Consider the following 113,084-nt stretch of genomic DNA (forward strand, 5'->3'; position numbering starts at 1 on the left):
CGTGCCGTTGTTCCGTGTCAGTGGAGGCGCATTATAGGGAGTTCTTCTGAAGTGACAAGAGGTAATTTAAAAAAAGTTTCTGACCGTGTTTTTTTTCACCAAAAGCGATGAGATCAAGCTACAAATTGTTCTAATTGATGTATCTGCAACCACAATCACCCCTGAGATGGCATAATTAGCCGCATCAATATTTAAGGAATAAAAGCGATGCCATTAAGCGCACAACAGCTGGCAGCTCAAAAAAACCTGTCCTATGTGCTGGCAGAAAAGCTGGCTCAGCTGATCTTAGCGGGTAAATATGCCCCAGGTAGCATCCTGCCCAGCGAGATGGAGCTGGGGGATCAGTTTGGTGTAAGCCGTACCGCCGTTCGCGAAGCGGTAAAAACATTAACGGCGAAAGGGATGGTGCTTCCACGCCCGCGCATTGGCACCCGCGTTATGCCTCAGGGGAACTGGAACTTTCTCGATCAGGAGTTACTCACCTGGTGGATGACCGAAGATAACTTTAATCAGGTCGTCGATCACTTTCTGGTCATGCGCAGCAGTCTTGAGCCTCAGGCCTGTCTGCTTGCCGCCACGCTCGGCACAGCAGAGCAAAAAGCGCAGCTCAATACTTTTATGGAAGAGATGGTGGATCTGAAAAAGCACTTTAACCGCGAGCGCTGGATAGAGGTCGATATGGCCTGGCATGAACATATCTATAATATGAGCGGAAATCCTTTCCTGACCTCCTTTGCTTCTTTATTCCATTCTGTGTACCACACTTACTTTGCCTCTATCACACAGGATGAGGTGGTGAAGCTGGATCTGCATCAGGCGATAGTCGATGCCATTCAGGAAAGCGACGGGCAGCGAGCCCTGAGTGCGTGCCAGGCGTTGCTGGCGGCGCCAACCCACCAGCAGGTAAATAAATGACAGAGAAAAAAGCACGCAGTATGGCCGGATTGCCGTGGATTGCAGCCATGGCGTTCTTTATGCAGGCACTGGATGCCACTATCCTCAATACCGCCCTTCCCGCAATAGCCCAAAGCCTTAACCGCTCCCCACTGGCGATGCAATCCGCCATCATCAGTTATACCCTGACGGTGGCGATGCTCATTCCGGTCAGCGGCTGGCTGGCCGATCGTTTCGGTACGCGCAAAGTGTTTATGCTGGCGGTGACGCTGTTCACCCTCGGTTCTCTGGCTTGCGCCCTCTCTACCTCTCTGACGGAACTGGTTATCTTCCGCGTTCTACAGGGGATAGGCGGCGCGATGATGATGCCCGTCGCGCGTCTGGCGTTATTGCGCGCCTATCCGCGCAGCGAACTGCTCCCGGTGCTCAACTTTGTGACTATGCCGGGGCTGGTCGGCCCGATACTTGGCCCGGTTCTCGGCGGCGTACTGGTGACCTGGGCAAGCTGGCACTGGATCTTCCTGATTAATATTCCGATTGGTGTGGCAGGGCTAATCTATGCCCGCAAATATATGCCGAACTTCACCACACCACGACGCAGCTTCGATATGGGCGGCTTCTTCCTGTTTGGCCTGAGCCTGGTCCTGTTCTCCAGCGGGATGGAGCTGTTTGGCGAGAAAATCGTAGCGACGTGGCTGGCGCTGGCCATCATTCTTAGCGGTATTCTGCTGTTCCTTCTATATATCCGTCATGCGCGTCGCCATCCGACACCGCTTATCTCTTTATCTCTGTTTAACACCCGAACGTTTTCCGTCGGGATCGCGGGCAATATTGCCTCGCGTCTGGGCACGGGCTGCGTACCGTTCCTGATGCCGCTGATGCTCCAGGTCGGTTTCGGCTATCCGGCCCTGATTGCTGGCTGCATGATGGCCCCCACAGCGATGGGCTCAATTCTGGCAAAATCGACGGTCACGCAGGTGCTGCGCTGGTTTGGCTATCGTAAGACGCTGGTTGGCGTGACGATCTTTATTGGATTGATGATTGCGCAGTTCTCCCTGCAATCTGCGGCGTTACCCATCTGGATGCTGATCCTGCCGCTGTTTGTGCTGGGTATGGCCATGTCGACGCAGTTTACATCGATGAACACCATCACCCTTGGGGACCTCACCGACGAGAATGCCAGCAGCGGCAACAGCGTACTGGCGGTCACTCAACAGCTGTCGATCAGCCTCGGGGTTGCCGTGAGCGCGGCGGTACTGCGGTTTTATGAAGGGTTTGACGGTACAAATACCGTTGAGCAGTTCCACTATACCTTTATCACCATGGGCGCGCTTACCGTGGTATCGGCGGTGGTCTTTATGTTGTTAAAACCAAAAGACGGCCGGAACCTGATTAAAGAGCGTCATAAAGATAAGGCTAAACCGAACCGCGTTCCATCAGAACAGGAGTAAGCTGCAAACGTTGCTGTTGCAGCGTGGGCTGAGCCATGCGGTGGATCAACACATCGATAGCCAGCTCACCCAGTTCATCCTTCGGCTGATGAATGGTGGTCAGCGGCGGCGTCATGTAGCGCGCCAGTTCGATATCATCATAACCGACGATCGCCATGTCGTCCGGAACACGTAATCCCGCCTGATACAGCGCCTGATAAGCTCCGAATGCCATCGCATCGTTACCGATAAACACCGCCTGCGGGCGCGGCTCTTGCGCCAGCAGTTTCTGCATTGCTTCAAATCCACCATTAAATTCGAAATCGCCGGTGATGCGATAGCCATCAGGAATGGCAAGCCCCGCCCGTTCCATGGCCGAAAGATAGCCTTCCAGACGCAAGCGCGCCGGGGTTTTATCCAGCGGGCCGGTAATACAGGCGATGCGGGTATGGCCTTTATCTATCAGATGCTGGGTCGCCATATCGCCACCCAGCAGCGAGTTATCCTGGATCAGATCGCTGGTGCCGTCGAACGGCGCCCAGTCCATCATGACCGTAGGAATAGAAGGGTAGCGCTGAATGATCTCTTTCGAGGGTTGATGCGTTTCGGTACAGAGCAGCAGCAGCCCGTCGACGCGTTTTTGCATCAGCGTCTCCAGGTTTCGGTTCATGCGCTGCTCATCGCCTTCGGTATTGCACAGCACCAGGCTGTAGCCGCGCTCGAAGCAGCTGCGCTCCACGCCGCGCACCAGTTCAGAATAAAAAGGGTTGGTACTGGCGGTGATCAGCATGCCGATGGTGCGCGTCTGGTTAAGCTTCAGGCTGCGGGCCAGCGCAGACGGCGCATAGTTGAGTTCTTTAATTGCAGCGTCAACTTTCTCCCGAATCGCCTCGCTGACGAAGCGATCCTTATTGATAACGTGGGAGACAGTCGAGGTAGAAACGCCCGCCATACGGGCGACATCTTTCATTGTGGCCAAGCGTTACCCCTGCTGACTTAAGAATTCATCAATCTCTTTACGCCATGGAACAGAAGGCTGAGCGCCTTTACGCGTCACCGCAATCGCGGCGGCGGCATGCGCGAAGCGAATCGCGTCATCCATTGCTTTTCCTTCCAGCAGCGCCGTTACCAGCGCACCGTTGAAGGTGTCACCTGCGGCGATGGTATCAATGGCTTTGACCTTAAAGCCCGGTACGCGACGGCCTTCGCCATTGACGCTAGCCCACACCCCACGGCTGCCGAGGGTGATGATCACGGTGCCGATGCCTTTATCATGCAGCGCAAGCGCGGCACGCGCGGCATCGTCATCATTTTCGACACGGATACCCGTCAGCTTTTCCGCTTCGGTTTCGTTCGGGGTGATGATATCCACCAGCGCCAGCAGCTCGTCTGATAATACACGGGCAGGCGCCGGGTTAAGTACGACAGACGTATGATTTTCATGCGCAATTTTCGCAGCGGCCAGCACGCTTTCAACCGGTGACTCTAGCTGCATCAGCAGAGCTTCCGCTCCGGCGATGATCCCACGCTGCGCTTCGACGCGTTCAGTCGTTAACGCGGCATTAGCCCCCGCATGAATACCGATGACATTCTCACCTTCCGCATTGACGAAAATCAGCGCCACGCCGGTAGATTCCCCTGCAACCACGCTGACGGGTGCGATGTCGATGTTGTCGCTTGCCAGCTGTTTGCGTACGCGCTCGCCGGTATCGTCATCACCCGTACAGGCGATAAACGCGATATTTGCCCCGCTGCGTCCGGCGGCAACTGCCTGGTTTGCGCCCTTACCGCCGAACGCGACCTGATACTGATTGCCGGTGACGGTTTCGCCCGGAGTGGGGAACGTTTCAAGGTTAAGAATGTGATCGGCATTGATACTGCCAAGGACGACGAGGTTGCCTGCGGTTTTCATGTATTGAGGTGTCCATCTGAGAGCGCCACCGGTATTACCCGGTGGCGTATGCCACACTTTTCTTTTATTTGGTGTCCCTCAGGCAGCCAGCGACTGCCTGAATCGCCTTTACTGCTTAATGACCAGTTTCAGGTCAACAGGATATTTGGCCTGAACTTTTTCGCCCTTCAGCACTTTATCGGCAGTTTGCACGCCAGTCGCGCCAATCTGCTCAGGCAGCTGAGCGATGGTCGCAGCCAGTTTGCCATCATTTACTGCTTTTTCACCATCCGGCGTGCCGTCAAATCCGACAACCATCACATCTGATTTACCCGCAGTCTGGAGCGCACGCAGCGCACCGAGCGCCATTTCGTCGTTCTGTGCGAATACCGCCTGCACATCAGGATGCGCGGTCAGCAGGTTCTGCATGACGTTCAGACCCTTTGTACGGTCGAAGTCTGCCGGCTGGCTCGCCAGCACGTTAAATTTGTGCGCCGCTACAGCCTGCTGGAAACCTTCACCACGTTCACGGGCCGCGGAAGTCCCGGCGATACCCTGCAACTCGATCACTTTCGCGCCTTCACCTGCTTTCTTCGCGATGTAGTCACCGGCGATTTTACCGCCCAGTACGTTATCAGACGCAATATGGCTAACAACGTCGCCTTTGGTCGCCTGACGGTCCAGGGTGATTACCGGGATCTTCGCCTGGTTTGCCATCTTCACGGCGTTACCGACCGCGTCGGAATCGGTTGGGTTGATCAGCAGGATTTTGGTACCACGAACGGTTAAGTCCTGAACGTTAGCCAGCTCTTTCGCCGGGTTGTTCTGAGAATCCAGCACCACCAGGTTGTAACCCAGTTTGTCTGCTTCTTTCTGCGCGCCATCCTTCAGGGAGACGAAGAACGGGTTGTTCAGGGTAGAGACAACCAGCGCGATGGTGTCCTTCGCCATGGCGTTAGCACTTACGGTTGCGCTCAGCGCGACAGCAGAAACCAGGGTAGCCAGTTTTTTCATGTTCATATCTAAGATGTCCTGTAGTGTCGTCAGTTACTGTTTTTTGTTGTCTACCAGTACCGCCAGCAAAATCACCACTGCCTTAACGATCATCTGGTAATAGGAGGAAACACCTAACAAATTCAAGCCATTATTCAGGAAACCGAGGATCAGTGCGCCGATCAATGTCCCAACAATGCGACCTTTACCGCCCGCAAGGCTCGTACCACCCAGAACCACTGCCGCGATGGCATCCAGCTCATAGCCCGTACCCGCCGTTGGCTGCGCGGAAGAGAGGCGCGCCACTTCGATGATGCCCGCCAGAGATGCCAGCAGACCGCACAGGGAGTAAACGATAATTTTAACTTTGTTGACGCTAATACCGGACAGACGCGTTGCCGATTCGTTACCGCCCAGCGCATAAATATAACGACCCAGACGGGTATGATGCAGCATGTACCACGCCGCCAGGAAGACGATAGCCATGATCCAGACTGGCGTCGGGATACCCAGCGGGCGTCCGATACCAAACCAGCCAAACAGATCGGCGTTTTCGGTAAAGCCGGTATTCACCGGGCTACCGTTGGTGTACACCATGGTGACGCCGCGCAGCAGCAGCATCATCACCAGCGTGGCAATAAACGCCTGTACGCGGCCTTTTGCCACAATCACGCCGGTTACCGCGCCAATTGCCGCACCTGCCGCCAGCGCAGCAGCAACGGCCACCAGCGCGTTGACCTCAATACCGACAATCGACGCGGCAATCGCACCGGTGAGCGCCAGCAGGGAACCGACGGACAGATCGATACCCGAGGTCAAAATCACCAGCGTCATCCCCACCGCCATAATGGCGTTGACGGAGGTCTGCTGAAGAATGTTGAACAGGTTATTAACGGTAAAAAAGTTCGGGCTCATGGTCGAGACAATCGCGATCAGCACCAGCAGGGCAATCAGCGATTTTTGTTCCATCAGCCATGCCTTTGTGAAATAGCGGCGACCAGAAACAGCCTGGGTAGTCATCTTCTTACTCCTGATTCACGCGATTAAGCTTGCCCACAGCGGCAGCCATCAGAACTTCCTGGGTGGCCTGCTCGCGAGTGAATTCACCACCGAGATGCCCTTCATGCATGACGATAATGCGATCGCTCATGCCTAATACTTCTGGCATCTCGGAAGAGACCAGAATGATGCTCAGACCGTCGGCCTTGAACTGGTTAATCAGCTGATAGATCTCTTTTTTCGCGCCCACGTCAACGCCGCGAGTTGGCTCATCGAGGATCAGTACTTTCGGGCGCGTCATCAACCCGCGGGCAATCGCCACTTTCTGCTGATTACCGCCGGACAACAGGCCAATCGCCTGCTCCATCGATGGGGTTTTAACATTAAAGAGACGGATAAAATCGCTGACCGCCTGCTGCTCATCTTTGTGTTTCAGGCTGCCGCCGCTGCGGCTGAAATAGCGTAGCGCGGTCAGGGACATGTTCTCTTTTACCGACATGCCCAGCACTAAGCCGTCACGCTTACGGTCTTCGGAGATATAGACAATGCCGTTCGCCAGGCCATCCTGCGGCGAGCGGGTGACCACCTCATGGCCGTCAAGGGTAACGTAGCCGCTGGTGCGCGGCAGTGCGCCATAGAGCACTTTCATCAGTTCGGTACGTCCCGCGCCCATCAGGCCCGCGACGCCAAGGATCTCGCCCTTGCGCAGGGTAAAGGAGACGTCATCCACACCCGGCCCGCAGAGGTTATCCACCTTCAGGCGGATCTCTCCTGGCGCTTTGTCCAGACGCGGATACTGGTCTTCGAGCTTACGTCCCACCATCATTTCAATCAGCGAATCTTCGGTCAGCGTGGCCACTTCACGCTCGGCAATGAACTGCCCGTCGCGGAAGACGGTGACGTCGTCGCAGATCTCGAAAATTTCTTTCATGCGGTGAGAGATATAGACAATGCCGCGCCCCTGGGATTTCAACTCACGGATCACGCGGAACAGGGATTCGGTTTCGGTATCGGTCAGGGCGTCGGTCGGTTCATCCATAATGATGACCTTCGACTCGAAGCTCAGCACCTTCGCGATCTCCACCATCTGCTGATCGCCGATGGAAAGGTCGCCCACCAGTCGGTCGCTCTTAAAGCGCAGATTCAGCTTCGCCAGCAGTTTGTCCGCTTCGGCATACATGGTTTTCCAGTCGATTTTGCCAAACCGGTTCACGAACTCACGGCCGAGGAAGATGTTCTCCGCAATGGTGAGCTGCGGGATCAGGTTCAGCTCCTGGTGGATGATGCCAATGCCCGCTTCCTGAGAGGATTTCGGGCCGTTGAAGGTGGTCTCTTTACCCAGCCACAGCAGCGAACCGGCATCGCGTTGATAGATCCCGGTCAGCACTTTCATCATGGTGGATTTACCGGCGCCGTTTTCGCCCACCAGCGCCATTACGCGCCCGGAATAGACGTTCAGCGCCGCGCCGGAGAGGGCTTTAACGCCCGGGAACGACTTATCGATCCCTTTGAGTTGCAGTAATGCGTCCATGATGGCCTCAGAAGGTGACGCCAGCACAGAGAATGATATTCGCATACGGGGAACACTCCCCGCTGCGAATCACCGCCTGACTGTCTGCGGTTTGTTGTTTGAACTGCTCGTGCGTTGTGTAACGAATTTCTATGGTGTTTCCCTGGTGCTGTTGCAGTTGCTCAATGTGGCTGAGCAACGTTTCGTGGAGTTGCGGATTATGTTGTTTGATTTCCGCCGCGAGAATGGCCGCCTCAACCTGCATCTCCGCCGTCACGACTTCCAGTACCTGCATGAACGAGGGTACGCCCTGCGTTAACGCCATATCGATACGGGTTGTGCTGCGCGGAACCGGTAAGCCTGCATCGCAAACCACCAGCGTATCGGTATGCCCAAGACGGGAAATCACCGATGATATTTCTGAGTTGAGTACTGTGCCTTTCTTCATTTTTTGCTCCACTAGCGAAACGTTTCGCTAAAAACAGTGTAGCCGCAGAAGTGTTCATAAAACCATCATGACGTAACGGATTTGTGATCAACGTCGAAACGTTTCGCTAAGTGAAATATTGAGGTGATTTTGGCGGGTATGTTGAGGATCTGGTAGGCCGGGTAAGCGCAGCGCCACCCGGCATTTTTTAAAAGGACTTAAATCTCGACCTGCGTCCCCAGCTCAATCACGCGGTTAGGCGGGATCTCAAACTGGTCAGGCGCACGCAGGGCGTTACGTTGCAGGATGAGATACAGCTTGCCGCGCAGGCGCAGATACCATGGGCGCTTGCCGATGATCAGCGACTCGTGGGACATAAAGAACGATGTCTCCATCATGCGGCAACTCAACCCTTCCAGACCGCAGCGGTGGAATACCTCTTCCACGTTCGGCGTTTCGCGCCAGCCGTAGCTTGCCACCACGCGCCAGAAGGTTGGCGACAGCTGCTCAATCTGTACGCGTCGCACGTTGTGAACATACGGCGCATCTTCGGTACGCAGCGTCAGCAGGATCACGCGCTCGTGCAGCACTTTGTTGTGCTTAAGGTTATGCATCAGCGCAAACGGGATCACGTTCAGCGCACGAGACATATACACCGCCGTACCCGGCACACGCACCGGCGGGGATTTCTCCAGCGAGGCTATCATCGCCTCCAGAGAATTACCGTGCTCATGCATACGACGCAGCAGGCGGAAACGTTCGCTCTTCCACGTCGTCATCACGATGAACATCACCAGACCCAGCGTCAGCGGCAGCCAGCCACCGGAGACAATCTTATCGAGGTTCGCAGAGAACAGCGGTACGTCGATGCAGAGGAAGCCAACCAGGATCAGCCCCACGAGGAACTTATTCCAGTGCCAGTTACGGTACGCCACGGTGGTGGAGAGAATAGAGGTCAACACCATCGTTCCGGTCACCGCGATACCGTACGCCGCCGCCAGGTTACTGGAGTGCTCGAAGCTGACGATAACAATCACCACCGCGAAATAGAGCAGCCAGTTGACGAACGGAATGTAGATCTGGCCTGACTCCATCTCAGAGGTATGGATAATGCGCATCGGCGAGAGATACCCCAGACGCACGGCCTGACGCGTCAGGGAGAATACGCCGGAAATAACAGCCTGAGAGGCAATGACCGTCGCCAGCGTCGCCAGGATCAGCATCGGAACCAGCGCCCAGTCCGGCGCCAGCAGGAAGAACGGGTTTTTAATCGCTTCAGGATGGGCAAGCAGCAGCGCGCCCTGGCCGAAGTAATTCAGCACCAGTGAAGGCAGAACAACGCTAAACCAGGCGACGCGAATTGGGAGTTTCCCGAAGTGGCCCATATCTGCATACAGCGCTTCAACACCGGTAATGGAAAGCACTACCGCGCCCAGCGCCACAAACGACACCACTTTATATTCCAGGAAGAAATGCACCGCCCACATTGGGTTCAGCGCATGCAGGACATCCGGATTGGCGATAATACTGCGTAAGCCCAGCGCCGCCAGGATCAGGAACCAGGCCAGCATAATAGGCGCGAACAGCTTACCCACCAGCCCGGTACCGTGTTTTTGTATAGCAAACAGCAACGTCAGCACGATAATAGCGAGTGGCACCACCCACGTATCAAGCTGTGGCGCGACAATCTCCAGCCCCTCTATGGCCGACATCACCGAAATCGCTGGCGTAATCACGACTTCCCCATAGAAGAAGCTGCCGCCAATCAGGCCAATGATGACCAGCACGGAGGTCATTCTTGCAGATGTATTGCGCCCAGCAAGGGACATCAGGGTCAGAATACCGCCCTCGCCCGCGTTATCAGCCCGCATAACGAAAGAGAGATACTTAAGGGAGACCACCAGGATCAGCAGCCAGAAGATGAGCGAGAGGAAACCAAATACGGCGTCACGCTCTACACCAAAACCAAACTGACCGGACAAACATTCACGAAGCGTATAAAGCGGGCTGGTGCCGATATCACCGTAGACAACCCCGATCGCTGCAAGCGTTACTGCGGGTAATGATTGCTTATTATCAGTGCTCATAGACTAGTCTTTTCGTTTGAATAACAAATGTGTGCTTAGTCCCTTGGCCCACAAAAAGCGCACAGTATGCACGATTCAATGCAAAATCGTACCCCTAAATGCAGCCGCATTAATGTAGCGCAAAGAAAATAGCGCCGCACTTCAGCCTATTACCAGGCCAGACCGAAACGTCTATACTCGCTTCAATTAGCCGCCACGACGGCGAAAGGATGCAAAACTATTATGGCTCACTCACATTTATTAGCAGAAAGAATTTCCCGCCTCAGCAGTGCGCTGGAGAAAGGCCTTTACGAGCGTAGCCACGCCATTCGCCTCTGTTTACTGGCGGCGCTGAGCGGGGAAAGCGTGTTTCTGCTGGGTCCGCCGGGCATTGCCAAAAGTCTGATCGCACGCCGCCTCAAATTCGCTTTCCAGAACGCTCGCGCATTCGAGTATTTGATGACGCGCTTCTCCACGCCGGAAGAAGTTTTCGGCCCGCTCTCCATTCAGGCGTTAAAAGATGAGGGACGCTATGAACGTCTGACGGCGGGCTATCTCCCGGAAGCGGAAATCGTCTTTCTTGATGAGATCTGGAAAGCCGGCCCGGCCATTCTGAATACCCTGCTGACGGCAATCAACGAACGCCGCTTCCGCAACGGCGCGAGCGAAGAGAAGATCCCCATGCGGTTGCTGGTGGCCGCGTCTAACGAACTTCCCGAAGCCGACAGCAGCCTGGAAGCGCTGTATGACCGCATGCTGATCCGCCTGTGGCTGGATAAAGTCCAGGACAAATCGAACTTCCGCTCAATGCTGGTAAGCCAGCAGGACGAAAACGAAAATCCGGTGGCACCATCATTACAGGTCACGGACGAAGAGTATGACCAGTGGCAGGAAGAGATAGGCAAAATTAAGCTGCCCGATGCCGTCTTTGAGCTGATCTTCATGCTGCGCCAGCAGCTTGATTTATTGCCCTCCGCGCCTTACGTCTCCGACCGTCGCTGGAAAAAAGCCATTCGTCTGCTTCAGGCAAGCGCCCTGTTCAGCGGCCGCGATGCTGTCGCCCCCATCGATCTGATCCTGCTGAAAGACTGTCTCTGGCACGACGCAGAAGGGATGAATCTGATGCAGCAGCAGCTGGACGTTTTGATGACCGGGCACGCGTGGGGTCAGCAATCCATGCTTAATCAACTGGGGGCGATTGCCCAACGTCGTCTTCAGCTTCAGCAGCAGCAAAGTGACAAAACCGCGCTGAAGGTGAACCGTCTCGGCGGGATGTTTGCCCGTAAACCGCACTATGAACTGCCAGCCGAGCTGACTGACGCCTCGCTCACGCTTCTTCTTCAGCAGCCGCTGAAGCTTCATGATATGCAGGTGGTGCACGTGACGATCGAACGCGTTGCGCTGGTTCAGTGGCTGGATAAGGGCGGCGAGATCCGCGGTAAACTCAACGGTATCGGCTTTGCACAGCCGCTGTCGATGGAAGTCGACAGCAGCCAGCACCTTGTGATCCGCGACGTCAGCCTTCAGGGATCGCGCCTGGCGCTGCCGGGCACGGCCTCTGACAGTCTTCCGGAGGAGATCAAACAGCAGCTCGAAGCGCTGGATAACGAATGGCATCAGCAGCACACGCGCTTCAGCGAGCAGCAGAAATGCCTCTTTATCCATAGCGACTGGTTAGGTCGCATTGAAGCCAGCTTGCAGGATGTCAGCGCGCAGATTAAACAGGCGCGTCAATGCTAACGCTGGACACGCTTAACGTCATGCTGGCGGTTAGCGAGGAAGGGTTGATCGAAGAGGTCGTCATTACCCTGCTCGCTTCACCGCAGCTGGCGGCCTTCTTTGAAAAATTCCCGAAGCTCAGAAAAGCAATGACGGACGATCTTCCCCGCTGGCGCGATAACCTGCGCCAGCGGTTTAAGGAGACGGAAGTCCCGCCGGAACTGACAGAGGAAGTGGCTGGTTACCAGCAGTGCCAGCGGCTTTCAACGCCGCAGTTTATTGCCCAGCTACAGCAAACCCTGACGCTGCTAGATAACGTTCACTCCCCGTTTGCCAGCCAGGCCAGAGCGCTGGTCACGGACAACCCCAGCTTTACTCCCGCCCTGCATACGCTGTTTTTACAGCGCTGGCGGCTCAGTCTTGTCGTTCAGGCCACCTCTCTCAACCAGCAGTTGCTGGACGAAGAGCGCGAACAGCTGTTAAGCGAAGTTCAGGAGCGGATGACGTTAAGCGGCCAGCTAGAACAGGTGCTGGTGGAGAATGAAAACGCCGCCGGTCGACTCTGGGATATGAGTGCCGGTCAGTTAAAACGTGGCGATTATCAGTTGATCGTGAAGTACGGCGACTTTCTGGCACAACAGCCGGAGCTGATGAAGCTTGCAGAACAGCTTGGTCGTTCCCGGGAGGCCAGGTCAATTCCAAAGAAAGATGCGCCGATGGAAACCTTCCGTACGCTGGTACGCGAGCCCTCCACCGTACCGGAGCAGGTGGACGGCTTACAGCAAAGCGATGATATCCTGCGCCTGTTGCCTACGGAACTCAGCACGCTGGGAATGACCGAACTGGAGTATGAGTTTTATCGCCGTCTGGTGGAAAAACAGCTTCTTACCTATCGGTTGCATGGCGAAGCCTGGCGCGAAAAAATCAGCCAGCGCCCGGTGGTGCATCAGGACTTTGATGAGCAACCGCGCGGTCCATTCATTGTTTGCGTAGATACGTCCGGATCGATGGGGGGATTTAATGAGCAGTGTGCAAAAGCGTTCTGCCTGGCTCTGATGCGCGTGGCGCTCGCCGATCGTCGTCGCTGCTACATCATGTTATTTTCCAGCGAAGTGGTGGGGTATGAACTGACCAGCCCACAGGGGCTGGAGCAGGCGATCCGCTTTTTAAGCCAGCGCTTTCGCGGCGGCACCGATCTGGCCAGCTGTTTTCGCAGCATCATTGAGCGCATGCAGGGCGGAGACTGGTACGACGCGGATGCGGTGGTGATTTCCGATTTTATTGCCCAGCGGCTGCCGGACGACGTCGTGAATAAAGTGAAGGAGATGCAGCGCGTGCACCAGCACCGTTTCCATGCCGTGGCGATGTCTGCACATGGAAAACCCGGCATCATGCGCATCTTCGATCACATCTGGCGCTTTGATACCGGGTTGCGTAGCCGCCTGCTCAGACGCTGGCGACGTTAATTAAAGAAGAGAACCGACGCTCTCACGTACCTGCTGCGGCCAGACCCCACACTGTACCTGACCGATATGGGACAGTTGCAACAGCAGCATGGTCAGACGAGACTGGCCAATACCACCGCCGATGGTCTGCGGCATTTCACCGCGCAGCAGCGCCTGGTGCCACTCCAGTTGCAGACGATCTTCATCACCGGTCACGGCCAGCTGACGCTTCAGTGCTTCAGCATCCACGCGGATCCCCATCGAAGAGAGTTCAAACGCATCTTCCAGAACCGGGTTCCAGACCAGAATATCGCCGTTCAGACCGGCATGTTCGCTCTCGCCCACGGTGCTCCAGTCATCGTAATCCGGCGCACGGACGTCGTGACGTTTACCATCAGACAATTTCCCGCCAATGCCGATCAGGAATACCGCGCCCAGCTCTTTGGCGATCGCGCGTTCACGGCCTTTGGCATCCAGATCCGGGAAACGGCTCAGCAACTCCTGACTGTGAACAAAGTGGATCGTTTCCGGCAGGAACGGTGCCAGACCAAACTCTTTGCTCACGGCCGCTTCGGTCGCTTTGATCCCGGCGTAGATCGCCTCAACGGTAGATTTCAGCGTACCGACGTGACGCTCGCCGTCACCCATTACGCGCTCCCAGTCCCACTGGTCAACGTAGACAGAGTGAATGGGGGAGAGGCGGTCTTCATCGGGGCGAAGGGCTTTCATATGCGTGTAAAGCCCTTCGCCCGCGCTGAAGTCGTGTTGTCCCAGGGTTTGACGCTTCCACTTCGCCAGGGAGTGAACCACTTCGAACTGGGCGTCTGGCAGTGTTTTCACTTTTACCTGTACCGCTTTTTCGCAACCAGACAAGTTATCCTGCGTCCCGTCACCCACGCGGCTCAGAATCGGCGCCTGCACTTCAATAAGGCCAAGCTTCTCTTCCAGCTGGCGAGAAAAATGGGATTTAACGAAACTGATCTGGCGTTGTTTTGCGATGTAAGCGGTTTTCATTATTTATACTCCTGCGTCCTGTTGATACTGATTAAGCAACAGAACAGGCGCTTAATTCAATAACCCATCAACAAAAAGCCACCTTCATTTTTGATTCGTTAAAATAAGACGCTAGAATAGAAGGAATCATTAATCTTCATAAGAAAAACCTATGGAAAATTATCAGATCGACAATCTGGACCGCGGCATTCTGGAAGCGCTCATGGCCAACGCACGCACCGCGTATGCCGAACTGGCGAAACAATTTGGCGTCAGCCCGGGGACCATTCACGTTCGCGTAGAGAAAATGAAGCAGGCCGGGATCATCACCGGTGCACGCATTGATGTCAGTCCGAAGCAACTCGGCTACGACGTCTGCTGCTTCATTGGCATTATTCTGAAAAGCGCCAAAGATTACCCCTCCGCGCTGGAGAAGCTGAACGCGCTGGATGAAGTCACTGAGGCGTACTACACCACCGGGCACTACAGCATCTTTATAAAGGTCATGTGCCGATCCATCGACGCCCTCCAGCAGGTACTTATCAACAAGATCCAAACAATCGATGAAATTCAGTCCACCGAAACCCTGATCTCCCTGCAAAACCCGATCATGCGTACTATCCGCCCGTGATCGGGCAATTTCATTCCCACATTTTCCACAGGTAGATCCCAGCTCGTTCACAGCGTACAATGGCCGCCTCTTTATCTGAGCGAGCGATCAATGGCGGACATTACTCTTATCAGCGGCAGCACCCTGGGCGGTGCGGAATATGTAGCGGAACATCTGGCTGAGAAGCTGGAAGACGCGGGCTTTTCTACACAAACGCTGCACGGACCGCTGCTGGAAGATCTCCCGACTGACGGGGTCTGGCTGCTGATCACCTCCACGCACGGCGCGGGCGATCTGCCGGATAACCTGCAACCTTTATATGACGAACTGCTGGAACAACAGCCCGATCTGTCAAACGTCCGGTTTGGCGCTGTAGGGATCGGTAGCCGTGAATATGACACTTTCTGTGGCGCAATAGAGAAAGTAGAAGCTGCGGTGACCGCCTGCGGAGCAAAACAGCTGGGTGAAACGCTGAAGATCAACATCCTCGATCATGATATTCCCGAAGATCCAGCCGAGATCTGGCTCGCGGAATGGAAAAATTTACTCAAAAACGATTAAAGATCGTGCGATCAGATGTGGATAACTCTGGTTAAAAGCTCGTATTAACCCGTAGTTATCCAAAGAACAACGTTAGTTTAGTTTTTGACCTGTGTATAAAGTGGCGATCTGATCCCAGCTTATACGGTCCAGGATCACCGATCATTCACAGCAAACGATCCTTCCTAACTGCATGATCTTATTTATGGGATCGGACTTATCCACAAAGGTCTGCGATCCTAATAAGAGATCACAATAGAACAGATCTCTAAATAAAAAGATCTTCTTTTTAATAGCCCAGGATCCCAATGCTTTCTCGAAAGACTAAAGTTGAGTAGAATCCACGGCCCGGGCTTCAATCCATTTTCATACCGCTTTACGCGAGGCAGACCACCATGTTTTATCAGGATCCTTTTGACGTCATCATCATTGGCGGGGGTCACGCAGGCACTGAGGCCGCAATGGCCGCAGCGCGAATGGGTCAGCAGACCCTGCTTTTGACACACAATATCGACACGCTGGGACAAATGTCCTGTAATCCGGCGATTGGCGGCATTGGGAAAGGACACCTGGTAAAAGAAGTGGATGCACTTGGCGGCCTGATGGCGAAAGCGATCGATCATGCGGGCATCCAGTTTAGGATACTAAACGCGAGTAAAGGTCCGGCTGTTCGCGCCACCCGTGCACAGGCAGACCGCGTGCTTTACCGTCAGGCTGTGCGCACCGCGCTGGAAAACCAACCGAACCTGATGATCTTCCAGCAGGCTGTAGAAGATCTTATCGTGGAAAACGATCGTGTTGTTGGCGCCGTGACCCAGATGGGTCTCAAGTTCCGCGCAAAAGCGGTGGTGCTGACGGTCGGGACATTCCTGGACGGTAAAATCCATATTGGTCTGGACAACTACAGCGGTGGCCGTGCGGGCGATCCGCCGTCGATTCCGCTGTCTCGTCGTCTGCGTGAGCTGCCGCTGCGCGTAAGCCGCCTGAAAACCGGTACGCCGCCGCGAATTGATGCGCGTACCATTGATTTCAGCGTACTGGCACAGCAGCACGGTGATAACCCGATGCCGGTGTTCTCGTTCATGGGCAATGCGGCGCAACATCCGCAGCAGGTGCCGTGCTACATCACGCACACCAATGAAAAAACCCATGACGTGATCCGCAATAACCTCGATCGCAGCCCAATGTACGCCGGCGTGATCGAAGGGATCGGCCCACGTTATTGCCCGTCGATCGAAGATAAAGTGATGCGCTTTGCCGATCGTAACCAGCATCAGATCTTCCTCGAACCTGAAGGGCTGACCTCGAACGAAATTTACCCGAACGGCATCTCCACCAGCCTGCCGTTCGACGTGCAGATGCAGATTGTGCGTTCAATGCAGGGGATGGAAAACGCGAAGATCGTTCGTCCTGGCTACGCTATTGAGTACGATTTCTTCGATCCGCGTGACCTGAAGCCGACGCTGGAAAGCAAATTCATCCAGGGTCTGTTCTTCGCAGGCCAGATTAACGGCACTACCGGGTACGAAGAAGCTGCCGCACAAGGGCTGCTGGCCGGTCTGAACGCCGCTCGCTTCTCTGCCGAGAAAGAGGGCTGGGCACCGGCGCGTTCTCAGGCTTACCTGGGCGTTCTGGTCGACGATCTCTGCACGCTGGGGACCAAAGAACCGTACCGCATGTTTACTTCTCGTGCGGAATATCGCCTGATGCTGCGCGAAGACAATGCCGATCTGCGTCTGACCGAGGTGGGCCGCGAATTGGGTCTGGTGGATGACGAACGCTGGGCGCGCTTCAACGAGAAGCTGGAGCGTATCGAACAGGAACGTCAGCGCCTGAAAACCACCTGGGTGAATCCGCAGGCGGAAACTGCTGCTGAAGTGAACGCTCACTTAACTGCGCCGCTTTCGCGCGAAGCCAGTGGTGAAGATCTGTTGCGCCGTCCTGAAGTCACCTACGAGAATCTGGTCAAACTGACCGCGTTCGCACCGGGCCTTGAAGACGCTGAAGCGGCTGAACAGGTCGAGATTCAGGTGAAATACGAAGGTTACATCGCGCGTCAGCAGGATGAGATCGAAAAACAGCAGCGCAACGAAAATACGCTACTGCCGGAAATGCTGGACTATCGTCAGGTGACGGGGCTTTCCAACGAAGTGATCGCTAAGCTGAACGATCACAAACCTGTGTCGATTGGCCAGGCCTCACGTATCTCCGGTGTCACACCTGCCGCGATTTCGATTCTGCTGGTGTGGCTGAAAAAGCAGGGTATGCTGCGCCGCAGCGCGTAATTAACATTGCTTTTGGCGGGTGGCGCTTCGCTTACCCGCCCTACTTAATCGTAGGCCCGGTAAGCGGCAGCGCCACCGGGCGAAAAATCTCTCAACAGGTATCCACCGTGCTCAATAAACTCTCTCGTCTGCTGGAACAGGCAGGTATTTCGCTCACCGATCACCAGAAAAATCAGCTGGTGGCCTATGTCGATATGCTGAACAAATGGAATAAAGCGTACAACCTCACCTCCGTACGCGATCCCAACGAGATGCTGATTCGCCATATTCTCGATAGCATCGTTGTGGCGCCGTATCTTACCGGTGAACGTTTTATCGACGTGGGCACCGGTCCGGGCTTGCCGGGCGTTCCGTTGTCTATTGTTCGACCGGAGAGTCATTTCACGCTGCTGGACAGTCTGGGCAAGCGCGTACGCTTTTTACGACAGGTTCAGCATGAGCTGAAGCTGGAAAACATCACGCCCGTGCAGAGCAGGGTAGAGGAGTTCCCGGCAGAGCCACCGTTTGACGGCGTTATCAGCCGCGCATTTGCCTCACTCAATGACATGGTGAGCTGGTGCAAACACCTGCCGGCGGATAAGGGCCGTTTTTATGCGCTGAAAGGACAACTTCCGGGGGACGAAATAGAGCAGCTTCCGGACGGTTTTGCAGTGGAATCCATTGAAAAACTCCAGATCCCTCAGCTCGAAGGTGAGCGTCATCTGGTGATAATTAAGCCAAACACATTTTAAAAAATTAATAAAAAATGTGGAATTTGTGCTGTTCTGATGGTGTTAAAAAGCAGCACATCCAGTCTGATTTGGCCGTAGTTAATTTAACCTTGTTGTCACATGGATTTTCTTATGGTTAACCTGAAGTGATTCGTTCACCCTGAAGATAGTCAACCATGAAAATATCAGCCTGCTAAAAATGGGTAAAGGCAACAAGAATGAGATGTTAAATATTTATTAAGAATGTCAATAAAAGGTTTTTGTTGTATACGGCTCTGTTTTAAAAATAGTTGCGATTTTTTTGCTTTAATTTCAATCGGATGAAATAAATCGTTTTACGTCTTTGATAAATACCACTTTATCGCAAATGTGTATTTTGTGATCTCGTGCACGCTTTATCACCAACGTTTCCGCGCTGTTTGCAGTTTTGCCTGAAGGTTGGCACTGAGTTCAAAAGTTGAAAAATAGGACTGGGGAAAAATATTTAAACATTTATTCACCTTTTCGCTACTTAATGTTTGAAATCACGGGTACGCACCGTATAATTTGACCGCTTTTTGATGCTTGACTCTGAGCCTTAAAGGACGTTTTATACGACACGCGGCATACCTCGAAGGGAGCAGGAGTAAAAACGTGATGTCTGTGTCGCTCTTGAGTAGAAACGTTGCTCGTAAGCTTCTGTTCATTCAGTTTCTGGCTGTGATAGCAAGTGGACTGCTGTTTAGCCTCAAAGACCCCTTCTGGGGCATCTCCGCCGCGTGCGGAGGTTTGGCGGTGGTTCTGCCAAACGTGTTGTTTATGATTTTTGCCTGGCGTCATCAGGCGCATACACCCGCCAAAGGCCGCGTGGCCTGGTCCTTCGCTCTCGGCGAAGTGTGTAAGGTGTTGCTGACCTTTGCTCTACTGGTGATGGCGCTGGCGGTTTTGAAAGTGGTATTCATGCCGCTGATAGCAACGTGGGTTTTGGTGCTGGTGGTACAAGTTCTGGCTCCAGCTGTAATCAATAACAAAGGGTAAAAGGCATCATGGCTTCAGAAAATATGACGCCGCAGGATTACATAGGTCACCATCTGAATAACCTTCAGCTGGACCTGCGTACATTCTCGCTGGTGGATCCACATAACCCCCCGGCCACCTTCTGGACGATCAACATCGACTCCATGTTCTTCTCGGTGGTTTTGGGTCTTCTGTTCCTGGCCATGTTCCGCGGTGTTGCTAAACGAGCGACCAGCGGTGTTCCAGGGAAATTCCAGACGTTCATCGAGATGATCATCGGCTTTGTCCATGGCAGCGTCAAAGACATGTACCATGGTAAGAGCAAGCTGATTGCTCCGCTGGCCCTGACCGTGTTCGTTTGGGTCTTCCTGATGAACCTGATGGACCTTCTGCCTATCGATTTCCTGCCGTGGATCGGCGAGCATGTCTTCGGTCTGCCTGCCCTGCGCGTGGTTCCGTCTGCCGACGTGAACATCACCCTGTCGATGGCGCTGGGCGTATTTATCCTGATTCTTTTCTACAGCATCAAAATGAAAGGCGTAAGCGGCTTTGTGAAAGAGCTTACCTTGCAGCCGTTCAACCACTGGGCGTTTATTCCGGTCAACCTGATCCTGGAAGGCGTTAGCCTGCTGTCCAAACCTGTTTCACTGGGTCTGCGACTGTTCGGCAACATGTATGCGGGTGAGCTGATTTTCATTCTGATCGCGGGTCTTCTGCCGTGGTGGTCACAGTGGATTCTGAATGTGCCATGGGCCATTTTCCACATCCTGATCATTACGCTGCAAGCCTTTATCTTCATGGTTCTGACGATCGTCTATCTGTCGATGGCGTCTGAAGAGCACTGATTTTTTACCAACACTACTACGTTTTAATTGAAACAAACTGGAGACTGTCATGGAAAACCTGAATATGGATCTGCTGTACATGGCTGCCGCTGTGATGATGGGTCTGGCGGCTATCGGTGCTGCGATCGGTATCGGCATCCTCGGGGGCAAATTCCTGGAAGGCGCAGCGCGTCAACCTGATCTGATTCCTCTGCTGCGTACTCAGTTCTTTATCGTTATGGGTCTGGTGGATGCAATCCCAATGATCGCTGTAGGTCTGGGTCTGTACGTGATGTTTGCTGTCGCGTAGTAGTTGTTTTAAAACCCCAAGCCACAGAAATTTAAGAGGTATTGTGCTGTGAACATGAACGCAACAATCCTCGGCCAGGCCATCGCGTTTATTCTCTTTGTCTGGTTCTGCATGAAGTATGTATGGCCGCCTTTAATGGCTGCCATCGAAAAACGTCAGAAAGAAATTGCTGACGGTCTGGCTTCCGCAGAACGCGCTAAGAAAGATTTGGACCTTGCACAGGCCAACGCGACAGACCAGCTGAAAAAAGCGAAAGCTGAAGCTCAGGTAATCATTGAACAGGCTAACAAACGCCGTTCTCAGATCCTGGACGAAGCCAAAGCTGAAGCAGAACAGGAACGTACTAAGATCGTGACACAGGCTCAGGCTGAAATTGAAGCTGAGCGTAAACGTGCTCGTGAAGAACTGCGTAAGCAGGTTGCGATTCTGGCTGTTGCTGGCGCCGAGAAGATCATCGAACGTTCCGTGGATGAAGCTGCTAACAGCGACATCGTGGACAAACTTGTCGCTGAACTGTAAGGAGGGAGGGGCTGATGTCTGAATTTGTTACGGTAGCTCGCCCCTACGCCAAAGCAGCTTTTGACTTTGCTGTCGAACACCAAAATGTCGATCGCTGGCAGAATATGCTGGCGTTTGCCGCTGAGGTGACGAAAAACGAACAAATGGCCGAGTTGCTTTCTGGTGCGTTAGCGCCTGAAACCCTCGCCGCGTCGTTTATCGCCGTGTGCGGAGAGCAACTGGATGCCAACGGCCAGAACCTGATTAAGGTGATGGCGGAAAATGGTCGTCTCCGTGTGCTCCCGGATGTTCTCGAGCAGTTTGAGCACTTACGTGCCCTTAGTGAAGCTACCGCTGAAGTTGAAGTAACTTCCGCGACTGAACTGAGTGATGAACAGCTTGCGAAAATCACCGCCGCGATGGAAAAACGTCTGTCACGCAAAGTTAAGCTGAATTGCAAAATCGATAAGTCTGTAATGGCAGGCGTAATCATCCGTTCGGGTGATATGGTCATTGATGGCAGCGTACGCGGCCGTCTTGAGCGCCTTGCAGACGTCTTGCAGTCTTAAGGGGACTGGAGCATGCAACTGAATTCCACCGAAATCAGCGAACTGATCAAGCAGCGCATTGCTCAGTTCAGTGTTGTGAGTGAAGCTCACAACGAAGGTACTATTGTTTCTGTAAGTGACGGTGTTATCCGCATCCACGGCCTGGCCGATTGTATGCAGGGTGAGATGATTTCCCTGCCGGGTAACCGTTACGCTATCGCACTGAACCTGGAGCGCGACTCCGTAGGTGCCGTTGTGATGGGTCCATACGCTGACCTTGCCGAAGGCATGAAGGTTAAGTGTACTGGCCGTATTCTGGAAGTGCCGGTTGGCCGTGGCCTGCTGGGTCGCGTTGTTAACACCCTGGGTGCGCCAATCGACGGTAAAGGTCCGGTTGAGCACGATGGCTTCTCTCCAATCGAAGTTATCGCACCAGGCGTTATCGACCGTCAGTCCGTTGATCAGCCAGTGCAGACGGGTTATAAGTCCGTTGATGCCATGATCCCAATCGGTCGTGGTCAGCGTGAACTGATCATCGGTGACCGTCAGACCGGTAAAACCGCGATGGCAATCGACGCCATCATCAACCAGCGTGATTCCGGCATCAAATGTGTGTACGTGGCTATCGGCCAGAAAGCGTCCACCATTTCCAACGTGGTTCGTAAACTGGAAGAGCACGGCGCACTGTCTAACACCATCGTTGTGGTAGCAACTGCGTCTGAATCTGCTGCACTGCAATACCTGGCACCATACGCTGGTTGCGCAATGGGCGAATACTTCCGTGACCGCGGTGAAGATGCGCTGATCGTATACGATGACCTGTCTAAACAGGCTGTTGCTTATCGTCAGGTTTCCCTGCTGCTCCGTCGTCCACCTGGACGTGAAGCATTCCCGGGCGACGTATTCTACCTCCACTCTCGTCTGCTGGAGCGTGCTTCCCGCGTTAACGCGGAATACGTCGAGAACTTCACCAAAGGTGAAGTGAAGGGTAAAACAGGTTCTCTGACCGCTCTGCCGATCATTGAAACCCAGGCGGGTGACGTTTCTGCGTTCGTTCCGACCAACGTAATCTCCATTACCGATGGTCAGATCTTCCTGGAAACCAACCTGTTTAACTCCGGTATTCGTCCGGCGGTTAACCCGGGTATCTCCGTATCCCGTGTGGGTGGTGCTGCTCAGACCAAGATCATCAAGAAGCTGTCCGGTGGTATCCGTACCGCGCTGGCACAGTATCGTGAACTGGCTGCGTTCTCTCAGTTCGCATCCGATCTGGACGAAGCAACCCGTAAACAGCTGAGCCACGGTCAGAAAGTGACCGAACTGCTGAAGCAGAAACAGTACGCGCCAATGTCTGTTGCTCAGCAGGGCCTGGTACTGTTCGCGGCTGAACGCGGTTACCTCGAAGATGTGGAACTGGCGAAAATCGGTAGCTTCGAAGCCGCTCTGCTGGCTTACGTCGACCGTGATCACGCTCCGCTGATGCAAGAGATCAACCAGACCGGTGGCTATAACGACGAAATCGAAGGCAAGCTGAAAGCTATCCTCGATTCCTTCAAAGCAACCCAATCCTGGTAATCGTCCGGCGGCTTGTCTCAGGACAAGCCGTCTGGCATTGAGGAGAAGCTCATGGCCGGCGCAAAAGAGATACGTAGTAAGATCGCAAGCGTCCAGAACACGCAAAAGATCACTAAAGCGATGGAGATGGTCGCCGCTTCCAAAATGCGTAAATCGCAGGATCGCATGGCGGCCAGCCGTCCTTATGCAGAGACCATGCGCAAAGTGATTGGTCACCTTGCAAACGGTAATCTGGAATATAAGCACCCTTACCTGGAAGAACGCGACGTTAAGCGCGTGGGCTACCTGGTGGTGTCGACTGACCGTGGTCTGTGTGGCGGCTTGAACATTAACCTGTTCAAAAAACTGCTGGCGGATATGAAAGGCTGGTCCGATAAAGGCGTTCAGTGCGATCTGGCACTGATTGGCTCTAAAGGCGTCTCTTTCTTTAACTCCGTTGGTGGCAACATTGTCGCTCAGGTGACCGGTATGGGTGATAACCCGTCCCTGTCCGAACTGATCGGCCCGGTTAAAGTGATGTTGCAGGCCTACGATGAAGGCCGTCTGGACAGACTGTACGTTGTCAGCAACAAATTTATTAACACCATGTCTCAGGTGCCTACGCTCACTCAGATGCTGCCGTTACCGGCATCAGAAGATGACGAGCTGAAACAGAAAGCCTGGGATTACCTGTATGAACCCGATCCGAAACCGCTGCTGGATACCCTGCTGCGTCGTTACGTTGAATCTCAGGTTTATCAGGGCGTTGTAGAAAACCTGGCCAGCGAGCAGGCCGCACGAATGGTGGCGATGAAAGCCGCGACCGATAATGGCGGCAGCCTGATTAAAGAGCTGCAGTTGGTTTACAACAAAGCTCGTCAGGCCAGCATTACTCAGGAACTCACCGAGATCGTCTCGGGGGCCGCCGCGGTTTAACCAGGTTTACGAATTACGTAGAGGATTCAAGATGGCTACTGGAAAGATTGTCCAGGTAATCGGCGCCGTGGTGGACGTCGAGTTCCCTCAGGACGCCGTACCACGCGTGTACGACGCGCTTGAGGTACAAAATGGTAACGAGAGCCTGGTGCTGGAAGTTCAGCAGCAGCTCGGCGGCGGTATCGTGCGTACCATCGCCATGGGTTCTTCCGACGGTCTGCGTCGTGGTCTGGAAGTGAAAGACCTTGAGCACCCGATCGAAGTCCCGGTAGGTAAAGCAACACTGGGTCGTATCATGAACGTATTGGGTCAACCAATCGACATGAAAGGCGACATCGGTGAAGAAGAGCGTTGGGCTATCCACCGCGCGGCACCTTCCTACGAAGAGCTGTCCAGCTCTCAGGAACTGCTGGAAACCGGCATCAAAGTTATCGACCTGATGTGCCCGTTCGCGAAGGGCGGTAAAGTTGGTCTGTTTGGTGGTGCGGGTGTAGGTAAAACCGTAAACATGATGGAGCTGATCCGTAACATCGCGATCGAGCACTCCGGTTACTCCGTGTTTGCGGGTGTTGGTGAACGTACTCGTGAGGGTAACGACTTCTACCACGAAATGACCGACTCCAACGTTCTGGATAAAGTATCCCTGGTTTACGGCCAGATGAACGAGCCACCAGGAAACCGTCTGCGCGTTGCGCTGACTGGCCTGACGATGGCTGAGAAGTTCCGTGACGAAGGCCGTGACGTTCTGCTGTTCGTTGATAACATCTACCGTTACACCCTGGCCGGTACTGAAGTATCTGCACTGCTGGGTCGTATGCCTTCAGCGGTAGGTTATCAGCCTACGCTTGCGGAAGAGATGGGTGTTCTTCAGGAACGTATCACCTCTACCAAAACTGGTTCTATCACCTCCGTTCAGGCGGTATACGTACCTGCGGATGACTTGACTGACCCATCTCCAGCCACCACCTTTGCTCACTTAGATGCAACCGTGGTACTGAGCCGTCAGATCGCGTCTCTGGGTATCTACCCGGCCGTTGACCCGCTGGACTCTACCAGCCGTCAGCTGGATCCACTGGTTGTTGGCCAGGAACACTACGACACCGCGCGTGGCGTACAGTCCCTGCTGCAACGTTACCAGGAACTGAAAGACATCATCGCCATCCTGGGTATGGATGAACTGTCTGAAGAAGACAAACTGGTGGTAGCACGTGCGCGTAAGATCCAGCGCTTCCTGTCCCAGCCGTTCTTCGTTGCGGAAGTATTCACCGGTTCTCCAGGTAAATACGTTTCCCTGAAAGACACCATCCGTGGCTTTAAAGGCATCATGGAAGGCGAATACGATCACCTGCCAGAGCAGGCGTTCTACATGGTTGGTTCCATCGAAGAAGCCGTGGAAAAAGCCAAAAAACTTTAACGCCTTAATCGGAGGGTGATATGGCAATGACTTACCACCTGGACGTCGTCAGCGCAGAGCAACAAATGTTCTCTGGTCTGGTCGAGAAAATCCAGGTAACGGGTAGTGAAGGTGAACTGGGTATTTTCCCGGGTCACGCACCGCTGCTCACCGCCATTAAGCCTGGTATGATCCGCATCGTTAAACAGTTCGGTCATGAAGAGTTTATCTATCTGTCCGGCGGCATTCTTGAAGTGCAGCCAGGCAGTGTGACCGTTCTGGCCGATACCGCTATTCGTGGCCAGGATCTCGACGAAGCGCGAGCCCTGGAATCGAAGCGTAAGGCTGAAGAGCACATTAGCAGCTCTCATGGTGACGTGGATTACGCTCAGGCGTCTGCGGAGCTGGCCAAAGCGATCGCGAAACTGCGCGTTATCGAGTTGACCAAAAAAGCGATGTAACACCGGCTTGAAAAGCACAAAAGCCAGTCTGGATCCCAGGCTGGCTTTTTTTTTCGGCCTTAATTCATGATGAAAAAGATGTAGAATTTTAAGCATCAAACGTTTTTACTTCTCACACAAACTACCGTCAGGATGCGTATGTTAAACAGTGCGATGAGCGTGGTGATCCTTGCCGCAGGCAAAGGTACCCGCATGTATTCCGATCTGCCTAAAGTGCTCCACACACTGGCAGGAAAGCCAATGGTGCAGCATGTTATTGATGCAGCTAATGAATTAGGCGCCAGCCAGGTGCATCTGGTTTATGGACATGGCGGCGATCTGCTGAAAAAAACGCTGCGTGACGACAATCTCAACTGGGTGCTACAGGCAGAACAGCTGGGTACGGGTCATGCAATGCAGCAGGCTGCACCCTTCTTCGCTGATGATGAAGACATCCTGATGCTCTACGGCGACGTCCCGCTGATCTCCGTTGAAACCCTCACTCGCCTGCGTGAAGCCAAACCGCAGGGTGGCATTGGGTTGTTAACCGTCGTGCTGGACGATCCAACCGGCTATGGCCGCATTACGCGTGAAAACGGCAAGGTAACCGGGATTGTTGAGCATAAAGATGCCACTGACGAACAGCGTCAGATTCAGGAGATCAACACCGGCATCCTGATTGCGAACGGTGCGGATATGAAGCGCTGGCTGTCCAAACTCAATAATAACAACGCGCAGGGTGAATACTACATCACCGACATCATTGCGATGGCGTACCAGGAAGGGCGTGAGATTGCTGCCGTTCATCCGGCACGTATCAGCGAAACGGACGGGGTAAACAACCGTCTACAGCTGTCACGCCTGGAGCGTATTTACCAGTCCGAGCAGGCAGAAAAACTGTTGCTGGCGGGCGTTATGCTGCGCGATCCGGCGCGTTTCGATCTGCGTGGCACGCTGACCCACGGGCGCGACGTTGAAATAGATACTAACGTTATCCTGGAAGGTAACGTCACGCTGGGCAACCGCGTCAAAATCGGCACCGGCTGTGTGATTAAAAACAGCGTGATCGGTGACGACTGCGAAATCAGCCCGTACAGCGTGGTAGAAGATGCGCGTCTGGATTCCGCCTGTACCATCGGCCCGTTTGCGCGTCTGCGCCCGGGCGCTGAGCTGCTGGAAGGCGCTCATGTAGGTAACTTCGTGGAAATGAAAAAAGCACGTCTCGGTAAAGGCTCGAAAGCCGGTCATCTGACCTATCTGGGCGATGCGGAAATTGGCGACAACGTAAACATCGGTGCAGGGACGATTACCTGTAACTATGACGGTGCCAATAAGTTTAAAACCATCATCGGTGATGACGTGTTTGTAGGTTCCGATACCCAGCTGGTGGCGCCTGTTACCGTGGGCAAAGGCGTGACCATTGCCGCCGGGACAACCGTTACGCGCGATGTGGCCGAGAACGAGCTGGTGTTAAGCCGCGTTCCGCAGGTACACAAGCAGGGCTGGAAACGCCCGGTGAAGAAAAAGTAACGACAATATACACCCCTCACCCTGACCCTCTCCCCATAGGGGAGAGGGGAACTGAATGGTGCGGTTTTCACCCTCTCCCCTATGGGGAGAGGGCTGGGGTGAGGGGATAACATAATCCTCCCCCCACCAGCAGTACCCATAAAAATAACCCCACTCTCTACAAGGCTCGGGGTGCCCGGAAAGGGCAAATACAGGTCAGCGACAACGCATGGCATAACGCCATAATCAGGAAATCTAACTATGTGTGGAATTGTCGGCGCAGTTGCGCAGCGTGATATTGCTGAAATCCTTCTCGAAGGTTTACGTCGTCTGGAATACCGTGGTTATGACTCAGCCGGTCTGGCTGTCGTCGATGCAGAAGGTCATATGACCCGTCTGCGTCGTCTCGGTAAAGTGCAGATGCTGGCCCAGGCGGCGGAGGAACATCCGCTGCACGGTGGCACCGGTATTGCGCATACCCGCTGGGCGACTCACGGTGAGCCATCTGAAGGCAACGCACACCCGCATGTGTCTGAACACATTGTGGTGGTGCATAACGGCATTATCGAAAACCACGAACCGCTGCGTGAAGAACTGAAAGCGCGCGGCTATACCTTCGTCTCTGAAACCGACACCGAAGTAATTGCTCACCTGGTGCACTGGGAGCTGGCACAGGGCGGTACGCTGCGTGATGCGGTGCTGCGCGCTATCCCTCAGCTGCGTGGTGCTTACGGTACGGTGATCATGGATTCCCGTGACCCGTCCACGCTGCTGGCCGCGCGTTCCGGTAGCCCGATGGTGATTGGTCTGGGCATGGGTGAAAACTGTATCGCTTCCGACCAGCTGGCGCTGCTGCCGGTTACCCGTCGCTTTATCTTCCTGGAAGAGGGCGACATTGCCGAGGGGACACGTCGCAGCGTGACCGTATTCGACACGAAAGGCGAGCAGGTTAAGCGCCAGGAAATCGAATCAAACCTGCAATACGACGCGGGCGACAAAGGCGCTTACCGTCACTACATGCAGAAAGAGATCTACGAACAGCCAAACGCCATTAAAAACACTCTGACCGGGCGCATCAGCCATGGTGAAGTGGATCTGAGCGAGCTGGGCGCCAATGCCAACGAAATGCTGAGCAAAGTCGAGCACATTCAGATCGTGGCCTGCGGTACCTCTTACAACTCCGGTATGGTCTCTCGCTACTGGTTTGAATCCCTGGCGGGCGTGCCGTGCGACGTCGAAATCGCATCTGAGTTCCGCTATCGTAAATCCGCTGTGCGCCGTAACAGCCTGATGATCACCCTTTCCCAGTCTGGCGAAACGGCCGATACCCTGGCGGCGCTGCGTCTGTCTAAAGAGTTGGGTTACCTGGGTTCGCTGGCCATCTGTAACGTACCGGGCTCCTCGCTGGTGCGTGAATCCGATCTGGCGCTGATGACCAAAGCGGGCACCGAAATCGGCGTGGCCTCCACCAAAGCGTTTACCACGCAGCTGACCGTTCTGCTGATGCTGGTGGCGAAGCTGGCGCGTCTGAAAGGCGAAGATGCTTCCGTTGAGCATGACATCGTTCACGGTCTCCAGGCGCTGCCGAGCCGTATCGAGCAGATGCTGTCTCAGGACAAGCGCATTGAGGCGCTGGCTGAAGATTTCTCTGATAAGCACCACGCTCTGTTCCTGGGTCGTGGCGATCAGTACCCTATCGCGCTGGAAGGCGCGCTGAAGCTGAAAGAGATCTCCTACATCCACGCGGAAGCCTACGCGGCAGGCGAGCTGAAACACGGTCCGCTGGCGCTGATCGACGCGGATATGCCGGTTATCGTGGTGGCACCGAACAACGAACTGCTGGAAAAACTGAAATCTAACATCGAAGAGGTGCGCGCCCGTGGTGGTGTACTGTACGTCTTTGCGGATAAAGATGCCGGTTTTGCCAGCAGCGACAACATGCACATCATCGAGATGCCGCATGTGGAAGAGGTGATTGCGCCGATCTTCTACACCGTACCGCTGCAACTACTGGCTTACCACGTCGCGCTGATCAAAGGCACCGACGTTGACCAGCCGCGAAATCTGGCGAAGTCCGTTACCGTAGAATAATCCTTCCAGGCTCCGCCATCCGGTGGAGCCTTTTTTTATGACAATCCGTCATTTTCAGCTATTTTATCAGTGTCACATAAAGAAAATATTACAGAAAACAATCTGTCATAATAATCATTAAGCTTATGATTTATTTATGGATTTTTGCTTAATTTTAAGTGAAATTTTCTTTGTCATAAAACTGTCATATTTCGTACATTTATCTGTCACCTGTTTGTCCTATTTTGCTCATCGTAGCCACTTAAACAATGATTTACGAAATCCTTGCAGGAGACATTATGAAAGTTATGCGTACCACTGTCGCAACTGTTGTCGCCGCGACCTTATCTCTGAGCGCTTTCTCTGCTTTCGCAGCAGCAAGCCTGACTGGCGCTGGTGCAACCTTCCCTGCGCCGGTGTATGCCAAATGGGCGGATACCTACCAGAAAGAGACCGGTAACAAGGTCAACTATCAGGGTATCGGCTCCTCCGGTGGCGTAAAACAAATTACCGCGAATACCGTTGATTTCGGCGCATCCGACGCTCCGCTGTCTGATGAAAAACTGAATCAGGAAGGCCTGTTCCAGTTCCCGACCGTGATCGGCGGCGTTGTGCTGGCTGTTAACATCCCTGGCCTGAAATCAGGCGAGCTGGTGCTGGACGGCAAAACCCTGGGTGATATCTATCTGGGCAAAATCAAAAAATGGGATGACGAAGCCATCACGAAACTGAACCCGGGCGTTAAGCTGCCTTCGCAGAATATCGCGGTGGTTCGTCGTGCTGACGGCTCTGGTACCTCTTTCGTGTTCACCAGCTACCTGGCGAAAGTGAACGAAGAGTGGAAATCTAAAGTCGGTTCCGGCTCTACCGTTAACTGGCCAACCGGTCTGGGCGGTAAAGGCAACGACGGTATCGCTGCCTTCGTACAGCGTCTGCCTGGCTCTATCGGCTATGTAGAGTACGCTTACGCGAAGCAGAACAACCTGGCTTACACCAAACTGGTTTCTGCTGACGGCAAACCGGTTAGCCCGACCGAAGAGAACTTCGCTAACGCCGCAAAAGGCGCTGACTGGAGCAAATCCTTCGCTCAGGACCTGACCAACCAGAAAGGCGACGATGCATGGCCTATCACGTCTACCACCTTCATTCTGGTCCACAAAGAGCAGAAGAAGCCTGAGCAGGGTGCTGAAGTGCTGAAGTTCTTCGACTGGGCATACAAAAACGGCGGCAAACAGGCGAATGACCTGGATTACGCCAGCCTGCCAGACAGCGTGGTTGAGCAGATCCGTGCTGCATGGAAAACCAACGTGAAAGACAGCAGCGGTAAAGCGCTGTACTAACAGGATATTTTTGACGAAGATGGCGGGTGGCGCGCAGCGATCCCGCCCTACGGTTCATCCTGTAGGCCCGGTAAGCGCCAGCGCCACCGGGCATATTCGTAAGACGTCTCATAAAGAAGAGTAATTTATGGCTGCAACCAAGCCTGCATTTAACCCTCCGGGTAAAAAAGGTGACATGATTTTCAGCGCGCTGGTGAAACTGGCTGCGCTGATTGTGCTATTGCTGCTGGGCGGCATTATCGTGTCCCTCATTTTCTCCTCCTGGCCGAGCATTCAAAAATTTGGTTTCGCCTTCCTGTGGACCAAAGAGTGGGATGCGCCGAACGATATTTACGGTGCGCTGGTGCCGATTTACGGCACGCTGGTGACCTCTTTTATCGCTCTGCTGATTGCGGTGCCGGTAAGCTTCGGTATTGCCCTGTTCCTGACGGAGCTGGCACCAGGCTGGCTGCGACGTCCGCTGGGTATCGCCATTGAACTGCTGGCGGCCATCCCAAGTATCGTTTACGGCATGTGGGGCCTGTTTATCTTTGCTCCGCTGTTTGCGACGTACTTCCAGGAGCCGGTGGGTAATGTTCTCTCCGCCGTTCCGTTTGTGGGCGCCCTGTTCTCTGGCCCGGCATTCGGTATCGGTATTCTGGCGGCTGGCGTGATCCTCGCCATCATGATTATTCCGTACATTGCGGCGGTCATGCGCGATGTCTTCGAACAAACCCCGGTGATGATGAAAGAGTCGGCCTACGGCATCGGCTGCACCACCTGGGAGGTTATCTGGCGCATCGTCCTTCCGTTCACCAAAAATGGGGTGATCGGCGGCATCATGCTGGGCTTAGGCCGCGCGCTGGGTGAAACCATGGCGGTGACCTTTATCATCGGCAACACCTACCAGCTCGACAGCGTGTCGCTCTACATGCCGGGGAACAGTATTACCTCTGCGCTGGCGAACGAATTTGCCGAAGCGGAATCCGGGCTGCACGTCGCAGCGCTGATGGAACTGGGTCTGATCCTGTTTGTTATTACCTTTATTGTGCTGGCTATCTCCAAGCTGATGATTATGCGTCTGGCTAAAAACGAGGGGGCACGCTAATGGCGACTCTCGACATGCAAAACACCGCTCAGCTTGCGGAATCTCGTCGCAAAATGCAGTCAAAGCGCCGGATTAAAAACCGCATTGCGCTGACGCTTTCCATGGCCACGATGGCGTTCGGCCTGTTCTGGCTGATCTGGATCCTGATGTCCACCATCACCCGTGGTATTGATGGAATGTCCCTGGCGCTGTTCACCGAGATGACGCCGCCGCCAAACACGGCGGGTGGTGGTCTAGCAAACGCCCTGGCGGGCAGCGGCCTGCTGATCCTGTGGGCGACCGTTTTCGGTACGCCGTTGGGCATCATGGCGGGTATCTATCTGGCGGAGTATGGCCGCAAGTCCTGGATCGCTGAAGTCATCCGCTTTATTAACGACATTCTGCTTTCTGCCCCGTCGATAGTGGTAGGTCTGTTTGTTTACACCATCGTGGTGGCGCAAATGGAACACTTCTCCGGCTGGGCGGGTGTGATTGCGCTGGCGCTGTTGCAGGTGCCTATCGTTATTCGTACCACTGAAAACATGCTGAAACTGGTGCCGGACAGCCTGCGTGAAGCGGCTTACGCGCTGGGCACGCCGAAATGGAAAATGATTTCGGCGATCACCCTGAAAGCGTCCGTCTCGGGGATCATGACCGGTATCCTGCTGGCTATCGCCCGTATCGCTGGTGAAACCGCACCGCTGCTGTTTACCGCCCTCTCCAACCAGTTCTGGAGTACGGACATGATGCAGCCGATCGCCAACCTGCCGGTGACGATCTTTAAATTTGCGATGAGCCCATTCGCGGAATGGCAGCAGCTGGCCTGGGCCGGGGTGCTGATCATCACCCTTTGCGTACTGTTGCTGAACATTCTGGCGCGCGTCATTTTCGCGAAGCAGAAACACGGTTAAATTTTTACGGCGCGGCACATCGCGGCGCCGAATGAGGAAATGAGTCAATGAGTATGGTTGATACTGCCCCGGGTAAGATTCAGGTTCGTGATTTGAACTTCTACTACGGCAAATTCCATGCCCTGAAGAATATCAACCTGGATATCGCGAAGAACCAGGTCACGGCATTTATCGGTCCGTCTGGCTGTGGTAAATCCACGCTGCTGCGCACCTTTAACAAAATGTATTCGCTCTATCCGGAGCAGCGCGCAGAAGGTGAAATTCTGCTGGACGGTGACAACATCCTGACCAATACCCAGGATATCGCCCTGCTGCGTGCGAAAGTGGGGATGGTGTTCCAGAAACCCACGCCGTTCCCGATGTCGATCTATGACAACATCGCCTTTGGTGTGCGTCTGTTTGAGAAGCTCTCCCGTGCGGATATGGACGAGCGCGTGCAGTGGGCATTGACCAAGGCCGCATTATGGAACGAAACCAAAGATAAACTTCACCAGAGCGGGTACTCTCTCTCCGGTGGTCAGCAGCAGCGTCTGTGCATTGCGCGCGGTATCGCCATTCGCCCGGAAGTCTTGCTGCTGGATGAGCCGTGCTCAGCCCTGGACCCGATCTCAACCGGGCGTATCGAAGAGCTGATCACCGAGCTGAAGCAGGATTACACCGTGGTGATCGTCACTCACAACATGCAGCAGGCTGCCCGTTGTTCTGACCACACGGCGTTTATGTACCTGGGCGAGTTGATTGAGTTCAGCGATACGGACGCGCTGTTCACCCGTCCTGCGAAGAAACAAACCGAAGATTATATTACTGGCCGCTACGGTTGATTTGCCTTAGTGCATGTGGAGAAACCATGGACAACCTCAATCTTAATAAACACATTTCCGGCCAGTTTAACGCAGAGCTGGAAAGCATTCGCACCCAGGTGATGACCATGGGCGGCATGGTCGAGCAGCAGCTTTCTGATGCGATTACGGCAATGCACAACCAGGACAGCGAGCTGGCGAAGCGCGTTATCGAAGGCGATCACAACGTCAATATGATGGAAGTCGCCATCGACGAAGCGTGCGTGCGCATCATTGCCAAGCGTCAGCCAACCGCGAGCGACCTGCGTCTGGTAATGGCGATCATCAAAACTATCGCCGAGCTGGAGCGTATTGGTGACGTGGCGGATAAAATCTGCCGCACCGCGCTGGAGAAATTCTCCCAGCAGCACCAGCCGCTGCTGGTGAGCCTGGAGTCTCTCGGTCGCCACACCGTGCAGATGCTGCACGATGTGCTGGACGCTTTCGCGCGCATGGATCTGGACGAAGCGGTCCGTATCTACCGTGAAGATAAGAAAGTTGACCAGGAATACGAAGGCATAGTGCGTCAGCTAATGACCTACATGATGGAAGATTCCCGTACCATTCCAAGCGTGCTGACCGCGCTGTTCTGCGCGCGCTCAATTGAGCGTATTGGCGACCGCTGCCAGAACATTTGCGAATACATCTTCTACTTCGTGAAGGGACAAGATTTCCGTCACGTGGGCGGCGACGAGCTGGACAAGCTGCTGGCGGGTAAAGATCCGAAAGAGTGATGTGTGTGGCGGGTGGCGCTATCGCTTACCCGCCCTACGATCCTTGTAGGCCGGATAAGCGTTAGCGCCATCCGGCTTTGTTTTTTCAGCGAGTAATATCCCACCCGCGCGCCTTCCACAGTTCCGGCAGCTGCGCCAGGTCTGTAAAGGTCGTCACTTTTGGATGCTCGATCGGCTTGTTGTGCGGATCGACGCAGAAGTAAAACACCTCCATCCCCGCATCAATCCCCGACTGCGCGCCCGCAGACGAGTCATCCACCAGGATGCAGTTCTCCACGTTGACGTTCATCGCCTTCGCCGCGTGGAACATCAATGCCGGATCCGGCTTCCAGCGCTGGATATCGTAGCCGCTGAACAGTTTTTCCGGGAAGTGGTGCAACATGTCCAGCTTGCCGAGTGAGTGCTGCATTTTGCTGACCGGGCCGTTAGAGACCACGCAGATCGGCACCGTCATCGCATCCAGCAGCGCGTTAGCGCCGGCGATAACTTCCAGCTCGGCGTCGAAGAGGCGTGCGACCTCGGCGCGGTACACCGGTTCCAGATCCGCTTTCGCCAGATCCACCCCGTGCTCTTCGTTAATGATGTCGATGATCTCGTACAGCTTTACGCCCTTAAAGCGTTTAAACACCTCTTCGAGATCGAGCGTAATGCCAAATTCCTGGAACATGGCGACATACGCGCGGGAACAAATGACCTCACTGTCGACCAGCGTACCGTCACAGTCGAAAAATACCGCTTCAATTCCGGACATGCCTTTCCCTTTTAACAAGTTTAACGTTTACGTACGACAGTTTAACGAGACGCAATCGTTGCCGTATAAGCAAAATCAATGAAAAAAGTATCCCGTAACCGCCACTATTGTCGCATTTTGGTATAGGATAGCGACGAATTTTCCCTCCTTGTTCGGAAATTGATGATGAGTCAACAACACACTACCCAGACATCTGGTCAGGGGCTGCTTGAGCGCGTGTTCAAACTGCGCGAGCACGGCACAACGGCACGCACCGAAGTGATCGCCGGTTTTACTACCTTCCTGACGATGGTCTATATCGTTTTCGTTAACCCGCAAATTCTGGGCGTGGCTGGCATGGACACCAGCGCCGTCTTTGTTACCACCTGTCTGATCGCGGCCCTTGGCAGCATCCTGATGGGCGTTTTCGCTAATCTGCCCGTGGCGCTGGCCCCGGCAATGGGTCTTAATGCGTTCTTTGCGTTCGTGGTGGTTCAGGCGATGGGCCTGCCGTGGCAGGTTGGGATGGGGGCTATTTTCTGGGGCGCGGTCGGCCTGCTGCTGCTGACCATCTTCCGTGTGCGCTACTGGATGATTGCGAACATTCCCGTGAGCCTGCGCGTGGGTATCACCAGCGGTATCGGTCTGTTTATCGGCATGATGGGGCTGAAAAACGCTGGCGTAATCGTGGCGAACCCGGAAACGCTGGTGAGTATTGGTAACCTGACCTCTCACAGCGTGCTGCTGGGCGTGCTGGGCTTCTTTATTATCGCGATCCTGGCGTCGCGTAACATCCACGCTGCGGTGCTGGTCTCTATCATCGTGACCACGCTGCTGGGCTGGATGCTGGGTGACGTGCATTACAGCGGTATTGTCTCTGCGCCACCGAGCGTTTCTACCGTGATTGGTCACGTTGATCTGGCGGGCTCGCTGAACCTGGGTCTGGCCGGAGTGATTTTCTCTTTCATGCTGGTCAACCTGTTTGACTCCTCCGGTACGCTGATTGGCGTGACGGACAAAGCGGGTCTGGCGGACGAGAAAGGCAAATTCCCGCGCATGAAGCAGGCGCTGTATGTGGATAGCATCTCGTCCGTTGCGGGTTCTTTCATCGGCACCTCCTCTGTTACCGCTTACATTGAATCCTCTTCCGGCGTGTCCGTGGGTGGCCGTACTGGCCTGACGGCGGTAGTCGTGGGTCTGCTGTTCCTGCTGGTGATCTTCCTCTCTCCGCTGGCGGGGATGGTGCCACCGTACGCGGCAGCTGGCGCGCTGATCTACGTCGGCGTGCTGATGACCTCGAGCCTGGCGCGCGTGAAGTGGGAAGATCTGACGGAAGCCGTTCCGGCGTTTATTACCGCGGTGATGATGCCGTTCAGCTTCTCGATCACCGAAGGTATCGCGCTGGGCTTTATCTCGTACTGTGTGATGAAGATCGGTACCGGCCGTTTCCGCGAACTCAGCCCGTGCGTGATGATTGTGGCGCTGCTGTTTGTGCTCAAGATTGTGTTTATTGACGCGCACTAAGGTGCGGTGTGTGGTGTCAGGTGGCGCTTCGCTTACCTGACCTACTGATGAGTGTAGGCCCGGTAAGCGCTAGCGCCACCGGGCTTTTTTATCAGCTTTTAACCCGCTTAATATAATCCCCAAACGCAGTCAACTGACCAGAGAGATGATCACGCGTACTCTGATCCACCACTTCACCCGTCTGCGGGTCGACTTTGTTCTGAATCACGCCGCCCATAAATTCCGGCTTGTTCATCACCATCGCATCCAGGAACACCAGGATCTGTCGCAGGTGATACTGGCAGCGCGCACCGCCGATGGCGCCCATTGAGCTGGTCTGGATCAGCACCGGTTTGCCTGACAGCGGCTGCTCCGGTAAACGGGATAACCAGTCAATCGCGTTCTTCAGACCCCCCGGAACCGAGTAGTTATATTCTGGCGTTACAATCACTACACCATCAGCCTGACGGATCTGCTCGGCTATCGCCTCCACGCTGTGCGGGAACCCTTCTTCCTGCTGAACGTCAGCATCATAAAGCGGGATGTCGCCAATAGACGGCAGGGCGCTGATCTCCATTCCCGCAGGCGCCAGCTGTGGCAGCGTGCGCGCTACCATCCCGTTAAACGAACCTTTGCGCAGGCTTCCCAGTAACGTAACAACTTTCAACGTATCAGACATGATTACTCCTGTTTCATCATGATGACCCTGGACGGATCAGCTATGGGTGTATGCTTTTTCTGCCGGTAAACTGGTTAATCGCATCAGGCGCGCGGCGGGCTCGTTGGCGCGCTCAGGTACATCCGGAAGACTACGCCAACCGCGAATACTGTCAAACTCCCAGATTTTCAGCCGTTCGATGGCGGGGCTCACCGCAACGGACCAGATCAGTACGTCCTCAGCGTCGCTGAGCGCCTCTACCAGCGACGCTTTCGCGGCACGCAGGCGTCCGGAGCCGGGAAGCAGCTGCAACAGGCTGGCGTCGTCTGATGCCGCGCCGCTCAGTTTACGGATGCTCTGGCGAAGGGTGATGAGCTGCGCTCTGGCTTCAACGGGATCGTTCTGGTTACGTATCCACAGCTTTTCATTGCTGGAGAGCGGGTATTCATCGAGCGCGTTAGCACCATGGAAGCTGCGCGTGACGCGTTGCAGCTCCATATCCAGGCCGCAATCACCTTCAGTCGTCAGCGCGACGCCAACAATGTTGCCGGTATACGCAATGGAAAAATGGGGGAGTGCCGGGTCCGCAAAAACCGGGCGACCTTCTGGCTGGGTGAGTATGTCCGGTAATTCGCTGGTGCCGTACAGCATAAAAAGCAGTTCTGCGAGGAGCGCTCTGGAAGCTAAAAACCGCGTCCTGCGGTGTTCAGGTAGTTTGAGCGCCTCACTGTGACAGGCTGAAGAAATTCTGGCCGATACGAGATGCCCTTCCGTTAATGTTCCTCGTGCAAAGTGCGTAGCCATTTTTCGCTCCCTGATAATGGTCGTAGTCGGTTAAACGGTTACATGATTATCGCTTAACTCAGCTTCTGTTTTAATCAGTAAATAGAAATAAGAGAAGCCTGAGGACCGAACTTTACATTATCTTAGGCAAAAACCTGACCTGGCGCGGTATACAGGGCTTTTATAGTTTCGCGCAGCCAGATAATTTTCGGATTATGGCTGTTCCGCTTATGCCAGATTAGCGTGAAGGGTACGGTCAGCTTTTCTGCTTGCGCCTCATCGATGGGAATGGGAAGGCAGACCAGATTACGCTGGTGGAGTTGATTGTAGTGATGGCAGTAGTAGGGCGCAGTGGCAATGTAGTTGTGGTCCGGCTGAGCCGCCATAAACATCGACTGTTCAAAGCCGGGCAGGCTCATGGCGACGTTGCGCTCGCGGCCCATCTCTTTTAGCACTTCATCAAGCGCCCAGGTATCGCTGCGCTCCCAGAAGATGCTGATATGCGGGTAGCGCAGAAACGTCTCAAGGTTCCACGCTTCGTGAAGTGCCGGATGATCTTCTCGCAGATAGACGCACGGACGATCGCTGAACAGGATTTCGTAGTCAATAAACCACGGCATCAGCTTTAGCAGCTCGCGGGAGCGCGGGTGCGTTTCGCGGCCGGTAAAACCGAGATCGACCTCCCCGCGCGTAATGGCGTCCAGCGAATCATAATCCCACTGGCGCAACTTCACCGTCGCCTGTGGGTAGCGCTCATTCACCTGCTCCAGCAGGGTGTTAAAGCGAATCAGCATCAGCGGCGTTTCGGCGGCGAGCACAAACTTGAGCCCGCCTGGAGAGCTATGGTGGAATTTATCGACGATCTGATTGCCAATCTGCATCCAGTCGGCCAGATCCTGTTCCAGACTCACCGTTAGCGGCGTGGGCAGTAGCCCTAAAGGCGTTTTCACAAACAGCGGATCGTCGAACCAGTCGCGCAGCTTCGCCAGCGATTTACTCACTGCGGACGGCGTCACGTTCATTCGCTTCGCGGCTTTGGTGACGCTGCGCTCCTGCAACAACAACTGCAGGCAAAGTAAAAGATTAAGATCGAGACTGCTGATGGGCTTTTTCATAGTGCGCCGCGGGCTGGATGACCATAAGTAAGGTAATGCAGAGTATGCTACAGCCAATCAGAACCCCGATCAGCATATTCAGCGCGTTAAGGCCGATCACCGCCGCCAGCCAAATCCACAGCGACGAACCGCAGACCTGCGCAATGCCCAGCACCGAGCTTGCCACGCCTGCCCGCAGTGAGAACGGGCCAAGCGCCTGACTCATCGCCACGCCGAAGCCGCCGGAGAATCCGGCGCAGATCAGGGTCATACCCACCAGCATCAGCGCATGTGAGGTGGCGGTCGCCAGAATTACGCCTGCGGCGAGAAACAGCGTCTGTGAAGTGAGCATCAGCGTGCGCTGGCGGAAGATATTGAGCGCAAAGGGCATCGAGAATGAAACTGCCATGCTGACCATCGCATTGAGCGCCATCACCGTCGAATACTCACCGCGATCGAAGCCTATCGTCTCCATCAGTAACACCGGGGAAACGTTTACATAGGTGAGGATCACCGCCACGCTGAGCGTGATGATGGCCAGGCGGCTCAGGAAAAAGCGATCCAGGAGCTTTTCAGCCGGATGAATGGTAGCAGCGTGGTGCGTCTGCTGCGAACCGGGATGGGTCTCTTTCAACACCGTCACGGACAGTATAAAGACGATGGCGCCCATTGTGGCCATGGTCCAGAAAAGGCTCTGCCATGGAAATTTCAGCATGATCAGGTAGCCTACAACCGGTGCCAGCACCGGGATGATGCAGGTAATGCCGTTCAGCATCGACAGCACCCTGGCGCGGCGCTGGGCGCTCAAGGTATCGCGCAGAATGGCAAACGCCACCACGTAACAGCCGCCCGCGCCAATGCCCTGGATAAAGCGCCCTGACAGGAACATTGTGCTTTCCTGAGCCATTGAACACAGTACCGATGCCAGCGTAAAGATAACCGCCCCCGTAATGGCGACGGGTTGACGGCCGGCTCTGTCCGCGATTTTCCCGGCAAATACCATCGACGACGCCATTCCCGCGAGGTAGGCCGAAAACGCGATGTGCAGTTGCGCCTCGCTGGCACCCAGATCGCGGGCAATATGCGGTAGCCCCACCAGATACATATCAATACCGGACGGATACAGCAGAACTAATGCGAAACTACAAAACAGAAAACGAGCCATAAATCCCCCATAGATGCAGGCAAGCAGGATAGGGGGCATGGGGGGATTAAGCGAGTTGCCATTGGGATAATGGTGATTTCCCTGGAGGAAATCACCATGTTCTATCGGGAATTACTTACCAATACAGAAGCTTGAGAAAATTCGTCCAAGCAGATCGTCCGACGTAAACTCCCCGGTGATCTCGCTCAGGTTCTGCTGCGCCAGACGCAGTTCCTCCGCCAGCAGCTCGCCGGCCCAAGCGCCGATCAGCTGGGCTTTGCCCTGCTCAAGGTGGCGAGCCGCCTCTTCCAGCGCCTGCAAGTGACGACGACGCGCCAGGAAGCCGCCCTCCATACTGGTGTCGAAGCCCATGCTCTGTTTGAGATGGTTACGCAGGGCTTCCACGCCTTCCCCGGTACGGGCCGACAGGCGAATAAGTGAGTGACCATTCACATCGCTGATGCCCAGCGTTTCGCCGGTAACGTCGGCCTTATTGCGCACCACGGTGATCGGCAGTTTGGCCGGGAGACGGGCGATAAAGTCTGGCCAGATTTCTGCCGGGTCAACGGCGTCGGTTGTGGTTCCGTCCACCATAAACAGCACGCGGTCGGCCTGCTCGATCTCCTGCCAGGCGCGTTCGATACCGATACGCTCGACTTCATCGCTCGCATCGCGCAGGCCAGCGGTATCGATGATGTGCAGCGGCATGCCGTCGATATGGATATGCTCGCGCAGGACGTCGCGGGTGGTGCCGGCTATGTCGGTCACGATCGCCGCTTCACGGCCCGCCAGAGCGTTCAGCAGGCTTGATTTCCCGGCGTTGGGGCGACCAGCAATCACCACCTTCATGCCCTCACGCAGCAGGCTGCCCTGGCGCGCTTCGGCGCGAACGGCATCCAGATCGTTCATCACCTGGTTGAGCTGGGCTTCGATTTTGCCGTCAGAAAGGAAGTCAATCTCCTCGTCCGGGAAGTCGATAGCCGCTTCAACATAGATTCGCAGGTGAGTAAGTGCTTCCACAAGGTGATTCACGCGTGCGGAAAATGCCCCCTGCAACGAGTTCAGCGCGGAGCGGGCTGCCTGTTCGGAACTGGCGTCGATCAGGTCGGCAATCGCTTCGGCCTGAGCCAGGTCGAGCTTATCGTTCAGGAAGGCACGCTCGGAGAACTCACCCGGCTTCGCAATGCGCAGGCCAGGCAGGGTCAGAATACGTTTTAACAGCAGGTCGAGGATCACCGGGCCGCCGTGACCCTGAAGCTCCAGCACGTCTTCGCCAGTAAAGGAGTTTGGGCCGGGGAACCACAGCGCAATGCCCTGGTCCAGCGAGGTGCCGTCGGCATCTTTAAATGGCAGATAATCAGCGTAGCGCGGCTTTGGCAGTTTACCCAGCACCGCTTCGGCCACCTCACGCGCCTTCAGGCCGGAGATGCGCAGAATGCCTACACCACCGCGTCCCGGTGGGGTTGCCTGGGCGACGATAGTGTCGTTATGGCTCATGGTTGCTCTCGTTCAATACAAATAAAAAAGGCGGTCAATCGACCGCCCTTATTTTAGCGTTAAGTTACCGAATCAGGACTTTTTCTTTTCGCGGCTATGCAGGCCACGTTTTTCCAGACCACGGTAAATCAGCTGCTGCTGGATGATGGTCACCAGGTTGCTGACGATATAGTACAGCACCAGACCTGACGGGAACCACAGGAAGAACACGGTGAAGATGACCGGCATAAAGGTCATGATCTTCTGCTGCATCGGGTCAGTCACGGTGGTCGGAGACATCTTCTGGATGAAGAACATCGTCACGCCCATCAGGATCGGCAGGATGTAGTACGGGTCCTGTGCGGACAGGTCATGGATCCACAGGGCGAACGGCGCGTGGCGCAGCTCAACGGAACCCATCAGCATGTAGTACAGCGCAAGGAAGATTGGCATCTGAATCAGCAGCGGGAAGCAACCACCCAGTGGGTTCACTTTTTCTGCTTTATACAGGGCCATCATCTCCTGGCTCTGACGCTGTTTGTCATCGCCCAGACGCTCACGCATAGCCTGAATCTTCGGCTGTAGCATACGCATCTTCGCCATGGAGGTGTACTGCGCTTTAGTCAGCGGGTACATGATGCCACGAACGATAAAGGTGATAACGATGATGGAGAAGCCCCAGTTACCCAGGAAGCTGTGGATGAACTTCAGCAGCTTAAACAGCGGCTGAGAGATGAACCACAACCAACCGTAATCAACGGTCAGATCCAGGTGCGGCGCAACGGCAGCCATTTTGTCCTGGATTTCCGGGCCGACCCACAGGGTGCTTGCCAGCTTACCGGTTTGACCCGGCTGCACCAGAACCGGCTGAGATTTGTAGCCGATGGCTGCAATACCGTTGCCGAGGTTCGCGGTGTAGAAGTTGTTCGTACCGTCGTTATTCGGTACCCACGCCGTCGCGAAATACTGTTGCAGCATTGCGACCCAACCGCCTTTAGAGCTGACGTTCAGGTTTTCGTTATCGGCAATGGTGTCGAATTTGTATTTCTCGTACTTAGTATCTGGCGTGGAGTAAGCCGCGCCACGGAAGGTATGCAGCGCAAAGTTGCTGCTTCCGGTGTCACGGTGAGACGGCAGATTGATGGACTGCTTCAGCTGACCAAAGGTAGAGATTTCCAGCGGTTTCGCACCGGTGTTCTGTACGCTGTAGCCCACGTTCACCGCATATTCACCGCGTTTCAGGGTGAAGGTTTTGGTGAAGGTGTTGCCTGCCGCGTCGGTGTAGGTCATCGGAATAACCAGTTCGTTCTGACCATCAGCCAGCACATAGGTGTCATTCTCGACGTTATACAGTGGACGCGCACCGTTCGCCGGGTTATCCGGGCCATCACGACCGGTCAGGCCGCTCTGTGCCTGGTAGATAAACTCAGGCGTGGTTTCCAGTAACTGGAACGGTTCGGTAGACTTCAGCTCTTTCGGGTAGGTCAACAGCAGCGCCTGCTCAACATCACCACCACGGGTGTTGATAGTCAGCTCAAGCACATCGGTCTTAACCGTAATCTGTTTCCCCTGGCCACTGGCCGGTACGCCCTGGTCGGCGGCGCTACCCGCTGCGGTGGTCGTGGTCTGCGTGGTCTGCTGCTGGGGTTGAGGATTTTTATCCTGCTCCCATGCCTGCCAGATCATGAAAGACACGAACAACAAAGCGATGATAAGAAGATTGCGTTGCGAATCCATCGTTAGTGTTCTCTGGTATCAAAAGGTCCTGGAGGGACGGGGTCGTCTCCACCTGGGTGTAAAGGGTGGCATTTTAATACGCGTTTCACCGTCAACCAACTGCCTTTTATCACTCCAAACCTGCGCAATGCCTCAATTCCGTAGCTTGAGCATGTTGGCGTGAAACGGCAATGTGGCCCGAGTAGCGGACTAATCAGGCGTTGATAGACCCGAATGAGGGCTATCAGGACCCGCGAGCCAGGCGACAGTGGCGGCGCCATAATTTTTCCAACGCTTCCGAGAGAGCACGGTTATCGAGGTCGGCAACCCCTTTTTTAGCCACCACCACGAAATCCATTGAAGGCAGTTCGTGCTGACGTAAACGGAAGCTTTCACGCGTCAGACGTTTAATCCGGTTGCGTTCATGCGCACGCTTAACGTTTTTCTTGGCGACTGTGAGACCGATGCGGGGATGCCCCAGCGAATTTTGGCGGCCGAGGATGGTGATTTGCGGCGTGCCAGCCCGTAGTGGCTGCTGGAAGACGAAAGTGAAATGAGTGGGAGTTAACAAACGTAACTCCCTGGGAAATGCGAGCTTAACCACTCAGGGGTTAGCTTTATTACTTGGAAACGGTCAGACGAGCGCGGCCTTTAGCACGACGACGTGCCAGAACCTGACGACCATTTTTAGTAGCCATACGAGCACGGAAGCCGTGAGAACGGTTGCGCTTCAGTACAGACGGTTGAAAAGTGCGTTTCATGGCGATTTCTACCTAAACTTGAATAAATTCACTGACTTTTGCGTATACCCGAACGAGATTCGAACGACTAACGCCTCAGCGTGGGTGATTAAAGAGGCCGGATTGTAATAATTGTACACTCCGGAGTCAATTCTCTTTCCTTAAATCCCTGCGTATTTCCGCACGATTTCGCGTGGAAAATGAGCAACGAACGACGCAGGAAGATGAGCATCACGCGCCGGGTCGAGGATTATACGGGCTCGCCAACAAAGCGCAAGGATCCTCCTGGATCTTCGTTAGATCATTTAAGCCCAAAATTGTCTGTGCTCATTAAATTTTCCAATATGCGGCCTAAATCGCGAGGCACTCGCGTCAGGATCGTTTACACTTACCCGATTCCGGATCTTCCTGTGGATAAATCGGGAAGAATCTGTGAGAAACAGAAGATCTCTGGCTCAGTTTAGGCTATGATCCGCGGTCCTGATCGGGATCCAGCGATCCTGGCCGGACATAAACACAACATCGTTCAGGCTGTATCAACGATAGCGTGTATAACCGCAGATAGCGGTTCGCACATCACCCTGATGGGGTCATGTCGATGTGCGCCAACAATCATGAATATTCAATAGTTTTCTTTTATTGTTCGAGTGGAGTCCGCCGTGTCACTTTCGCTTTGGCAGCAGTGTCTTGCCCGATTGCAGGATGAGTTACCAGCCACAGAATTCAGTATGTGGATCCGCCCATTGCAGGCGGAACTGAGCGATAACACGCTGGCTTTGTACGCGCCAAACCGTTTCGTGCTCGATTGGGTAAGGGATAAATACCTTAATAACATCAATGGACTGCTGAACGATTTCTGCGGGTCAGATGCCCCACAGCTGCGTTTTGAAGTGGGCACAAAGCCGGTCACCCAAACCGTTCGTGAAGTTGTCAATGTGGCAGCCCCTGCACAGGCGGCGCCCGCTCCAGCGCCTCGCGTTGCACCGGCTCGTCAGGGCTGGGATAACGTTCCGGCCCCCGCTGAGCCTACCTACCGCTCTAATGTTAACGTGAAACACACGTTCGATAACTTCGTTGAAGGTAAGTCGAACCAGCTGGCGCGCGCGGCGGCCCGCCAGGTTGCCGATAATCCCGGTGGTGCTTACAACCCGCTGTTCCTTTATGGCGGCACGGGTCTCGGTAAAACGCACCTGCTGCATGCGGTGGGCAACGGCATTATGGCGCGTAAGCCCAATGCCAAAGTAGTGTATATGCACTCCGAACGCTTCGTTCAGGACATGGTAAAAGCCCTGCAAAACAATGCGATCGAAGAGTTTAAACGCTACTACCGTTCCGTTGATGCGCTGCTGATCGATGACATCCAGTTCTTTGCCAATAAAGAACGATCGCAGGAAGAGTTTTTCCACACCTTTAACGCCCTGCTGGAAGGCAATCAGCAGATCATTTTGACCTCGGATCGTTATCCAAAAGAGATCAACGGCGTTGAAGATCGTCTCAAATCCCGCTTCGGCTGGGGCCTGACCGTGGCGATCGAGCCGCCGGAGCTGGAAACCCGCGTCGCGATCCTGATGAAAAAAGCCGACGAGAACGACATTCGCCTGCCGGGTGAAGTGGCGTTCTTTATTGCCAAGCGCCTGCGTTCCAACGTTCGTGAGCTGGAAGGGGCACTGAACCGCGTTATCGCCAACGCCAATTTTACCGGTCGTGCGATCACCATCGATTTTGTGCGTGAAGCGCTGCGCGATTTGTTGGCATTGCAGGAAAAACTGGTCACCATCGACAATATTCAGAAGACGGTGGCTGAGTACTACAAGATCAAAGTGGCAGATTTACTGTCTAAACGTCGTTCCCGCTCGGTGGCGCGTCCGCGTCAGATGGCGATGGCGCTGGCAAAAGAGCTCACCAACCACAGCCTGCCGGAAATCGGTGATGCGTTTGGTGGCCGTGACCATACGACCGTGCTGCACGCCTGTCGCAAGATTGAGCAGTTACGCGAAGAAAGCCACGACATAAAAGAAGATTTTTCCAATTTAATCAGAACATTATCATCGTGACGCTATGAAATTTACCGTTGAACGTGAACATTTATTAAAACCGCTGCAACAGGTGAGTGGCCCATTAGGCGGCCGCCCTACGCTGCCTATTCTTGGAAACCTGCTGCTTCAGGTCGCTGACGGTACGCTGTCGCTGACCGGCACAGATCTGGAAATGGAAATGATCGCGCGCGTTACGCTGACTCAGCCGCACGACGCGGGCGCGACCACGGTTCCGGCACGTAAATTCTTTGATATTTGCCGTGGGCTGCCGGAAGGCGCTGAAATCGCCGTGCAGCTGGAGGGCGACCGCATGCTGGTGCGCTCTGGCCGCAGCCGTTTCTCCCTCTCCACGCTGCCCGCTGCGGACTTCCCGAACCTGGATGACTGGCAGAGCGAAGTTGAATTTACCCTGCCGCAGGCGACGATGAAGCGTCTGATTGAAGCCACGCAGTTCTCTATGGCGCATCAGGACGTTCGTTACTACTTAAACGGCATGCTGTTCGAAACCGAAGGTGAAGAGCTGCGTACCGTGGCTACAGACGGTCACCGTCTGGCGGTCTGTTCTATGCCGATTGGCGATTCACTGCCAAACCATTCGGTGATCGTACCGCGTAAAGGCGTAATTGAACTGATGCGTATGCTCGACGGCGGCGACACCCCGCTGCGCGTGCAGATTGGTAGCAACAATATTCGTGCCCACGTGGGCGATTTTGTCTTCACATCGAAGCTGGTAGACGGACGTTTCCCGGATTATCGCCGCGTATTGCCGAAGAACCCGGACAAAACGCTGGAGGCAGGTTGCGACATCCTCAAGCAGGCGTTCGCGCGCGCCGCTATTCTCTCCAACGAGAAATTCCGCGGCGTACGTCTGTACGTGAGTGAAAACCAGATCAAAATCACCGCCAACAACCCGGAGCAGGAAGAGGCAGAAGAGATTCTGGACGTCACCTACGCCGGGGCTGAGATGGAAATCGGCTTCAACGTCAGCTATGTGCTGGATGTGCTGAATGCACTGAAATGCGAGAACGTTCGCATCCTGCTGACTGACTCCGTTTCGAGCGTACAGATTGAAGATGCCGCATCACAGTCGGCTGCTTATGTTGTCATGCCAATGAGACTGTAATGTCGCTCACCCGTCTGTTGATCCGCGACTTTCGCAACATCGAGAGCGCGGATCTCGCTTTATCCCCTGGCTTTAATTTCCTGGTTGGCGCGAACGGCAGCGGCAAAACCAGCGTGCTGGAAGCCATCTATACGCTCGGTCATGGCCGGGCGTTTCGCAGTTTGCAGATTGGTCGCGTGATTCGCCACGAGCAGGATGCGTTTGTGCTGCATGGGCGCTTGCAGGGTGCCGAGCGGGAAACCGCCATCGGCCTGACCAAAGACAAGCAGGGCGACAGCAAGGTGCGCATCGACGGCACCGACGGCCACAAGGTGGCGGAGCTGGCACTGCTGATGCCGATGCAGCTGATTACGCCGGAGGGGTTTACTTTACTCAACGGCGGCCCCAAATACAGAAGAGCGTTCCTCGACTGGGGATGCTTTCACAATGAAGCCGGTTTCTTTAACGCCTGGAGCAATCTGAAGCGTCTGCTTAAACAGCGTAACGCCGCATTGCGCCAGGTCACGCGCTACGCCCAGCTGCGTCCGTGGGACATGGAATTAATTCCTCTTGCGGAACAAATCAGCCGCTGGCGTGCCGAATACAGCGCAGGTATCGCCGAAGACATGGCCGATACCTGCAAACAGTTTTTACCCGAGTTCTCTCTCACCTTCTCTTTCCAGCGTGGCTGGGAAAAAGAGACGGATTATGCCGAGGTGTTAGAGAGAAGCTTCGAGCGCGATCGCATGTTGACCTACACCGCGCACGGCCCGCACAAGGCGGATTTCCGCATTCGTGCCGACGGTGCGCCGGTGGAAGACACGCTGTCGCGCGGGCAGCTGAAGCTCCTGATGTGCGCGCTGCGCCTGGCGCAGGGGGAATTCCTCACCCGCGAAAGTGGGCGACGCTGCCTGTACCTGATAGATGATTTTGCCTCGGAACTTGACGACGCGCGGCGCGGGCTACTTGCCAGCCGCTTAAAAGCCACACAGTCGCAGGTTTTCGTCAGCGCCATTAGCGCTGAACACGTTATGGACATGTCGGACGAAAATTCGAAGATGTTTACCGTGGAAAAGGGTAAAATAACGGATTAACCCAAGTTGAAATGAGCGAGAAACGTTGATGTCGAATTCTTATGACTCCTCCAGTATCAAAGTCCTGAAAGGACTGGATGCGGTGCGTAAGCGCCCGGGTATGTATATCGGCGACACGGATGACGGCACCGGTCTGCACCACATGGTATTCGAGGTGGTAGATAACGCTATCGACGAAGCGCTCGCGGGTCACTGTAAAGACATCGTGGTCACGATCCATGCGGACAACTCCGTGTCCGTTACCGATGATGGTCGTGGCATCCCAACCGGTATTCACCCGGAAGAGGGCGTATCTGCTGCGGAAGTTATCATGACCGTTCTGCACGCAGGCGGTAAGTTCGATGATAACTCCTATAAAGTTTCCGGCGGTCTGCACGGCGTAGGCGTATCCGTAGTAAACGCCCTGTCGCAGAAGCTGGAGCTGGTTATCCAGCGCGAAGGCAAAATTCACCGCCAGATTTATACCCATGGTGTGCCGCAGGCACCGCTGGCCGTTACCGGTGATACCGACAAAACCGGTACCATGGTGCGTTTCTGGCCGAGCCTTGAAACCTTCACCAACGTCACCGAATTCGAGTACGAGATCCTGGCGAAACGCCTGCGTGAACTGTCGTTCCTGAACTCCGGCGTGTCGATTCGACTGCGCGACAAACGCGACAACAAAGAAGACCACTTCCACTACGAAGGCGGTATCAAGGCGTTCGTTGAGTATTTGAACAAGAACAAAACGCCAATTCACCCGAATATCTTCTACTTCTCTACTGAAAAAGACGGTATCGGCGTGGAAGTGGCACTGCAGTGGAACGATGGTTTCCAGGAAAACATCTACTGCTTTACCAACAACATTCCACAGCGCGACGGCGGTACTCACCTTGCGGGCTTCCGCGCGGCGATGACCCGTACCCTGAACGCCTACATGGACAAAGAAGGCTACAGCAAAAAAGCGAAAGTCAGCGCCACCGGCGACGATGCCCGTGAAGGCCTGATTGCCGTGGTCTCCGTAAAGGTGCCGGATCCGAAATTCTCCTCACAGACCAAAGACAAGCTGGTCTCTTCTGAGGTGAAATCGGCGGTTGAACAGCAGATGAACGAACTGCTGAGCGAATACCTGCTGGAAAACCCGTCCGACGCGAAAATCGTGGTGGGTAAAATTATCGATGCGGCGCGTGCCCGTGAAGCGGCGCGTAAAGCCCGTGAAATGACCCGTCGTAAAGGCGCGCTGGATCTGGCAGGCCTGCCGGGCAAACTGGCTGACTGCCAGGAACGCGATCCGGCGCTGTCTGAACTGTACCTTGTGGAAGGGGACTCCGCGGGCGGTTCTGCAAAGCAGGGCCGTAACCGCAAGAACCAGGCGATTCTGCCGCTGAAGGGTAAAATCCTTAACGTTGAGAAAGCGCGCTTCGACAAGATGCTCTCTTCTCAGGAAGTGGCGACGCTCATCACCGCGCTCGGCTGCGGCATCGGTCGCGACGAGTACAACCCGGACAAACTGCGCTATCACAGCATCATCATCATGACCGATGCGGACGTCGACGGCTCGCACATTCGTACGCTGCTGTTGACCTTCTTCTATCGTCAGATGCCGGAAATCGTTGAGCGCGGCCACGTCTACATTGCCCAGCCGCCGCTGTATAAAGTGAAGAAAGGCAAGCAGGAACAGTACATTAAAGATGACGAGGCGATGGATCAGTACCAAATCGCGATCGCCCTTGATGGTGCGACCCTGCACGCAAACTCCAGCGCGCCAGCGCTGGCCGGTGAACCGCTGGAGCGTCTGGTCTCCGAGTTCAACGCCACGCAGAAAATGATTGGCCGTATGGAGCGTCGCTATCCGAAAGCGCTGCTGAAAGAGCTGATTTATCAGCCGACCCTGACCGAAGCCGAGCTGAGCGACGAGCAGACCGTCACCCGCTGGGTGAACACCCTGGTGAGCGAGCTGAACGAGAAAGAGCAGCACGGCAGCCAGTGGAAGTTCGACGTTCAGCAGAACGCTGAGCAGCAGTTCGAGCCGATTGTTCGCGTGCGTACCCACGGCGTCGATACCGACTACCCGCTGGAGCACGAGTTTGTTACCGGTCCGGAATACCGCCGTATCTGCACCCTCGGCGAGAAGCTGCGTGGTCTGATCGAAGACGACGCGTTCATCGAACGTGGCGAACGTCGTCAGCCGGTAGCCAGCTTCGAACAGGCGCTTGAGTGGCTGGTGAAAGAGTCCCGTCGTGGCCTCTCTATTCAGCGTTATAAAGGCCTGGGCGAAATGAACCCGGATCAGCTGTGGGAAACCACCATGGATCCAGAAAGCCGTCGCATGCTGCGCGTCACCGTTAAAGACGCAATCGCAGCGGATCAGCTGTTCACGACCCTGATGGGCGATGCGGTTGAACCACGTCGCGCCTTCATCGAAGAGAACGCCCTGAAAGCGGCGAATATCGATATTTAATCGTCGTAATACCGCACGATAACAGGCCGCGCTTTTAGCGCGGCTTTTTTATGGGCGCAGGCATATCCAGCGACATCACGGACGGTAAACGGCTCGCCAGCGTATCTATCGCTATTCTAACCCTCAGCGGCAGATGCGGCGTCTGCTGCCAGACCGCATGAACGTTGAAATGCACATCCGGTGCCTGCTTTAAGAGCGGGACGAGTTTGCCCTGGTGAATATCTTTGACGACCATCCAGCAGGGCAGCCATGCAATGCCGTGTCCGGCCAGCGCAGCGTCGCAGATCGCCTGCAAATCATCCATGTTGAGCGACGATCGGGGGGTAAAGGTGCGCGACGTTCCTTCGCTATCCATCAGCTGCCAGGGCAATACTCTGCCTGCGCTCAAATAGTTAATGGCCGTATGCTGGGGTAAATCATCAACGCTTTGTGGCTGGCCTTTCCTCAGCAGATACTCCGGTGCGGCGCACAGCACCATGCGGTGTTCGCCCAGCTTTCTGGCGACCAGCAGGCTGCTGTCCTGCAGCGTGCCGTTACGTACCGCCATATCAAAGCCTTCCTCTACCAGATCCACCACGCGGTCGCTGAATGACATTTCAAGCTCAAGCCCAGGATGTTCCTGCGTCAGTTCTATCAGCAGTGGCGCGACGCACTGGCGACCAAACAGAACCGGCATGGCGACGCGCAGGCGGCCGCTGACCTGCTGCTTCCCTGTTTCAAGCAGCGACTCCGCGCCCCGAATCTCCTCCAGCGCGCGAAGGCAGCGTTCATAAAACAGAGCGCCGTTGTCGGTCAGCCTCTGGCTGCGGGTGGTACGCTGGAAAAGACGTACCCCCAGCCGCTCTTCAAGACGAGCAATGCTTTTTCCTACCGCCGAGCGCGACAAATGCAGACGGACGGCGGCCTGCGCAAAACTTCCCGCCTCAACGGCGGCCACAAATACAGGTATATCCTTCAGCGTATCGGTCATGAATTGTATCCACTGCGTCATCAATTATGGGAAAACTTATCGCCACTGGCGACCAAACGTCAACGGTAGACTGTCAGTCCTAAAGCTTATTTGATGGCAGGAGAGAAAAAATGACAGAAACAATGCAGCGCTGGTCAATGAACGCCCTTGGGCGCGAGAGCCTTCAGCTTGTTCAGGTGCCTGTGTCACAGCCAGGCCCGGGGGAGGTTCGCGTAAGGGTTAATGCCGTTGCGCTCAACTACCGGGATAAAATGGTGATTGAAGGCACAATGCCGATCCCGCTTTCCTTCCCGTTTACCCCGGCGTCTGACATGGCGGGCGTGGTGGACAGCATTGGTGAAGGCGTTACGCGTTTCAAACCCGGCGCACGCGTCATCTCAACCTTCTTCCCGGAATGGATCGACGGCAAGCCGCAGGCAGACGCGCGCGATTTGCCCTATAAAACGTCCGGTGGATACTTCCAGGGCATGCTGGCCGAATATGTGATTGTGAGTGAAAACGCGCTGGTGGCGTCCCCGGAAAGCCTGGATGACGCTGAGGCCAGCACGCTTCCTTGCGCGGGGCTTACCGCATGGTTCGCGCTGGTGGAGCGCGGTCATTTACGCGCCGGGCAATCGGTGCTGGTACAAGGCACGGGCGGTGTGGCGCTATTCGCTTTGCAGATAGCAAAAGCGCACGGCGCAGAAGTTATTGTTACGTCGGGGAGTGATGAAAAACTGGCTCTGGCCAAAAAGCTGGGAGCCAGCCAGGGCATCAACCGACTGAAAGGCGACTGGGCTGAAAATACGCTGGCACTGACGCAGGATCGCGGCATCGACCATATTATCGAAACCGTGGGTGGGGAGAATCTGAGACATTCCCTTCGCGCGGTAGCCGTTCACGGGCGTATCTCCGTTATTGGCGTGCTGGCCGGAACGGACATTTCCCTGCCTGCTGGCGAGCTGCTGCTGAAATCCCCCGTCATTCAGGGGATTGGGGTTGGACACCGCCGGGCGCTGGAAGATTTCGTCCGTGCTGTTGATGTCACGGAGTTAAAACCGGTGATTGAACATCGCTACCGTTTTGACGAACTGGAACAGGCGCTTGAGCATCTGGATCGCGGTGCGTTTGGCAAAATCGTTCTCACCCGCCAGTGAGTTCTTGTTCCCGGGATAAATATAAAAGGGGCTTTTTGTTACGCAAGGTAGCTCTATTTTTGTGTGCTTAATCGCGTTAGCATGAAATAGCACTCATTTATCCCGGGGACCTCATGGCTATCAAACTCATTGCAATCGATATGGACGGCACGCTGCTGCTGCCAGACCACACTATCTCTCCTGCCGTTAAAAATGCGATCGCCGCCGCACGCGAAAAAGGCGTGAACGTGGTGCTCACCACCGGACGCCCGTATGCCGGGGTGCACAGCTACCTGAAAGAGCTGCACATGAATCAGCCTGGCGATTACTGCATCACCTATAACGGCGCTCTGGTGCAAAAGGCAGCAGATGGCAGCACGGTGGCGCAAACTGCACTGAGCTATGATGACTACCGTTTCCTGGAAAAGCTCTCCCGCGAAGTGGGCTCTCACTTCCACGCGCTCGATCGCAATACGCTTTACACCGCCAACCGTGATATCAGCTACTACACGGTGCACGAGTCCTACGTTGCAACCATTCCACTGGTGTTCTGCGAAGCGGAAAACATGGACCCGGCAACCCAGTTCCTGAAAGTGATGATGATTGATGAACCTGCGGTTCTCGACAAAGCCATCTCACGCATTCCGGCTGAGGTAAAAGAGAAATACACCGTGCTGAAAAGTGCGCCATACTTCCTCGAAATCCTTGATAAACGCGTCAATAAAGGCACGGGCGTCAAATCGCTTGCCGATGCGCTGGGCATCAAGCCTGAGGAGATCATGGCGCTGGGCGACCAGGAAAACGATATTGCGATGATCGAATATGCAGGCATGGGCGTGGCGATGGATAACGCGATCCCATCGGTGAAAGAAGTGGCGAACTTCGTCACCAAATCTAACCTGGAAGACGGCGTGGCTTATGCGATTGAGAAATTTGTCCTGTCCTAACAGCTGTCTGTAATCATCAGCCTCGGTTATCAACCGGGGCTTTTTTTGGCGCTGAATTTATCGAATTGTTCTTTTTGTGATCTGGATTGTAGTACAACATTAATTGATTGTACTACATTGTCACCACGGCAAAGGCGAAAGGACTCACGTTTGTACTGCAAAAGTGAGGCGAAATTCAGCGGTCGCGGTAAAGTAGTGATGGACTTACAGAGCACAAGGACTCTCCATGACACTCAATAAAACCGATCGCATTGTCATCACGCTGGGCACTCAGATTGTGGGTGGCAAATACGTTCCCGGTTCGCCGCTGCCAGCAGAGGCGGAACTGTGCGAGGAGTTTGAAACCTCGCGCAACATCATCCGGGAAGTGTTCCGCTCGCTGATGGCGAAGCGGCTGATTGAAATGAAGCGCTATCGCGGCGCGTTTGTTGCGCCGCGTAACCAGTGGAACTACCTCGATACCGATGTTCTGCAATGGGTACTGGAAAACGACTACGACCCACGGCTTATCGGCGCGATGAGCGAAGTCCGAAATCTGGTGGAACCGGCCATCGCCCGCTGGGCGGCAGAGCGCGCAACGTCAGGTGACCTGGCACAGATTGAGTCGGCGTTAAACGACATGATCGCCAATAACCAGAATCGGGAGGCGTTCAACGAGGCGGACATTCGCTACCACGAGGCGGTACTGCAGTCGGTGCATAACCCGGTGTTACAGCAGCTTAGCGTGGCGATCAGCTCGCTACAGCGAGCAGTATTTGAACGTACCTGGATGGGCGATGAGGCCAACATGCCGAAAACGCTTCAGGAACATAAAGCGCTGTTCGATGCGATACGGCATCAGGACGGCGATGCGGCAGAGCAGGCGGCACTGACCATGATCGCCAGCTCGACACGAAGGTTGAAGGAAATCACATGACATCACGCTACATCGCAATTGACTGGGGATCGACCAATCTGCGCGCCTGGCTCTACCAGGGGGAGCAGTGTCTGGAAAGCAGGCAATCAGAAGCAGGTGTGACGCGCCTGAACGGTAAATCCCCCGAAGCGGTGTTAGCAGAGGTGACACAAAACTGGCGCGACGGTACTACGCCAGTGGTGATGGCCGGAATGGTCGGCAGTAACGTGGGCTGGAAGGTTGCGCCTTACCTGTCGGTTCCGGTGCATTTCACCGCCATTGGCGATCAGTTAACGTCTGTTGGCGACAGTGTCTGGATTATTCCCGGTTTATGCGTCTCTCGCGACGATAACCATAACGTGATGCGCGGCGAAGAGACGCAGCTGCTCGGGGCGCGCACCCTTTCTCCTTCTTCTGTCTACGTCATGCCCGGGACGCACTGCAAATGGGTCCAGGCGGATGCTGAGCAAATTCATGATTTCCGCACGGTGATGACCGGCGAGCTGCACCACTTGCTGCTTAAGCATTCGCTGGTGGGGGCCGGTTTGCCGGAGCAAACCCCTTCGCCGGAAGCGTTTGCCGCCGGGCTTGAGCGCGGGATCGCATCCCCTGCCGTTTTGCCGCAACTTTTTGAGGTTCGCGCCTCGCACGTGCTGGGAAACCTTCCGCGCGAGCAGGTCAGCGAATTTCTGTCCGGCCTGCTGATTGGCGCAGAAGTCGCCGCCCTGAGCGACGGGTTCGCCGGGCAGCAGGCCATCACGCTCGTCGCGGGTTCATCGCTGACGTCTCGTTACCGCCAGGCGTTCCACGCTATCGGACGGGATGTTGCTGCGGTGGAAGGCGACACGGCATTTCAGGCAGGCATAAGGAGCATCGCTCATGCAGTGGCAAACTGAACTTCCCCTGATCGCGATTTTGCGCGGTATCACGCCCGGTGAGGCCTTAGCGCACGTTGGCGCGGTGATCGACGCCGGGTTCGACGCGGTGGAAATCCCGCTCAACTCCCCGGAATGGGAAAAAAGCATTCCGGCAGTTGTTAAGGCGTTCGGTGATAAGGCGCTGATTGGCGCTGGTACCGTATTACAGCCGGAGCAGGTGGATGAGCTGGCGAAGATGGGCTGCAAGCTTATCGTCACACCGAATATCAACCCCGAGGTGATCCGCCGGGCGGTGGATTACGGCATGACCGTATGTCCGGGCTGCGCCACGGCCACAGAAGCCTTTTCCGCCCTCGATGCGGGCGCACAGTCTCTCAAAATTTTCCCGTCGTCGGCCTTTGGTCCGGATTACATCAAAGCGCTGAAAGCGGTCTTACCCGCCAGCGTGCCGGTCTTTGCCGTGGGCGGCGTCACGCCGGAAAACCTGGTGCAGTGGATAAAAGCAGGTTGTGCGGGCGCGGGGCTGGGCAGCGATCTCTATCGTGCCGGACAGCCCGTTGAGCGTACCGCACAGCAGGCGGCAGCATTTGTGAAAGCGTATCGAGAGGCAGTGCAATGAAAATAACCAAACTTACCACGTACCGTTTACCCCCGCGTTGGATGTTCCTGAAAATCGAAACCGACGAAGGCGTGGTTGGCTGGGGCGAGCCGGTGATTGAAGGCCGTGCGCGTACGGTTGAAGCCGCGGTTCACGAGCTGGGTGAATACCTGATTGGCCAGGATCCGGCGCGCATCAACGACCTGTGGCAGGTCATGTACCGGGCGGGATTTTACCGTGGCGGTCCGATCCTGATGAGCGCCATCGCCGGTATCGATCAGGCTCTGTGGGATATCAAAGGCAAAGTGCTGAATGCCCCGGTCTGGCAATTAATGGGCGGCCTGGTGCGAGACAAAATCAAAGCCTACAGCTGGGTGGGCGGTGACCGCCCTGCGGAAGTGATCGACGGTATCCGGCAGCTGCGCAACATCGGTTTTGACACCTTCAAACTCAACGGCTGCGAAGAGATGGGCGTTATCGACAACTCGCGCGCGGTAGACCGGGCGGTGAACACCGTGGCGCAAATCCGCGAGGCTTTCGGCAACGAGATTGAGTTTGGCCTGGATTTCCACGGCCGCGTCAGCGCGCCAATGGCCAAAGTGCTGATTAAAGAGCTGGAGCCGTATCGCCCGCTGTTTATTGAAGAGCCTGTTCTGGCCGAGCAGGCGGAATACTATCCAAAACTGGCTGAACAGACGCACATTCCCATCGCGGCGGGGGAGCGTATGTTCTCGCGCTTCGAGTTTAAGCGCGTGCTGGAAGCGGGCGGCATTGCGATCCTGCAACCGGACCTCTCCCACGCGGGTGGCATCACCGAATGCTACAAAATTGCCGGCATGGCAGAAGCCTACGATGTGGCGCTGGCACCGCACTGTCCGCTTGGGCCGATTGCGCTGGCAGCCTGTCTGCATGTGGACTTCGTCTCCCGTAATGCAGTGTTCCAGGAACAAAGCATGGGCATTCACTATAACAAGGGCGCGGAGCTGCTCGACTTTGTGAAAAACAAGGAAGACTTCAGCATGGAAGGCGGTTTCTTTAAACCGTTAACGAAGCCGGGCCTTGGCGTGGAGATCGACGAAGCCAAAGTCATTGAGCTGAGTAAAAGTGCGCCGGACTGGCGTAACCCACTGTGGCGTCATGAAGACGGTTCCGTAGCCGAGTGGTAAATGCGCGTCATACTTCGCGCTGGTGATGCGTTGGCTGCGTTTTCTTACCCCGGTCACATACTTTTGTATGCTCCCGGGGATGCGAAAACTTGCCGCCTTCCCCCAGCACGAATTATTTAGCGCATTCCGTTTACGTTTTTAATTAAAAAAACCAAATACACCCTCTGTAAATTACAGGGCATGGTGAGCGGCTTCGCTATGCCCAAAATCTGGAGACAGATTGCGATGGATATTCCAGTTACTGCTACAAAAACCGGGCGTCGTCGTTACCTGACGCTGATCATGATCTTTATTACCGTGGTCATCTGTTATGTCGACCGCGCCAACCTCGCCGTGGCCTCGGCCCATATTCAGGAAGAGTTTGGCATCACCAAAGCGGAAATGGGCTACGTCTTCTCGGCGTTTGCCTGGCTGTATACGCTCTGCCAGATCCCCGGCGGCTGGTTCCTTGACCGCGTGGGGTCACGTCTGACCTACTTTATCGCTATTTTGGGCTGGTCCGTGGCGACCCTGTTCCAGGGCTTCGCCACCGGGCTGATGTCGCTGATAGGCCTGCGCGCCATCACCGGGGTGTTTGAAGCGCCCGCGTTCCCGACCAACAACCGCATGGTGACCAGCTGGTTCCCTGAACACGAACGTGCTTCCGCTGTTGGTTTTTACACCTCCGGGCAGTTTGTTGGTCTGGCGTTTCTGACGCCGCTGTTAATCTGGATCCAGGAGCTGCTGAGCTGGCACTGGGTGTTCATCGTCACCGGCGGGATCGGCATTATCTGGTCGTTAATCTGGTTTAAGGTCTATCAGCCGCCGCGTCTGACCAAAAGCATCACCAAAGCCGAACTGGACTACATCCGCGACGGCGGCGGTCTGGTGGACGGCGATGCGCCAGTGAAAAAAGAGGCGCGCCAGCCGCTGACCAGAGCGGACTGGAAGCTGGTCTTCCACCGTAAGCTGGTGGGCGTATATCTGGGCCAGTTCGCGGTGACCTCCACGCTGTGGTTCTTCCTCACCTGGTTCCCGAACTATCTGACCCAGGAAAAAGGTATTACCGCGCTGAAGGCGGGCTTTATGACCACCGTTCCCTTCCTTGCGGCGTTTTTCGGCGTGCTGCTCTCGGGCTGGCTGGCGGATAAGCTGGTGAAAAAAGGCTTCTCACTGGGGGTTGCGCGTAAAACGCCGATTATCTGCGGACTGCTGATCTCTACCTGCATCATGGGAGCGAACTACACCAACGATCCAGTGTGGATCATGACCCTGATGGCGGTAGCGTTCTTCGGGAACGGTTTTGCCTCCATCACCTGGTCGCTGGTGTCGTCCCTGGCACCGATGCGGCTGATTGGCCTGACCGGTGGCGTGTTTAACTTCGTTGGCGGCCTGGGCGGGATCACCGTGCCGCTGGTCATCGGTTACCTGGCGCAGGACTACGGCTTTGGTCCGGCGCTGGTGTATATCTCTGCCGTGGCGCTGATCGGCGCGCTCTCCTACATCCTGCTGGTAGGTGACGTGAAACGAGTAGGCTAATCCCTTCGGATGTTTTACCCTGATGCGATAACCGCGCATCAGGGTATTTTCATGAAACAAATCACCTTCGCTTCCCGCAACCACCAGCTCACCAACATCAACATCTGGACGCCAGACAGCCAGTGGCTTGTCTATGATGTCCGCCCGTCCGGCGCGTCGTTTACCGGTAAAACCATTGAGCGGGTCAATGTCATTACGGGCGAGGTTGAGGTGATCTACCGTGCGACTGACGGCGCGCATGTCGGCGTGGTGACCGTTCATCCTGCCGGGGAGAAATATGTTTTTATCCACGGCCCGAAAAACCCGGATGCAGACTGGCAGTATGATTTTCACCATCGTCAGGGAGTGATTGCGCACAACGGCCAGGTGAGCAATCTTGATGCGATGGATATCACCGCGCCTTACACGGCGGGGGCGCTGCGTGGCGGCAGCCACGTTCACGTTTTTAGCCCGAACGGGCAGTTCGTCAGCTTTACCTACAACGACCATGTACTGCACGCGCGCGATCCGCAGCTGGATTTGCGTAACGTCGGGGTGGCGGCGCCTTTTGGTCCGGTAAACCCACAGGGGAACCATCCGCGGGAATATGCCGGAACCTTCTGGAGCGTACTGGTAAGCCGGACAACGCCGAACCCGCAACCGGGCAGCGATGAGATTAACCGCGCCTATGAAGAGGGCTGGGTGGGCAACGACAGGCTGGCGTTTATCGGCGATACGGTGTCTGCGAAAGGCGAGAAAGTGCCCGAACTGTTTATTGTGGACCTTCCCAAGGACGAGCAGGGCTGGAAACGGGCGGGCGATGCGCCGTTGCAGGGGACGCCGGATACAATGCCCGCGCCGCCTGCGGGCGTCATGCAACGCCGCCTTACCTTCACCCATCAGAAGGCGCATCCGGGGCTGGTGAACGTGCCGCGCCACTGGGTGCGTAGCAATCCACAGGGGACGCAGATTGCGTTTTTAATGCGGGACGATAACGGCATTGTGCAGCTGTGGCTTATCTCCCCTGAAGGCGGTGAGCCGCGTCAGTTGACCCACGCTGAGAGTGATATTCAGTCGTCCTTTAACTGGCATCCTTCCGGCAACGGGCTGGGATTTGTGCTTGCAGGCCGCATTGCCTGCTGCGATGCGCAGACCGGAAAGGTGACGTTTTTGACGTCCGATCATGGCAACCCGCCGTCTGCTGACGCTGTGGTGTTTTCCCCGGACGGACGTTTTGTTGCGTGGATGGAAGAGAAGGACGGTTTCCGCCAGCTGTGGCTAACGGAAACCGCACAGAATTAGCGCGGGGTCATCTCTGCGGGCGGGATGACGGAGTTAGTCGCCAGCGTCTCCTGCTCGCTTTTCTCAACGCGCGAACGCACTGAGCTGTCGGTGCGGAACATATCCCACGGCAGCAGAAGCGTATCGGCAACCGCCGTAAACGGCATATCAAGAATCGCCAGAGATTTGGTACCCCAGTTTGTCTCATCATCAGAGATCATGGCGGCACTGGCGCGCGTCCCCGGATATGTTCCTTCTTTACCGCCGGTGTGCGACATCACGCTCGAACACCCGCAAAGTAAAACAACCCCGCTGAACGTCGCCAGCTTAATCAGAACATTTCTCATCATCACTCAGTCATCATTAGTAGCACGGCATTGACCTGCAACTCAGGGTTATAGCGAGGCGCGTCCAAAATGGATAGCTCAAAACTCCCGCACTGTGGTCGCCATCGCAATTTAACCCTTTGTGCTGTGCCCCTGAGTCTATGCGACAACCAGCAAAGTGCAAAAAAATCTCACATCAACAGGCTTGAAAAGGCCGTATCCAGACCCATTTTAAGAATGTAACCCGATAACGGACACGCCTGATGGGTGTTCGGGGAAGCAGAAGCCTGTCCATGGTGGAAGGCTACATTTTCTCGCTGATTCCAGGAGTTTTTATCTATGCGTAATTTCGATCTCTCTCCGCTATACCGTTCTGCCATTGGTTTTGATCGTCTGTTCAACCACTTAGAAAACAACCAGAGCCAGAGCAACGGCTATCCTCCTTACAACGTTGAATTGGTTGACGAAAACCACTATCGCATTGCGATTGCTGTCGCCGGTTTCGCAGAGAGCGAACTGGAGATCACCGCGCAGGACAATCTGCTGGTGGTGAAAGGCTCCCATGCGGGCGAGCAGAAAGAACGAACCTACCTCTACCAGGGCATCGCAGAGCGCAACTTTGAACGCAAGTTCCAGCTGGCTGAGAACATCCACGTCAAGGGCGCGAACCTGGTGAACGGCCTGTTGTTTATCGAACTGGAACGTGTGATTCCGGAAGAGAAAAAACCGCGTCGTATCGAAATCAATTAATTAAGCGGGTCGCGGCTGCGGCCCACCTGAAATTGCTTGCCGTAAAGGGAGCATATGCGAATCCGTAAGGGTTTGCAGGTACAACTGCGCACAAAAATAAACTGTGCCGAACTCGCTTCTCAGAAGGAGATTTAGTATGCGTAACTATGATTTTTCCCCCCTGCTGCGTCAGTGGATCGGTTTTGACAAACTGGCTAACGCGCTGCAAAGCGCAACCGAACAGCAGACGTTTCCGCCGTACAACATCGAAAAAAGCGATGATAACCACTACCGCATCACGCTTGCGCTGGCCGGGTTTCGTCAGGAAGATCTCGACATCCAGCTTGAGGGTACGCGCCTGACCGTTAAAGGGTCACCGGAAAAACCTGACACCGAGACCAAATGGTTGCATCAGGGGCTTGTCACTCAGCCGTTTAGCCTGAGCTTTACCCTGGCAGACCATATGGAAGTTTCTGGCGCGACGTTCACTAACGGGCTGCTGAATATTGACCTCACCCGTAACGTGCCGGAAGCTATCGCGCCGCAGCGCATCGCCATTAGCGACAGGCCGGCGTTAAACAGTTAACAAACCCGCCGAAACTGTAGATCGGGTTAGGCGCAGCCGCCACCCGACAACGCTCACAGACCGCACAAGGCCCTGCCCCGGCAGGGCTTTTTTGTGCGCCATCGCCCATACAACCGCCGCCAGCTCTGAGAGAATCCTTGATATAACTAAGGTTATGCACAGGATGTGGAACATGAGTGATATCGCGTTAACCGTCAGCGTGTTGGCCCTTGTCGCGGTAGTGGGGCTATGGCTGGGGAATATCAAAATCCGCGGCGTCGGGTTTGGGATTGGCGGGGTGCTTTTCGGCGGGATTTTTGTCGGCCATTTTGCCGACCAGCTTGGGTGGGTGCTCAGCGCCGATATGCTGCATTTCATCCAGGAGTTCGGCCTGATCCTCTTTGTGTATACCATCGGTATTCAGGTGGGGCCGGGCTTCTTCGCTTCCCTGCGCGTCTCCGGTTTACGCCTTAATCTCTTTGCCTTCGGCATCGTCGTGATGGGTGGGCTGGTCACCGCCATTCTGCACAAACTCTTCGCTATTCCGCTGCCCGTCGTGCTGGGCATCTTCTCCGGCGCCGTAACCAATACGCCCGCGCTCGGGGCGGGCCAGCAAATTCTGCGCGATCTGGGTATCCCTGCTGATGTCGTCGATCAGATGGGGATGAGCTACGCCATGGCCTATCCGTTTGGCATTTGCGGTATTTTGCTCTCCATGTGGCTGGTGCGCGTGCTGTTCCGCATTAACGTCGAGCAGGAGGCGAAAGAGCATGAAAGCACGCTGACCAACGGCCATGCGCTTATTAAAACCATCAACATTCGCGTCGAAAACCCCAACCTGAATAATATGGCGATACAGGATGTCCCCATTCTGAACAGCGCGACCATTATCTGTTCACGCCTGAAACGTGACGACACGCTGATGGTGCCTTCACCTGACACCCTCATTCAGCACGGCGATCTCCTGCATCTGGTAGGGCAACCGGCGGATTTAAACAATGCCCGGCTGGTGATTGGTCAGGAGGTGGATACCTCGCTCTCAACCCGTGGAACGGACATGCGCGTGGAGCGCGTGGTAGTGACCAATGAGAAGGTCCTGGGCAAGAAAATACGCGATTTGCAGGTTAAAGAGCGTTATGACGTGGTGATCTCCCGGCTTAACCGCGCCGGTGTCGAGCTGGTGGCCAGCCAGGATGCCAGCCTGCAATTCGGTGATATTCTCAACCTCGTCGGGCGTCCTTCATCCATTGATGCCGTAGCGGACATGGTGGGCAACGCCCAGCAAAAACTCCAGCAGGTGCAGATGCTGCCGGTCTTTATCGGCGTCGGGCTTGGCGTCATGCTTGGCTCCATCCCCCTGTACGTGCCCGGCTTCCCGGTAGCACTGAAGCTGGGGCTGGCAGGCGGGCCGCTCATTATGGCGCTGATCCTCGGGCGTATCGGCTCCATCGGTAAGCTCTACTGGTTTATGCCGCCGAGCGCTAACCTGGCGCTGCGGGAGTTGGGCATCGTGCTGTTTCTGGCGGTGGTGGGGCTGAAATCCGGCGGTGATTTTGTCGATACCCTGGTTAACGGCGAAGGGATGAGCTGGGTAGGCTACGGCATATTCATTACCGCCATCCCGCTGATAACGGTCGGATTACTGGCGCGTATGTTCGCTAAAATGAACTATCTCACGCTGTGCGGCATGCTGGCCGGTTCCATGACCGATCCGCCCGCGCTGGCGTTCGCCAATAACCTGCACGCCACCAGCGGCGCGGCGGCGTTGTCCTACGCCACGGTCTATCCGCTGGTGATGTTTTTGCGCATTATCACCCCGCAACTACTGGCGGTGCTGTTCTGGGGGATGGGCTAATAAGTCTTCCGGGTGGATACGCCGCAGATGGTAGTCCACCTGGTAATCGCTGGTGTTCCGGAACATCACGGAATAGTTGAGGAACTCGCCGCTGTCGCTGTAGGAAAGAGAGGTGATGCGCAGCAGCGGCGTCTGTTCCGGCAGATTCATATAACCGGCCAGCTGTTTATCTGCCAGCACTGGCGTCAGGCTCTCGTAGTTGCCGCTAATGGTGATCCCGCACTCCTTCTCGATGTAATCAAACTTAGACCCTTCGAGATGCGCCAGGGAAAGATTGCGGAACAGCTTCACCGGCATAAAGCTGTCCTCCAGCATCAGCGGTTTTCCGTCCACGTAACGCACCCGCCTTGAAAAATAGATCCGCTCATCAACCTGAATCCGCAGCTGGCTGGCGATGGCGGGCGGCGCGGGCATCACTTCAAACTGCAACACCTTGCTCTGCACTTCTTTCCCCTGCTGGCGCAGTACCTCCACCAGCCCGGTCAGGTTAGTCGTTTCATGATGAACGTCTTTGCGCGCCACGAACGTCCCGCTGCCGTGTCGACGTTCAACCAGCCCCCAGCTTACCAGCAGATCCAATGCCTTGCGGATGGTCATCCGGGCTACGCCAAACTCCTTTGCCAGCGCTTTTTCGCCGGGTAACGGGCTGCCAATGTTGTAGTCCGACGAATTGAGCCGTAGCCGCAATCTGTCGGCAATAGATTTGTAGATCACCTGTAGACCTCTGCTCGCCCGTTATGGCGTGGATTACGTCTTAACTTGTCCATATTTGCTATCAAAAGTAGACCTGATTGGTCAAATTAAAACCATGAATGCGATCACGAATCGCAGCGGCACGCCATGTTCCCGCATCAGTAACTTCTTATGCTCACCTCAGGCCAGTAAAAAATCATAAAGGCCTCTACCCCTACAGGTTGTTTCATGAGGATTTAAAAATGCTCAGTCAAATACAACGTTTTGGCGGCGCCATGTTCACCCCGGTTTTACTGTTTCCCTTTGCCGGGATCGTGGTCGGGATCGCCATCATGCTTCGCAACCCGCTGTTTGTCGGCGAAGCTTTAACGGCCCCCGATCATCTGTTCGCGCAGATTGTTCACATCATCGAAGAGGGCGGCTGGGCGGTGTTCCGCAATATGCCGCTGATTTTTGCTGTCGGCTTACCGATTGGCCTGGCAAAGCAGGCGCAGGGCCGCGCCTGTCTGGCGGTGCTGATTAGCTTTCTGACCTGGAACTACTTTATCAACGCGATGGGGATGACCTGGGGTCACTTCTTTGGCGTCGACTTCTCTGCTGAACCCACTGCTGGCAGCGGGCTGGCGATGATTGCCGGAATCAAAACGCTTGATACCAGCATCATCGGGGCGATTATCATTTCCGGGCTCGTCACCGCCATCCATAACCGATTTTTCGACAAGCCGTTGCCAGTCTTCCTGGGGATTTTCCAGGGCACCTCGTTTGTCGTTATCCTCGCGTTCTTCGTGATGATCCCCTGCGCCTGGCTGACGCTGCTGGGCTGGCCGAAAGTGCAGATGGGCATTGAGTCCCTGCAGGCGTTCCTGCGCTCTGCCGGTGCGCTCGGCGTATGGGTCTATACCTTCCTGGAACGCATTCTGATCCCAACCGGATTGCACCACTTTGTCTACGGTCCGTTTATCTTCGGCCCGGCGGCGGTAGAGGGCGGCATTCAGGTTTACTGGGCGCAGCACCTGCAGGAATTCAGCCAGAGCACTGTGCCACTGAAAACACTGTTCCCTGAAGGCGGCTTCGCCCTGCACGGCAATTCGAAAGTGTTTGGCTCGGTCGGGATTGCGCTGGCGATCTGGTACACCGCGTCGCCGGAAAACCGCGTCAAGGTTGCGGGGCTGCTGGTTCCGGCCACGCTTACCGCCGTGCTGGTGGGTATTACCGAACCGCTGGAGTTCACCTTCCTGTTTATCTCGCCGTTGCTGTTTGCTATCCACGCCGTGCTGGCCGCAACGATGGCGACGGTGATGTATACCTTCGGGGTGGTGGGGAACATGGGGGGCGGTCTGCTGGACCAGTTCCTGCCGCAAAACTGGATCCCGATGTTCCATAACCACGCCTCGACGGTATTCACCCAGATTGGCATCGGCCTCTGCTTCACCGCTCTCTATTTCGTGGTCTTCAGGACGCTTATCGAACGTCTGAATCTAAAAACGCCGGGCCGGGAAGAGAGCGAAATCAAGCTCTACAGCAAGGCCGACTATAAGGCGGCGCGTGGGCAAACCACCGCCCCGGCAGCAGCCAGCCAGCAGGTCGGACAGGCCGCTGGGTTCTTACAGGCGCTCGGCGGCGCAGCAAATATCGAAAGTATCAATAACTGCGCCACCCGCCTGCGTATCGCCCTGGTGGATATGACGAAAACCCAAAGCGACGACGTCTTCAAAGCCCTGGGCGCACACGGTGTGGTGCGGCGCGGCAACGGCATTCAGGTGATTGTCGGTCTGCACGTTCCTCAGGTGCGCGACCAGCTGGAATCGCTGATGAAAATCCCTTTAACAAACGAACAAACCACTCTGACAGAGGCTATATCATGAAAAAATTCTCAGTTGTTATTGCAGGCGGCGGCAGTACATTCACGCCTGGTATCGTCCTGATGCTGTTAGCCAACCGTGACCGTTTCCCGCTGCGTGCGCTGAAGTTCTATGACAATGACGGAGCACGTCAGGAGGTTATCGCCGAGGCGTGCAAAATCATCCTCAGGGAGCAGGCGCCTGAGATTGAATTTAGTTACACCACCGATCCGAAAGCAGCCTTTACCGATGTGGATTTCGTGATGGCGCATATTCGCGTGGGCAAATACCCGATGCGTGAAAAAGATGAAAAAATCCCGCTGCGCCACGGCGTGCTGGGCCAGGAAACGTGCGGGCCGGGCGGCATCTCCTACGGCATGCGCTCCATCGGCGGCGTGCTTGAGCTGGTAGATTATATGGAGCAGTACTCCCCGAACGCGTGGATGCTGAACTACTCCAACCCGGCGGCGATTGTCGCGGAAGCCACGCGCCGCCTGCGTCCGAACGCGAAAATCCTCAACATCTGCGACATGCCGATCGGCATTGAAGGCCGTATGGCGCAAATCGTCGGCCTGAAAGACCGCAAAGAGATGCGCGTGCGCTACTACGGTCTGAACCACTTCGGCTGGTGGACGTCGATTGAAGATCTGAACGGAAACGATCTGATGCCGAAACTGCGCGAATACGTGGCGAAAAACGGTTATGTTCCGCCTTCGGAAGATGTGCATACTGAAGCGAGCTGGAACGATACCTTCGCCAAGGCCAAAGACGTACAGGCGCTGGATCCGGACACCATGCCGAACACCTACCTGAAGTATTACCTGTTCCCGGACTATGTGGTCGCCCATTCCAACCCGGAGCGTACCCGCGCCAATGAAGTGATGGATTACCGTGAGAAGCATGTATTCAGTTCATGCCGGGCGATTATCGAAGCCGGTCATTCTTCTGCCGGTGAACTGGAAATCGACGAACATGCATCGTACATCGTCGATCTGGCGACCGCGATTGCCTTTAATACCCAGGAACGCATGTTGCTGATTGTGCCTAACAATGGGGCTATCCATAATTTTGACGCCGACGCGATGGTAGAAATTCCGTGTCTGGTCGGCCACAACGGACCGGAGCCGCTGACCGTGGGTGATATTCCGCACTTCCAGAAAGGGCTCATGAGCCAGCAGGTGGCGGTGGAAAAACTGGTGGTGGACGCCTGGGAGCAGCGCTCGTATCAGAAACTCTGGCAGGCGATTACCCTGTCGAAAACCGTACCGAGCGCATCGGTGGCGAAGGCGATTCTGGACGATCTGATTGAAGCTAATAAGGATTACTGGCCAGAGCTGCACTAATCTTTCTGACCGGCATCGCCAGATGCCGGTCTCCTTGTCCTGGCTGAATTACGCTATGCTGAAGCCTGCATGCTGCACGACAAGGAACCTTCATGAACATTTCCCGCCTCGGTGAAGCGCCGGACTACCGCTTCTCACTGGCTAACGAACGCACGTTCTTAGCGTGGATCCGCACCGCCCTGGGCTTTCTGGCCGCAGGCGTCGGCCTTGATCAGCTCGCCCCCGATTTTGCCACTCCGTTGATTCGCGAAGTGCTGGCCCTGCTGCTGTGCCTGATTGCCGGCGTGCTGGCGATTTATGGCTATCTGCGCTGGCTGAGAAATGAAAAAGCGATGCGTCTGAAGCAGGATCTCCCCTACACGCGCGGTTTGCTCATCATCAGTACGATTTTGCTGATGGTTGCGGGCGTAGTGATGTTACTGGTGCTGTATGCCGGATAGCCGCAAAGCGCGGCGGGAAGCGGACCCCGGGCTTCAGCCGGAGCGAACCTCGCTGGCCTGGCTGCGCACGCTGCTGGGGTATGGTGCGTTGATCGCGCTTGCCATTAAGCACAACTGGCACCGCACGGGGGCGCCATTCTGGATCTCCATTGTTGTGCTGGCGCTGGTAGCCATCATTTTATGGCGCTACACCCGCAGCCGTAACCTGATGGACGTGGCGCAGAGCGACTTTGTACAGCCGAAGGCGGTGCGGGATAAGTTCCTTATCGCCCTGGCCGTGCTGTCGCTGTCACTGCTGTTTGCGGTCACCCACATTCAACAAATTTTGCACCTGTAGGCCGGGTAAGGCGCAGCCGCCACCCGGCATATTTACTTCCCTTTCGCTAAATATTTCGCCATCTCGTCTTCCGGCACCATGCCGCCGCCGGTCGCCCAGACCAGGTGTGTAGTGTTAGCATTCGCCGTTATGCGTACCGGCCCGGCCATCCCCGCCAGCGCCGACGGCTCCAGACAAATGCCTTCTTCCTGCGCCAGCCAGCCGAGCAGGTCGTACATGCTTTGATCGGCGAGGGTATAGAACCCGTCAAGCAGACGCTCCATCGCGCGGCCCACGAAGCCAGACGCGCGACCTACCGCCAGACCGTCCGCCGCCGTCACGTTATCAATACCCAGATCCTGCACGGCGATTTCATCGTGCAGCCCGGTGTAAACGCCCAGCAGCATGCACGGGGAGTGCGTGGGCTCGGCGAAGAAACAGTGGACGTTATCGCCAAAGGCCAGCTTCAGGCCAAACGCTACGCCGCCGGGGCCGCCGCCGACGCCGCACGGCAGATAGACATTCAACGGATGCTCAGCATCCACCGCGCGCCCCTGCGCGGCAAACTGCGCTTTCAGGCGCTCACCTGCAACCGCGTAGCCCAGGAACAGCGTGCGTGAGTTCTCATCGTCAATAAAGAAACAGTTTGGATCGCTTTCCGCCGCTTTGCGCCCTTGCTCCACCGCCACGCCATAATCCTGCTCATATTCCACGACGATCACGCCGTGGCTGCGCAGTTTGGCTTTCTTCCACTCGCGGGCGTCGGCGGACATATGCACCGTGACCTTAAAGCCGATGCGCGCGCTCATAATGCCGATGGACATCCCCAGGTTGCCGGTTGAACCCACCGCGATGCTGTACTGGCTGAAGAAGGCTTTAAAGCGTGGCTCCAGCAGGATACTGTAATCATCTTCAACGCTCAGCAACCGGGCTTCCAGCGCCAGTTTTTCCGCGTGGGCCAGCACTTCATAGATACCGCCGCGCGCTTTAATGGAGCCGGAAATCGGCAGATGGCTGTCTTTTTTCAGCAGCAGCGTGCCTGGAATGGCCTTGCCGGACTCTTTCTCCAGCCGCTTTTGCATCGCCGGGATAGCGACCAGTTCGGATTCAATAATCCCGCCCGTTGCCGCCGTTTCCGGGAAGGCTTTCGCCAGATACGGCTCGAAGCGTTTCAGGCGCGCATGCGCGTCGTCCACGTCGGCTTTGGTCAGCCCGACATATGGCAACCCTTCCGCTAGCGTCGTGGTGTTCGGATTAAGCCAGGTGATCTCTTTCAGGGCAATCAAATCCGCCAGCAGCGGAAACCGGTCAATGAGGCCGGTCAGGTCAGTCGTTTTCATAATCTGTCTCAGAATTTAGTTCGTTTTGACTCTACACCAATTGTGAAAAAGCATGCTAAATACAGAGTAAAGCATTTGATTATTTGCAAGGGGCGTCGTGTTAAAGCCGTTAATTGTCACCGTGTTAGCGCTCGCTTCCAGCTGGGCCTGTGCCGCTGAGCCACCCCTGACGGCTGCCCGTTACGCGCAGATGTTGGGCGTCGGAATGGATGTCGACTGGGCCCGCACCGAGCGCGGTATACGCGAATTCGACCCGTTGGTGGTCCGTGATTTCCAGGCGAAAGGCATACATCATGTCCGTATTCGGGTGGCGGGCGAACCGACGGAAGCGCGGTTGATTCACCTGCGTAAGCTGGTGGAGGCTTGCGAGCAATACGGCGTCATCCCCATCATCGCTTATCAGGCCGATGAATATAAAAACGACCCGAAAGCGGATACCGAAAAAGCGGTGATCAACTGGTGGATTGCCGTGGCGCACTATTTTGGTCAGCGCTCGCCGTTGCTGGGATTTGACCTGATCTACGAACCGGCGGACAAGCTCAACCACAACGTTGCTTCGCTCAACCGGGTGTATGAGAAAGCGATCAAAGACATTCACGCCATTGATGCCAGCCGCATGATTTTTATCGCCCCTCGTCTGCGCGCCGCGCCGGAGGATTTATCCAGCCTGAAGCTGCCCGCACACAGCCAGAATTACCTGCTGGCGGAATGGCATATTTTCCCCTGGGGTCCGCTGAAAACGAACGGCAAATACCCGTGGACGTCCGGAACCGCGGCTGAGAAAGCGGCTATCCGTAACCGAATCAATGCCGCGCTGCACTGGCAGCAAAAAACCGGGCACGTTAGCTGGGTCGGGGGCTGGGGCGTGGGGGAGTCAAACCACCTCACGCCAACCGCTTCGCAAATGGCCTTCGCCAACTTTATGGCCTGCGAGCTGCAAAAGGCGAAAATCCCGTATGCGCTTAACGCGGACTTCCAGTTTTACGACGGGGAAGAGGGTGCCTGGCGGCCTGCGCCAGAGCCGTTATTACAGGCGATGATTGCGCCCGTGTGTGAAAAGCCCGGCGAGAAGCCGGGCCATCATGCGGTTAAACCGGCTGTTCGTGATGCGGGACGCGCGACGCCAGCGGCAGCCAGCACAGCAAAATCAGCAGCCCCATCAGGGTCATCAGCAGGCCCAAACTCGCCTGCCCGGTCTGCGGCATCATAGCCGAAAGCCAGGCCAGCGCGCCGGAACCGATATTCTGTAAACCGCCGACCAGCGCGCCTGCCGTGCCCGCGAGGAACGGGAACGGCTCCATTGCGCCGCTGGTGGCGAGCGGGAACAGCATGCCCGCGCCGAAGAAGAACAGCGCCGCCGGGATGAGCAACGTCCAGACCGACATCACGTCAAACAGCCCCGGGATCCACATCATCAGCCCGGCCAGTAGACAGCTGATCACCGACTGCCACATCAGCGTAGAGAAGCGTTTGTTCGGACGTCCGGCGAACCATGCGCCGAAGAACGCCGCCGGGATCGGCAGAATAAACAAAATGCTCACCACCATGCTGCTCAGGCCAAGGCCTGCGCCCAGCAGCACGCCGGAACAGGCTTCAAACACCGCAATGCCCGCCAGGCCGCCGATTAGCATCAACAGATAACAGGTAAAGGACCCATTACCGAACAGCGTTTTGTAGCTGGCGATGAGCTTCGTGCGCGGCGCGTCCTGCGGACGTGTTTCCGGCATCCAGCGCGCCATGCTGAAGGTGACAATAATGCACAGCACCAGCAGGAAGGCGTAACAGGCGCGCCAGGACCAGACGGTGTCCAGCAGACCCCCAATCAGCGGGGCGAGCAGCGGGCTGACCAGAATGCCCATATTTAACAGACTGTTGGCGTGGCGAAGCTGTGTGCCCTGGTACATATCACGCGGCAGGGTACGCGCCATGACCCCGCCGACGCCGGTGCCCACGCCCTGGAGGGCGCTGGCGGCAATCAGGACGGTCAGGCTATGCGTGGTAATGGCAATCACCGTCGCCACCATGAAAATGCTCATGCCCACCAGAATGACCGGACGACGCCCGACGCGATCGGACAGGGGACCATAAACCAGCTGTGAAACGCCATAGGTCAGCAGGTAGGCTGCCATCACGCTCTGTACCGCACCTTCGCGGACGCTCAGATCTTTTGCCATATCGGCAATCGCCGGAATGTAGATGGTTTGCGCCATCTGCCCGACGGCCACCAGTAACACCAGCATCAACAATAAGTTCACGTTCCGTTGCTTTTTCATGTCGCTGAATACTTTTGCCAAAAGAGATAAATAAAGAATAAGTGACTACGCATTCCCATAAATGCGCGAGGAATCTACCACAGAGAGATGACAATTTAAGCATTACTGTGATGAATGACAGAAGGCGTGAAGGCAGGATTTGTAAACAAGATCGGCAACTAATGTTGCCAGCGAATTACGCCAGGCGCAGCAGGACCGCACCGGCTGCAATACCCAGCGCCGCCGCGATGCGCAGGCCCACAACCTTCTCTTTTAAAAGCACAAATGCGATGAATGCGCCGAAGAGAATTGAGGTTTCACGTAGTGCGGCGACCACCGCCAGCGGCGCCTGGGTCATCGCCCAGAGTGCCAGACCGTAAGATCCCATCGTCCCTACGCCGCCGAGCAGCCCTTTTTTCCAGTGCAAGCGCAGATAGGCTGACGCTTCGCGGCGGCGGGCTACCATCGCCCAGCTCAGCAGGCAGAAGCCGTTCATGAAGAAGGTCCAGAGCGTGTAGCCCAGCGCCGAGTCTGATAACCGCACGCCGGTGCCGTCCACCAGCGTATACCCGGCGATAAAACAGGCGTTCAGCAGCGCCAGCCAGATCCCCTTGCGCGACTGCATGCGGCCATTCATCGCCATGGCCAGAATTGACAGGCAAATGACGCCGATACCGGACCAGGCAAGCCAGGAGAGGTGGTCGCCAAGCGCCAGCACACTGATCAGCGCCACCAGCAGCGGGGCGGTACCGCGCATCAGCGGATAGGTCTGGCTCATGTCGGAGACCTGATAGGTTTTTGCCACCAGTACCGTATACACCACCTGTAACGCGCAGGAGACGAACAAATAAGGCCAGCTTGCAGCCGTCGGCTGGGGAGAGAAAGGCAGTAAAATCAGGGCAATAAGCGCGGCTGAACCGCTAACGCCGATCGCAGAGTAGAGCTTGTCCGTTCCGGCCTTAACGATGGCGTTCCAGCTGGCATGCAGCAGTGCGGCGAACAGTAAAATGCAGAAAACGGTGATGGACATGGCGGATCGGTTGGTGAAATGTCATCCAACTGTAACATTCCCCCGTCGAGGCTGCCAGCCGCTTACACTGCGCAAAAAAGGCGGTGCGTCACCCGGGGCTCGTCTGACACCAGCCTGAAGCCCGCCCGATGATAAAATCCGTACGCGGTTTCCGGCGCATGGGTATTAAGAAAATCAAACCAGATGCTGGCATCCGCCATCACCACGGTCAAAAGTTGTTTTCCAATCCCCAGCCCACGGCACTTTTCGCTGACGTAGAGATGACGAATACGTCCGGCGCGCGGCTGCTGGCTGAATGGATCGCGATTTAGACCGCACACGCCCACCAGCCTGCCGTTAAGAAACGCCCCCAGCAGCTTTTCACCCGGCGCGTTAAAGCGGTTCTCACCGCGCTGCCAGTTCTCTTCCAGCCTGCGCAGCATATTGAAATTTAACGCGATACTCTCGGCCTTCAGGGCGATATAGCCCGGTTCATCAGGGGTAACAGGCTCAATTAACAGACGCGACATAGCATTCCCTCGTTATTAAAGAGGGGCGGTTGTCCGCCCCTCTCAGGTGCGACTTGAACCTGAATCACTTAACGTATTTCAGGACAGCATCAAGCAGTTGCAATACAGCAACAATGAGTTTGAGGACAAGTATGACCATATCCACGACGCTCATACGCGTCTCCTTTTGGTTAAAAGGAGCACGATGCTGGCGTACCTTTCCGCCGCCTGTGGCCAGCACCTGGATTGACGTAACACAGTGTGCTCACTTCAGGGGTTAAGGCACTGACGGCACCACCCGTTTCAGCCAGGACTTCGTTGCGCCGGTAAACTGCGGCCCCCTCGCTCACTGCGAACACCCTCAGTATAGATAAATACTGTATGCATGAACAGTATTTTATGGACAAATTTTGGAAGGCGATCCATACTCAAAAACGTCAAAATCCGTGCCGGAATTGCGCGTTCGTCTTCGATCGCGTATACTTTTCGCGTTGACGTAACACAGTGTGTTCTGCGGCAACCAACCGCAAAACCCTGATAAAAACCTCGCTTAGGCGGGGTTTTTTGTTTTCTGACGAAGTGAAAATAGTATCCTCCGTTGACTTATTGGCAATAGGTGTTATCGTTGCCATAATGGCAACGGACGCGGCAGGCAAGCAGGATGCATTTAATCTCAATGAAGGCAATTTTGGATGCGGTAAGCCAGTTCCCGCAACACAGAGAAGAGCTTCTCTTTTTAGGACGAGTTATTGAAAAGAGCCACTGCCCGACGCCCGCTGCACTGAGAAAACTTTTCCCAACGCTGGATAACTTCAAGTATCTTGATAAGCATTATGTTATTGATATTGCAAATAACAATCTCAGAGTAGTGGCTCTCATATTCTTTGAAAGCCAAAAGTTTTATGTGCGCCATGTTTTTACTCATAAGGAATATGACCGTTTTACGGAGAAACATCGCACTAAGGGGAAGAAATGATGATCGTCGCTGATGCAATGAAAGCTACGCACGCCCTTGTTGCGGCCGTTCCTTTACTGGGTGAACAGCCGAGCGAGAAAGATTATAAGGATGCGCTTGAGCTGGTTGAGTATCTCCTTATGAACGAGCCCAATAGCCCCTTGCTGGATATTGTTTGCGCCAGAATTAGCCATTACGAAGCTAATCGGCCAGAGATAGTCGCATTACGCAAGGAGATGGAGTCCGTTCCCGTCGGAATTGCAGTTTTGAGAACCTTGATGGATCAATACAATCTGACGATATCGGATTTTAAGGATGAAATTGGTAGTAAATCGATGGTTTCACGGGTTCTGAATGGTCAGAGACAGCTTACTCTGAACCATATTAAAAAGCTGGCGGTCAGATTTGGGGTATCACCTGCGCTATTTATTGAGTGAGTAAAAACCCTTTATTGAGTGTCATCACCCAACAAACGAAACGTGATCCCTGACGCATTTTTGCGCAGTTGAAAATATTTCCATTGTCACATCCGAAAACCTGTGTTTGTATAAATTCTATCAATGATTCCAAACACAGGTCTCCAATGACTTCATCCATCTTCACCTCGACCCTACTAAAAACTGCGCAACCTGCCGCAGTGGTCGTCGTGCGTGTGGTGGTGGTCGTCGGCAATGCGCCGTAGGGACTGGATCAACACACGAATCCAAAACCCCGCCGGCGCAAACCGGGCGGGGTTTTTCGTTTAAGAGCCTCCCCGGAAAGTCGGCCCAGAAGAAAAGGACTGGAGCATGGCAAGTTCGGGCACAACATCCACAAAAACGCGTTTTACAGGCGCGCAGCTGATTGTTCATTTACTGGAACGACAGGGCATCACCACCGTTGCGGGCATCCCGGGTGGGACCGTGCTGCCGCTGTACGATGCGTTAAGCCAAAGCACACAGATCCGCCACGTGCTGGCGCGCCACGAGCAGGGCGCAGGCTTTATCGCTCAGGGCATGGCGCGTACCCAGGGTAAACCGGCGGTCTGTATGGCCTGTAGCGGGCCGGGCGCCACTAACCTGGTGACCGCCATCGCCGATGCGCGCCTCGACTCCATTCCGCTGATCTGCATTACCGGCCAGGTGCCGTCCTCGATGATCGGTACCGATGCGTTCCAGGAAGTGGATACCTACGGTATCTCTATCCCCATCACCAAACATAACTATTTAGTTCGCGATATCAGCGAGCTGCCTCAGGTGATCAGCGATGCGTTTCGCATTGCCCAGTCTGGCCGCCCGGGTCCGGTGTGGATAGACATTCCTAAGGATGTCCAGACCGCAGAAATTGAGATCGACGTGCTGCCGGAGCCGGGCGAGCGTGCCCCGGCGCCGGAATTCAGCGCTGAGAGCGTGCGCGATGCCGCCGCCATGATTAACGCGGCGAAACGCCCGGTGCTCTATCTGGGGGGCGGGGCGATCAACGCCGCGGATGAAATCCGTCAGTTCGCTGAAAAATCCAGCCTGCCTACCACCATGACCCTGATGGCGCTCGGCATGCTGCCAAAAGCGCACCCATTGTCTTTAGGGATGCTGGGCATGCACGGCGCGCGCAGCACCAACTACATCCTGCAAGAGGCGGATTTGCTGATTGTTATGGGGGCGCGTTTTGATGACCGGGCGATTGGCAAAACCGAGGAGTTCTGCCCGAACGCCAAAATCATTCATGTGGATATCGACCGCGCCGAGCTGGGTAAAATCAAGCAGCCGCACGTGGCGATTCAGGGCGACGTGACCGAGGTGCTGGCACAGCTGATCCCACAGACGGAGGCAAACGACCGCGCCGACTGGCGCCAGCTGGTAGCCGATCTGCAACGCGAGTTCCCGGGCGCTATCCCAACCGAGGGCGACCCGCTGAGCCACTATGGTCTTATCAACGCCGTTGCGGCCTGCGTGGATGACAGCGCGATTATCACTACCGACGTCGGCCAGCATCAGATGTGGACCGCCCAGGCGTATCCGCTTAACCGCCCGCGCCAGTGGCTGACCTCCGGCGGCCTTGGCACCATGGGCTTCGGCCTGCCAGCAGCGGTTGGCGCGGCGCTCGCCAACCCGGACCGTAAGGTGATCTGCTTCTCCGGTGACGGCAGCCTGATGATGAACATTCAGGAGATGGCGACGGCAGCCGAAAACCAGTTAGACGTCAAAATCATTCTGATGAACAACGAGGCGCTGGGCCTGGTACACCAGCAGCAGAGCCTGTTCTATAAGCAGGGCGTGTTTGCGGCGACCTATCCGGGGATGATCAACTTCATGCAGATTGCCGCTGGTTTTGGCCTGCACACCTGCGATCTGAACGCCGAAGAAGATGCCCACGCGGCGTTGCAGGATGCGATTTCTCGTCCGGGCCCGGCGCTGATCCACGTGCGTATCGACCCTGAACAAAAAGTGTATCCGATGGTGCCGCCGGGTGCGGCCAATACTGAGATGGTGGGGGAATAAGCCATGCAGAAACAATGTGATAATGTCATTCTGGAACTCACCGTCCGCAACCACCCTGGCGTCATGACCCACGTCTGCGGGCTGTTTGCCCGACGTGCGTTTAACGTGGAAGGCATTCTGTGCCTGCCGATTCAGGGCAGCGAGCACAGCCGCATCTGGCTACTGGTGAACGACGACCAGCGTCTGGAGCAGATGATGGCGCAGATCGACAAGCTGGAAGATGTCACCAAAGTGGCACGCAACCAGTCCGATCCCACCATGTTTAACAAAATTGCGGTGTTTTTCGAGTAAATCACTTAAGGTAAAAGGCTTTTGCCGGATGGCGCTGCGCCTATCCAGCCTGCAAGGACGTTACACGTAGGCCGGATAAGGCGTTTACGCCGCCATCCGGCGTGTTCACGCATCAGGATCAAACCATGACCACCATCGCCCTTATCGACGACCACCTCATCGTCCGCTCTGGCTTTGCCCAGCTTCTCAACCTCGAACCGGATTTCCAGGTCGTGGCCGAGTTTGGCTCCGGCCGCGAGGCGCTGGCGGGCCTGCCGGGGCGCGGGGTGCAGGTCTGTATCTGCGACATTTCGATGCCGGATCTCTCCGGGCTGGAGCTGCTAAGCCAGCTGCCGAAAGGAATGGCGACCATTATGCTCTCGGTCCACGACAGCCCGGCGCTGGTCGAGCAGGCGCTCAACGCGGGCGCGCGCGGCTTCCTCTCTAAACGCTGTAGCCCCGACGAGCTGATTGCCGCCGTGCGCACCGTATCCACCGGCGGCTGCTACCTGACGCCCGATATCGCCATCAAGCTGGCGGCGGGACGGCAGGATCCGCTCACCAGACGCGAGCGTCAGGTGGCAGAGAAACTTGCCCAGGGCATGTCGGTGAAAGAGATTGCCGCGGAGCTGGATCTGTCCCCGAAAACCGTGCATGTTCATCGCGCCAACCTGATGGAAAAACTCAACGTCAGTAACGATGTCGAGCTGGCGCGCCGTATGTTTGACAGCTGGCAATGAGTCCCGTTTTTTCACGGCTGATCGCCGTCGTCGCCAGCTTTTTTATCTTCTCCGCCGCATGGTTCTGCCTGTGGAGCATCAGCCTGCATCTGGTGGAACGCCCGGAGCTGGCGGTGCTGCTTTTCCCCTTTGGCCTGCGTCTGGGACTGATGCTTCAGTGCCCGCGCGGATACTGGCCCGTTTTGCTCGGTGCAGAGTGGCTGATGCTGATCTGGCTGGCGCAGGAAGTGGCGCTGGCGCATCTGCCTTTATTGATGACCGGAAGCCTGCTCACGCTTATCCCGGTCGCCCTGATTTCCCGCTACCGTCACCAGCGCGACTGGCGCACGCTGCTGCGTCAGGGGGCGGCGCTGATTGCCGCCGCGCTGTTGCAGTCCCTGCCGTGGGTGGGCGAAAAGGAGGTGCTCAACGCCCTGCTGCTGACCCTCACCGGCGGCCTGACGCTGGCCCCGACCTGCCTGGTTTTCTGGCATTACCTTACCAGCACCGTCTGGCAGCCGCTCGGCCCGGCGCTGGTCTCCCAGCCGGTGAACTGGCGCGCCCGGCACCTGATCTGGTATCTGCTGCTGTTTGTGGTGAGCCTGTGGTTGCAGCTTGGTCTGCCCGCTGAATTATCACGCTTCACGCCGTTTTGTCTGGCGCTGCCGATCATCGCCCTCGCCTGGCACTACGGCTGGCAGGGGGCGCTGATCGCGACCCTAATGAACGCCATCGCGCTGATCGCCAGCCAGACCTGGCACGATCATCCGGTAGATCTGCTGCTCTCGCTGCTGGCCCAGAGCCTGACCGGGCTGCTGCTGGGGGCGGGCATCCAGCGCCTGCGCGAGCTGAACCAGTCTCTGCAAGCCGAGCTGGCGCGCAATCGCCGTCTGGCGGAGCGTCTGCTGGAGACGGAAGAGAGCGTGCGCCAGGAGGTTGCCCGCGAGCTGCACGATGACATCGGCCAGACCATCACTGCCATCCGCACCCAGGCGGGCATTGTCCAGCGCCTGGCGGCAGAAAACGCGGGTGTGAAGCAGGGCGGGGCGCATATCGAACAGCTTTCGCTGGGTGTCTATGACTCCGTTCGCCGCCTGTTAGGGCGGCTGCGCCCGCGCCAGCTTGACGATCTGTCCCTGGAGCAGGCGGTGCGTTCCCTGATGCGCGAGATGGAGCTGGAAAGCCGCGGGATAGTCAGCCATCTCGACTGGCGCATCAATGAAGCTACCCTGAGCGAAGGTCAGCGTGTGACGCTGTTCCGCGTCTGTCAGGAGGGGCTGAACAACATCGTCAAACACGCCAGTGCCAGCGCGGTCACGATCCAGGGCTGGCAGCAGGACGAGCGCCTGATGCTGGTGATTGAAGACGACGGCTGCGGCCTGCCGCCGGGATCCGGCCAACAGGGCTTTGGCCTGGCGGGCATGCGCGAGCGCGTGAAGGCGCTGGGCGGCACGCTGACGATCTCCTGCACCCACGGGACGCGCGTCAGCGTCAGTTTGCCGTTAAGGACGTACCATGTTTAAAACCCCGGCCAGCGCCGCCCCGTTAGGCAACAAAGCGGAAATCGACGCCCGCTATCGCTACTGGCGACGTCATATCCTGGTCACTATCTGGCTCGGCTACGCGCTGTTCTACTTCACCCGCAAAAGCTTCAACGCCGCCGCGCCGGAGATCCTCGCCAGCGGCGTGATGGCGCGCACCGACATCGGCCTGCTGGCGACGCTGTTTTACATCACCTACGGTCTGTCGAAGTTCTTCTCCGGCATCGTCAGCGACCGCTCCAATGCGCGCTATTTCATGGGCGTTGGGCTGATCGCCACCGGCGTGGTGAACATCCTGTTTGGCTTCTCCACCTCGCTCTGGGCCTTCGCCCTGCTGTGGGCGCTGAACGCCTTTTTCCAGGGCTGGGGCGCGCCGGTTTGTGCTCGTCTGCTGACCGCCTGGTACTCACGTAACGAGCGCGGCGGCTGGTGGGCGATATGGAATACCGCGCATAACGTCGGCGGGGCGCTGATCCCGATGGTGGTCGGCGCGGCGACGCTGCACTACGGCTGGCGCGTGGGGATGATGATTGCCGGTGGCCTCGCGATTGTCGCCGGGCTGTTCCTCTGCTGGCGCCTGCGCGACAGGCCGCAAACCGTCGGCCTTCCACCGGTAGGTGACTGGCGGCACGACGAGATGGAGATCGCCCAGCAGCAGGAAGGGGCCGGGCTGTCCCGCCAGGAGATCCTCACCAAATACGTGCTGAAAAATCCGTACATCTGGCTGCTGTCGCTCTGCTACGTGCTGGTCTACGTGGTGCGCGCGGCCATCAACGACTGGGGCAACCTGTACATGTCCGAGACGCTCGGCGTGGATCTGGTGACCGCCAACTCGGCGGTGACCATGTTTGAACTGGGCGGGTTTATCGGCGCGCTGGTGGCGGGCTGGGGCTCGGACAAGCTCTTCAACGGCAACCGCGGTCCGATGAACCTGATTTTTGCTGCCGGGATCTTACTCTCCGTCGGCTCGCTGTGGTTGATGCCGTTCGCCAGCTACGTGATGCAGGCGGCGTGCTTCTTCACCATCGGCTTCTTCGTCTTTGGCCCGCAGATGCTGATCGGCATGGCGGCGGCGGAGTGCTCCCACAAAAAGGCGGCAGGCGCGGCGACGGGCTTTGTCGGGCTGTTTGCCTACCTCGGCGCATCGCTCTCCGGCTGGCCGCTGGCGCGGGTGATCGACATCTGGCACTGGAGCGGGTTCTTCGCGGTGATCGCTATCGCGGCGGGCATCTCCGCCCTGCTGTTGCTGCCGTTTTTGCACGCGCAGGCACCGCGCGAAGCGTGACGCGCCTCACCTTTTGCTGCCGAGTCGCGCAAAACTAAGAAATTTTCCCGGTTTCACCTGGACGCTGTCTCAGGCATCTCTCCTGGCTGGTTTTTACAATGCTGCAAAAATCAGCTCAGGAGTAACTCAGTCATGCTGGCCTTCTTAAATCAGGTGCGCAAGCCGACCCTGGATCTGCCGCTCGACGTGCGGCGCAAAATGTGGTTCAAACCGTTCATGCAGTCCTATCTGGTGGTCTTCATCGGCTACCTGACCATGTACCTGATCCGCAAAAACTTTAACATCGCGCAGAACGACATGATCTCGACCTACGGGCTGAGCATGACGCAGTTGGGTATGATTGGCCTGGGCTTCTCCATCACCTATGGCGTGGGGAAAACCGTTGTTTCCTACTATGCGGACGGCAAAAACACCAAGCAGTTCCTGCCGTTTATGCTGATCCTCTCTGCCATCTGTATGCTCGGCTTCAGCGCCAGCATGGGCGCGGGCTCCGTCAGCCTGTTCCTGATGATCGCCTTTTACGCCCTGAGCGGTTTCTTCCAGAGCACCGGCGGGTCGTGCAGCTACTCCACCATCACCAAATGGACGCCGCGCCGCAAGCGGGGGTCGTACCTCGGCATGTGGAACATCTCCCACAACCTCGGCGGAGCGGGTGCGGCAGGCGTGGCGCTGTTCGGCGCGAACTACCTGTTCGACGGTCACGTCATCGGCATGTTTATCTTCCCGTCGATTATTGCCCTGATTGTTGGCTTTATCGGCCTGCGCTACGGCAGCGATTCCCCGGAGTCGTACGGCCTCGGCAAAGCCGAAGAGCTGTTCGGGGAAGAGATCAGCGAAGAGGACAAAGAGACCGAAGAAAACGAGATGTCCAAATGGCAGATCTTTGTTGAGTACGTGCTGAAAAACAAAGTGATTTGGCTGCTCTGTTTCTCGAACATCTTCCTGTACGTGGTGCGCATTGGTATCGACCAGTGGTCCACCGTGTATGCCTTCCAGGAGCTGAAGCTTTCTAAAGAAGTGGCGATTCAGGGCTTCACCCTGTTTGAAGTGGGCGCGCTGGTCGGCACGCTGCTGTGGGGATGGCTCTCCGACCTCGCCAATGGCCGCCGCGCGCTGGTGGCCTGCGTCGCGCTGGCGCTGATTATCGCCACCCTTGGCGTCTACCAGCACGCCAGCAACCAGTACATTTACCTGGCGTCCCTGTTCGCGCTCGGCTTCCTGGTGTTTGGTCCGCAATTACTGATCGGTGTGGCGGCAGTGGGCTTCGTCCCGAAAAAAGCGATCGGCGCCGCCGATGGGATTAAGGGCACCTTCGCCTACCTGATCGGCGACAGCTTCGCCAAGCTGGGTCTGGGGATGATCGCCGACGGCACGCCGATTTTCGGCCTTACCGGCTGGGCGGGCACCTTCGCCGCGCTGGATGCCGCCGCGATTGGCTGTATCGTCCTGATGGCGATGGTTGCGGTGCTGGAAGAGCGTAAGATCCGCCGTGAGAATCGTGCGCAGAAATTAAAATTAGCCTGAGTGTGCAGGTAACTTCTTTGCCCGGTGTGTGATGCCGGGCTTTTTTATTTTGCACGGCCTACCTTTACTCCGCTTTACACACTCGCTCCTCTCTATGCTCTACAGTGTTTTTGCTGCCGCCTTTCGTGCAGCCTTAGCCCTTTTGCTAACGGAGAGCTTGCATGTTAACCCGACGATTGTCCTGCCTGGCGCTGCTGATGGCGCTCGCGTCCCCCGCAATGGCCGCGGATGCCCCCACCTACGGCGAGAAGCTGGAAGGTTTTGACTACGGCTGGCCGGTAAAACACTTTACCTTTACCTCGCAGAACCAGCCTCTGGATATGGCTTACCTGGACGTGAAACCGGAAAAACCCAACGGCCGCACCGTGGTGCTGATGCACGGCAAAAACTTCTGTGCTGGCACTTGGGACGGCACTATCCGCGCGCTGTCGGCCGGTGGGTATCGCGTGATCGCCCCTGACCAGATTGGTTTTTGTAAATCCACCAAGCCGGAGCATTACCAGTACACCTTCCAGCAACTGGCGGATAACACCCACGCGCTGCTGAAAACGCTGGGCGTCGAGCGCGTGACGGTTATAGGACATTCGACCGGCGGCATGCTGGCAACCCGCTATGCGTTGATGTGGCCGCAGCAGGTGGAGCAGCTGGTGATGGTGAACCCGATTGGTCTGGAAGACTGGAAAGCGCGCGGCGTGCCGCATATTACGGTCGACCAGTGGTACCAGCGCGAGCTGAAAGTCAGCGCCGACGGTATTCGTCAGTACGAGAAAAACACCTACTACGCCGGGGAGTGGAAGCCGGAGTACGAGCGCTGGGTCACCATGCTCGCCGGGCTGAACAACGGGCCGGGTAAAGCGCGCGTGGCGTGGAACTCGGCGCTGCTCTACGACATGATTTATACCCAGCCGGTTGTCTATGAATTTAGCGAGCTGAAGATGCCGGTATTATTGATGATCGGCACGAAGGACAATACCGCCATCGGGAAAGATCTCGCCCCACCGGAGATCCGCAAGACGCTCGGCAATTACGCGGTGCTGGGCAAAGAGACGGCGGAGCGCATTCCGCACGCGACGCTGGTCGAGTTTAACGACATGGGCCACGCGCCGCAGATGCAGGATCCTGAACGTTTCCACGACGCGCTGCTGAAAGGGCTTCAGGCGCGCTGACGGGTCTTCAGCAACAGCCCGCGCAGCCACGCCTGCGCGGGATTGCTTTCATCGCAATTATCCAGCTTTTTTCGGTTCACTATTCTGGCCGTTCCCGCTGTTGACGCGCTGCGTTTCCCGCTATGATGGGCGGCTAGTCTAAGGAGAACGCATGGTCTGGATAATGCTGGCAACGCTTGCCGTGGTATTTGTGGTTGGATTTCGTGTCCTGACCTCAGACTCCCGCCGCGCCATCAAACGTTTAAGCGAGCGGCTGGGCATCACCCCGATGCCAGTCGAGTCGATGATCGATCAGTTCGGTAAAACGCCGGGCAATGAGTTTATCCGCTACCTTGAGCGCCCCGACGAGGCACATCTGCAAAATGCGGCGCAGGTGCTGCTCATCTGGCAGGTCTGCATTGTCGACGGCAGTGAAGAGAATCTGCATACCTGGCACCGTATGCTGCGTAAAGCCCGCCTTGCCGCACCCATTACCGATGCGCAAATTCGACTGGCACTTGGCTTTATGCGCGAAATGGAGCCCGATCCGCAGGAGCTGAACGCCTTCCAGCTGCGCTATAACCAGCTATTTCTGCCGGAAGAAGGTGTGTTTTATCTGCATTAAGCCTTTTTGGCGCACAAGATATTCTGAGCGTTCAGGATCTCCTCTCTGTTTTCATTGAGGCGAGTTGCAGCATAGATATCAATATTTAATCTCTTTGCCTCATCGTCCGTTAGTTCGCGATAGCATAGCCCCTCCTGATTGAAGGTGCATTTTGACTGAGGCAGCAGCGCAAACCCTTTCCCTCTTGCGATACGGCTTAGCATCACGAGGGAATCATCCGGCTCTTTAATACGCTTCAGCGGCGTTTTCAGCGTGTCAAAGTAGCTTTCGCATTTGTCATAGAATGACGGATTAGCGCTTCTCGAAAACCAAAAAAGTGGAAGATCGCTAATGTCTTGCAGCGAGACTTTCTCTTTCAGACTGGCAGGATGTAAAGAAGGCATTGCGATGAGCAACGGTTCCTGGCATACCCAGCGGTATTGAACAATGTCTTCATGACCCGTCCCTTTTTCCCCGGTCAGCACCAGATCCAGCATATTTTTAGACAAGCTTTGCAGCAGCTGTGCTGACGTCAGGTCGGGCGTTTCAACGTCATCTCCGGCGTTCATTTTTTGAAGCTGGGTATTTACAGGTTCAATATATTCAAAATTAAGCGTGCGCGTGAGACCGATGCGCAGACTCGTTTCTGAAGAGTGAGGGTCTTCTTTTAAGCTGCTGATGTCTTTGAGTATTTTTTCTGCCTGAACGACCAACGCTCGACCTGCTTCAGTAAGGCTAACGTCATGCGTGCTGCGACTGAACAACTGACGTTTCAACACCGCTTCAAGACATTTTATCTGACGCGTCAGAGGCGGTTGAGTCATGCGCAGACGTTCGGCAGCCTTACGAAAGTTCAGTTCATGTGCAACAGCGAGAAAGCATTGTAATTGTTTGATACTGGGCAGGTTATTGCTGATTAAATGTTCTGCTGTAGCCATACGTGGGTCCTAAGTGCGAAAAGGTATTTCGTCTTTTTCCATTTCGATATTACACGCTTAATGCTGGCAGCAAAACCCGTTTTAACAGTAATACAAAAAATATATTACAAATTTAACAATTCCAATAGTTTCCTGTATTGATAAATTTCTATCCGAATCCTCACTTAATCAATACTCGGAGTAATTATGTCGTCTAAATATGTACTGGTATCACGCTTCCCATTAAAAAACACTTTTTCTGAAAAAGAATTTACTTCCTTAAAAAGCAGTGAAACCGTTCGCTACTATACCTGTGAAGAAAACGGCGTTAATGAGTTGTTGGAATTACGCGCATTCAATGATATTAAAGAGATTGCATGGGTTGAGAATGAAATGGAATCCATGTTCCATCGTTTCTCTGAGGTTCTTTCTGCCGATATCCGTCGCGAACTGCTTAAGTTTGTTGAATCCCCAATTGATAATAAAAATAGCTTGCCAGAATCAAATTATATTCAACTCCGACACGTCGAAGTGCCTGCGCATAACTATCAGCAGTACCGTCAGTGGCGCGATGAAACCATTTTTAATGTTGTAAGAGATAACAAAGATAAGATTGAAAGTTTCGAAGCGTTTCATTCACTGATCAGCGGTGTTCCGGGTGTAATGTTTATCTCCTCATTCAACGGCGATAAATCAGCATATAAAGAAGCATTTACCAATGCGCGTTATCAGGAAATTATTCAACAGGCCGGCGATAACTTCATTACTGGCGGTAACGACGGCCTTTATACACGTATCTATCGTGCTTGCTGTTGTTGAGGGACAATGAATGAACTGTAAAAAGTTGGTAGTTGTTGGCGATAAATTTAATGAATTTGCCAATGGTAAAGATGTACTGACTATATCTCAGCTAGAATTATTGACTCAAATCCCTGCGAATATCATTGATAAAGAACATGAAATTATTGTTGGGCAGGGCGTGCGCAAGGATTTTGCTGGAAAGGTAATTTCAAATCAGGCAAGAAATGCGATCCATGGTAATAAGTTGAAAATATGCTCTCTGGAAAAACTGGTTAGCGACAAAAAAAATGCTTATTGCCATAAAAGACTGGAACAGAATGTACTTATAGGACCTGCGGAACAAGCTGAGCATAACCACGATCTTTATGCGATGCCGCTGTTAATCGATGAGCGTTGCGAATTGATGGCGGATCATCAGACGGGGCAGCATATTCAGGGAATGCTCCTGGTTGAAGCCAGCCGACAGGCCTTTATTGGCGTCACCGAAGAATTTATTTACCAACAGGAAAGCGGACGCTATTACGTCATTAACAGCATGGCAATCAATTTCGCCAGTTTCCTGTTCCCTTTACCGGCGCTGGTCCACTTTGAATTTCTTGAAAAAGATATTAACGACCGCCGGGGGCGTTTCAAGGCTCAGGTTCGCGTCACTCAGCACCAAACGCTTTGCGCGACAATGGATGTCTCGTTCACCGTTTATCCTTCCGCCCTGATTACAGAGAGAGAGAAATCTCTGGCTGAGGTTGCCATGCAGGCGACCATTGTTGAGCAGCAAGGGGTGACTCAGGGGGTAACGCATGCCTGAATTGCGTAGCCAGAAATACCGTCTGGCTGCTACCACGCAGGGGCCGCTTTACCCCCCTGCGGAGGTCATGGACGGGAAGGGTAATTTTGTCGTGGTTGGCATGGTGCCAGGAGATAATGGACTGCAGTGGCGAAGCGTCATTGTCTCTCCGGACAGCCCGCTTCCGGCATTTGGGGAAGTCGCACCCTATAACATTCTGTGCGATCTGAAAAAGATGACTCAGGACGCGTTGAAGGACATCATTCTTCATACTCTTCCTTTACCCATTCCGATGAACAACTATCGGATGATTTTCTCCCCAGAACAGCGGCCGCAGGCCAATAATGAAATAAGGCCTGGCCTGCCACTTCATGAAGGCTATATCGCGGATTATCGAAGCAGCGATGGAAAGCGAGAGATCGAGCCAGTGACCCTCGCTGCCTGGCTAGAGGCAGAGGGCACCTTTGAGGTCACATTGTCCGAAGATAAGAAACGAGCCAGGTTCACGTTTTCGTTCCGGAGCCTTGTTCCGGATAGCGTTTACACCGTGATGAGTCTCAGGGAAAACGATCTAGCCTCGGAGGATCCGAGCAGGCCAGGTCCGCTGGGAATACCCAACGTATTTATAACCGATAGCGAAGGTAATGCCGAATATTGGGCAGAGTTGACCGATCCTTTTCCGGCTCCGGCGAGGAAAGGAAACAGAATTATTAACGTAGTCGTACTTTATATGAGCTCGCGTCAGAGCTACGGCGGTGCAATTGGCTTTTACGGTCTTGGTGGCGATATCCATGCCCAATTAAAACTCAAAGGCCGTTCCTTCGATGAATTTACAACTATAGAGTGAGAAAAGTATGCCATTTGTTCATGTTATGACCTGGCCTGCGAAAGATGAAAATCAAATCATCAGACTCCAGGAAGATATTACATTTGCCGTTCACAAAAATACGGGTGCGCCGCTCGATAAAATTTCCGTGGTGGTTTCTGAAATTGCCCCTTCCCGCTGGGCGGATGCAGGCGTGTCTGGGAAGGATAAAGATTTTCCTGTTAAGAGTCGAAGAAAAAACTACGAGGAATAAAGTTTGCGTAAACATGCCGCTTTTTTTGATGTTGATGAAACGCTTATAAATATTAAAAGCATGTTTGATTTCTATGATTTTTGGTGTAGGGAAAATAATCAAAACGATCGTCTTCAACGCTATATGTCTCGTTTTCGCGCCGACGTAAAAAACGGTGTGCTAAGGGAGACTCTGAACCGAGAATATTATCGCCAGTTTAAAGGTGTGTCTTGTCGTTATCTGGAAGAAATGGGTGAGAAGTGGTTCAGGCGTAAGCTGGAAAGCGAGTTTTTTATTGAGAGTGCTGTTTCAGCCCTTAAAAAACATCAGAATCAGAACATGTATACCGTATTTATATCGGGCTCTATGCTTCCGATTCTTTCACCTATTGCAAAATATCTTGGGGTAACGGAAGTACTCTGTGCGCCGGTGATAATAAATGACGCAGGTGAGTTGACGGGTGAAATCGGCCTGCCTCAAACAATTGGAACAGGTAAAAAAGACGCGCTTTTAGCCTTTTGCGATGATAAAGAGATTAACCCCGCGGATTGTTATGCCTACGGCGACGATCTTTCGGATATTCCAATGCTTGAAGCCACTGGCCATCCCGTGTGTGTGGGAAAGCATTCCGCGCTTACCAGATATGCAACTGAAAAAAATTGGCACATTATTTAAATCCTTATTGAGGTAAGTAGTATGACTTCAGAACTCTCTCCGCAAAATATGACGTTAAGGTCATGGCTTGCTTTATTCATTCTGGCTATTTCAACCTTTACTATTGTCACCACCGAACTGGCGCCAGTCGGATTATTAACGCCAATCGCAGAGGGGCTAAAGTCTTCGGAATCTGCGGTGGGCATGACCGTGTCGCTTTATGCTTGGGTGGGGGCGTTGAGTGCGCTGTTTGCCTCCGTCTGTTTAGGAAATGTGTCCAGAAAGCGGCTTTTACTTGTGCTCACCGTGGTGCTTCTGGTCTCTAACGTTATGGCTGCGACGGTAAACGTCTATAGCATGCTGCTTAGCGCCCGCGTACTGGGTGCGCTCGCTCACGGCGCATTCTGGGCGATGATCGGCGCGACGGCGGTGGCTATGGTCCCTGCCAGATATATAGGGGCCGCGACGTCAATCGTATTTGGTGGTGTTTCCGCAGCAAGCGTTTTTGGCGTACCGGTATCCAACTATATTGGTATTCACTTCGGCTGGCGTCAGGCATTTTGGCTGATGGCCGCGCTGAGCGTAATTGCCTTTGTGGGTATTAGCGTTCTTGTTCCCCGGATTACCAGCAAAAGCGCGCTCGGGCTGGATGCGCTTAAAGGCGTGCTGAAATCATCAACATTATGGAAAATCTACTCAGCAACCTTGCTGGCTGTGACAGCTCACTTTGCCGCCTTTACGTACATTGAACCCTGGCTACACACGCAGAGTTCACTGTCCACCACCATTATTCCTGCTGTGCTTTTTGTTTACGGCATCGCGGGACTTGCAGGTAATTTCCTGACCGGCGTGTTGATTGATAAGTATCTCAAGCTGACGGTCTCTTTGTCTGTACTGCTAATCTGTGCAGTGCTGTTGTTCCTGGGCCTGTCTGGTTCCTCGCTCTCTGCTGCGTTGATCTTCACAAGTATGGTTATCTGGGGTGTCGCCGTATCAGGAATATTTGTCGGTTTCCAGACGTGGGTTTTACGTATGGCAGAGGATAAAGCCTTCCCGGCCTCCGCAATCTACGTTTCGTTTTTCAATACCGCCATTGGTATCGGTGCGTCAGTCGGTGCCTGGATGGTTTCATCATTTTCAATGCCGCTCCTGTATATCGTCGCCGGTACGGCCATCGGTCTGTCCGTTCTGCTTGTCGCGGTTATTCCGGCAACGTTGACCGCAAAACAATCCCGTATGGAGAAATCTTATGAGTCAAATTAATGACCGCACGCGTTATGGCAGAGAGATTATGGACCGTCTTGAAGCGGGGCTCGCGGATAAAGTCACCCGCCGCCTGAGCGAGCTGGACCCGGGGCTGCCCGCCCTGATTACCGACTATGCGTTCGGGGATGTGGTGGGTCGTCCGGGACTAGATCTCAAAACGCGCGAAATGTTGACCGTCGCCTCGCTTGTGACGCTGGGTAATGCCATGCCGCAGCTAGAACTGCATATGAGAGGCGCGCTCAATACCGGCGTGACGCCGGAAGAGCTGCTTGAAATTGTGATACAGATGGCGGTATATGCTGGCGTTCCCGCCTGCATGAATGGTCTTACTGCATACCGCGCGGCAATGGCCGCGACGGGCCATACCTTGCCAGGACTGAAGGGAAGTGACGCATGAGCGAGATTGTTATTATTGCAGCCCGCCGCACGGCGACGGGCGCATTTCAGGGCGCGCTTGCGGAGCATTCAGCCTCTGACCTGGGAAGCCGCGTCATTCAGGCGCTCCTGAAAGAATCTGGCGTAGAAGCCAGTCATATCTCTCAGGTCATTATGGGACAGGTTCTTACTGCGGGGTGCGGCCAGAACCCGGCCCGACAGTCGGCACTGAATGCTGGATTGCCCGTAGATACGCAATGCCTGACGGTAAACAAAGTGTGCGGGTCCGGGCTTAAGGCGGTCCATCTTGGCATGCAGGCGCTGAAGACGGGTGAAGCTGAGTTTGTTATCGCCGGTGGTCAGGAGAGTATGTCCAACGCGCCGCATATCGCCACGACGTCGCGTAGCGGAACGCGGCTGGGTAATATTACTCTCAAAGATAGCCTGGTTTCTGACGGGCTCTGGGATGCCTTCAACGATTATCACATGGGTATCACCGCAGAGAATGTTGCGACGGAGTTTGGTATCAGCCGCGAAATGCAGGATGAATATGCCCTTGTCTCTCACCACAATGCGCTTGAAGCGCAGGCGCGTGGCATTTTCGAGCGTGAAATTATCCCTGTTGAGTGGCAGACGCGAAAAGGTGAAACGATAAGCGTGGAGAGGGATGAAGGACCCCGTGCAACCAGTATCGAAAAATTGACGAAACTGAAGCCTGTCTTCCGAAAAGAGGGTACGGTGACGGCGGGAAATGCTTCATCGTTGAATGACGGTGCCGCTGCGGTCCTGCTTTGTACGCGTGAGACTGCCGAAGCGCGTGGCTTGCCGGTTCTGGCATCGCTGGGCGTATTTTCCAATTCCGGTATCCAGCCGGCATTAATGGGTGCAGCCCCGATTCAGGCCATTGCCGACTGTCTTTCCCGCTCGGGATGGAAGCCTGAGGATGTCGATCATCTTGAATCCAACGAAGCGTTTGCCGCCCAGGCGCTGGCCGTGATTCAGCAGACCGGGATTTCTCCGGATCGTATCAATCCATACGGCGGGGCAATCGCGCTTGGGCATGCGATAGGTGCATCTGGCTGCCGAATTTTGGTGACGCTGGTTCATTCCCTGATCCGTAATGATGCCAGGCGTGGCGTTGCCGCACTGTGCGTTGGCGGCGGGGAAGGCGTCGCGTTGAGCGTTTATCGGTAACGGCGTATCTGTGGATATAAAAAAACCGGGGAAACCCGGTTTTTTATTTTCAAGATGCTATATCAGGCATTCACGCCCTTCATACCCTCGGCAGAATAACGATCGCCTTTAATCGCTACCCGGCGATGAAGGTTGTTCAACGATTCGATATCGCTCTTCTCAAGCACAGTATCGGCAGCGCGCGCGTTTTCGGCCAGATAGTTGACGTGCTTAGTACCCGGAATGGGAACCAGCCGATCGTATTGTGCTAACAGCCAGGCAAGCGCAATCTGACCTGCGGTACAGCCGTACTTTGTCGCCAGTGGGGTAATGATATCGAGCAACTGGCGATTATGATCGAGGCTGGACTGAACAAATCGTTCGTTATTCTTGCGGAAATCACCTTCTGCAAAATCGTTGTTGTTCAGGTATTTTCCCGTCAGGAAGCCTCTGCCAAGAGGTGAGTATGGCACCAGGCCAATACCTAGCGCTTTCACGACCGGCAAAATGTTTTCCTCGATGTCTCGTGTCCACAGAGAATATTCTGTTTGCAATGCGGTCACCGGATGCACCGCATGAGCCCGTTGCAGCGTTGAAGCCGACACTTCGCAAAGGCCGATGTGGTTGATCTTGCCCTCTTTAACAAGGGTGCGCAGACAATCCATACTCTCTTCGATCGGGGTTGCGTTGCTCACTCTGTGAAGATAAAAGAGGTCGATTCGTTCCACGCCAAGCCGCTTTAGGGACTCATTACAGCAGCGGATGATATAATCAGGCGTATTGTTGATAGTGCGGGCGTAGGACTCGTCAGGAGAGCGATCGATGCCGCACTTCGTGGCGATTTTAAACTGCTCACGAGTGCTTTTATCCAGACCGGCAAGAAAATGACCAATCAGTCTTTCATTATGACCACGACCATATAAATTTGCGGTATCAATAAACGTCACATTTAGATCGATAAGGCTATGCAATACCTGTAGTGAGGCTTTGTCATTAGTCTGGCCATAAAATTCACTCAGACCCATGGCACCGTAGCCGACGGCACTGACGGTAAGATTTTGAGATAAAGTACGTGTTTTCATAGTTTCTCCTTTTCAGACGCTATGATTGTTTCACCTCAATTGTGGTTACTGAATTTTCATTTTCGTTATGCTGAAAAGGTATCAGTGACCGCCGATCTGTCTTCCGAATCTTTAAAAACGGCAAAAGTTGTCAAATCGTTAAATCCGTCACACTTTTGATGATAAACTGCGCGACTTTTCCGCACGTTTTTATCTCAGGTGATGCCATGACAGAACATATCCAGCCCACGACTCCGCCGCAGGCCAAAGAGGTGTCTCGCCCCAACTGGTCGGCGGTTTTCTCCGTGGCATTTTGCGTCGCCTGCCTGATCACCGTTGAGTTTCTGCCGGTCAGCCTGCTGACGCCGATGGCGCAGGATCTGGGCATTTCCGAAGGCGTGGCGGGGCAGTCCGTTACCGTCACCGCCTTTGTGGCGATGTTCGCCAGCCTGTTTATCACCCAGGCGATTGGCACCATTGACCGTCGCAAGGTGGTTATTCTGTTCAGCGTGCTGCTGACGCTCTCCTGCCTGCTGGTCTCTTTCGCTGAAAGCTTCACCCTGCTGCTGCTGGGTCGCGCCTGCCTGGGGCTGGGGTTAGGCGGCTTCTGGGCGATGTCGGCCTCGCTGACCATGCGCCTGGTGCCCGCGCGCACCGTGCCAAAAGCGCTGTCCGTTATCTTCGGCGCGGTCTCTATTGCGCTGGTGATTGCCGCGCCGCTGGGCAGCTTCCTTGGTGGGATTATCGGCTGGCGTAACGTCTTTAACGCGGCGGCAGTGATGGGCGTGCTGTGCATTATCTGGGTGTGGAAAGCGCTACCGTCTCTGCCGGGTGAAGCGGCGCACCACAAACAGAACATGTTCGCGCTGCTCAAGCGTCCGGGCGTGCTGGCGGGGATGACCGCCATCTTCATGGCCTTTGCCGGGCAGTTTGCCTTCTTTACCTATATTCGCCCGGTGTATATGACCATGGCGGGCTTTGACGTGGATGGCCTGACGCTGGTGCTGCTGAGCTTCGGTATCGCCAGCTTCGTCGGCACCTCACTGTCGTCTCAGTTCCTGAAGCGCTCCCTGAAGGTGGCGCTGGCGAGTGCGCCGCTGGTGCTGGCGATCAGTGCCGCGGTGCTGGTGCTGTGGGGCAGCGACAAGTGGGTCGCATCGGCGATTGCGATTGTCTGGGGCTTTGCCTTTGCGCTGGTGCCGGTGGGCTGGTCGACGTGGATCACCCGCTCGCTTGCCGATCAGGCGGAAAAAGCCGGGTCGATTCAGGTGGCGGTGATCCAGCTGGCGAACACCTGCGGCGCGGCGGTGGGCGGCGTAGCGCTCGACCATCTGGGGCTGACGTCACCGCTGGTGATCTCCGGTACGCTGATGCTGCTGACCGCGCTGCTGGTGGCGGGGAAGGTGAAGGCGAAGTAGTCAATTTTCCCCCTCACCCTAACCCTCTCCCCGCAGGGGAGAGGGGACTGCTCGTTGCTGTCTTTTCACTCTCGCCCCTTTGGGGAGAGGGCCGGGGAGAGGGGACTGCTCGGTGCTGTCTTTTCACCCTCGCCCCTTTGGGGAGAGGGCCGGGGTGAGGGGACATTCGCTTACGCCGATGCCTTAACCCTTCTGCGTGAATCCATCGAAATCAGCACCACCGACGACACAATCAGCAGCGTTCCCAGCCAGTCCGGCAGGGTGAATGCCACCCCCAGCAAAACCACCGACAGCAGCGCGCTGCTCAGGGGTTCGGCGCAGCTTAAAATGCTTGCCTTCGGCCCACCGATCATCTGCGCGCCCTTCAGATACAGGCTGAACGTCAGCGCGGTGCCAATCACCACCAGGTAGAAAAACGCCAGCAGCAGGCCGCCGTCAATGGCGAAGGTGGTGCCGCGTCCGGCGTAGAACGGCGTCAGCATTAGTCCCGCAATCAACATACTCCAGCCGACAATCGGCAGCGTGCCGTAGCGGGCGATAAGCGTTGATGGATAGGTGGTGTAAAACGCCGCGGCAAACGCCGAGGCGATACCGAAGAACAGTGCGGCAGGCGAGATGGAGAGCGACGTCGGGTCGCCGTGGGTCACCAGCAGGAAGGTACCCACAAGCGATGTCAAAATCGCGGATAAGACAAATATGCCGGGACGCGTTTTCCGCGCCAGGGCGAACCACGCCACGATGATGGTTGGCGACAGGAACTGAAGCACGGTGGCCGTAGCGGCGTTGGATTTTTCAATCGTCAGCAGGAAGGTGAGCTGCACGGTGAGCGCGCCAACCAGCGAGAAAAACAGCAGGCTGAGGGCGTCCTTGCGGTTTTTGATGACCGAGAAAATCTTGTCGCCGTGAACGAAGGAGAGCGTCAGCAGGATCACGCCGGTAAACAGCAGACGAACCATGGTCAGGCAAGGCGAAGAAATGTGGCTTTTCTCCATGATGTACTGCGCGCAAACTCCGGAACTGCCCCATAAAACGGCGGCGATCAGGACGTTGAGCATCCCTTTGCGTGTGGAACCCATGTTCTCCCCTGTTATGTTGTCGTTAATTGGCCAACAGCATAGCATGGTTGTGTGCGGCATGATGCCCTCACCCCGGCCCTCTCCCACGGGGAGAGGGGGAAAACCGTAGGCCGGGTAAGCGTAGCGCCACCCGGCATGTTGTTGACCTTAGAACCACGCCTCCCACATCGCGCCGACGTTGAAGTCGTCCAGCGTCTCATCTTTGGTGTTGTTCACGCGCGCGGTGCGTTCGTTGTCCACTTTGCCGCCGGTCACGTAGAAGCGCAGCATCGGACGGAACTCCGGCCCCATGGCGATAGACATGTTCTGCGACAGGGTCAGCTTCCAGCCCTTGTTGTCGCCGCCGTTGTCGTAATCTACGTGCTGCCAGCCCGCTTCCAGCCAGGTGGAGTGAACGTCGTTCCACCAGTGCATCGGGCGCACGATGGCGTTGTAGTTCTTACGGTTGTCGGTGTCATCACGGCTGTTGTCATAGTCGTGGAAGGCGAGGATGTACTCCACCTGCGTGGCCTGGGTGAATTTATACAGCCCTTCGAAGCTGGCGTAGACCGTGGTCAGATCTTCGGTTTTGTTGAACACGCTGTTGTCCGAATTATCGGAGTAGCGGGCGATCACCTTGTTCACGCCGCTATCGTTGGTGTGGCTCAGTACCACGCCGCCCTGCCAGGCGTTCAGACGCTCGTCGCTCTCAACGGCTTTGGAGTCAAAACCGTAGTTGGCGTACAGCTCCAGGTCGATCGGGCCGAGCTTCATGCCGTGGATTTTTGAGGTGGCAGCGTAGTTGCCCTTGTCACCCGTGCCGGAGCCGCCGGTACAGGTGATGCGCGACGGGTTGGCTTCATCTTCCATCACTTCCGGGCTACATGATTCCACCGCCGCCACGGCAGCCACGTCGAACTGCACGCCGCCGATGTCGAAGTTCTTCACCCCGGCGCCCTGGCCATCGTGGTTCATCCAGAAGTAATCGTTGATGCCCTGCTGCGGACGCTGGTGGAAGTCACGACCGGCCCAGAAGTAGGCGTTCGGGTTGGAGGCCATAATGTTGGTCACCCCGGCGTAAGCTTTTTTGAGGTTAACTTCGTCGCCCCAGTGGTCGATCATCACGTTGATGTCCCAGATGGCGCCGTTATCACCCTTGAAGGCCTTGGAGAGCTGGAATTCCCCGCCGTTGCCTTCGTTACCCAGACGACCAATCGCGGACGCGCCGTTGTAGGAGCCGTCCACCGCCACATACTTCTGGTCAGCGGCCTGGAAGTGCGCGCCGTAGCGGGCGTAGCCGGTAAATTTGATGCCAAACGGAATCGCCATGTCCGGGGATTGCGCTGCGCTCTGCGGCTCGGTGATGACGTCCGCTTTTTTCGCGACCGCCGCATCCATTTTCGCCTGACGCTCGGCCAGGGCTTTATCCACCGCTTTCGCCACAATGGCGTCAATTTGCTCCTGCGTAAATTCTTGCGCGAGCACGGAAATTGGACAAAGCGCGGCGATAACCGCCATGGTTAATGGAAGTTTTTTAATCGTATTCATGGTTATCTCAATATAGTTTAATTTTATTCAGACAATAACCATCCCGCTCCGATCTGACAGAATATGTCGCTATCATCAGAACAAGTGGATTTCTAGTTTTAGGAACAGAGGTATTACATTAAATTATTTCGCCATAGACTATCTCTGATATAAATGAATAATCTCTTCAGATAATTCACGCGCTAATAGCGAATTCATTAAATGATCCTGCGCGTGCACCATAATTAACGTCATCGGCTGGCGGGCTTCGCCCGCGTCCTGCTCGATCAGTTTGGTCTGCATCTTGTGTGCCTGGCGCGCGTAGCCATCGGCTTCACGCAGCAGGCTTTTGGCTTCGTCAAGGTTGCCCTGGCGCGCCGCATGCAGCGCTTCGAAGCACAGGCTGCGGGACTGACCGGCGTTGACGATAATTTCCATTACGGCTTCTTCTAATGCGATCATCATTTTTACTCTTTATCAAAGCAATTATTTAAGGCGGTAGCGGCAAACCACTCTCCGCTTTTTTTAATGGTGCGCTGCTGCGTCTCCAAATCGAGCTGAATAAAACCGTAGCGGTTTTTGTAGGCATTGCACCACGACCAGTTATCAATAAACGTCCACATATGGTAGCCCAGACAATTGCAGCCTTCGCTAATACCTTTATGCAGCCACGCTAAATGCTCAGAAATAAATTCGATGCGGTACCGATCGTTTATCTGGCCGTTTTCAATAAAGCGCTGCTCGTTTTCGACACCCATCCCGTTTTCAGAAATAAAACAGCGGGGGTTACCGTAATTGTCGCGCAGGTTAACCAGAATATCGTAAATACCCGGCTCGTAGATTTCCCAGCCGCGGTACGGGTTCATCTTACGGCCCGGCATCTCGTAGCTATCAAAGAACCACTCCGGCATAAACGGCGCCTGCGGGTTCACCGCGCTGTCGCGACACTTCACGCGACGCGGCTGATAGTAGTTAACGCCGAGCAGGTCGATTTTCCCTTCCGCAATCAGGAAACCGTCTTCCGGCTTGCAGGCGGGTAGCTGATCGTAAGATTTCAGCAATGCCACCAGGTCGGCCGGATACTCCCCGCGCAGCACCGGGTCGAGGAAGCTGCGGTTAAACATCAGATCCGCGATATGCGCCGCCTTCACGTCCGCCGGGTTCTGCGAACGCGGGTATGACGGCGTCAGGTTCAGCACGATGCCGATCTCCCCCGCGTAATGCCCGGCGCGGTAAGCCTGAACGGCCTTTGCATGGGCCAGCACCGTGTGATATGCCACGGTCGCCGCCCGACGAAAATCCACCACGTTCGGGTAATGGAAATCGTACAGATAACCGCCTTCCACCGGCACGATCGGCTCGTTGAAGGTAAACCAGTGCAGCACGCGGTCGCCAAACAGCTCGAAGCAGATCTGCGCATAGCGGGCGTAGGCGTCCACTACGTCACGGTTTTCCCAGCCGCCTATCTCCTGCATCGCCATTGGCATGTCGAAATGGAACAGGGTGATAAACGGCGTGATGCCCTGTTCATTCAGCTCATCAATGACCTGATTATAAAAATCGACCGCGTCCGGGTTCACTTCACCGATACCGTCGGGGATCAGGCGCGCCCAGCTAATCGAGGTGCGAAAGCTGTTGTGGTTCAGCTGCTTCAACAGCTGAATGTCCGTTTTCCAGTGCTGATAAAACGTGGAGGTGTGCTGCGGTCCCACGCCGTTGTGAAAACGGTTCGGCTCGCGGGAAAACCAGTAGTCCCACGTGGTTTCACCCTCTCGTGTCCCTTCCGTCTGGAGAGCGGAGCTTGCGCTGCCCCACCAGAAGTTATCGGGAAATGCGTATTTCATGACCCTTCCTCTTTGACTTAATTGCTAACTGTTTCAGCGGTGCCGACGGTTGCCTGGGCTTTCTGCTCTTCATTTTTGATGAGCGTACGCTCATAGGCGCGCAGGAATGGCAGGTACATCAGCGCCGACATCACCATGCAGACCAGGCACATCACCACCGGGCTCAGCGCCCAGTTCGCCGCCCACGAGGCGCCAATCGGCGCGGGCGTGGTCCACGGGGTTAACGAAACCACCTGGGCCAGCCAGCCGAGTTTGGTTGCGCCGTACGCCAGGCAGGCATTGACCAGCGGAACAAACACGAACGGGATAAACAGCATCGGGTTCATGATGATCGGCGCGCCGAACAGAATCGGTTCGTTGATGTTAAAGAAGCTTGGCACAACGCCCATTTTGCCGATGGTGCGCAGGTGAGTGGCGCGGCTGCGCAGCAGCAGGAACGCCAGCGGCAGGGTCGAGCCTACGCCGCCAATCAGCAGGTAGTGATCCCAGAAACCTTGCAGATAAACGTGCGGCAGCGCCGCGCCCGCCGCCAGCGCCGCCTGGTTTGCAGAGAGGTTCGCCATCCAGAACGGGTTCATGATGCCGGTGACAATCAGCGACCCGTGGATACCGGCAAACCAGAAGATCTGGCACAGCAGAACGGAGAGCAGAATCGCGGGCAGCGAGTCAGACGCGGACACCAGCGGCTCCAGCAGGTGCATAATCGCCTGCGGGATGATCATCCCGGTCTGCGCTTCAATGAACAGGTTCAGCGGATGTAGGGTACCAATCACCACCATCACCGGGATCAGGATCTCAAACGAACGCGCCACGCCGGTCGGCACCTCTTTCGGCAGGCGGATGGTGACGTTGTTCTGCTTCAGCCACGCGTACACACGGGTGGAGTAGATCGCGGTGATAAGCGCAGTGAAGATGCCCTGACCCGACAGATACTGCGTCGAAATTTTACCGTCGGCATACGGCGCGGCGACCAGCAGGAAGGCCATAAAGGCCAGCAGACCGGACATCACCGGATCGAGGTTAAACTGACGCCCCAGGCTCGCCCCAATCCCCACCGAGATGAAGAAGGTCATCACGCCCATGCTGAGGTTAAAGGGCAGCATCAGCTGTTCGCGGTAGGTCTCGGAGAAATCCAGCCAGCCGCGGGCGAAGCTGTTGGTGGTATCCGCCGAAAACGGCGGGAAGATAAACACCAGCATAAACGAGCCGATGATCATAAACGGCAGCGCGGCGGTAAAGCCGTCGCGGATGGCAATCACATACTTTTGCTGACCGAGCTTCGCGGCCAGCGGCGTAATTGACTGTTCAATCACCGCGACCATGGATTGATATAACGAACTCATGTGAACACCTTTTAGTGTGCCGCTTCGATGAGCGACAGAGCATAGTCCAGTACTTTATCGCCACGCTGCATGCCGTAATCCATCATGTCGATGGGCTGCACCGGTATGCCTTGCGTCGCTGCCTTGTCTGAGAGCGTCTTTAACATGTATTTCACTTGCGGTCCGAGAAGCACCACCTGATAGTGCGGAAACTGCGTATCAAATTCGGATACGCCATACGCATCTATCTTCACGGGCAAGCCCCGTTCTTTTGCTACATCGATCATTTTGCTGACCAGCAGGCTGGTGGACATCCCGGCAGAGCAGCACAGCATAATCTTGAACATCGACGACCATCCTCAAAATGTAAAAAGTTATTGCGATGATGATTGGACATGATACGGAAACCGGTTTCCATTCATAAAAGACAGAAGTGTGACAACCATCAATATCCACTACTTATGACGCTAATTAACCGGATGTGGGTCACATAATTTGGCTGTTTTGACATCAAATTGAGTGGAAACGGAAAATCGGTTTCCATGGAAAACGGAAACGGATATACTCCGTTCTGGCTATAATGTGAGCCGTAGCGGTGATGGAAATTACAGACGCCAGTTGCGTCTGACAGGGGAGAGAGATGTCTACAATCAACGATGTATCGCGTCTGGCCGGGGTGTCCAAAGCCACGGTATCACGGGTGTTGAGCGGGTCGCGTGGCGTTAAAGAAGCCAGCCGACAGGCTGTTCTGAGAGCGGTGGATGAGCTGAACTATCGTCCGAACGTGATCGCCCAGTCGCTGCTCAGCCAGTCGACGGGCTGCATTGGGGTGATTTGCGCGCAGGAGAACATTAACCAGACCACCGGTTACCTGTACGCGCTGGAAAAACACCTCAGCCAGCATCAAAAACATCTGCTGCTGCGTTTCGCACACACGAAAACAGAAGTGATGAACGCCCTTGAAGAACTCTCCTGCGGCTTATGTGATGACATTCTGGTGATTGGCGCGCGTTTCCCGCTAGACGTGGACATGGACAACGTCATTCTGGTCGACTGTATGGAAGCCGATAACGCCAACAGCATTCAGTTCGATCACGCGTTCGCGGCTGAAACGGCCTGCAACTATCTCACCAGCCAGGGGCGTCGCCAGATAGCACTGATCCACCCGCACGGCAGCGGCTTTGCCGATCAGGTGCTGCTGGGTTACAAACATGCGCTGGAGAAAAACTTCCTGCCCTTTAATCGCAACCTCGTGTTTATGGACGCGACTTCATCGTCCGTTGCGCTTCAGGAATTACTCAACAACGCGTCCACGCTGAACTTCAACGCGCTGCTGGTGGCAGACGAGCAGGAAGCCCAGCGGGTGATCCCGCAGTTACAGGCGTTTAATAAATCGGTACCGGAAGACATCATGGTCTTCAGCCTCGGCGGTTCGCTGCATCTTCCGGGTATTCCGGTGATCCCGGCCATTGAGTATTCCATGGACGCCATGGCGGCGCGCATCGTGAGCTGGCTGACGGCGAAAACGCAGATGCTCGGGTCCTACGTTCTGCGTGGGGATTTGATTATTCCGGATGTGCGGAAGCGTTAAACATGTGATGTAGGCCGGGTAAGGCGCAGCCGCCACCCGGCGCTCAACCCTCAGTAATCTTCCATACAATCCACCTGACTTACTGCATCCCAGTAGGCGTCCAGGTTGTCACGCTTCACGGCGGTGATGGCATTTTTGATCAGCAGCTGATTGGCCTCAGACGACAAAATCATCGCCTGCCAGGCCTTATCGCTCTGCTTTTTCTGCGGGGTACAGGTTTTCTTCACATCTTTCAGGACCTGCTGTTTTATCTGGGCCTCTTTCTCCGGAGCGCTCTTCTCCAGCGCGTGAACAAACGCAGCGAAAATCAGGCAAACGAGCAGGCAAACCAGGTGTGCAGATTTCATTGAGACCTCCGGTAAAGTCACAGGCTTTCCCTGAAATGTATCGTTACATTCAGGCAGGCGATTCCAGCCGAAAGTATGATTTTCTCTTTTCTGCGCATGAGAATCGCCCACCGATGAGGTTACTGAACCCCTCCACCCAGCGATTGCCACAGCGTGATGCGGTTTTCCAGGTCGGTTTGCTGCAAGGCAATCAGTGATTCCTGTGCTGACCACAGCGATCGCTGCGCGGTGAGCACCGTCAGATAATCGCCCGCGCCAGCCTTGTAACTGCGCGTCGCCACATCCAGCGTTTTTTGCTCCGCCGCCACGTATTCACGCTGGGCATCAAGCTGTTCGCTCAACGTTTCGCGCCGCGCCAGCGCGTCGGCCACGTCCTTGAACGCGCTCTGGATGGTTTTCTCATAGGTCGCAATTAACCCTTTTTTCTCCGCTTCCGCATAGCGCAGCTGCGCCATATTGTTGCCCCCGCTAAACAGCGGCAGGGTGATGGACGGCGCGAACGACCAGACCTTCATGCCGTGGCTGAACAGGGATGACAGCGAATCGCTGCCGACGCCCGCGCTGGCGGTCAGTGAAATGGTCGGGAAGAAGTTGGCGCGTGCCGCGCCGATGTTGGCGTTAGCGCTCAGCAGGTTATGTTCCGCCTCCTGAATGTCCGGGCGACGCAGCAGCGCGCTGGAGCTGACGCCCGCCGGGATCAGCGTGATGGCGTTATCGCTCAGGCTCTCCAGCGTGCCGGGCAGCAGGTTCTCGGGCACCGTATCGCCCGCCAGCAGGTTAAGGGCGTTTTTGTCCTGCATCACCAGCGTCTGGTAGCTCGCCACGCTGGCGCGCGCCTGCTGGTAAACCGCCATCGCTTCACTGACGTCCGTGGCCGCTGCCACACCTACTTCCTGCTGACGTTTGACGATTTTGAGCGAGTTCGCGGCGCTCTCCAGGGTGGATTTCGCCAGCGCCAGATTGCTGTTATCCGCCGCCAGCGTCACCCAGGCCGTGGTCAGCTCGCTGACCATTGTCAGGCGCGTGTTCTGCGCGGTGAACTCGCTGGCAAGCCAGGTTTCACGCGCGGCGCGCGACAGGCTCTGGTTGCGGCCAAACAGATCCAGTTCGAAGCTGGAGACCGTGCCGTTGGCTTCGTCGCTCGTCGCGACGCCGCTCGCCAGCGTGCGGCTGCGGGTGTGGCTCAGTTCCGCGTCCACCGTCGGGAACAGGGACGAGCGCGTTTCGCCATACTGGGCACGGGCGGCGTCGATATCCGCAATCGCTTTTTGCACGTCGCGGTTGCTGTTGAGCGCCATCGTCACCACGCTTTTCAGCCGCGCATCATTCATCACCTGCTGCCACTGGTTCACCACGGCGCTGGCTTCGCCGTGCGCGCCGGGCAGTGTGGCCGGAACGGGCGCGTCCGGGCGCTGATACGTGGGATCTAATGACACACAGCCTGCGCTCAGCAGTGCTAACGCTAAAACAGTTACACGAAACATTATGACCTCCGGTTTGCGTGCTTACCGGAGAACAGACGTTTCACCAGTACAAAGAATAAAGGAACAAAGAAGATAGCCAGCAGCGTCGCGGCCAGCGTCCCGCCGATAATGCCGGTGCCGATCGCCACGCGGCTGTTGGCCCCCGCGCCGGTGGCAATCGCCAGCGGCGTCACGCCTGCGATAAACGCCAGCGAGGTCATGATGATCGGACGCAGACGCGTCTGGGCGGCCCGCAGGGCGGCGCGCGTCAGTGAGTAGCCTTCGGCCACTTTGGCTTCGGCAAACTCGACAATCAGAATGGCGTTCTTCGACGACAGACCGATGGTGGTCAGCAGCGCCACCTGGAAATAGACATCGTTGCTCAGGCCGCGCAGGGAGGCGGCAATGGCCGCGCCCAGCACCCCAAGCGGGATCACGAGGATCACCGAAATGGGCACCGACCAGCTCTCATACAGTGCCGCCAGGCACAGGAACACCACGAGGATGGAGAGGGCATAAAGGCTCATCGCCTGACCGCTCGCCAGTTTTTCCTGCAACGACAAACCGCTCCACGCCCAGGTGCTGCCGGACGGCAGGTTATTCGCCAGCTGCTCCATTTTGCTCATCGCCGTACCGGAGCTGGCGCCGCTGGCGTTCTCGCCCTGAATTTCATACGCCGCCGAGCCGTTGTAGCGCACCAGGCTTTCCGGGCCATACTCCCAGCGGGTGGTGGCGAAGGCGGAGAATGGGGTCATAGTGCTGTCGCTGCCGCGCACATACCATTTGTTGAGATCCGACGGTACCGCGCGATAGTCGCTGTCGCCCTGGATGTAGACCTTTTTCACGCGGCCACGGTCAATGAAGTCGTTCACGTAGGTGCCGCCCCAGGCGCTGGACAGGGTGTCGGTGACGTCGCTCAGGGAGAGCCCCAGCGACACGGCTTTGTTGTTATCGATATCCACCTGAAGCTGCGGCATCTGCGGCAGATCGTTGGCGCGCACGGCGTGCAGCGAGCTGTCCTGATTCGCTTCGCCAATCAGCTGGTTACGCAGTTTCAGCAGCGCGTCGCGGTCGGTGCCGCCGCTCGCCATCAGCTCAAAGGTAAAGCCGTTGCTCTGGCCCAGACCGTCCACTGCCGGCGGTGTCATCGCAAAGATGGTGGCATCGCGGATGGCGCTCAGCTCCTGCGTGGCGCGCAGGGCAATGGCCTGCGCGGTGTTTTCCTCGCCTTTACGCTCTGACCAGTTTTTCAGGGAGACGAACGCCATCCCGGCGTTCTGGCCGCTGCCGCTGAAGCTGAAGCCTTCAACGGTAAAGATCACGTCGGTATTGGCTTTCTCTTTGGTGAGGAACCACTCGCGTACCTGGCGGCTTACCTCTGCGGTACGCACCGCGGTTGCGCCGGCAGGGAGGGTGTACTGCACCATGATTTCACCCTGGTCTTCGGTTGGCAGGAAGCTACCCGGCAGTTTCAGCATGGCGAACCCCATCGCGCCGCAGAGCAGGGCGAAGATCACCAGCATGCAGCCGGAACGGCGCAGGGCGCGCAGAACCTTATTCTGATAGCCATGCTCGGTCTTACTGTAGAAGCGGTTAAACGCGCCGAAGAAGCCCTTTTTGTGCGGAGCGGTGTGATTCAGGATCGAGCCGCACAGTGCGGGCGTCAGGGTCAGCGCCACCACCACGGAGAGGAACATCGCCGAAATAATGGTGACCGAGAACTGACGGTAAATGACCCCGGTAGAGCCGCCGAAGAAGGCCATCGGCAGGAATACCGCAGAGAGCACCAGCGCAATGGCGATCAGCGCGCCGGAAATTTCGCCCATCGATTTTTCGGTCGCTTCCCGGGCGGGCAGCCCTTCGTCTCGCATAATACGCTCGACGTTTTCCACCACCACGATGGCGTCATCCACCAACAGTCCTATCGCCAGCACCATGGCAAACAGCGTCAGGGTGTTGATGGAGTAACCGAACAGCGCCAGTACGCCGAAGGTGCCCAGCAGCACCACCGGCACCGCCAGCGCCGGGATCAGCGTCGCGCGGATGTTTTGCAGAAACAGGTACATCACCACCACCACGAGGATAATGGCTTCGAACAGGGTCTGAATCACGTCCTCAACGGAGATCTTGATGAACTCGGTGCTGTCTTTCGGGTAGGCCACGTCGTAGCCTTCCGGCATCGACTTTTTGAACTCGGCGATCTTGTCTTTTACCGCCGTGGCGGTGTTAAGCGCGTTGGCGCCCGGCGAGAGCATCACCGCCATACCCGCCGCCGGGTGGCCGTTCAGCTTCGCGGTGGCGGTGTAATCTTCGCTGCCCATCTCCACGCGCGCGACGTCGCTGATGCGCACCACCGCACCGTTGGACTGGCTCTTGACGATGATTTTTTTGAACTCATCGACCGTTTGCAGACGCGACTGAGCGCGAACGGTGGCGGTCAGCTGTTGGGCGTTCGACGAGGGCAGCGCGCCGATTTTACCGGCGGAGACCTGGACGTTCTGCGCTTCAATCGCGCTCTGCACGTCGGAGGGCATCAGCGAGTACGACGCCAGCTTAGCCGGGTCGAGCCAGATGCGCATCGCGTATTCTGCACCGAACACCTGCAGGCTGCCGACGCCATCCACGCGCGCCAGCGGATCCTGCATATTACTCACCAGCCAGTCGGCGATATCCGAGCTGCTGGCGGTGTCGGTTTTATCATATACGCCCATGATCAGCAGGAAGTTGCTCTGGGATTTTTCGACGGTGATCCCGGACTGCTGCACCTCGGTCGGCAGGCGCGATTCCGCCTGCTGGACTTTGTTCTGCACCTGTACCTGAGCGGTGTCCGGATCGGTTCCCTGTTCAAACGTGACGTTAATGCTCACCGACCCGTCCGAGCTGCTGGTGGAGGTGAAGTAGAGCAGGTTATCCAGCCCGGTGAGCTGCTGCTCGATCACCTGCGTCACGCTGTTCTCCAGCGTTTGTGCGGAGGCGCCAGTGTAGGTGGCGGAGATTTTGATCGACGGCGGGGCAACGTCCGGGTACTGCGCAACGGGCAGCGTGCGGATCGCCAGTATCCCGGCGAGCATGATGAGAATGGCGATAACCCAGGCAAAGACCGGGCGACGCACGAAGAAACGGGAAAACATCAGGCGTTTCCTCCGTTGGTTTTCATCTCTTCAGCTTTCACTTCCTGCCCGGCGGTAACTTTGTCGGTGCCTTCCACAATCAGCTTATCGCCCGCCTTCAGGCCATTCAGCACCAGCCATTTATCGCCGTAGGTGTCGCCCGTTTCCAGCTGACGCTGCTCGACCTTGTTGCTGGCGTTCACCACCAGCGCGGTGGCGGTACCTTTGGCGTCGCGGGTGATGCCCTGCTGCGGCGCGAGGATCGCGTCATTCATGATGCCTTCATCCACTCGGGCGCGGACGAACATGCCCGGCAGAAGCTGATGCTGCGGGTTCGGGAAGACGGCGCGCAGGGTGACTGAGCCGGTAGACTCATCCACCGCCACTTCGGTTAACGCCAGATGGCCTTTTACGCTGTAGCTGCTGCCGTCTTCGAGGATCAACGACACGTTCAGCGTATCGCTGTTGCTGGCGAGGGTTTGCCTGCGTAATCGCAGCAGATCGGCGCTGGAACGGGTTAAATCGACGTACATACTGTCCAGCCCGCGAATAGTGGCCAGCGCGGTATCCTGCTGGGCGGTCACCAGCGCGCCGGGGGTCACAGAGGAGATGCCGATACGTCCGGCAATCGGCGCGGTGACGGTGGTCCAGTTGAGGTTAATGCGGGCACTTTCCAGCGCGGCTTTCTTTGACTCGACGCTGGCCTTGTCCTGCGCGCAGGTGGACTTCGCGTCTTCCGCATCCTGACGTGATACGCCGTCATCCTTAACCAGCTGCGCATAGCGCCGGGCTTTCTGGCAGTCGGCCTGCACCAGCGCCTGCGCCTGTTTCAGTGCGGCGGCAGCTTCATCATAAGCGGCGCGGTAGCTGGAAGGATCGATCTGATACAGCACCTGCCCGGCCTTGACCGTATCGCCTTCGGTGAAGAGCCGTTTCTGAATAATGCCGCCCACCTGAGGGCGCACTTCGGCGCTCATCGCGGCGGCGGTGCGGCCGGTCAGCTCGCTGACCACGGACACCGGCTGGCTCATGAGTGTGACAATCCCCACTTCCGGAAGAGGACGCTGGGGAGCAGATGTTTGCGCATTATCGCACCCTGTCAGGAGGAGTAATGCTGCGATGGAGGTTGTTATGGTTTTCATAATCTTTTTCCAGGGTGAACGAAGCCTGCCCTGTTAATCGCTTAACAGGGAGGAGGGCTAATTAAAAGCACAGCGATCCCGCATCTCTGGCAGAGCCAGAAATGAAAAAAGGGAAATTACTTATTTCCGCTAATTATTCACATGCGATTACTTCGCAGAGAAAAGCATATTTAAAATATTCTGGTATATGGGCTCTAATTGTTCTGACGGTACTTTTAAAGGCGTGAGTCGACGGTAAATCGTGCCTTCGATCATCACGGCGGTAATCTCCACGCAGCAGCGAATATGCTCATCGCTCAGGTGGGGGAACTGCTTTTTCAGGTGCTCACAGGCGTTGGCGAACATGCGGGCTTCGGCTTCGATCAGCATGTTTGCCACCAGCGGATTGCGTGTGGCCTCTGCGGACATTTCGAGCATTAGCGCGTCATCATCTTCGTTCAGCGTCTGGCGCCAGGCAAGCGCCTGCGGCATCCCTTCAACCAGGGTTTTGCCCTGCATCTCCTCAATACGTGAGTCGATAATGCGGCGGATCATCTCTTCAATGATCGCGTCTTTGTTACTGAAATAGCGATAGATTTGTCCGACGCTGAGCCTGGCTTCGCTGGCGATCTGCGACATGCTGGCAGCGTGAAATCCACTGGCGCGAAAGCAGCGACGCGCGGCGGTGATGATTTCGTCCTGCCGTAGTTTTTGTCGTTCTTCCAGCTTTGTGCTCATCGTCGGCTACCGTAAAAAGTGAGAATGATCATTCTCATTATACGTTTTCGGAGCCTATTGGAAAGGTTTTTTTTATTTACATATTGAATGAATATTTCCTTGTTTAAACAATGGAGGAAATAAGGAGTTTTTATGAAGGTTAAGCTGTGAGATATTCAGATTGCGCTGAAAATAAGGAGAGATTTATGCACCTGAGCATTACAGATAAAGTCACGGCTGAAGAAAAAGAAGAATTATTAACGGGGCTAAGAGCCTATAACGCGCAGTATTTAGATCTGGCGACGTTTAGTGGCGATATTGGCGTATATGTGCGGGACGACAACGGCGTCATGCTGGGCGGGTTAATCGGCGTACGTAAAGGCGACTGGCTGAATATCGACTTTCTGTGGGTCAGCGACAGGGTGCGGGGAACGGGCGTCGGCAGCCAGCTGATCAAAAAGGCTGAAGAGGAGGCCCGTCGTAAAGGGTGTCGTCACGCGCTGGTGGATACGGTCAGCTTCCAGGCGCGTCCGTTCTATGAAAAACAGGGTTATCAGGTGCAGATGTCCTTGCAGGATTACCCTTATCAGGGAATGCAGAGACACTATCTGACCAGGGATCTTTAACCGCCGATCCCGTTGCCGATCACGGCTAACACGTGGCGCACAACGATCTCCGGCGAGAGGGCATTAAGCCTCTCGTCATTGCGCATGCGAGAGAAAGGCACCAGCACCAGGCTCAGCAGCGTCGTGAACAGCAGTTCGGGGGCCAGCGCCGGATTCAGCTTTCCTTCCTGCTGCCAGCCTTTGATGGTTGCCAGCGTGGTGTGATATTTCTCATCGCCAAAGCGCTCCTGCAAATGCGTACGCAGTACCGGCATCTCGCCGATCACCTCCTGCATCCACAGCGGGGCAAACCAGCGATACTTTTCCGCCAGTTCGGCCAGCACCCTGACCATTTCCGTCAGGGCATCCACCGGCGAATCCCGGTTGTCGGCGAAAATCGCCCCGATCCGCTCGCGTAACGGCAGGAAGCGCTCCTCAATCATCGCATCCAGTAACTGTTCTCTGGAGTTGAAGTAGTAGTGCAGCATGGCGGGCGTCACGCCGGCTTCGCGGGCAATAGCGTTCAACGACGTATTGGCGATCCCCTGGCGGGAGAAGAGGTTCAGGGCGATGTCCAGCAGCTGTTCGCGGCTGGCGGTAACGCGCTTGCCGCCGCGCGGACGTCCGGGACGGCGGGGTTCAGAATTGTCTTTTAGTGCTGGCACGGTCACGCTGTCTCTTGATCTTATCCATAACTTACCTGAATATTAATTATTCGATTAATTAATTTCAAGCGATCTCTTATGGAGTCTGACGTAATGACTCAACCTGCGAAAAAGGCGCCGTCGATTAAGCTGCTGTTCAGCGCACTCCTGCTGGTGATGCTGCTCTCGGCGCTGGATCAGACCATTGTCTCCACCGCGCTGCCGACCATCGTCGGCGAGCTGGGCGGGCTGGATAAGCTCTCCTGGGTGGTGACAGCCTATATCCTCAGTTCGACCATCGTGGTGCCGCTGTATGGCAAATTCGGCGATCTGTTTGGCCGTAAAATCGTCCTGCAAATCGCAATAGTGCTTTTCCTGGTGGGCTCTGCGCTGTGTGGCCTGGCGCAGAACATGACCCAGCTGGTGCTGATGCGCGCCCTGCAAGGGCTGGGGGGCGGCGGCCTGATGGTGATCAGCATGGCCGCCGTGGCGGACGTGATCCCGCCTGCCGATCGGGGTCGCTATCAGGGGCTGTTTGGCGGCGTGTTTGGCCTGGCGACGGTGATAGGCCCGCTGATCGGCGGGTTTATCGTTCAGCATGCATCCTGGCGCTGGATTTTCTACATCAACCTGCCGCTGGGGCTGTTTGCGCTGCTGGTGATTGGGGCGGTTTTCCACGGTAGCGCGCGGCGCAGCAAGCATGAGATTGATTACCTGGGAGCGATTTACCTCAGCATGGCGCTGCTGTGCATCATTCTGTTTACCACCGAGGGCGGTACGATCCGCCAATGGAACGACCCGCAGCTGTGGTGCATTCTGGCCTTCGGCCTGACGGGGATCGCCGGGTTTATTTACGAAGAGCGGCTGGCGTGGGAGCCGATTATCCCGCTGTCGCTCTTCCGCGACCGCAGCTTCCTGCTCTGTAGCCTGATTGGCTTTATCATCGGCATGTCCCTGTTTGGCTCGGTAACGTTCCTGCCGCTCTATTTACAGGTGGTGAAAGACGCCACGCCAACGCAGGCCGGCTTGCAGCTGATCCCCCTGATGGGCGGGCTGTTGCTCACCTCCATCATCAGCGGGCGCATCATCAGCCGCACCGGGAAATACCGTCTGTTCCCGATCCTCGGCACGCTGCTCGGCGTGGTGGGGATGGCGTTACTGACGCGCATTTCAATCACCTCCCCAACCTGGCAGCTGTACCTGTTTACCGGCGTGCTGGGCATGGGGCTGGGACTGGTGATGCAGGTGCTGGTGCTGGCGGTGCAGAACAGCGTGTCAGCCGATCAATACGGCGTAGCGACCTCTGGGGTGACGCTGTTCCGTTCCATTGGCGGGGCGATTGGCGTTGCGCTGTTTGGCGCGGTGTTCACCCATATTCTGCAATCAGGGCTGATCGACAGGCTGCCGGAAGGGGCGGAACTGCCGCGCGAACTAAATCCCGTTGCCATTCACCATCTGCCTGATGCCCTGCGTCTGGACTATCTGGATGCGTTCGGCTCGGCTATCCATGCGGTGTTTATGCTGGCGGCGGGGATTATGGTGCTGGCGTTTGTGCTGTCGTGGTTTTTGCGCGAAGCGCCGCTGCGTCGGCAGGCGTGAGGTTAGCGGTTCTGCTTGCGCCTGGACTACCGTAGCCTGATGCCCATCGCCCGGTGGCGCTACGCTTACCGGGCCTACACTTCGCCCGTTACGTAGGCCGGGTAAGCGCAGCGCCACCCGGCAACAGGCCGCATATAACTTAACCGTCTTACTGATTCCTTTTCGTTTTTTAGCCTGCCGTCTCGTTGTCGATATAGTCTTCAAAACGTCTATCAAAAGGAACTGTCTCGTGAAACTTCGATTGGGTGCGCTTCTCCTGACTGGCCTGCTGCTCGCGGGCTGTGATCAGGGCGGCAATGATGCCAGACACATTAAAGTCGGCGTGATCAATGGCGCTGAGCAGGACGTGGCGGAAGTCGCCAAAAAGGTGGCAAAAGAGAAATACGGTCTGGATGTTGAGCTGGTGGGCTTTAGCGGCTCGCTGCTACCCAACGATGCCACCAACCAGGGCGAACTGGACGCCAACGTCTTCCAGCATCGCCCGTTCCTTGCACAAGATAACAAGGCGCACAATTACACGCTGGTCGCCGTGGCCAATACCTTCGTCTTCCCGATGGCGGGTTACTCCCGAAAGATTAAATCGGTGTCTGAGCTGAAGGATGGCGCAACCATTGCGATTCCAAACGATCCCACCAACCTCGGCCGCGCGCTGTTGCTGCTGCAAAAAGAGAAGCTGATTACCCTTAAACCAGATGTTGGCCTGCTGCCGACGGCGCTGGATATTACCGCGAATCCCAAAAACTTACAGATTATGGAGCTGGAAGGAGCGCAGCTGCCGCGCGTGCTGGACGATCCGAAAGTGGATGTGGCCATCATCAGTACCACCTATCTTCAGCAAACGGGGCTGTCTCCGGTACATGACAGCGTCTTTATTGAGGACAAAAACTCGCCTTACGTGAATATAGTGGTCACGCGTGAAGACAACAAAGACGCCGAAAACGTGAAGGAATTTATCCAGTCCTATCAGTCGCCGGAAGTGGCGAAAGCGGCAGAGACCCTTTTTAACGGCGGTGCGGTGCCGGGCTGGTAGGCCACGGTAAGCTGGCCCTCACAGCGTTACGCGGGCATCGGTGCGGCTTTCGGGCCACAGAAAACCCTGGCCAGACTGTGCGCCAGACGTGCGGGCGCGCGCCAGATCCCGCGAATTCTCGATGCCTTCGATAAGAATTGATTGCGCGATACCTGCCCTGACCTCCTGCACAAACGGGGCAAGCGGCGCGCGCTCGCGCAGCGCTGAGCGGTCAATTTTTACCCCATCCAGCGGCAGCGCAAGCCGCGCGAACGCCTCAGCCAACTCCCGGGTTAAATCGTCCAGCCAGATTTGCCATCCCGCCTCTTTTAACCGAACAAGCGTGGCATGAAGACGATATTGCTCAGCCTTACTCAGCCGTGTGATGGTGTGAGGATCCTGAATTTCAATCGTTAACCGCTGCTGATGGCGTAACGCCAGCAACAACCGGATAGCGCGTTCGTCGAGAAGGTGTTCTGCCGGAAGGTTTAGCCAGTAAGCGTCCCGGGCGGGTATCTGTAACAGGGTGTTGGCCTGCCAGAAGAAGATTTGCAGCGCGCTGCGCGAAGGCAGAGAAGCAAACAATATCTCCAGATTGACGTTATGGATCTCCACGAGAACTTCATGCGCGAACACCTGGCCCGAATGAAGATCGACAAGCGGCTGGAATCGCAGCCCTGAGATACGTTGCAACAGGGGAGAGGGAAGAACGGTATACATGGAACAGCCTTCAGGAAATGAAAAAAAGGTTCCCGCGGACACGGGAACAAAAGGCAAACGACACACGGTCAAATTCTTAATTCAGGATCCAGCGAATGCTCTGGTAAAACGAGGGGCCACGCACGGCCTTAAGCTTGTTCATGGCGTTGTTTTTATAAAAGTAAACCAGCCTGACGTTACACCCCAGCTGACGGGCGATTTGCTTGGTTTTGAGATTACAGGAATAGCCGCGCAATACGCTGGCCTCCTCGCTGGACAGCCTCGCCGGGGTGCGTAAGCGGGTAGTCATGCCTACGTTGTAACGACCAGACTCTTGCGGCGTCTGGCTCATCAGTATTTGCCACAGCGCTTTGATATCCCCCAGGGAGACTCTTTTGCTGATTACCCCATCAACATGTTTGAATTTCAAATAGCCAGCGGATAACGAATAGATATAGATCTTCGCCGTCACTTGTTTCTGTTTAATACAGAGAATGTCGTCATTCGTCGTCACCCGGAAATGACGCGTATTCAACGGATCATAAATGATGATATCAAAGAGTTGTTCACTCATAGCAAGTTCTTCGATATGGGTAAACCCATGGAAAATAACGTCGTGTTTTTCATCAGGCTCACGCTTTCCGAGCGATTGCAGGCCAATCATCGTGAATTCGCAGCTGTCAACAACGGCAACGTGAATTGTTTTTTTATTTTGCATTGGCATTCTCCTTTCGCTGAGTAAACAGTCCATATAAGAGAAAATGGCGGTTCGCACTCTCTTATTAAAAGAATGGCGAGCACTTTTTAAATAACGCGATGCGATGGCATCAATGTAAGCCAATA

At 55.6% G+C, this 113,084-nt stretch carries 110 protein-coding genes, 1 pseudogene and 1 other annotated feature; of the genes and pseudogenes, 69 read left to right on the forward strand and 42 right to left on the reverse strand.

From position 1 onward, the window contains the following. Positions 1-207: 207 nt before the first annotated feature. The gene (locus tag ACOT0L_RS03155) at positions 208-915 is read left to right on the forward strand and encodes a FadR/GntR family transcriptional regulator (RefSeq protein WP_023298937.1); all 708 of its coding nucleotides are present in this window, start codon (positions 208-210) and stop codon (positions 913-915) included. After that, complete coding sequence (mdtD, locus tag ACOT0L_RS03160; protein ID WP_022649863.1) at positions 912-2,345, forward strand: multidrug transporter subunit MdtD; 1,434 nt, start codon at positions 912-914, stop codon at positions 2,343-2,345. Before ACOT0L_RS03155 ends, mdtD begins: the two co-directional genes overlap by 4 nt. On the opposite strand, the gene rbsR is transcribed toward mdtD, so the two are convergent. From rbsR to kup, 7 genes are all read right to left on the reverse strand, one after another. Beyond that, positions 2,311-3,303, reverse strand: a complete 993-nt coding sequence (gene rbsR, locus ACOT0L_RS03165) for a ribose operon transcriptional repressor RbsR (RefSeq protein ID WP_072202236.1) — start codon at positions 3,301-3,303, stop codon at positions 2,311-2,313. The two genes, mdtD and rbsR, sit on opposite strands and share 35 nt — an antisense overlap. A 3-nt stretch (positions 3,304-3,306) precedes the next feature. Beyond that, complete coding sequence (rbsK, locus tag ACOT0L_RS03170) at positions 3,307-4,236, reverse strand: ribokinase (RefSeq protein WP_003862399.1); 930 nt, start codon at positions 4,234-4,236, stop codon at positions 3,307-3,309. Between the two features lie 108 nt (positions 4,237-4,344). Then, positions 4,345-5,235 (reverse strand): ribose ABC transporter substrate-binding protein RbsB, encoded by an 891-nt coding sequence (gene rbsB, locus ACOT0L_RS03175; protein ID WP_003862397.1) that lies wholly within the window; start codon positions 5,233-5,235, stop codon positions 4,345-4,347. A gap of 27 nt (positions 5,236-5,262) precedes the next feature. Beyond that, complete coding sequence (gene rbsC, locus ACOT0L_RS03180) at positions 5,263-6,228, reverse strand: ribose ABC transporter permease (protein ID WP_022649866.1); 966 nt, start codon at positions 6,226-6,228, stop codon at positions 5,263-5,265. A 4-nt stretch (positions 6,229-6,232) separates the two neighbouring features. Beyond that, on the reverse strand, positions 6,233-7,738 hold the full coding sequence (gene rbsA / locus ACOT0L_RS03185; RefSeq protein ID WP_022649867.1) for a ribose ABC transporter ATP-binding protein RbsA: 1,506 nt from the start codon (positions 7,736-7,738) through the stop codon (positions 6,233-6,235). 7 nt (positions 7,739-7,745) lie between these two features. Continuing rightward, positions 7,746-8,165 (reverse strand): D-ribose pyranase, encoded by a 420-nt coding sequence (gene rbsD / locus ACOT0L_RS03190; RefSeq protein WP_003862392.1) that lies wholly within the window; start codon positions 8,163-8,165, stop codon positions 7,746-7,748. 197 nt (positions 8,166-8,362) lie between these two features. Further along, the gene (gene kup / locus ACOT0L_RS03195) at positions 8,363-10,231 is read right to left on the reverse strand and encodes a low affinity potassium transporter Kup (protein ID WP_006808744.1); all 1,869 of its coding nucleotides are present in this window, start codon (positions 10,229-10,231) and stop codon (positions 8,363-8,365) included. A gap of 222 nt (positions 10,232-10,453) precedes the next feature. Here kup and ravA point away from each other — a divergent pair, with 222 nt between their 5' ends. Continuing rightward, positions 10,454-11,950 (forward strand): ATPase RavA, encoded by a 1,497-nt coding sequence (gene ravA, locus ACOT0L_RS03200; RefSeq protein WP_022649869.1) that lies wholly within the window; start codon positions 10,454-10,456, stop codon positions 11,948-11,950. Beyond that, entirely contained in the window at positions 11,944-13,395 is a 1,452-nt protein-coding gene (gene viaA, locus ACOT0L_RS03205) for an ATPase RavA stimulator ViaA (protein WP_022649870.1), read from the forward strand. The genes ravA and viaA overlap by 7 nt, the downstream gene beginning before the upstream one ends. On the opposite strand, the gene asnA is transcribed toward viaA, so the two are convergent. After that, positions 13,396-14,388: an aspartate--ammonia ligase gene (asnA, locus tag ACOT0L_RS03210; protein WP_126502747.1), complete on the reverse strand. Its 993-nt coding sequence runs from the start codon at positions 14,386-14,388 to the stop codon at positions 13,396-13,398. Between the two features lie 151 nt (positions 14,389-14,539). On the opposite strand from asnA, the gene asnC reads away from it, so the two are divergent. The 20 genes from asnC (at position 14,540) to phoU (ending at position 34,480) form a co-directional block, all read left to right on the forward strand. Then, positions 14,540-14,998 (forward strand): transcriptional regulator AsnC, encoded by a 459-nt coding sequence (gene asnC, locus ACOT0L_RS03215; RefSeq protein ID WP_003862383.1) that lies wholly within the window; start codon positions 14,540-14,542, stop codon positions 14,996-14,998. Between the two features lie 90 nt (positions 14,999-15,088). After that, entirely contained in the window at positions 15,089-15,538 is a 450-nt protein-coding gene (mioC, locus tag ACOT0L_RS03220; RefSeq protein WP_003862381.1) for an FMN-binding protein MioC, read from the forward strand. Between the two features lie 374 nt (positions 15,539-15,912). Next, entirely contained in the window at positions 15,913-17,802 is a 1,890-nt protein-coding gene (mnmG, locus tag ACOT0L_RS03225; RefSeq protein ID WP_003862379.1) for a tRNA uridine-5-carboxymethylaminomethyl(34) synthesis enzyme MnmG, read from the forward strand. A gap of 107 nt (positions 17,803-17,909) precedes the next feature. Next, positions 17,910-18,533, forward strand: a complete 624-nt coding sequence (gene rsmG, locus ACOT0L_RS03230) for a 16S rRNA (guanine(527)-N(7))-methyltransferase RsmG (RefSeq protein WP_022649872.1) — start codon at positions 17,910-17,912, stop codon at positions 18,531-18,533. Positions 18,534-19,148: 615 nt separating this feature from the next. Beyond that, a complete protein-coding gene (gene atpI / locus ACOT0L_RS03235) occupies positions 19,149-19,529 on the forward strand; it encodes a F0F1 ATP synthase subunit I (protein ID WP_003862375.1) in 381 nt (126 codons plus the stop codon). 8 nt (positions 19,530-19,537) lie between these two features. Beyond that, entirely contained in the window at positions 19,538-20,353 is an 816-nt protein-coding gene (gene atpB, locus ACOT0L_RS03240; RefSeq protein ID WP_022649873.1) for a F0F1 ATP synthase subunit A, read from the forward strand. A 49-nt stretch (positions 20,354-20,402) separates the two neighbouring features. After that, positions 20,403-20,642, forward strand: coding sequence for a F0F1 ATP synthase subunit C (gene atpE / locus ACOT0L_RS03245; RefSeq protein WP_000429386.1), 240 nt, complete (start codon positions 20,403-20,405; stop codon positions 20,640-20,642). 48 nt (positions 20,643-20,690) lie between these two features. Beyond that, positions 20,691-21,161, forward strand: a complete 471-nt coding sequence (atpF, locus tag ACOT0L_RS03250) for a F0F1 ATP synthase subunit B (protein ID WP_003862370.1) — start codon at positions 20,691-20,693, stop codon at positions 21,159-21,161. 14 nt (positions 21,162-21,175) lie between these two features. Then, positions 21,176-21,709 carry a F0F1 ATP synthase subunit delta gene (gene atpH, locus ACOT0L_RS03255; RefSeq protein WP_003862369.1) on the forward strand — a complete coding sequence of 178 codons (534 nt, stop codon included), beginning with the start codon at positions 21,176-21,178 and terminating at the stop codon, positions 21,707-21,709. A gap of 12 nt (positions 21,710-21,721) precedes the next feature. After that, positions 21,722-23,263 carry a F0F1 ATP synthase subunit alpha gene (gene atpA / locus ACOT0L_RS03260; RefSeq protein ID WP_006808751.1) on the forward strand — a complete coding sequence of 514 codons (1,542 nt, stop codon included), beginning with the start codon at positions 21,722-21,724 and terminating at the stop codon, positions 23,261-23,263. A 51-nt stretch (positions 23,264-23,314) separates the two neighbouring features. Beyond that, entirely contained in the window at positions 23,315-24,178 is an 864-nt protein-coding gene (gene atpG / locus ACOT0L_RS03265) for a F0F1 ATP synthase subunit gamma (protein WP_003862364.1), read from the forward strand. 31 nt (positions 24,179-24,209) lie between these two features. Beyond that, positions 24,210-25,592, forward strand: a complete 1,383-nt coding sequence (gene atpD, locus ACOT0L_RS03270; RefSeq protein ID WP_003862362.1) for a F0F1 ATP synthase subunit beta — start codon at positions 24,210-24,212, stop codon at positions 25,590-25,592. A gap of 20 nt (positions 25,593-25,612) precedes the next feature. Then, complete coding sequence (locus ACOT0L_RS03275) at positions 25,613-26,032, forward strand: F0F1 ATP synthase subunit epsilon (protein ID WP_006177560.1); 420 nt, start codon at positions 25,613-25,615, stop codon at positions 26,030-26,032. A gap of 138 nt (positions 26,033-26,170) precedes the next feature. Further along, positions 26,171-27,541: a bifunctional UDP-N-acetylglucosamine diphosphorylase/glucosamine-1-phosphate N-acetyltransferase GlmU gene (gene glmU / locus ACOT0L_RS03280; protein ID WP_038414970.1), complete on the forward strand. Its 1,371-nt coding sequence runs from the start codon at positions 26,171-26,173 to the stop codon at positions 27,539-27,541. Between the two features lie 240 nt (positions 27,542-27,781). Then, a complete protein-coding gene (gene glmS, locus ACOT0L_RS03285; protein ID WP_421637248.1) occupies positions 27,782-29,611 on the forward strand; it encodes a glutamine--fructose-6-phosphate transaminase (isomerizing) in 1,830 nt (609 codons plus the stop codon). 278 nt (positions 29,612-29,889) lie between these two features. Then, the gene (pstS, locus tag ACOT0L_RS03290; RefSeq protein ID WP_022649876.1) at positions 29,890-30,930 is read left to right on the forward strand and encodes a phosphate ABC transporter substrate-binding protein PstS; all 1,041 of its coding nucleotides are present in this window, start codon (positions 29,890-29,892) and stop codon (positions 30,928-30,930) included. A 127-nt stretch (positions 30,931-31,057) separates the two neighbouring features. Further along, positions 31,058-32,017, forward strand: coding sequence for a phosphate ABC transporter permease PstC (gene pstC / locus ACOT0L_RS03295; RefSeq protein WP_022649877.1), 960 nt, complete (start codon positions 31,058-31,060; stop codon positions 32,015-32,017). Next, complete coding sequence (pstA, locus tag ACOT0L_RS03300; protein ID WP_022649878.1) at positions 32,017-32,907, forward strand: phosphate ABC transporter permease PstA; 891 nt, start codon at positions 32,017-32,019, stop codon at positions 32,905-32,907. The genes pstC and pstA overlap by 1 nt, the downstream gene beginning before the upstream one ends. A gap of 47 nt (positions 32,908-32,954) precedes the next feature. Then, a complete protein-coding gene (pstB, locus tag ACOT0L_RS03305; RefSeq protein WP_003861154.1) occupies positions 32,955-33,728 on the forward strand; it encodes a phosphate ABC transporter ATP-binding protein PstB in 774 nt (257 codons plus the stop codon). Positions 33,729-33,754: 26 nt separating this feature from the next. Then, a complete protein-coding gene (gene phoU / locus ACOT0L_RS03310) occupies positions 33,755-34,480 on the forward strand; it encodes a phosphate signaling complex protein PhoU (RefSeq protein WP_003861153.1) in 726 nt (241 codons plus the stop codon). Positions 34,481-34,565: 85 nt separating this feature from the next. Here phoU and yieH read toward each other — a convergent pair whose 3' ends face one another. Next, positions 34,566-35,231: a 6-phosphogluconate phosphatase gene (gene yieH, locus ACOT0L_RS03315; RefSeq protein WP_126502748.1), complete on the reverse strand. Its 666-nt coding sequence runs from the start codon at positions 35,229-35,231 to the stop codon at positions 34,566-34,568. A 165-nt stretch (positions 35,232-35,396) separates the two neighbouring features. Between yieH and adeP the strand changes: the two genes are divergently transcribed. After that, entirely contained in the window at positions 35,397-36,734 is a 1,338-nt protein-coding gene (gene adeP / locus ACOT0L_RS03320; RefSeq protein ID WP_139152660.1) for an adenine permease AdeP, read from the forward strand. A gap of 91 nt (positions 36,735-36,825) precedes the next feature. Here adeP and ACOT0L_RS03325 read toward each other — a convergent pair whose 3' ends face one another. The 9 genes from ACOT0L_RS03325 to rpmH all read right to left on the reverse strand — a co-directional run bounded on the left by ACOT0L_RS03325 (position 36,826) and on the right by rpmH (position 44,345). After that, a complete protein-coding gene (locus ACOT0L_RS03325) occupies positions 36,826-37,392 on the reverse strand; it encodes an NADPH-dependent FMN reductase (protein WP_038414971.1) in 567 nt (188 codons plus the stop codon). A 36-nt stretch (positions 37,393-37,428) separates the two neighbouring features. Continuing rightward, positions 37,429-38,175, reverse strand: a complete 747-nt coding sequence (locus tag ACOT0L_RS03330) for a 4'-phosphopantetheinyl transferase family protein (RefSeq protein WP_023298947.1) — start codon at positions 38,173-38,175, stop codon at positions 37,429-37,431. A 122-nt stretch (positions 38,176-38,297) separates the two neighbouring features. Continuing rightward, positions 38,298-39,269 (reverse strand): HTH-type transcriptional regulator YidZ, encoded by a 972-nt coding sequence (gene yidZ, locus ACOT0L_RS03335; RefSeq protein ID WP_022649883.1) that lies wholly within the window; start codon positions 39,267-39,269, stop codon positions 38,298-38,300. Continuing rightward, positions 39,238-40,413: an MFS transporter gene (locus ACOT0L_RS03340; RefSeq protein ID WP_126502749.1), complete on the reverse strand. Its 1,176-nt coding sequence runs from the start codon at positions 40,411-40,413 to the stop codon at positions 39,238-39,240. The genes yidZ and ACOT0L_RS03340 overlap by 32 nt, the downstream gene beginning before the upstream one ends. Positions 40,414-40,524: 111 nt before the next feature. Then, the gene (gene mnmE, locus ACOT0L_RS03345; protein WP_022649885.1) at positions 40,525-41,889 is read right to left on the reverse strand and encodes a tRNA uridine-5-carboxymethylaminomethyl(34) synthesis GTPase MnmE; all 1,365 of its coding nucleotides are present in this window, start codon (positions 41,887-41,889) and stop codon (positions 40,525-40,527) included. A gap of 72 nt (positions 41,890-41,961) precedes the next feature. Next, positions 41,962-43,605: a membrane protein insertase YidC gene (gene yidC / locus ACOT0L_RS03350; RefSeq protein ID WP_126502750.1), complete on the reverse strand. Its 1,644-nt coding sequence runs from the start codon at positions 43,603-43,605 to the stop codon at positions 41,962-41,964. 2 nt (positions 43,606-43,607) lie between these two features. Next, positions 43,608-43,865: a membrane protein insertion efficiency factor YidD gene (gene yidD, locus ACOT0L_RS03355; RefSeq protein ID WP_001307474.1), complete on the reverse strand. Its 258-nt coding sequence runs from the start codon at positions 43,863-43,865 to the stop codon at positions 43,608-43,610. Further along, positions 43,829-44,188, reverse strand: a complete 360-nt coding sequence (rnpA, locus tag ACOT0L_RS03360) for a ribonuclease P protein component (protein ID WP_006808764.1) — start codon at positions 44,186-44,188, stop codon at positions 43,829-43,831. The genes yidD and rnpA overlap by 37 nt, the downstream gene beginning before the upstream one ends. A 16-nt stretch (positions 44,189-44,204) precedes the next feature. Beyond that, positions 44,205-44,345, reverse strand: coding sequence for a 50S ribosomal protein L34 (gene rpmH / locus ACOT0L_RS03365; protein WP_000831330.1), 141 nt, complete (start codon positions 44,343-44,345; stop codon positions 44,205-44,207). Positions 44,346-44,983: 638 nt separating this feature from the next. On the opposite strand from rpmH, the gene dnaA reads away from it, so the two are divergent. Genes dnaA through gyrB form a run of 4 tightly spaced genes read left to right on the forward strand, consistent with a single transcriptional unit; the run spans position 44,984 to position 50,996 of the window. Then, positions 44,984-46,378 (forward strand): chromosomal replication initiator protein DnaA, encoded by a 1,395-nt coding sequence (gene dnaA, locus ACOT0L_RS03370; protein WP_003861124.1) that lies wholly within the window; start codon positions 44,984-44,986, stop codon positions 46,376-46,378. A 4-nt stretch (positions 46,379-46,382) separates the two neighbouring features. Next, positions 46,383-47,483, forward strand: a complete 1,101-nt coding sequence (gene dnaN, locus ACOT0L_RS03375; RefSeq protein WP_003861122.1) for a DNA polymerase III subunit beta — start codon at positions 46,383-46,385, stop codon at positions 47,481-47,483. After that, on the forward strand, positions 47,483-48,556 hold the full coding sequence (gene recF / locus ACOT0L_RS03380; RefSeq protein ID WP_022646527.1) for a DNA replication/repair protein RecF: 1,074 nt from the start codon (positions 47,483-47,485) through the stop codon (positions 48,554-48,556). The genes dnaN and recF overlap by 1 nt, the downstream gene beginning before the upstream one ends. Positions 48,557-48,584: 28 nt before the next feature. Continuing rightward, positions 48,585-50,996 (forward strand): DNA topoisomerase (ATP-hydrolyzing) subunit B, encoded by a 2,412-nt coding sequence (gyrB, locus tag ACOT0L_RS03385; RefSeq protein WP_069596101.1) that lies wholly within the window; start codon positions 48,585-48,587, stop codon positions 50,994-50,996. Positions 50,997-51,030: 34 nt separating this feature from the next. On the opposite strand, the gene ACOT0L_RS03390 is transcribed toward gyrB, so the two are convergent. Beyond that, a complete protein-coding gene (locus tag ACOT0L_RS03390) occupies positions 51,031-51,966 on the reverse strand; it encodes a LysR family transcriptional regulator (RefSeq protein WP_126502751.1) in 936 nt (311 codons plus the stop codon). Between the two features lie 110 nt (positions 51,967-52,076). Between ACOT0L_RS03390 and ACOT0L_RS03395 the strand changes: the two genes are divergently transcribed. The 8 genes from ACOT0L_RS03395 (at position 52,077) to ACOT0L_RS03430 (ending at position 60,364) form a co-directional block, all read left to right on the forward strand. After that, entirely contained in the window at positions 52,077-53,102 is a 1,026-nt protein-coding gene (locus ACOT0L_RS03395) for a zinc-dependent alcohol dehydrogenase family protein (protein WP_126502752.1), read from the forward strand. A gap of 113 nt (positions 53,103-53,215) precedes the next feature. Then, positions 53,216-54,028 (forward strand): sugar-phosphatase, encoded by an 813-nt coding sequence (yidA, locus tag ACOT0L_RS03400; RefSeq protein ID WP_023305134.1) that lies wholly within the window; start codon positions 53,216-53,218, stop codon positions 54,026-54,028. 226 nt (positions 54,029-54,254) lie between these two features. Beyond that, positions 54,255-54,944 carry a D-galactonate utilization transcriptional regulator DgoR gene (gene dgoR / locus ACOT0L_RS03405; RefSeq protein ID WP_003861109.1) on the forward strand — a complete coding sequence of 230 codons (690 nt, stop codon included), beginning with the start codon at positions 54,255-54,257 and terminating at the stop codon, positions 54,942-54,944. Continuing rightward, positions 54,941-55,819 carry a 2-dehydro-3-deoxygalactonokinase gene (locus tag ACOT0L_RS03410; protein ID WP_126502753.1) on the forward strand — a complete coding sequence of 293 codons (879 nt, stop codon included), beginning with the start codon at positions 54,941-54,943 and terminating at the stop codon, positions 55,817-55,819. The genes dgoR and ACOT0L_RS03410 overlap by 4 nt, the downstream gene beginning before the upstream one ends. Then, the gene (locus ACOT0L_RS03415; protein WP_023305135.1) at positions 55,803-56,420 is read left to right on the forward strand and encodes a 2-dehydro-3-deoxy-6-phosphogalactonate aldolase; all 618 of its coding nucleotides are present in this window, start codon (positions 55,803-55,805) and stop codon (positions 56,418-56,420) included. Before ACOT0L_RS03410 ends, ACOT0L_RS03415 begins: the two co-directional genes overlap by 17 nt. After that, positions 56,417-57,565 (forward strand): galactonate dehydratase, encoded by a 1,149-nt coding sequence (gene dgoD, locus ACOT0L_RS03420; RefSeq protein WP_003861103.1) that lies wholly within the window; start codon positions 56,417-56,419, stop codon positions 57,563-57,565. The genes ACOT0L_RS03415 and dgoD overlap by 4 nt, the downstream gene beginning before the upstream one ends. Positions 57,566-57,745: 180 nt before the next feature. Continuing rightward, entirely contained in the window at positions 57,746-59,083 is a 1,338-nt protein-coding gene (locus ACOT0L_RS03425; RefSeq protein WP_161177384.1) for an MFS transporter, read from the forward strand. Between the two features lie 51 nt (positions 59,084-59,134). Further along, positions 59,135-60,364 (forward strand): DUF3748 domain-containing protein, encoded by a 1,230-nt coding sequence (locus ACOT0L_RS03430; RefSeq protein ID WP_221765946.1) that lies wholly within the window; start codon positions 59,135-59,137, stop codon positions 60,362-60,364. Here ACOT0L_RS03430 and ACOT0L_RS03435 read toward each other — a convergent pair. Further along, entirely contained in the window at positions 60,361-60,693 is a 333-nt protein-coding gene (locus tag ACOT0L_RS03435) for a YceK/YidQ family lipoprotein (RefSeq protein ID WP_032622035.1), read from the reverse strand. The genes ACOT0L_RS03430 and ACOT0L_RS03435 overlap by 4 nt on opposite strands. A 247-nt stretch (positions 60,694-60,940) precedes the next feature. Continuing rightward, positions 60,941-61,015, forward strand: a sequence feature (ROSE (Repression Of Heat Shock gene Expression) occurs in the 5'-region of heat shock genes and acts as an RNA thermometer to modulate expression.). Between ACOT0L_RS03435 and ibpA the strand changes: the two genes are divergently transcribed. The 3 genes from ibpA (at position 61,009) to ACOT0L_RS03450 (ending at position 63,818) form a co-directional block, all read left to right on the forward strand. Next, positions 61,009-61,419, forward strand: coding sequence for a small heat shock chaperone IbpA (gene ibpA / locus ACOT0L_RS03440; RefSeq protein ID WP_003861094.1), 411 nt, complete (start codon positions 61,009-61,011; stop codon positions 61,417-61,419). It overlaps the preceding feature by 7 nt. A gap of 136 nt (positions 61,420-61,555) precedes the next feature. Continuing rightward, on the forward strand, positions 61,556-61,984 hold the full coding sequence (gene ibpB, locus ACOT0L_RS03445) for a small heat shock chaperone IbpB (protein WP_022646539.1): 429 nt from the start codon (positions 61,556-61,558) through the stop codon (positions 61,982-61,984). 172 nt (positions 61,985-62,156) lie between these two features. After that, positions 62,157-63,818 (forward strand): putative transporter, encoded by a 1,662-nt coding sequence (locus ACOT0L_RS03450; protein WP_032626695.1) that lies wholly within the window; start codon positions 62,157-62,159, stop codon positions 63,816-63,818. Here ACOT0L_RS03450 and ACOT0L_RS03455 read toward each other — a convergent pair. Further along, positions 63,786-64,532, reverse strand: a complete 747-nt coding sequence (locus ACOT0L_RS03455; protein WP_022646541.1) for a GntR family transcriptional regulator — start codon at positions 64,530-64,532, stop codon at positions 63,786-63,788. The two genes, ACOT0L_RS03450 and ACOT0L_RS03455, sit on opposite strands and share 33 nt — an antisense overlap. Before the next feature lie 221 nt (positions 64,533-64,753). Here ACOT0L_RS03455 and ACOT0L_RS03460 point away from each other — a divergent pair, with 221 nt between their 5' ends. From ACOT0L_RS03460 to ACOT0L_RS03475, 4 genes are all read left to right on the forward strand, one after another. Continuing rightward, positions 64,754-66,376 carry an alpha-glucoside-specific PTS transporter subunit IIBC gene (locus ACOT0L_RS03460; protein ID WP_126291611.1) on the forward strand — a complete coding sequence of 541 codons (1,623 nt, stop codon included), beginning with the start codon at positions 64,754-64,756 and terminating at the stop codon, positions 66,374-66,376. Next, a complete protein-coding gene (locus tag ACOT0L_RS03465; protein WP_126502755.1) occupies positions 66,373-67,695 on the forward strand; it encodes a 6-phospho-alpha-glucosidase in 1,323 nt (440 codons plus the stop codon). Before ACOT0L_RS03460 ends, ACOT0L_RS03465 begins: the two co-directional genes overlap by 4 nt. 92 nt (positions 67,696-67,787) lie before the next feature. Then, on the forward strand, positions 67,788-68,135 hold the full coding sequence (locus ACOT0L_RS03470; protein ID WP_003861080.1) for a YidH family protein: 348 nt from the start codon (positions 67,788-67,790) through the stop codon (positions 68,133-68,135). After that, positions 68,125-68,472, forward strand: coding sequence for a DUF202 domain-containing protein (locus ACOT0L_RS03475; protein ID WP_022646545.1), 348 nt, complete (start codon positions 68,125-68,127; stop codon positions 68,470-68,472). Before ACOT0L_RS03470 ends, ACOT0L_RS03475 begins: the two co-directional genes overlap by 11 nt. Before the next feature lie 32 nt (positions 68,473-68,504). Here ACOT0L_RS03475 and dsdA read toward each other — a convergent pair whose 3' ends face one another. Further along, the gene (dsdA, locus tag ACOT0L_RS03480; RefSeq protein ID WP_126502756.1) at positions 68,505-69,791 is read right to left on the reverse strand and encodes a D-serine ammonia-lyase; all 1,287 of its coding nucleotides are present in this window, start codon (positions 69,789-69,791) and stop codon (positions 68,505-68,507) included. Between the two features lie 97 nt (positions 69,792-69,888). Between dsdA and ACOT0L_RS03485 the strand changes: the two are divergent. Further along, positions 69,889-70,974, forward strand: a pseudogene (locus ACOT0L_RS03485) (cellulase family glycosylhydrolase); the annotation flags it as partial. Here ACOT0L_RS03485 and emrD read toward each other — a convergent pair. The 4 genes from emrD to tisB all read right to left on the reverse strand — a co-directional run bounded on the left by emrD (position 70,880) and on the right by tisB (position 73,736). Continuing rightward, positions 70,880-72,064 carry a multidrug efflux MFS transporter EmrD gene (emrD, locus tag ACOT0L_RS03490; protein WP_023305143.1) on the reverse strand — a complete coding sequence of 395 codons (1,185 nt, stop codon included), beginning with the start codon at positions 72,062-72,064 and terminating at the stop codon, positions 70,880-70,882. The pseudogene ACOT0L_RS03485 and the gene emrD sit on opposite strands and share 95 nt — an antisense overlap. A 175-nt stretch (positions 72,065-72,239) precedes the next feature. Beyond that, entirely contained in the window at positions 72,240-73,073 is an 834-nt protein-coding gene (locus tag ACOT0L_RS03495; protein WP_023305144.1) for a DMT family transporter, read from the reverse strand. A gap of 62 nt (positions 73,074-73,135) precedes the next feature. Beyond that, on the reverse strand, positions 73,136-73,582 hold the full coding sequence (locus ACOT0L_RS03500) for a GNAT family N-acetyltransferase (RefSeq protein ID WP_023298965.1): 447 nt from the start codon (positions 73,580-73,582) through the stop codon (positions 73,136-73,138). A gap of 64 nt (positions 73,583-73,646) precedes the next feature. Beyond that, entirely contained in the window at positions 73,647-73,736 is a 90-nt protein-coding gene (tisB, locus tag ACOT0L_RS03505) for a type I toxin-antitoxin system toxin TisB (RefSeq protein WP_022646551.1), read from the reverse strand. A 486-nt stretch (positions 73,737-74,222) separates the two neighbouring features. Here tisB and ACOT0L_RS03510 point away from each other — a divergent pair, with 486 nt between their 5' ends. The 11 genes from ACOT0L_RS03510 to ACOT0L_RS03560 all read left to right on the forward strand — a co-directional run bounded on the left by ACOT0L_RS03510 (position 74,223) and on the right by ACOT0L_RS03560 (position 84,102). After that, on the forward strand, positions 74,223-74,537 hold the full coding sequence (locus tag ACOT0L_RS03510) for a type II toxin-antitoxin system HigB family toxin (RefSeq protein WP_023302825.1): 315 nt from the start codon (positions 74,223-74,225) through the stop codon (positions 74,535-74,537). After that, positions 74,534-74,953 carry a helix-turn-helix domain-containing protein gene (locus ACOT0L_RS03515; RefSeq protein ID WP_023305145.1) on the forward strand — a complete coding sequence of 140 codons (420 nt, stop codon included), beginning with the start codon at positions 74,534-74,536 and terminating at the stop codon, positions 74,951-74,953. The genes ACOT0L_RS03510 and ACOT0L_RS03515 overlap by 4 nt, the downstream gene beginning before the upstream one ends. Positions 74,954-75,099: 146 nt before the next feature. Continuing rightward, positions 75,100-75,198, forward strand: coding sequence for an ilvB operon leader peptide IvbL (ivbL, locus tag ACOT0L_RS03520; protein ID WP_057979964.1), 99 nt, complete (start codon positions 75,100-75,102; stop codon positions 75,196-75,198). 106 nt (positions 75,199-75,304) lie between these two features. Then, complete coding sequence (ilvB, locus tag ACOT0L_RS03525; RefSeq protein ID WP_069596111.1) at positions 75,305-76,993, forward strand: acetolactate synthase large subunit; 1,689 nt, start codon at positions 75,305-75,307, stop codon at positions 76,991-76,993. Positions 76,994-76,996: 3 nt separating this feature from the next. Then, positions 76,997-77,284, forward strand: a complete 288-nt coding sequence (gene ilvN, locus ACOT0L_RS03530; RefSeq protein WP_015570113.1) for an acetolactate synthase small subunit — start codon at positions 76,997-76,999, stop codon at positions 77,282-77,284. A 125-nt stretch (positions 77,285-77,409) separates the two neighbouring features. Beyond that, positions 77,410-78,003, forward strand: coding sequence for a transcriptional regulator UhpA (gene uhpA, locus ACOT0L_RS03535; RefSeq protein WP_022646555.1), 594 nt, complete (start codon positions 77,410-77,412; stop codon positions 78,001-78,003). Then, positions 78,000-79,505, forward strand: a complete 1,506-nt coding sequence (gene uhpB, locus ACOT0L_RS03540; RefSeq protein WP_045308258.1) for a signal transduction histidine-protein kinase/phosphatase UhpB — start codon at positions 78,000-78,002, stop codon at positions 79,503-79,505. The genes uhpA and uhpB overlap by 4 nt, the downstream gene beginning before the upstream one ends. Next, positions 79,498-80,808, forward strand: a complete 1,311-nt coding sequence (locus ACOT0L_RS03545) for an MFS transporter (RefSeq protein ID WP_126502757.1) — start codon at positions 79,498-79,500, stop codon at positions 80,806-80,808. Before uhpB ends, ACOT0L_RS03545 begins: the two co-directional genes overlap by 8 nt. Positions 80,809-80,940: 132 nt before the next feature. Next, positions 80,941-82,332, forward strand: a complete 1,392-nt coding sequence (gene uhpT / locus ACOT0L_RS03550; RefSeq protein WP_126314392.1) for a hexose-6-phosphate:phosphate antiporter — start codon at positions 80,941-80,943, stop codon at positions 82,330-82,332. 161 nt (positions 82,333-82,493) lie between these two features. Then, positions 82,494-83,498 (forward strand): alpha/beta fold hydrolase, encoded by a 1,005-nt coding sequence (locus tag ACOT0L_RS03555; RefSeq protein WP_058677100.1) that lies wholly within the window; start codon positions 82,494-82,496, stop codon positions 83,496-83,498. Between the two features lie 151 nt (positions 83,499-83,649). Further along, a complete protein-coding gene (locus tag ACOT0L_RS03560; protein WP_014830062.1) occupies positions 83,650-84,102 on the forward strand; it encodes a DUF1198 domain-containing protein in 453 nt (150 codons plus the stop codon). On the opposite strand, the gene ACOT0L_RS03565 is transcribed toward ACOT0L_RS03560, so the two are convergent. Then, a complete protein-coding gene (locus ACOT0L_RS03565) occupies positions 84,099-85,019 on the reverse strand; it encodes a LysR family transcriptional regulator (RefSeq protein ID WP_045308255.1) in 921 nt (306 codons plus the stop codon). The two genes, ACOT0L_RS03560 and ACOT0L_RS03565, sit on opposite strands and share 4 nt — an antisense overlap. 186 nt (positions 85,020-85,205) lie before the next feature. Between ACOT0L_RS03565 and ACOT0L_RS03570 the strand changes: the two genes are divergently transcribed. Genes ACOT0L_RS03570 through ACOT0L_RS03605 form a run of 8 tightly spaced genes read left to right on the forward strand, consistent with a single transcriptional unit; the run spans position 85,206 to position 91,130 of the window. Continuing rightward, the gene (locus tag ACOT0L_RS03570; RefSeq protein WP_045308254.1) at positions 85,206-85,817 is read left to right on the forward strand and encodes a hypothetical protein; all 612 of its coding nucleotides are present in this window, start codon (positions 85,206-85,208) and stop codon (positions 85,815-85,817) included. Positions 85,818-85,827: 10 nt separating this feature from the next. Beyond that, positions 85,828-86,604: an AfsA-related hotdog domain-containing protein gene (locus tag ACOT0L_RS03575; RefSeq protein ID WP_045308253.1), complete on the forward strand. Its 777-nt coding sequence runs from the start codon at positions 85,828-85,830 to the stop codon at positions 86,602-86,604. Beyond that, positions 86,597-87,430, forward strand: a complete 834-nt coding sequence (locus ACOT0L_RS03580; RefSeq protein WP_045308252.1) for a hypothetical protein — start codon at positions 86,597-86,599, stop codon at positions 87,428-87,430. Before ACOT0L_RS03575 ends, ACOT0L_RS03580 begins: the two co-directional genes overlap by 8 nt. Positions 87,431-87,437: 7 nt before the next feature. Then, positions 87,438-87,662 carry a 2-hydroxymuconate tautomerase gene (locus tag ACOT0L_RS03585; RefSeq protein ID WP_045308251.1) on the forward strand — a complete coding sequence of 75 codons (225 nt, stop codon included), beginning with the start codon at positions 87,438-87,440 and terminating at the stop codon, positions 87,660-87,662. Positions 87,663-87,665: 3 nt separating this feature from the next. Further along, positions 87,666-88,316, forward strand: a complete 651-nt coding sequence (locus ACOT0L_RS03590) for an HAD family hydrolase (protein WP_063148197.1) — start codon at positions 87,666-87,668, stop codon at positions 88,314-88,316. A gap of 21 nt (positions 88,317-88,337) precedes the next feature. Then, the gene (locus ACOT0L_RS03595) at positions 88,338-89,558 is read left to right on the forward strand and encodes an MFS transporter (protein WP_046621869.1); all 1,221 of its coding nucleotides are present in this window, start codon (positions 88,338-88,340) and stop codon (positions 89,556-89,558) included. Continuing rightward, positions 89,545-89,958: a carboxymuconolactone decarboxylase family protein gene (locus ACOT0L_RS03600; protein WP_028014973.1), complete on the forward strand. Its 414-nt coding sequence runs from the start codon at positions 89,545-89,547 to the stop codon at positions 89,956-89,958. Before ACOT0L_RS03595 ends, ACOT0L_RS03600 begins: the two co-directional genes overlap by 14 nt. Continuing rightward, positions 89,955-91,130 (forward strand): acetyl-CoA C-acetyltransferase, encoded by a 1,176-nt coding sequence (locus ACOT0L_RS03605; RefSeq protein ID WP_045308247.1) that lies wholly within the window; start codon positions 89,955-89,957, stop codon positions 91,128-91,130. The genes ACOT0L_RS03600 and ACOT0L_RS03605 overlap by 4 nt, the downstream gene beginning before the upstream one ends. 62 nt (positions 91,131-91,192) lie before the next feature. Here the strand turns inward: ACOT0L_RS03605 and ACOT0L_RS03610 are convergent, their stop codons facing one another. Continuing rightward, on the reverse strand, positions 91,193-92,191 hold the full coding sequence (locus ACOT0L_RS03610) for an aldo/keto reductase (protein WP_045308246.1): 999 nt from the start codon (positions 92,189-92,191) through the stop codon (positions 91,193-91,195). Between the two features lie 206 nt (positions 92,192-92,397). Here ACOT0L_RS03610 and nepI point away from each other — a divergent pair, with 206 nt between their 5' ends. After that, the gene (gene nepI, locus ACOT0L_RS03615; protein WP_126502758.1) at positions 92,398-93,588 is read left to right on the forward strand and encodes a purine ribonucleoside efflux pump NepI; all 1,191 of its coding nucleotides are present in this window, start codon (positions 92,398-92,400) and stop codon (positions 93,586-93,588) included. A gap of 170 nt (positions 93,589-93,758) precedes the next feature. On the opposite strand, the gene ACOT0L_RS03620 is transcribed toward nepI, so the two are convergent. The 6 genes from ACOT0L_RS03620 to ACOT0L_RS03645 all read right to left on the reverse strand — a co-directional run bounded on the left by ACOT0L_RS03620 (position 93,759) and on the right by ACOT0L_RS03645 (position 99,683). Continuing rightward, positions 93,759-94,664 carry an EamA family transporter gene (locus tag ACOT0L_RS03620; RefSeq protein ID WP_126502759.1) on the reverse strand — a complete coding sequence of 302 codons (906 nt, stop codon included), beginning with the start codon at positions 94,662-94,664 and terminating at the stop codon, positions 93,759-93,761. A 147-nt stretch (positions 94,665-94,811) separates the two neighbouring features. Beyond that, on the reverse strand, positions 94,812-96,191 hold the full coding sequence (locus ACOT0L_RS03625; protein WP_022646562.1) for a carbohydrate porin: 1,380 nt from the start codon (positions 96,189-96,191) through the stop codon (positions 94,812-94,814). 138 nt (positions 96,192-96,329) lie between these two features. Continuing rightward, the gene (locus tag ACOT0L_RS03630) at positions 96,330-96,632 is read right to left on the reverse strand and encodes a PTS lactose/cellobiose transporter subunit IIA (RefSeq protein WP_014168006.1); all 303 of its coding nucleotides are present in this window, start codon (positions 96,630-96,632) and stop codon (positions 96,330-96,332) included. Positions 96,633-96,637: 5 nt separating this feature from the next. After that, entirely contained in the window at positions 96,638-98,014 is a 1,377-nt protein-coding gene (locus tag ACOT0L_RS03635; RefSeq protein WP_022646564.1) for a glycoside hydrolase family 1 protein, read from the reverse strand. A 17-nt stretch (positions 98,015-98,031) separates the two neighbouring features. Further along, a complete protein-coding gene (locus tag ACOT0L_RS03640; RefSeq protein WP_022646565.1) occupies positions 98,032-99,357 on the reverse strand; it encodes a PTS sugar transporter subunit IIC in 1,326 nt (441 codons plus the stop codon). A gap of 11 nt (positions 99,358-99,368) precedes the next feature. Next, the gene (locus ACOT0L_RS03645; RefSeq protein ID WP_003861034.1) at positions 99,369-99,683 is read right to left on the reverse strand and encodes a PTS sugar transporter subunit IIB; all 315 of its coding nucleotides are present in this window, start codon (positions 99,681-99,683) and stop codon (positions 99,369-99,371) included. Between the two features lie 293 nt (positions 99,684-99,976). Here ACOT0L_RS03645 and ACOT0L_RS03650 point away from each other — a divergent pair, with 293 nt between their 5' ends. After that, a complete protein-coding gene (locus ACOT0L_RS03650) occupies positions 99,977-100,927 on the forward strand; it encodes a LacI family DNA-binding transcriptional regulator (RefSeq protein WP_022646566.1) in 951 nt (316 codons plus the stop codon). A gap of 50 nt (positions 100,928-100,977) precedes the next feature. Here ACOT0L_RS03650 and ACOT0L_RS03655 read toward each other — a convergent pair whose 3' ends face one another. The 5 genes from ACOT0L_RS03655 to ACOT0L_RS03675 form a co-directional block, all read right to left on the reverse strand. After that, positions 100,978-101,274, reverse strand: a complete 297-nt coding sequence (locus ACOT0L_RS03655) for a YicS family protein (protein WP_022646567.1) — start codon at positions 101,272-101,274, stop codon at positions 100,978-100,980. Positions 101,275-101,393: 119 nt separating this feature from the next. Next, on the reverse strand, positions 101,394-102,758 hold the full coding sequence (locus tag ACOT0L_RS03660) for an efflux transporter outer membrane subunit (RefSeq protein WP_023298975.1): 1,365 nt from the start codon (positions 102,756-102,758) through the stop codon (positions 101,394-101,396). Beyond that, the gene (locus ACOT0L_RS03665; RefSeq protein WP_023298976.1) at positions 102,758-105,868 is read right to left on the reverse strand and encodes an efflux RND transporter permease subunit; all 3,111 of its coding nucleotides are present in this window, start codon (positions 105,866-105,868) and stop codon (positions 102,758-102,760) included. The genes ACOT0L_RS03660 and ACOT0L_RS03665 overlap by 1 nt, the downstream gene beginning before the upstream one ends. After that, positions 105,868-106,989, reverse strand: a complete 1,122-nt coding sequence (locus ACOT0L_RS03670) for an efflux RND transporter periplasmic adaptor subunit (protein WP_126502760.1) — start codon at positions 106,987-106,989, stop codon at positions 105,868-105,870. Before ACOT0L_RS03670 ends, ACOT0L_RS03665 begins: the two co-directional genes overlap by 1 nt. Positions 106,990-107,136: 147 nt before the next feature. Then, entirely contained in the window at positions 107,137-107,706 is a 570-nt protein-coding gene (locus tag ACOT0L_RS03675; RefSeq protein WP_022646570.1) for a TetR/AcrR family transcriptional regulator, read from the reverse strand. Between the two features lie 185 nt (positions 107,707-107,891). Between ACOT0L_RS03675 and ACOT0L_RS03680 the strand changes: the two genes are divergently transcribed. After that, positions 107,892-108,311, forward strand: a complete 420-nt coding sequence (locus tag ACOT0L_RS03680) for a GNAT family N-acetyltransferase (protein WP_023298978.1) — start codon at positions 107,892-107,894, stop codon at positions 108,309-108,311. On the opposite strand, the gene ACOT0L_RS03685 is transcribed toward ACOT0L_RS03680, so the two are convergent. Further along, complete coding sequence (locus ACOT0L_RS03685) at positions 108,308-108,955, reverse strand: TetR/AcrR family transcriptional regulator (protein ID WP_032622106.1); 648 nt, start codon at positions 108,953-108,955, stop codon at positions 108,308-108,310. The two genes, ACOT0L_RS03680 and ACOT0L_RS03685, sit on opposite strands and share 4 nt — an antisense overlap. A gap of 78 nt (positions 108,956-109,033) precedes the next feature. On the opposite strand from ACOT0L_RS03685, the gene ACOT0L_RS03690 reads away from it, so the two are divergent. Then, on the forward strand, positions 109,034-110,533 hold the full coding sequence (locus ACOT0L_RS03690) for an MDR family MFS transporter (protein ID WP_032626657.1): 1,500 nt from the start codon (positions 109,034-109,036) through the stop codon (positions 110,531-110,533). A 229-nt stretch (positions 110,534-110,762) separates the two neighbouring features. After that, positions 110,763-111,563 carry a lipoprotein NlpA gene (gene nlpA / locus ACOT0L_RS03695; protein ID WP_058646777.1) on the forward strand — a complete coding sequence of 267 codons (801 nt, stop codon included), beginning with the start codon at positions 110,763-110,765 and terminating at the stop codon, positions 111,561-111,563. Positions 111,564-111,581: 18 nt separating this feature from the next. Here the strand turns inward: nlpA and ACOT0L_RS03700 are convergent, their stop codons facing one another. Beyond that, complete coding sequence (locus ACOT0L_RS03700; RefSeq protein ID WP_126502761.1) at positions 111,582-112,262, reverse strand: EAL domain-containing protein; 681 nt, start codon at positions 112,260-112,262, stop codon at positions 111,582-111,584. A 76-nt stretch (positions 112,263-112,338) separates the two neighbouring features. Next, positions 112,339-112,959 (reverse strand): LuxR C-terminal-related transcriptional regulator, encoded by a 621-nt coding sequence (locus ACOT0L_RS03705; RefSeq protein WP_015570093.1) that lies wholly within the window; start codon positions 112,957-112,959, stop codon positions 112,339-112,341. Positions 112,960-113,084 lie beyond the last annotated feature (125 nt).

Origin of the sequence: Enterobacter cloacae complex sp. XAL002, from assembly GCF_049236805.1 — a bacterium.
Lineage (GTDB): Bacteria > Pseudomonadota > Gammaproteobacteria > Enterobacterales > Enterobacteriaceae > Enterobacter > Enterobacter intestinihominis.

Excerpts from the sequence above, each read along its gene's own strand:
- tisB (WP_022646551.1), bottom strand. The coding sequence starts at position 73,736 with ATGAGCGTCGTGGATATGGTCATACTTGTCCTCAAACTCATTGTTGCT.
- rbsK (WP_003862399.1), bottom strand. The coding sequence starts at position 4,236 with ATGAAAACCGCAGGCAACCTCGTCGTCCTTGGCAGTATCAATGCCGAT.
- ACOT0L_RS03560 (WP_014830062.1), top strand. The coding sequence starts at position 83,650 with ATGGTCTGGATAATGCTGGCAACGCTTGCCGTGGTATTTGTGGTTGGA.
- ACOT0L_RS03580 (WP_045308252.1), top strand. The coding sequence starts at position 86,597 with ATGCCTGAATTGCGTAGCCAGAAATACCGTCTGGCTGCTACCACGCAG.
- rbsA (WP_022649867.1), bottom strand. The coding sequence starts at position 7,738 with ATGGACGCATTACTGCAACTCAAAGGGATCGATAAGTCGTTCCCGGGC.
- ACOT0L_RS03645 (WP_003861034.1), bottom strand. The coding sequence starts at position 99,683 with ATGTTCAAGATTATGCTGTGCTGCTCTGCCGGGATGTCCACCAGCCTG.
- ACOT0L_RS03635 (WP_022646564.1), bottom strand. The coding sequence starts at position 98,014 with ATGAAATACGCATTTCCCGATAACTTCTGGTGGGGCAGCGCAAGCTCC.
- dnaN (WP_003861122.1), top strand. The coding sequence starts at position 46,383 with ATGAAATTTACCGTTGAACGTGAACATTTATTAAAACCGCTGCAACAG.
- ACOT0L_RS03495 (WP_023305144.1), bottom strand. The coding sequence starts at position 73,073 with ATGTCCATCACCGTTTTCTGCATTTTACTGTTCGCCGCACTGCTGCAT.
- ACOT0L_RS03605 (WP_045308247.1), top strand. The coding sequence starts at position 89,955 with ATGAGCGAGATTGTTATTATTGCAGCCCGCCGCACGGCGACGGGCGCA.
- ACOT0L_RS03390 (WP_126502751.1), bottom strand. The coding sequence starts at position 51,966 with ATGACCGATACGCTGAAGGATATACCTGTATTTGTGGCCGCCGTTGAG.
- atpA (WP_006808751.1), top strand. The coding sequence starts at position 21,722 with ATGCAACTGAATTCCACCGAAATCAGCGAACTGATCAAGCAGCGCATT.
- dsdA (WP_126502756.1), bottom strand. The coding sequence starts at position 69,791 with ATGAAAACGACTGACCTGACCGGCCTCATTGACCGGTTTCCGCTGCTG.
- ACOT0L_RS03670 (WP_126502760.1), bottom strand. The coding sequence starts at position 106,989 with ATGAAAACCATAACAACCTCCATCGCAGCATTACTCCTCCTGACAGGG.
- atpH (WP_003862369.1), top strand. The coding sequence starts at position 21,176 with ATGTCTGAATTTGTTACGGTAGCTCGCCCCTACGCCAAAGCAGCTTTT.
- ACOT0L_RS03500 (WP_023298965.1), bottom strand. The coding sequence starts at position 73,582 with ATGTCGCGTCTGTTAATTGAGCCTGTTACCCCTGATGAACCGGGCTAT.
- uhpB (WP_045308258.1), top strand. The coding sequence starts at position 78,000 with ATGAGTCCCGTTTTTTCACGGCTGATCGCCGTCGTCGCCAGCTTTTTT.
- ACOT0L_RS03640 (WP_022646565.1), bottom strand. The coding sequence starts at position 99,357 with ATGAGTTCGTTATATCAATCCATGGTCGCGGTGATTGAACAGTCAATT.
- asnC (WP_003862383.1), top strand. The coding sequence starts at position 14,540 with ATGGAAAATTATCAGATCGACAATCTGGACCGCGGCATTCTGGAAGCG.
- ACOT0L_RS03620 (WP_126502759.1), bottom strand. The coding sequence starts at position 94,664 with ATGGGTTCCACACGCAAAGGGATGCTCAACGTCCTGATCGCCGCCGTT.
- ACOT0L_RS03600 (WP_028014973.1), top strand. The coding sequence starts at position 89,545 with ATGAGTCAAATTAATGACCGCACGCGTTATGGCAGAGAGATTATGGAC.
- ACOT0L_RS03410 (WP_126502753.1), top strand. The coding sequence starts at position 54,941 with ATGACATCACGCTACATCGCAATTGACTGGGGATCGACCAATCTGCGC.
- ACOT0L_RS03630 (WP_014168006.1), bottom strand. The coding sequence starts at position 96,632 with ATGATCGCATTAGAAGAAGCCGTAATGGAAATTATCGTCAACGCCGGT.
- yidD (WP_001307474.1), bottom strand. The coding sequence starts at position 43,865 with ATGGCGCCGCCACTGTCGCCTGGCTCGCGGGTCCTGATAGCCCTCATT.
- mnmG (WP_003862379.1), top strand. The coding sequence starts at position 15,913 with ATGTTTTATCAGGATCCTTTTGACGTCATCATCATTGGCGGGGGTCAC.
- mnmE (WP_022649885.1), bottom strand. The coding sequence starts at position 41,889 with ATGAGCCATAACGACACTATCGTCGCCCAGGCAACCCCACCGGGACGC.
- ACOT0L_RS03395 (WP_126502752.1), top strand. The coding sequence starts at position 52,077 with ATGACAGAAACAATGCAGCGCTGGTCAATGAACGCCCTTGGGCGCGAG.
- ACOT0L_RS03665 (WP_023298976.1), bottom strand. The coding sequence starts at position 105,868 with ATGTTTTCCCGTTTCTTCGTGCGTCGCCCGGTCTTTGCCTGGGTTATC.
- atpG (WP_003862364.1), top strand. The coding sequence starts at position 23,315 with ATGGCCGGCGCAAAAGAGATACGTAGTAAGATCGCAAGCGTCCAGAAC.
- ACOT0L_RS03555 (WP_058677100.1), top strand. The coding sequence starts at position 82,494 with ATGTTAACCCGACGATTGTCCTGCCTGGCGCTGCTGATGGCGCTCGCG.
- gyrB (WP_069596101.1), top strand. The coding sequence starts at position 48,585 with ATGTCGAATTCTTATGACTCCTCCAGTATCAAAGTCCTGAAAGGACTG.
- yidC (WP_126502750.1), bottom strand. The coding sequence starts at position 43,605 with ATGGATTCGCAACGCAATCTTCTTATCATCGCTTTGTTGTTCGTGTCT.
- ACOT0L_RS03435 (WP_032622035.1), bottom strand. The coding sequence starts at position 60,693 with ATGATGAGAAATGTTCTGATTAAGCTGGCGACGTTCAGCGGGGTTGTT.
- rpmH (WP_000831330.1), bottom strand. The coding sequence starts at position 44,345 with ATGAAACGCACTTTTCAACCGTCTGTACTGAAGCGCAACCGTTCTCAC.
- ilvN (WP_015570113.1), top strand. The coding sequence starts at position 76,997 with ATGCAGAAACAATGTGATAATGTCATTCTGGAACTCACCGTCCGCAAC.
- ACOT0L_RS03705 (WP_015570093.1), bottom strand. The coding sequence starts at position 112,959 with ATGCAAAATAAAAAAACAATTCACGTTGCCGTTGTTGACAGCTGCGAA.
- dgoR (WP_003861109.1), top strand. The coding sequence starts at position 54,255 with ATGACACTCAATAAAACCGATCGCATTGTCATCACGCTGGGCACTCAG.
- glmU (WP_038414970.1), top strand. The coding sequence starts at position 26,171 with ATGTTAAACAGTGCGATGAGCGTGGTGATCCTTGCCGCAGGCAAAGGT.
- rbsD (WP_003862392.1), bottom strand. The coding sequence starts at position 8,165 with ATGAAGAAAGGCACAGTACTCAACTCAGAAATATCATCGGTGATTTCC.
- ACOT0L_RS03570 (WP_045308254.1), top strand. The coding sequence starts at position 85,206 with ATGTCGTCTAAATATGTACTGGTATCACGCTTCCCATTAAAAAACACT.
- ACOT0L_RS03675 (WP_022646570.1), bottom strand. The coding sequence starts at position 107,706 with ATGAGCACAAAGCTGGAAGAACGACAAAAACTACGGCAGGACGAAATC.
- yidA (WP_023305134.1), top strand. The coding sequence starts at position 53,216 with ATGGCTATCAAACTCATTGCAATCGATATGGACGGCACGCTGCTGCTG.
- ACOT0L_RS03460 (WP_126291611.1), top strand. The coding sequence starts at position 64,754 with ATGCTCAGTCAAATACAACGTTTTGGCGGCGCCATGTTCACCCCGGTT.
- uhpT (WP_126314392.1), top strand. The coding sequence starts at position 80,941 with ATGCTGGCCTTCTTAAATCAGGTGCGCAAGCCGACCCTGGATCTGCCG.
- asnA (WP_126502747.1), bottom strand. The coding sequence starts at position 14,388 with ATGAAAACCGCTTACATCGCAAAACAACGCCAGATCAGTTTCGTTAAA.
- dgoD (WP_003861103.1), top strand. The coding sequence starts at position 56,417 with ATGAAAATAACCAAACTTACCACGTACCGTTTACCCCCGCGTTGGATG.
- ACOT0L_RS03510 (WP_023302825.1), top strand. The coding sequence starts at position 74,223 with ATGCATTTAATCTCAATGAAGGCAATTTTGGATGCGGTAAGCCAGTTC.
- ACOT0L_RS03470 (WP_003861080.1), top strand. The coding sequence starts at position 67,788 with ATGAACATTTCCCGCCTCGGTGAAGCGCCGGACTACCGCTTCTCACTG.
- mioC (WP_003862381.1), top strand. The coding sequence starts at position 15,089 with ATGGCGGACATTACTCTTATCAGCGGCAGCACCCTGGGCGGTGCGGAA.
- phoU (WP_003861153.1), top strand. The coding sequence starts at position 33,755 with ATGGACAACCTCAATCTTAATAAACACATTTCCGGCCAGTTTAACGCA.
- ACOT0L_RS03650 (WP_022646566.1), top strand. The coding sequence starts at position 99,977 with ATGTCTACAATCAACGATGTATCGCGTCTGGCCGGGGTGTCCAAAGCC.
- atpD (WP_003862362.1), top strand. The coding sequence starts at position 24,210 with ATGGCTACTGGAAAGATTGTCCAGGTAATCGGCGCCGTGGTGGACGTC.
- atpI (WP_003862375.1), top strand. The coding sequence starts at position 19,149 with ATGTCTGTGTCGCTCTTGAGTAGAAACGTTGCTCGTAAGCTTCTGTTC.
- ACOT0L_RS03430 (WP_221765946.1), top strand. The coding sequence starts at position 59,135 with ATGAAACAAATCACCTTCGCTTCCCGCAACCACCAGCTCACCAACATC.
- ACOT0L_RS03565 (WP_045308255.1), bottom strand. The coding sequence starts at position 85,019 with ATGGCTACAGCAGAACATTTAATCAGCAATAACCTGCCCAGTATCAAA.
- glmS (WP_421637248.1), top strand. The coding sequence starts at position 27,782 with ATGTGTGGAATTGTCGGCGCAGTTGCGCAGCGTGATATTGCTGAAATC.
- ACOT0L_RS03155 (WP_023298937.1), top strand. The coding sequence starts at position 208 with ATGCCATTAAGCGCACAACAGCTGGCAGCTCAAAAAAACCTGTCCTAT.
- kup (WP_006808744.1), bottom strand. The coding sequence starts at position 10,231 with ATGAGCACTGATAATAAGCAATCATTACCCGCAGTAACGCTTGCAGCG.
- ravA (WP_022649869.1), top strand. The coding sequence starts at position 10,454 with ATGGCTCACTCACATTTATTAGCAGAAAGAATTTCCCGCCTCAGCAGT.
- pstC (WP_022649877.1), top strand. The coding sequence starts at position 31,058 with ATGGCTGCAACCAAGCCTGCATTTAACCCTCCGGGTAAAAAAGGTGAC.
- ACOT0L_RS03340 (WP_126502749.1), bottom strand. The coding sequence starts at position 40,413 with ATGGCTCGTTTTCTGTTTTGTAGTTTCGCATTAGTTCTGCTGTATCCG.
- atpB (WP_022649873.1), top strand. The coding sequence starts at position 19,538 with ATGGCTTCAGAAAATATGACGCCGCAGGATTACATAGGTCACCATCTG.
- ACOT0L_RS03655 (WP_022646567.1), bottom strand. The coding sequence starts at position 101,274 with ATGAAATCTGCACACCTGGTTTGCCTGCTCGTTTGCCTGATTTTCGCT.
- ACOT0L_RS03690 (WP_032626657.1), top strand. The coding sequence starts at position 109,034 with ATGGAGTCTGACGTAATGACTCAACCTGCGAAAAAGGCGCCGTCGATT.
- ibpB (WP_022646539.1), top strand. The coding sequence starts at position 61,556 with ATGCGTAACTATGATTTTTCCCCCCTGCTGCGTCAGTGGATCGGTTTT.
- ACOT0L_RS03465 (WP_126502755.1), top strand. The coding sequence starts at position 66,373 with ATGAAAAAATTCTCAGTTGTTATTGCAGGCGGCGGCAGTACATTCACG.
- recF (WP_022646527.1), top strand. The coding sequence starts at position 47,483 with ATGTCGCTCACCCGTCTGTTGATCCGCGACTTTCGCAACATCGAGAGC.
- adeP (WP_139152660.1), top strand. The coding sequence starts at position 35,397 with ATGAGTCAACAACACACTACCCAGACATCTGGTCAGGGGCTGCTTGAG.
- ACOT0L_RS03325 (WP_038414971.1), bottom strand. The coding sequence starts at position 37,392 with ATGTCTGATACGTTGAAAGTTGTTACGTTACTGGGAAGCCTGCGCAAA.
- pstB (WP_003861154.1), top strand. The coding sequence starts at position 32,955 with ATGAGTATGGTTGATACTGCCCCGGGTAAGATTCAGGTTCGTGATTTG.
- ACOT0L_RS03660 (WP_023298975.1), bottom strand. The coding sequence starts at position 102,758 with ATGTTTCGTGTAACTGTTTTAGCGTTAGCACTGCTGAGCGCAGGCTGT.
- ACOT0L_RS03330 (WP_023298947.1), bottom strand. The coding sequence starts at position 38,175 with ATGGCTACGCACTTTGCACGAGGAACATTAACGGAAGGGCATCTCGTA.
- ACOT0L_RS03595 (WP_046621869.1), top strand. The coding sequence starts at position 88,338 with ATGACTTCAGAACTCTCTCCGCAAAATATGACGTTAAGGTCATGGCTT.
- rbsC (WP_022649866.1), bottom strand. The coding sequence starts at position 6,228 with ATGACTACCCAGGCTGTTTCTGGTCGCCGCTATTTCACAAAGGCATGG.
- viaA (WP_022649870.1), top strand. The coding sequence starts at position 11,944 with ATGCTAACGCTGGACACGCTTAACGTCATGCTGGCGGTTAGCGAGGAA.
- ACOT0L_RS03450 (WP_032626695.1), top strand. The coding sequence starts at position 62,157 with ATGAGTGATATCGCGTTAACCGTCAGCGTGTTGGCCCTTGTCGCGGTA.
- pstA (WP_022649878.1), top strand. The coding sequence starts at position 32,017 with ATGGCGACTCTCGACATGCAAAACACCGCTCAGCTTGCGGAATCTCGT.
- ACOT0L_RS03415 (WP_023305135.1), top strand. The coding sequence starts at position 55,803 with ATGCAGTGGCAAACTGAACTTCCCCTGATCGCGATTTTGCGCGGTATC.
- ibpA (WP_003861094.1), top strand. The coding sequence starts at position 61,009 with ATGCGTAATTTCGATCTCTCTCCGCTATACCGTTCTGCCATTGGTTTT.
- atpE (WP_000429386.1), top strand. The coding sequence starts at position 20,403 with ATGGAAAACCTGAATATGGATCTGCTGTACATGGCTGCCGCTGTGATG.
- ACOT0L_RS03275 (WP_006177560.1), top strand. The coding sequence starts at position 25,613 with ATGGCAATGACTTACCACCTGGACGTCGTCAGCGCAGAGCAACAAATG.
- ACOT0L_RS03425 (WP_161177384.1), top strand. The coding sequence starts at position 57,746 with ATGGTGAGCGGCTTCGCTATGCCCAAAATCTGGAGACAGATTGCGATG.
- ACOT0L_RS03680 (WP_023298978.1), top strand. The coding sequence starts at position 107,892 with ATGCACCTGAGCATTACAGATAAAGTCACGGCTGAAGAAAAAGAAGAA.
- ivbL (WP_057979964.1), top strand. The coding sequence starts at position 75,100 with ATGACTTCATCCATCTTCACCTCGACCCTACTAAAAACTGCGCAACCT.
- ACOT0L_RS03625 (WP_022646562.1), bottom strand. The coding sequence starts at position 96,191 with ATGAATACGATTAAAAAACTTCCATTAACCATGGCGGTTATCGCCGCG.
- ACOT0L_RS03700 (WP_126502761.1), bottom strand. The coding sequence starts at position 112,262 with ATGTATACCGTTCTTCCCTCTCCCCTGTTGCAACGTATCTCAGGGCTG.
- yidZ (WP_022649883.1), bottom strand. The coding sequence starts at position 39,269 with ATGAAAAAGCCCATCAGCAGTCTCGATCTTAATCTTTTACTTTGCCTG.
- yieH (WP_126502748.1), bottom strand. The coding sequence starts at position 35,231 with ATGTCCGGAATTGAAGCGGTATTTTTCGACTGTGACGGTACGCTGGTC.
- pstS (WP_022649876.1), top strand. The coding sequence starts at position 29,890 with ATGAAAGTTATGCGTACCACTGTCGCAACTGTTGTCGCCGCGACCTTA.
- mdtD (WP_022649863.1), top strand. The coding sequence starts at position 912 with ATGACAGAGAAAAAAGCACGCAGTATGGCCGGATTGCCGTGGATTGCA.
- ACOT0L_RS03475 (WP_022646545.1), top strand. The coding sequence starts at position 68,125 with ATGCCGGATAGCCGCAAAGCGCGGCGGGAAGCGGACCCCGGGCTTCAG.
- ACOT0L_RS03545 (WP_126502757.1), top strand. The coding sequence starts at position 79,498 with ATGTTTAAAACCCCGGCCAGCGCCGCCCCGTTAGGCAACAAAGCGGAA.
- ACOT0L_RS03585 (WP_045308251.1), top strand. The coding sequence starts at position 87,438 with ATGCCATTTGTTCATGTTATGACCTGGCCTGCGAAAGATGAAAATCAA.
- ilvB (WP_069596111.1), top strand. The coding sequence starts at position 75,305 with ATGGCAAGTTCGGGCACAACATCCACAAAAACGCGTTTTACAGGCGCG.
- rbsB (WP_003862397.1), bottom strand. The coding sequence starts at position 5,235 with ATGAACATGAAAAAACTGGCTACCCTGGTTTCTGCTGTCGCGCTGAGC.
- emrD (WP_023305143.1), bottom strand. The coding sequence starts at position 72,064 with ATGAAAAAGCAACGGAACGTGAACTTATTGTTGATGCTGGTGTTACTG.
- nepI (WP_126502758.1), top strand. The coding sequence starts at position 92,398 with ATGACAGAACATATCCAGCCCACGACTCCGCCGCAGGCCAAAGAGGTG.
- uhpA (WP_022646555.1), top strand. The coding sequence starts at position 77,410 with ATGACCACCATCGCCCTTATCGACGACCACCTCATCGTCCGCTCTGGC.
- ACOT0L_RS03610 (WP_045308246.1), bottom strand. The coding sequence starts at position 92,191 with ATGAAAACACGTACTTTATCTCAAAATCTTACCGTCAGTGCCGTCGGC.
- ACOT0L_RS03575 (WP_045308253.1), top strand. The coding sequence starts at position 85,828 with ATGAACTGTAAAAAGTTGGTAGTTGTTGGCGATAAATTTAATGAATTT.
- ACOT0L_RS03515 (WP_023305145.1), top strand. The coding sequence starts at position 74,534 with ATGATGATCGTCGCTGATGCAATGAAAGCTACGCACGCCCTTGTTGCG.